This window comes from Vibrio coralliirubri (assembly GCF_024347375.1).
In the GTDB taxonomy this organism is placed as follows: Bacteria; Pseudomonadota; Gammaproteobacteria; order Enterobacterales; family Vibrionaceae; genus Vibrio; species Vibrio coralliirubri.
The window spans coordinates 2,071,310-2,186,652 of the sequence record NZ_AP025470.1 but is presented as its reverse complement, the minus strand read 5'-3'; the positions used below and the strand labels follow the sequence as shown (position 1 = coordinate 2,186,652).

General features: G+C 44.0%; 100 protein-coding genes (2 of these 100 running past the window's edge). 56 read left to right on the top strand and 44 right to left on the bottom strand.

What is annotated here, in order from left to right; genetic code table 11:
• Positions 1 to 526 carry the 5' portion of an HD-GYP domain-containing protein gene (locus OCV20_RS09995; RefSeq protein ID WP_086775910.1) on the bottom strand. It extends 1,016 nt beyond the left edge of the window, so only the first 526 of its 1,542 coding nucleotides appear in the window; it begins with the start codon at positions 524 to 526; the stop codon falls past the left edge of the window.
• 250 nt (positions 527 to 776) lie between these two features.
• On the bottom strand, positions 777 to 1,076 hold the full coding sequence (locus OCV20_RS09990) for a hypothetical protein (RefSeq protein ID WP_017060414.1): 300 nt from the start codon (positions 1,074 to 1,076) through the stop codon (positions 777 to 779).
• A gap of 218 nt (positions 1,077 to 1,294) precedes the next feature.
• On the opposite strand from OCV20_RS09990, the gene OCV20_RS09985 reads away from it, so the two are divergent.
• Together OCV20_RS09985 and OCV20_RS09980 are read left to right on the top strand one after the other, a co-directional pair.
• Positions 1,295 to 2,698 carry an aminotransferase-like domain-containing protein gene (locus tag OCV20_RS09985; RefSeq protein ID WP_086775911.1) on the top strand — a complete coding sequence of 468 codons (1,404 nt, stop codon included), beginning with the start codon at positions 1,295 to 1,297 and terminating at the stop codon, positions 2,696 to 2,698.
• Between the two features lie 127 nt (positions 2,699 to 2,825).
• Positions 2,826 to 3,032, top strand: a complete 207-nt coding sequence (locus OCV20_RS09980; RefSeq protein WP_004734707.1) for a hypothetical protein — start codon at positions 2,826 to 2,828, stop codon at positions 3,030 to 3,032.
• A 134-nt stretch (positions 3,033 to 3,166) separates the two neighbouring features.
• Here the strand turns inward: OCV20_RS09980 and asnS are convergent, their stop codons facing one another.
• On the bottom strand, positions 3,167 to 4,567 hold the full coding sequence (asnS, locus tag OCV20_RS09975; RefSeq protein WP_017060416.1) for an asparagine--tRNA ligase: 1,401 nt from the start codon (positions 4,565 to 4,567) through the stop codon (positions 3,167 to 3,169).
• A gap of 559 nt (positions 4,568 to 5,126) precedes the next feature.
• On the opposite strand from asnS, the gene OCV20_RS09970 reads away from it, so the two are divergent.
• Positions 5,127 to 6,617, top strand: coding sequence for a SulP family inorganic anion transporter (locus tag OCV20_RS09970; protein ID WP_086775912.1), 1,491 nt, complete (start codon positions 5,127 to 5,129; stop codon positions 6,615 to 6,617).
• 102 nt (positions 6,618 to 6,719) lie between these two features.
• Here the strand turns inward: OCV20_RS09970 and OCV20_RS09965 are convergent, their stop codons facing one another.
• A complete protein-coding gene (locus OCV20_RS09965; RefSeq protein WP_261881404.1) occupies positions 6,720 to 8,342 on the bottom strand; it encodes a methyl-accepting chemotaxis protein in 1,623 nt (540 codons plus the stop codon).
• Between the two features lie 563 nt (positions 8,343 to 8,905).
• Between OCV20_RS09965 and OCV20_RS09960 the strand changes: the two genes are divergently transcribed.
• Together OCV20_RS09960 and OCV20_RS09955 are read left to right on the top strand one after the other, a co-directional pair.
• A complete protein-coding gene (locus OCV20_RS09960) occupies positions 8,906 to 9,103 on the top strand; it encodes a hypothetical protein (protein WP_048611631.1) in 198 nt (65 codons plus the stop codon).
• An 81-nt stretch (positions 9,104 to 9,184) separates the two neighbouring features.
• Positions 9,185 to 10,327 (top strand): amino acid permease, encoded by a 1,143-nt coding sequence (locus OCV20_RS09955; RefSeq protein WP_086775299.1) that lies wholly within the window; start codon positions 9,185 to 9,187, stop codon positions 10,325 to 10,327.
• Positions 10,328 to 10,481: 154 nt separating this feature from the next.
• Here OCV20_RS09955 and OCV20_RS09950 read toward each other — a convergent pair whose 3' ends face one another.
• The 3 genes from OCV20_RS09950 to OCV20_RS09940 all read right to left on the bottom strand — a co-directional run bounded on the left by OCV20_RS09950 (position 10,482) and on the right by OCV20_RS09940 (position 14,126).
• A complete protein-coding gene (locus OCV20_RS09950; RefSeq protein ID WP_017060420.1) occupies positions 10,482 to 11,843 on the bottom strand; it encodes an L-serine ammonia-lyase in 1,362 nt (453 codons plus the stop codon).
• A 120-nt stretch (positions 11,844 to 11,963) separates the two neighbouring features.
• Positions 11,964 to 13,217, bottom strand: coding sequence for an aromatic amino acid transport family protein (locus OCV20_RS09945; RefSeq protein ID WP_086775298.1), 1,254 nt, complete (start codon positions 13,215 to 13,217; stop codon positions 11,964 to 11,966).
• Positions 13,218 to 13,508: 291 nt separating this feature from the next.
• Positions 13,509 to 14,126 (bottom strand): CoA pyrophosphatase, encoded by a 618-nt coding sequence (locus tag OCV20_RS09940; RefSeq protein WP_086775297.1) that lies wholly within the window; start codon positions 14,124 to 14,126, stop codon positions 13,509 to 13,511.
• 303 nt (positions 14,127 to 14,429) lie between these two features.
• Here OCV20_RS09940 and OCV20_RS09935 point away from each other — a divergent pair, with 303 nt between their 5' ends.
• Together OCV20_RS09935 and OCV20_RS09930 are read left to right on the top strand one after the other, a co-directional pair.
• Positions 14,430 to 14,972: a heme NO-binding domain-containing protein gene (locus OCV20_RS09935; protein ID WP_086775296.1), complete on the top strand. Its 543-nt coding sequence runs from the start codon at positions 14,430 to 14,432 to the stop codon at positions 14,970 to 14,972.
• Between the two features lies 1 nt (position 14,973).
• Entirely contained in the window at positions 14,974 to 16,692 is a 1,719-nt protein-coding gene (locus OCV20_RS09930; RefSeq protein WP_086775295.1) for an ATP-binding protein, read from the top strand.
• A 161-nt stretch (positions 16,693 to 16,853) separates the two neighbouring features.
• On the opposite strand, the gene pabB is transcribed toward OCV20_RS09930, so the two are convergent.
• A complete protein-coding gene (gene pabB / locus OCV20_RS09925) occupies positions 16,854 to 18,233 on the bottom strand; it encodes an aminodeoxychorismate synthase component I (protein WP_086775294.1) in 1,380 nt (459 codons plus the stop codon).
• Positions 18,234 to 18,487: 254 nt separating this feature from the next.
• On the opposite strand from pabB, the gene OCV20_RS09920 reads away from it, so the two are divergent.
• The 11 genes from OCV20_RS09920 to OCV20_RS09870 all read left to right on the top strand — a co-directional run bounded on the left by OCV20_RS09920 (position 18,488) and on the right by OCV20_RS09870 (position 29,252).
• A complete protein-coding gene (locus OCV20_RS09920) occupies positions 18,488 to 20,005 on the top strand; it encodes a fumarate hydratase (protein WP_017068776.1) in 1,518 nt (505 codons plus the stop codon).
• Positions 20,006 to 20,169: 164 nt separating this feature from the next.
• Positions 20,170 to 20,355 carry a hypothetical protein gene (locus OCV20_RS09915; protein WP_004734731.1) on the top strand — a complete coding sequence of 62 codons (186 nt, stop codon included), beginning with the start codon at positions 20,170 to 20,172 and terminating at the stop codon, positions 20,353 to 20,355.
• Positions 20,356 to 20,440: 85 nt separating this feature from the next.
• A complete protein-coding gene (locus OCV20_RS09910; protein WP_086774936.1) occupies positions 20,441 to 20,950 on the top strand; it encodes a helix-turn-helix domain-containing protein in 510 nt (169 codons plus the stop codon).
• Positions 20,947 to 21,789: an IS3 family transposase gene (locus OCV20_RS09905; RefSeq protein WP_108721729.1), complete on the top strand. Its 843-nt coding sequence runs from the start codon at positions 20,947 to 20,949 to the stop codon at positions 21,787 to 21,789. The genes OCV20_RS09910 and OCV20_RS09905 overlap by 4 nt, the downstream gene beginning before the upstream one ends.
• Before the next feature lie 200 nt (positions 21,790 to 21,989).
• Entirely contained in the window at positions 21,990 to 23,363 is a 1,374-nt protein-coding gene (locus OCV20_RS09900; protein WP_050654438.1) for a YcjX family GTP-binding protein, read from the top strand.
• A gap of 14 nt (positions 23,364 to 23,377) precedes the next feature.
• Positions 23,378 to 24,430, top strand: a complete 1,053-nt coding sequence (locus tag OCV20_RS09895; protein ID WP_086775216.1) for a YcjF family protein — start codon at positions 23,378 to 23,380, stop codon at positions 24,428 to 24,430.
• Positions 24,431 to 24,553: 123 nt separating this feature from the next.
• Positions 24,554 to 26,098 (top strand): transcriptional regulator TyrR, encoded by a 1,545-nt coding sequence (tyrR, locus tag OCV20_RS09890; protein ID WP_086775215.1) that lies wholly within the window; start codon positions 24,554 to 24,556, stop codon positions 26,096 to 26,098.
• 18 nt (positions 26,099 to 26,116) lie between these two features.
• Positions 26,117 to 26,704: a ribosomal protein S5-alanine N-acetyltransferase gene (gene rimJ, locus OCV20_RS09885; protein ID WP_017060432.1), complete on the top strand. Its 588-nt coding sequence runs from the start codon at positions 26,117 to 26,119 to the stop codon at positions 26,702 to 26,704.
• 152 nt (positions 26,705 to 26,856) lie between these two features.
• The gene (locus OCV20_RS09880) at positions 26,857 to 27,330 is read left to right on the top strand and encodes a DUF2947 domain-containing protein (RefSeq protein WP_017060433.1); all 474 of its coding nucleotides are present in this window, start codon (positions 26,857 to 26,859) and stop codon (positions 27,328 to 27,330) included.
• A gap of 164 nt (positions 27,331 to 27,494) precedes the next feature.
• The gene (locus OCV20_RS09875; protein ID WP_086775497.1) at positions 27,495 to 28,808 is read left to right on the top strand and encodes an IS4 family transposase; all 1,314 of its coding nucleotides are present in this window, start codon (positions 27,495 to 27,497) and stop codon (positions 28,806 to 28,808) included.
• A 228-nt stretch (positions 28,809 to 29,036) separates the two neighbouring features.
• Positions 29,037 to 29,252, top strand: coding sequence for a hypothetical protein (locus tag OCV20_RS09870; protein ID WP_012604204.1), 216 nt, complete (start codon positions 29,037 to 29,039; stop codon positions 29,250 to 29,252).
• Positions 29,253 to 29,408: 156 nt separating this feature from the next.
• On the opposite strand, the gene OCV20_RS09865 is transcribed toward OCV20_RS09870, so the two are convergent.
• The 3 genes from OCV20_RS09865 to OCV20_RS09855 all read right to left on the bottom strand — a co-directional run bounded on the left by OCV20_RS09865 (position 29,409) and on the right by OCV20_RS09855 (position 34,999).
• A complete protein-coding gene (locus OCV20_RS09865; protein ID WP_086775394.1) occupies positions 29,409 to 32,249 on the bottom strand; it encodes an Hsp70 family protein in 2,841 nt (946 codons plus the stop codon).
• 153 nt (positions 32,250 to 32,402) lie between these two features.
• Positions 32,403 to 34,367, bottom strand: coding sequence for an Hsp70 family protein (locus tag OCV20_RS09860; protein WP_086775393.1), 1,965 nt, complete (start codon positions 34,365 to 34,367; stop codon positions 32,403 to 32,405).
• Positions 34,367 to 34,999, bottom strand: a complete 633-nt coding sequence (locus tag OCV20_RS09855; protein ID WP_017091262.1) for a DUF2760 domain-containing protein — start codon at positions 34,997 to 34,999, stop codon at positions 34,367 to 34,369. Before OCV20_RS09855 ends, OCV20_RS09860 begins: the two co-directional genes overlap by 1 nt.
• Positions 35,000 to 35,347: 348 nt before the next feature.
• On the opposite strand from OCV20_RS09855, the gene OCV20_RS09850 reads away from it, so the two are divergent.
• From OCV20_RS09850 to OCV20_RS09825, 6 genes are all read left to right on the top strand, one after another.
• On the top strand, positions 35,348 to 36,886 hold the full coding sequence (locus OCV20_RS09850) for a sensor domain-containing diguanylate cyclase (protein WP_048617459.1): 1,539 nt from the start codon (positions 35,348 to 35,350) through the stop codon (positions 36,884 to 36,886).
• Positions 36,887 to 36,973: 87 nt separating this feature from the next.
• Positions 36,974 to 37,504 carry a 3'-5' exonuclease gene (locus OCV20_RS09845; RefSeq protein ID WP_017068784.1) on the top strand — a complete coding sequence of 177 codons (531 nt, stop codon included), beginning with the start codon at positions 36,974 to 36,976 and terminating at the stop codon, positions 37,502 to 37,504.
• A 305-nt stretch (positions 37,505 to 37,809) separates the two neighbouring features.
• Positions 37,810 to 38,166, top strand: coding sequence for an antibiotic biosynthesis monooxygenase family protein (locus OCV20_RS09840; protein WP_048609176.1), 357 nt, complete (start codon positions 37,810 to 37,812; stop codon positions 38,164 to 38,166).
• Between the two features lie 15 nt (positions 38,167 to 38,181).
• Positions 38,182 to 38,877: a hypothetical protein gene (locus OCV20_RS09835; RefSeq protein WP_050654444.1), complete on the top strand. Its 696-nt coding sequence runs from the start codon at positions 38,182 to 38,184 to the stop codon at positions 38,875 to 38,877.
• Positions 38,878 to 39,327: 450 nt separating this feature from the next.
• Positions 39,328 to 40,032 carry a winged helix-turn-helix domain-containing protein gene (locus OCV20_RS09830; RefSeq protein WP_414503114.1) on the top strand — a complete coding sequence of 235 codons (705 nt, stop codon included), beginning with the start codon at positions 39,328 to 39,330 and terminating at the stop codon, positions 40,030 to 40,032.
• A gap of 5 nt (positions 40,033 to 40,037) precedes the next feature.
• Positions 40,038 to 40,475 (top strand): hypothetical protein, encoded by a 438-nt coding sequence (locus tag OCV20_RS09825; protein WP_050621982.1) that lies wholly within the window; start codon positions 40,038 to 40,040, stop codon positions 40,473 to 40,475.
• 33 nt (positions 40,476 to 40,508) lie between these two features.
• On the opposite strand, the gene OCV20_RS09820 is transcribed toward OCV20_RS09825, so the two are convergent.
• The 3 genes from OCV20_RS09820 to OCV20_RS09810 form a co-directional block, all read right to left on the bottom strand.
• Complete coding sequence (locus tag OCV20_RS09820; RefSeq protein ID WP_048609171.1) at positions 40,509 to 40,958, bottom strand: tellurite resistance TerB family protein; 450 nt, start codon at positions 40,956 to 40,958, stop codon at positions 40,509 to 40,511.
• Positions 40,959 to 41,104: 146 nt separating this feature from the next.
• Positions 41,105 to 43,150 (bottom strand): metallophosphoesterase family protein, encoded by a 2,046-nt coding sequence (locus tag OCV20_RS09815; RefSeq protein ID WP_086775392.1) that lies wholly within the window; start codon positions 43,148 to 43,150, stop codon positions 41,105 to 41,107.
• Between the two features lie 24 nt (positions 43,151 to 43,174).
• Complete coding sequence (locus OCV20_RS09810) at positions 43,175 to 43,660, bottom strand: VC1380 family protein (RefSeq protein WP_086775391.1); 486 nt, start codon at positions 43,658 to 43,660, stop codon at positions 43,175 to 43,177.
• Between the two features lie 81 nt (positions 43,661 to 43,741).
• Here OCV20_RS09810 and OCV20_RS09805 point away from each other — a divergent pair, with 81 nt between their 5' ends.
• From OCV20_RS09805 to OCV20_RS09795, 3 genes are all read left to right on the top strand, one after another.
• A complete protein-coding gene (locus OCV20_RS09805; RefSeq protein WP_086775390.1) occupies positions 43,742 to 45,070 on the top strand; it encodes a MipA/OmpV family protein in 1,329 nt (442 codons plus the stop codon).
• 198 nt (positions 45,071 to 45,268) lie between these two features.
• Positions 45,269 to 49,336 carry an ATP-dependent RNA helicase HrpA gene (gene hrpA / locus OCV20_RS09800; RefSeq protein ID WP_086775389.1) on the top strand — a complete coding sequence of 1,356 codons (4,068 nt, stop codon included), beginning with the start codon at positions 45,269 to 45,271 and terminating at the stop codon, positions 49,334 to 49,336.
• Between the two features lie 143 nt (positions 49,337 to 49,479).
• Positions 49,480 to 49,974 carry an outer membrane beta-barrel protein gene (locus OCV20_RS09795; RefSeq protein WP_048611668.1) on the top strand — a complete coding sequence of 165 codons (495 nt, stop codon included), beginning with the start codon at positions 49,480 to 49,482 and terminating at the stop codon, positions 49,972 to 49,974.
• A 153-nt stretch (positions 49,975 to 50,127) separates the two neighbouring features.
• Here the strand turns inward: OCV20_RS09795 and OCV20_RS09790 are convergent, their stop codons facing one another.
• Positions 50,128 to 50,910 carry a hypothetical protein gene (locus OCV20_RS09790; protein ID WP_086775388.1) on the bottom strand — a complete coding sequence of 261 codons (783 nt, stop codon included), beginning with the start codon at positions 50,908 to 50,910 and terminating at the stop codon, positions 50,128 to 50,130.
• Complete coding sequence (locus OCV20_RS09785) at positions 50,831 to 51,616, bottom strand: hypothetical protein (protein WP_086775387.1); 786 nt, start codon at positions 51,614 to 51,616, stop codon at positions 50,831 to 50,833. The genes OCV20_RS09790 and OCV20_RS09785 overlap by 80 nt, the downstream gene beginning before the upstream one ends.
• Positions 51,617 to 52,026: 410 nt before the next feature.
• Here OCV20_RS09785 and OCV20_RS09780 point away from each other — a divergent pair, with 410 nt between their 5' ends.
• The 4 genes from OCV20_RS09780 (at position 52,027) to OCV20_RS09765 (ending at position 57,556) form a co-directional block, all read left to right on the top strand.
• On the top strand, positions 52,027 to 52,812 hold the full coding sequence (locus OCV20_RS09780; RefSeq protein WP_048611674.1) for a TetR/AcrR family transcriptional regulator: 786 nt from the start codon (positions 52,027 to 52,029) through the stop codon (positions 52,810 to 52,812).
• Between the two features lie 119 nt (positions 52,813 to 52,931).
• Positions 52,932 to 55,448 carry an efflux RND transporter permease subunit gene (locus tag OCV20_RS09775; protein ID WP_086775386.1) on the top strand — a complete coding sequence of 839 codons (2,517 nt, stop codon included), beginning with the start codon at positions 52,932 to 52,934 and terminating at the stop codon, positions 55,446 to 55,448.
• 44 nt (positions 55,449 to 55,492) lie between these two features.
• Positions 55,493 to 56,314: an outer membrane lipoprotein-sorting protein gene (locus OCV20_RS09770; RefSeq protein WP_086775385.1), complete on the top strand. Its 822-nt coding sequence runs from the start codon at positions 55,493 to 55,495 to the stop codon at positions 56,312 to 56,314.
• A 9-nt stretch (positions 56,315 to 56,323) separates the two neighbouring features.
• Complete coding sequence (locus OCV20_RS09765; RefSeq protein ID WP_086775384.1) at positions 56,324 to 57,556, top strand: hypothetical protein; 1,233 nt, start codon at positions 56,324 to 56,326, stop codon at positions 57,554 to 57,556.
• A 119-nt stretch (positions 57,557 to 57,675) separates the two neighbouring features.
• On the opposite strand, the gene OCV20_RS09760 is transcribed toward OCV20_RS09765, so the two are convergent.
• The 3 genes from OCV20_RS09760 to OCV20_RS09750 are packed head-to-tail and all read right to left on the bottom strand — an operon-like array spanning position 57,676 to position 61,399.
• Positions 57,676 to 59,340, bottom strand: a complete 1,665-nt coding sequence (locus tag OCV20_RS09760) for an ADP-ribosylglycohydrolase family protein (RefSeq protein ID WP_261881403.1) — start codon at positions 59,338 to 59,340, stop codon at positions 57,676 to 57,678.
• Complete coding sequence (locus OCV20_RS09755) at positions 59,340 to 59,975, bottom strand: DarT ssDNA thymidine ADP-ribosyltransferase family protein (RefSeq protein ID WP_086775383.1); 636 nt, start codon at positions 59,973 to 59,975, stop codon at positions 59,340 to 59,342. Before OCV20_RS09755 ends, OCV20_RS09760 begins: the two co-directional genes overlap by 1 nt.
• Positions 59,972 to 61,399, bottom strand: a complete 1,428-nt coding sequence (locus OCV20_RS09750) for a 3'-5' exonuclease (protein WP_086775382.1) — start codon at positions 61,397 to 61,399, stop codon at positions 59,972 to 59,974. Before OCV20_RS09750 ends, OCV20_RS09755 begins: the two co-directional genes overlap by 4 nt.
• Positions 61,400 to 61,879: 480 nt before the next feature.
• Here OCV20_RS09750 and pheS point away from each other — a divergent pair, with 480 nt between their 5' ends.
• From pheS to OCV20_RS09715, 7 genes are all read left to right on the top strand, one after another.
• The gene (pheS, locus tag OCV20_RS09745; protein WP_004734764.1) at positions 61,880 to 62,863 is read left to right on the top strand and encodes a phenylalanine--tRNA ligase subunit alpha; all 984 of its coding nucleotides are present in this window, start codon (positions 61,880 to 61,882) and stop codon (positions 62,861 to 62,863) included.
• A gap of 18 nt (positions 62,864 to 62,881) precedes the next feature.
• Positions 62,882 to 65,287, top strand: coding sequence for a phenylalanine--tRNA ligase subunit beta (gene pheT, locus OCV20_RS09740; RefSeq protein WP_086775381.1), 2,406 nt, complete (start codon positions 62,882 to 62,884; stop codon positions 65,285 to 65,287).
• Between the two features lie 468 nt (positions 65,288 to 65,755).
• Positions 65,756 to 66,697, top strand: a complete 942-nt coding sequence (locus OCV20_RS09735; protein ID WP_086775290.1) for a retron St85 family RNA-directed DNA polymerase — start codon at positions 65,756 to 65,758, stop codon at positions 66,695 to 66,697.
• On the top strand, positions 66,690 to 68,372 hold the full coding sequence (ptuA, locus tag OCV20_RS09730) for a retron Ec78 anti-phage system effector ATPase PtuA (protein ID WP_086775289.1): 1,683 nt from the start codon (positions 66,690 to 66,692) through the stop codon (positions 68,370 to 68,372). Before OCV20_RS09735 ends, ptuA begins: the two co-directional genes overlap by 8 nt.
• On the top strand, positions 68,369 to 69,010 hold the full coding sequence (gene ptuB / locus OCV20_RS09725) for a retron Ec78 anti-phage system effector HNH endonuclease PtuB (RefSeq protein WP_086775288.1): 642 nt from the start codon (positions 68,369 to 68,371) through the stop codon (positions 69,008 to 69,010). Before ptuA ends, ptuB begins: the two co-directional genes overlap by 4 nt.
• Before the next feature lie 519 nt (positions 69,011 to 69,529).
• Positions 69,530 to 69,673 carry a hypothetical protein gene (locus OCV20_RS09720; protein ID WP_202910148.1) on the top strand — a complete coding sequence of 48 codons (144 nt, stop codon included), beginning with the start codon at positions 69,530 to 69,532 and terminating at the stop codon, positions 69,671 to 69,673.
• Positions 69,674 to 70,306: 633 nt separating this feature from the next.
• Positions 70,307 to 71,449: an MFS transporter gene (locus OCV20_RS09715; RefSeq protein WP_086775287.1), complete on the top strand. Its 1,143-nt coding sequence runs from the start codon at positions 70,307 to 70,309 to the stop codon at positions 71,447 to 71,449.
• Positions 71,450 to 71,804: 355 nt separating this feature from the next.
• Here the strand turns inward: OCV20_RS09715 and OCV20_RS09710 are convergent, their stop codons facing one another.
• Entirely contained in the window at positions 71,805 to 72,062 is a 258-nt protein-coding gene (locus tag OCV20_RS09710; protein WP_017085640.1) for a hypothetical protein, read from the bottom strand.
• Between the two features lie 82 nt (positions 72,063 to 72,144).
• On the opposite strand from OCV20_RS09710, the gene OCV20_RS09705 reads away from it, so the two are divergent.
• Both OCV20_RS09705 and OCV20_RS09700 read left to right on the top strand, forming a co-directional pair.
• Positions 72,145 to 72,270 carry a hypothetical protein gene (locus tag OCV20_RS09705; RefSeq protein WP_261881402.1) on the top strand — a complete coding sequence of 42 codons (126 nt, stop codon included), beginning with the start codon at positions 72,145 to 72,147 and terminating at the stop codon, positions 72,268 to 72,270.
• 433 nt (positions 72,271 to 72,703) lie between these two features.
• Positions 72,704 to 73,042: a hypothetical protein gene (locus OCV20_RS09700; RefSeq protein ID WP_048617429.1), complete on the top strand. Its 339-nt coding sequence runs from the start codon at positions 72,704 to 72,706 to the stop codon at positions 73,040 to 73,042.
• A 97-nt stretch (positions 73,043 to 73,139) separates the two neighbouring features.
• On the opposite strand, the gene OCV20_RS09695 is transcribed toward OCV20_RS09700, so the two are convergent.
• Positions 73,140 to 74,648, bottom strand: a complete 1,509-nt coding sequence (locus OCV20_RS09695) for a DUF3360 domain-containing protein (RefSeq protein WP_048611698.1) — start codon at positions 74,646 to 74,648, stop codon at positions 73,140 to 73,142.
• 535 nt (positions 74,649 to 75,183) lie between these two features.
• Between OCV20_RS09695 and OCV20_RS09690 the strand changes: the two genes are divergently transcribed.
• Both OCV20_RS09690 and OCV20_RS09685 read left to right on the top strand, forming a co-directional pair.
• A complete protein-coding gene (locus OCV20_RS09690) occupies positions 75,184 to 76,056 on the top strand; it encodes a patatin-like phospholipase family protein (RefSeq protein WP_086775286.1) in 873 nt (290 codons plus the stop codon).
• A 307-nt stretch (positions 76,057 to 76,363) separates the two neighbouring features.
• Positions 76,364 to 76,720 carry a hypothetical protein gene (locus OCV20_RS09685; RefSeq protein WP_086775285.1) on the top strand — a complete coding sequence of 119 codons (357 nt, stop codon included), beginning with the start codon at positions 76,364 to 76,366 and terminating at the stop codon, positions 76,718 to 76,720.
• A 61-nt stretch (positions 76,721 to 76,781) separates the two neighbouring features.
• Here OCV20_RS09685 and OCV20_RS09680 read toward each other — a convergent pair whose 3' ends face one another.
• Positions 76,782 to 77,693 carry a hypothetical protein gene (locus tag OCV20_RS09680; protein WP_086775284.1) on the bottom strand — a complete coding sequence of 304 codons (912 nt, stop codon included), beginning with the start codon at positions 77,691 to 77,693 and terminating at the stop codon, positions 76,782 to 76,784.
• A gap of 311 nt (positions 77,694 to 78,004) precedes the next feature.
• Positions 78,005 to 78,913 carry a dienelactone hydrolase family protein gene (locus OCV20_RS09675; RefSeq protein ID WP_086775283.1) on the bottom strand — a complete coding sequence of 303 codons (909 nt, stop codon included), beginning with the start codon at positions 78,911 to 78,913 and terminating at the stop codon, positions 78,005 to 78,007.
• Between the two features lie 409 nt (positions 78,914 to 79,322).
• Here OCV20_RS09675 and OCV20_RS09670 point away from each other — a divergent pair, with 409 nt between their 5' ends.
• Positions 79,323 to 79,943 (top strand): type II secretion system protein, encoded by a 621-nt coding sequence (locus OCV20_RS09670; RefSeq protein ID WP_086775282.1) that lies wholly within the window; start codon positions 79,323 to 79,325, stop codon positions 79,941 to 79,943.
• A 70-nt stretch (positions 79,944 to 80,013) separates the two neighbouring features.
• On the opposite strand, the gene OCV20_RS09665 is transcribed toward OCV20_RS09670, so the two are convergent.
• A complete protein-coding gene (locus OCV20_RS09665; protein WP_086775281.1) occupies positions 80,014 to 82,494 on the bottom strand; it encodes a PAS domain-containing hybrid sensor histidine kinase/response regulator in 2,481 nt (826 codons plus the stop codon).
• 199 nt (positions 82,495 to 82,693) lie between these two features.
• Here OCV20_RS09665 and OCV20_RS09660 point away from each other — a divergent pair, with 199 nt between their 5' ends.
• On the top strand, positions 82,694 to 83,158 hold the full coding sequence (locus OCV20_RS09660; RefSeq protein WP_048617416.1) for an arsenate reductase/protein-tyrosine-phosphatase family protein: 465 nt from the start codon (positions 82,694 to 82,696) through the stop codon (positions 83,156 to 83,158).
• Positions 83,159 to 83,195: 37 nt separating this feature from the next.
• Here OCV20_RS09660 and OCV20_RS09655 read toward each other — a convergent pair whose 3' ends face one another.
• Entirely contained in the window at positions 83,196 to 83,651 is a 456-nt protein-coding gene (locus OCV20_RS09655) for an Lrp/AsnC family transcriptional regulator (protein WP_017059083.1), read from the bottom strand.
• A gap of 142 nt (positions 83,652 to 83,793) precedes the next feature.
• Between OCV20_RS09655 and OCV20_RS09650 the strand changes: the two genes are divergently transcribed.
• Positions 83,794 to 85,605 (top strand): PLP-dependent transferase, encoded by a 1,812-nt coding sequence (locus OCV20_RS09650; RefSeq protein ID WP_086775280.1) that lies wholly within the window; start codon positions 83,794 to 83,796, stop codon positions 85,603 to 85,605.
• A 209-nt stretch (positions 85,606 to 85,814) separates the two neighbouring features.
• Here OCV20_RS09650 and OCV20_RS09645 read toward each other — a convergent pair whose 3' ends face one another.
• From OCV20_RS09645 to OCV20_RS09635, 3 genes are all read right to left on the bottom strand, one after another.
• On the bottom strand, positions 85,815 to 86,339 hold the full coding sequence (locus OCV20_RS09645; RefSeq protein WP_086775279.1) for a MerR family transcriptional regulator: 525 nt from the start codon (positions 86,337 to 86,339) through the stop codon (positions 85,815 to 85,817).
• Complete coding sequence (locus tag OCV20_RS09640) at positions 86,333 to 87,232, bottom strand: DMT family transporter (RefSeq protein WP_086775293.1); 900 nt, start codon at positions 87,230 to 87,232, stop codon at positions 86,333 to 86,335. The genes OCV20_RS09645 and OCV20_RS09640 overlap by 7 nt, the downstream gene beginning before the upstream one ends.
• A gap of 308 nt (positions 87,233 to 87,540) precedes the next feature.
• The gene (locus OCV20_RS09635; RefSeq protein WP_048611711.1) at positions 87,541 to 87,783 is read right to left on the bottom strand and encodes a hypothetical protein; all 243 of its coding nucleotides are present in this window, start codon (positions 87,781 to 87,783) and stop codon (positions 87,541 to 87,543) included.
• 405 nt (positions 87,784 to 88,188) lie between these two features.
• Here OCV20_RS09635 and OCV20_RS09630 point away from each other — a divergent pair, with 405 nt between their 5' ends.
• Together OCV20_RS09630 and OCV20_RS09625 are read left to right on the top strand one after the other, a co-directional pair.
• Positions 88,189 to 89,238 carry an HlyD family secretion protein gene (locus tag OCV20_RS09630; RefSeq protein ID WP_086775277.1) on the top strand — a complete coding sequence of 350 codons (1,050 nt, stop codon included), beginning with the start codon at positions 88,189 to 88,191 and terminating at the stop codon, positions 89,236 to 89,238.
• Between the two features lie 12 nt (positions 89,239 to 89,250).
• Complete coding sequence (locus OCV20_RS09625) at positions 89,251 to 90,273, top strand: DUF2955 domain-containing protein (RefSeq protein WP_086775276.1); 1,023 nt, start codon at positions 89,251 to 89,253, stop codon at positions 90,271 to 90,273.
• On the opposite strand, the gene OCV20_RS09620 is transcribed toward OCV20_RS09625, so the two are convergent.
• On the bottom strand, positions 90,270 to 91,154 hold the full coding sequence (locus OCV20_RS09620) for a LysR family transcriptional regulator (RefSeq protein ID WP_086775275.1): 885 nt from the start codon (positions 91,152 to 91,154) through the stop codon (positions 90,270 to 90,272). The two genes, OCV20_RS09625 and OCV20_RS09620, sit on opposite strands and share 4 nt — an antisense overlap.
• 164 nt (positions 91,155 to 91,318) lie before the next feature.
• On the opposite strand from OCV20_RS09620, the gene OCV20_RS09615 reads away from it, so the two are divergent.
• Both OCV20_RS09615 and OCV20_RS09610 read left to right on the top strand, forming a co-directional pair.
• On the top strand, positions 91,319 to 91,819 hold the full coding sequence (locus OCV20_RS09615) for a nuclear transport factor 2 family protein (RefSeq protein ID WP_086775274.1): 501 nt from the start codon (positions 91,319 to 91,321) through the stop codon (positions 91,817 to 91,819).
• Between the two features lie 192 nt (positions 91,820 to 92,011).
• Entirely contained in the window at positions 92,012 to 92,758 is a 747-nt protein-coding gene (locus OCV20_RS09610) for a nuclear transport factor 2 family protein (RefSeq protein WP_086775273.1), read from the top strand.
• Positions 92,759 to 92,926: 168 nt separating this feature from the next.
• Here the strand turns inward: OCV20_RS09610 and OCV20_RS09605 are convergent, their stop codons facing one another.
• The 5 genes from OCV20_RS09605 to OCV20_RS09585 form a co-directional block, all read right to left on the bottom strand.
• Complete coding sequence (locus OCV20_RS09605; protein WP_086775272.1) at positions 92,927 to 94,069, bottom strand: GGDEF domain-containing protein; 1,143 nt, start codon at positions 94,067 to 94,069, stop codon at positions 92,927 to 92,929.
• A gap of 197 nt (positions 94,070 to 94,266) precedes the next feature.
• Positions 94,267 to 94,644 carry a hypothetical protein gene (locus OCV20_RS09600; protein WP_238382888.1) on the bottom strand — a complete coding sequence of 126 codons (378 nt, stop codon included), beginning with the start codon at positions 94,642 to 94,644 and terminating at the stop codon, positions 94,267 to 94,269.
• 268 nt (positions 94,645 to 94,912) lie between these two features.
• Positions 94,913 to 96,082, bottom strand: coding sequence for an MFS transporter (locus OCV20_RS09595; protein ID WP_086775271.1), 1,170 nt, complete (start codon positions 96,080 to 96,082; stop codon positions 94,913 to 94,915).
• Positions 96,083 to 96,210: 128 nt separating this feature from the next.
• On the bottom strand, positions 96,211 to 97,119 hold the full coding sequence (locus tag OCV20_RS09590; protein WP_050649558.1) for a LysR family transcriptional regulator: 909 nt from the start codon (positions 97,117 to 97,119) through the stop codon (positions 96,211 to 96,213).
• Positions 97,120 to 97,239: 120 nt separating this feature from the next.
• Positions 97,240 to 99,333, bottom strand: coding sequence for an FUSC family protein (locus OCV20_RS09585; RefSeq protein WP_086775270.1), 2,094 nt, complete (start codon positions 99,331 to 99,333; stop codon positions 97,240 to 97,242).
• A gap of 394 nt (positions 99,334 to 99,727) precedes the next feature.
• On the opposite strand from OCV20_RS09585, the gene OCV20_RS09580 reads away from it, so the two are divergent.
• Positions 99,728 to 100,927: a hypothetical protein gene (locus tag OCV20_RS09580; protein ID WP_059019414.1), complete on the top strand. Its 1,200-nt coding sequence runs from the start codon at positions 99,728 to 99,730 to the stop codon at positions 100,925 to 100,927.
• Between the two features lie 75 nt (positions 100,928 to 101,002).
• On the opposite strand, the gene OCV20_RS09575 is transcribed toward OCV20_RS09580, so the two are convergent.
• The 6 genes from OCV20_RS09575 to OCV20_RS09550 all read right to left on the bottom strand — a co-directional run bounded on the left by OCV20_RS09575 (position 101,003) and on the right by OCV20_RS09550 (position 108,694).
• Positions 101,003 to 101,728 (bottom strand): metallophosphoesterase family protein, encoded by a 726-nt coding sequence (locus tag OCV20_RS09575; protein ID WP_086775269.1) that lies wholly within the window; start codon positions 101,726 to 101,728, stop codon positions 101,003 to 101,005.
• Between the two features lie 79 nt (positions 101,729 to 101,807).
• Positions 101,808 to 102,302, bottom strand: a complete 495-nt coding sequence (locus OCV20_RS09570) for a YcxB family protein (RefSeq protein ID WP_048617387.1) — start codon at positions 102,300 to 102,302, stop codon at positions 101,808 to 101,810.
• Between the two features lie 467 nt (positions 102,303 to 102,769).
• Positions 102,770 to 104,764, bottom strand: coding sequence for a choice-of-anchor X domain-containing protein (locus OCV20_RS09565; protein WP_086775268.1), 1,995 nt, complete (start codon positions 104,762 to 104,764; stop codon positions 102,770 to 102,772).
• A 12-nt stretch (positions 104,765 to 104,776) separates the two neighbouring features.
• Positions 104,777 to 106,294, bottom strand: coding sequence for an esterase/lipase family protein (locus OCV20_RS09560; RefSeq protein ID WP_086775267.1), 1,518 nt, complete (start codon positions 106,292 to 106,294; stop codon positions 104,777 to 104,779).
• A gap of 489 nt (positions 106,295 to 106,783) precedes the next feature.
• Positions 106,784 to 107,878, bottom strand: coding sequence for a nickel/cobalt transporter (locus OCV20_RS09555; RefSeq protein WP_086775266.1), 1,095 nt, complete (start codon positions 107,876 to 107,878; stop codon positions 106,784 to 106,786).
• A gap of 93 nt (positions 107,879 to 107,971) precedes the next feature.
• Complete coding sequence (locus OCV20_RS09550) at positions 107,972 to 108,694, bottom strand: DUF1007 family protein (protein ID WP_108721732.1); 723 nt, start codon at positions 108,692 to 108,694, stop codon at positions 107,972 to 107,974.
• A 347-nt stretch (positions 108,695 to 109,041) separates the two neighbouring features.
• On the opposite strand from OCV20_RS09550, the gene rcnR reads away from it, so the two are divergent.
• Complete coding sequence (gene rcnR, locus OCV20_RS09545) at positions 109,042 to 109,317, top strand: Ni(II)/Co(II)-binding transcriptional repressor RcnR (RefSeq protein ID WP_059019889.1); 276 nt, start codon at positions 109,042 to 109,044, stop codon at positions 109,315 to 109,317.
• A 9-nt stretch (positions 109,318 to 109,326) separates the two neighbouring features.
• On the opposite strand, the gene OCV20_RS09540 is transcribed toward rcnR, so the two are convergent.
• On the bottom strand, positions 109,327 to 109,506 hold the full coding sequence (locus tag OCV20_RS09540) for a DUF1289 domain-containing protein (protein ID WP_048611762.1): 180 nt from the start codon (positions 109,504 to 109,506) through the stop codon (positions 109,327 to 109,329).
• A gap of 48 nt (positions 109,507 to 109,554) precedes the next feature.
• Positions 109,555 to 109,992 carry a hypothetical protein gene (locus OCV20_RS09535; RefSeq protein ID WP_048611764.1) on the bottom strand — a complete coding sequence of 146 codons (438 nt, stop codon included), beginning with the start codon at positions 109,990 to 109,992 and terminating at the stop codon, positions 109,555 to 109,557.
• A 272-nt stretch (positions 109,993 to 110,264) separates the two neighbouring features.
• On the opposite strand from OCV20_RS09535, the gene OCV20_RS09530 reads away from it, so the two are divergent.
• Both OCV20_RS09530 and nqrM read left to right on the top strand, forming a co-directional pair.
• Positions 110,265 to 110,711, top strand: a complete 447-nt coding sequence (locus OCV20_RS09530) for a NifB/NifX family molybdenum-iron cluster-binding protein (RefSeq protein WP_086775265.1) — start codon at positions 110,265 to 110,267, stop codon at positions 110,709 to 110,711.
• A complete protein-coding gene (gene nqrM, locus OCV20_RS09525; protein WP_086775264.1) occupies positions 110,708 to 110,905 on the top strand; it encodes a (Na+)-NQR maturation NqrM in 198 nt (65 codons plus the stop codon). Before OCV20_RS09530 ends, nqrM begins: the two co-directional genes overlap by 4 nt.
• A gap of 60 nt (positions 110,906 to 110,965) precedes the next feature.
• Here nqrM and OCV20_RS09520 read toward each other — a convergent pair whose 3' ends face one another.
• Positions 110,966 to 111,244: a DUF134 domain-containing protein gene (locus OCV20_RS09520; RefSeq protein ID WP_017057476.1), complete on the bottom strand. Its 279-nt coding sequence runs from the start codon at positions 111,242 to 111,244 to the stop codon at positions 110,966 to 110,968.
• 35 nt (positions 111,245 to 111,279) lie between these two features.
• Between OCV20_RS09520 and OCV20_RS09515 the strand changes: the two genes are divergently transcribed.
• On the top strand, positions 111,280 to 111,717 hold the full coding sequence (locus OCV20_RS09515; protein WP_086775263.1) for a PaaI family thioesterase: 438 nt from the start codon (positions 111,280 to 111,282) through the stop codon (positions 111,715 to 111,717).
• A 215-nt stretch (positions 111,718 to 111,932) separates the two neighbouring features.
• A complete protein-coding gene (locus tag OCV20_RS09510; protein ID WP_086775262.1) occupies positions 111,933 to 113,024 on the top strand; it encodes a transporter substrate-binding domain-containing protein in 1,092 nt (363 codons plus the stop codon).
• Between the two features lie 42 nt (positions 113,025 to 113,066).
• On the opposite strand, the gene OCV20_RS09505 is transcribed toward OCV20_RS09510, so the two are convergent.
• On the bottom strand, positions 113,067 to 113,270 hold the full coding sequence (locus OCV20_RS09505; RefSeq protein ID WP_086775261.1) for a hypothetical protein: 204 nt from the start codon (positions 113,268 to 113,270) through the stop codon (positions 113,067 to 113,069).
• Between the two features lie 1,244 nt (positions 113,271 to 114,514).
• Here OCV20_RS09505 and OCV20_RS09500 point away from each other — a divergent pair.
• Positions 114,515 to 115,343, top strand: the 5' portion of a protein-coding gene (locus tag OCV20_RS09500) for a methyl-accepting chemotaxis protein (RefSeq protein WP_048617360.1). Its footprint extends 722 nt past the window's final position; 829 of the gene's 1,551 nt are visible here — the first part of the coding sequence; its start codon is at positions 114,515 to 114,517; its stop codon lies off the right edge, out of view.

The following is a 115,343-nucleotide window of genomic DNA, read 5'->3' as shown; positions in this document are numbered from 1 at the left end:
GTGTTACCAGAAGCACGATAACCAAGCCTATCATCTGCTTGACCAGTGAACTTCTTTCACCAACCAGTTGGAAGTCGAATTGTCCAGTCGTCTCCATTTTATCCATTTGACTAAGCTTGGCGTTCAATTGAAGAATGGTTCCGGTAAAGAAACCGAATAAACTCATGCCAAACAGCACCTTCAAATTACTGTCTATGGTGAATTCATAGCTTAAGTTGTAGTAGAGCGCGAAAGGCACACTTGCAGCAAAAAATAGCAGGGTATCGAGTTGCGCGAATCGGCCTTGCTTGACCAAGGTATGTTGCGCCAATAGGTAACGACGCGCGATCCATAATAAGACAAACACAATACTGACTTGTGTGAAAATCTCTAACGTCGTTAAGCTCTCGAGCATAGGACACACCCGGCTGCCATAGGTGCCAAACAGCACGCCAGCAATGACGTATAACTTAGTCGTTAGCGATTGATTGTAATTTGAAGTATCCATCGATAAGCCTTTGTTCTCATTCTTATTAGATTCACGCATTCATTGATTCACGACTTTAGAATTGCGAATGATTAGCATAACTGACGTGAATAAGACCGGAAATTCTATCGATAGCTTTCTTGGATTGATACAAGAAACTGGTTTGTGTTAGAGATTTGTTAGCTAGGTGGGGATTATTGCAGCATTTTTATGAAGATACTTGAATAGCCTCGGTCGAGGTTCGAGGCTATTCAGTCTGTGTACTGGGTTAGAATCGCAAATGATTGAGTTCGCTATCTATTTTACCCCGTTACTTTTTGAGATTGATTTCAGCCTCGATTGAGCCGGTTTCAATCTCAGGGTGAGACGCTAGTTTGTCTGCAGCCCATTGGTTGATGTGTTTCAGAATAGCAGACACCGCGTGTTTTTCCGTTGGTGCTTGGTCTTGTTCGACATCGATCTTTTGCTTTGGATGTGAGCCTGTCGCATCTTCAGCAATATGAAGCCAATCTGGGTGCCAGTAATATGGCTGGCCGCTCGGTGTTGTCCAACTGTGAACACCGTTTGACTCTCCTTTATAACTTAATTGGTCTGCTTCTATTTTTTTCATTGTTATCTCGCATGTTTTTGGGTTACATCAAATTATTGAGGTAGAAAGCCAACTTAGCTCCTACCTTGGGTACAAACTTAGCAAAGCTTACAAAGTTATCTGTGAACCAATTCACACTATTGTGGAAATTAGGTGCGATCATATGGATAGCAGCAATAGTTGTTGGCGTAAGTGATAAAATCACCGGCTCACATAATTTCTCTAGGTAGTACAATTAGATGGCGCGTTATGAAGAGCTTGCAAAGGATATTCGAACTCAGATAGCCAACAATACGTGGCGATCCGGAGAGAAGATCCCTTCGGTACGCATGAGTTGTCGAAATTACAACGTCAGCAATAGTACTGTCTTACAAGCCTACCAGTTGCTAGAAAGCGAAGGGTGGATCATCGCTAAACCTCAGTCGGGCTACTTTGTAGCGCCAAGGCTGGACGGCGTTGATTACGCGCAGCCACTCGTTAGTGAAAAGAAAGCCATTAATGACCGCTTATTTGATTTCTTGAAGTCGAGTTCAGCCGAAGGTGTGATTCCTTTCGGCTCTGCATTCCCCGATCCTGACCTGTTCCCGTTACCTACCTTGACTCGAAACCTTGCCAGCGCGGGCAGGAAAATGACTGGCGCCAGTGTGATCAATAATTTGCCACCGGGCAGTGAGTCCTTGAGAAGACAAATCGCGCAGCGTTATCTGCAGCAAGGGATCACGGTTAATCATCAAGACATCGTAATTACGTCCGGTGCTATGGAAGCGCTCAACTTGAGTCTGCAAACGGTCACTAAGTCGGGTGATAACGTCGTGATTGAGTCTCCCGCATTCTATGGTGCTCTGCAGGCTGTCGAGAGGCTAGGGCTTAACCCTATCGAAGTAGACGTTTGCCCAATCAATGGATTGAATATAGAGCAGTTTGAAAACGCGCTACAAAACCAAGATGTTAAAGCGTGTTGGCTGATGACGACTTTTCAAAACCCAACGGGAACCAGTTTGTCGGAACAGGCAAAGCGCCGTGTGGTAGAGATTGCAGAACAGCATGGAACCTACATTATTGAAGATGACGTGTATGGCGATCTTTATTATGAAGGGCACAAGCCGAAGCCATTAAAGGCTTTCGATAAGACCGATTCCGTCTTGCTTTGTGGGTCGTATTCAAAAAGCTTGTGTCCCGGTTATCGAGTAGGGTGGGTTGTGAACACGAGTTTTAACGATGCGATTCAAAAGTTACAGCTTCTTTCTACGTTATCGAGCAGCGCTCCCGTTCAACTTGGTGTCGCCCATTTCTTAACACATGAAAGCTACGATAATCACCTTCGTAAACTGCGTAAAAACCTTGTCGTCAGGAAAGAGCGATTTATCGATGTCATTAAGCAGTACTTTCCACATTCAATCGAGATTGAAGAACCGGCTGGTGGCTACTTGGTATGGATTCGTTTCTCTGAAAAATTCGACAGCCAACAGTTTCATCAACTGGCTATCGAGCAAGGCATTAGCGTCGCATCTGGCGATCTGTTTAGTGAGCAGGGCAGAGTGGATAACGCGATACGATTGAACTTCTCTTATGAACTGACAGAAGAGAAAGAACAGGCTCTCATCTGGCTTGGCAAACTGGCACATCAACTTACGCACTCGTAAAACCTTAAGTCCCTCATAAAAAAGACAATTATTCCAACTGTACGGGTTGTTTGTGGCGTAACTGTACGCCTAATTGAGCAAAGAGTTGTGATTCAATAGCGGTAGACCAAATATTGGAGATACCGTTATGTTGAAAATGACTATGGGAAATGAAGTTAAGCTGATTATTGTCGCGATTGTGTGTGCGCTTCTGCTTATTCTCGGCCACGTACTGCTGGCAAAAGCATTCGCTGATATGGCGTGGGCGGAATACACCACTGCCGCGATCCCATTCGTTATGATGGCAATCTGCGGTCTCGCAATAAAATACGCTATCGACCAAGATGTGGATTAGCTTTCGAAATAATGGGTCCAGATGGTGGTTCGCAGAAACAACCGTCGTCTCGTTTTATTCCGAACATAAAAAAACCTCCGCAAGTGCGGAGGTTTTTATTTGTTCTTAACTTTTAATATCGAATAGGTTTCGAATTAGAAGTTTGCAGAGCGTGGTGTACGTGGGAATGGAATCACGTCACGAACGTTGCCCATACCTGTTACGTAAGATACTAGACGCTCGAAACCAAGACCGAAACCAGCGTGTGGCACTGTGCCGTATTTACGTAGGTCGCGGTACCAGCTCATGTGCTCAGGGTCGATACCCATAGCAATCATACGCTCGTCTAGAATGTCTAGACGCTCTTCACGTTGTGCACCACCGATGATTTCACCGATGCCTGGTGCAAGTACGTCCATTGCTGCAACTGTTTTGCCGTCGTCGTTTAAGCGCATGTAGAAAGCTTTGATGTCTTTCGGGTAGTTCTTAACGATAACTGGTGCTTTGAAGTGCTCTTCAGCTAGGTAACGCTCATGCTCAGAAGACATGTCGATGCCCCACTCAACGTCAAACTCAAATTTCTTACCAGAGTCTAGTAGGATTTGGATTGCGTCAGTGTAGTCAACTTGTGCAAAGTCAGCGTCAACGAATTGCTCTAGACGAGTAATTGCTTGCTTGTCGATACGAGAAGCGAAGAACTCAAGGTCGTCGCGGCGCTCTTCAAGAACAGCAGCGAAAACGTACTTAAGCATGTCTTCAGCCAGTTTCGCTACATCGTTAAGGTCTGCAAACGCAACTTCAGGCTCAACCATCCAGAACTCAGCTAGGTGGCGGCTTGTGTTTGAGTTTTCAGCACGGAACGTAGGACCGAACGTGTAAACCTTGCTTAGTGCACAAGCGTAAGCTTCAGCATTAAGTTGGCCAGATACTGTTAGGAACGTCTCTTTACCGAAGAAATCTTCGTTGAAGTCTACGTCGCCTTTTTCAGTGCGTGGTAGGTTTTCCATATCTAGCGTAGAAACACGGAACATTTCACCAGCGCCTTCTGCATCAGATGCAGTGATAAGCGGAGCAGAAGTCCAGAAGAAGCCTTGCTCGTGGTAGAAACGGTGAATCGCTTGAGATAGACAGTTACGTACACGTGCTACTGCGCCAATCACGTTTGTACGTGGACGTAGGTGAGCAACTTCACGAAGGTATTCGATAGAGTGACGCGTCTTAGCCATTGGGTAAGTGTCAGCGTCTTCAACCCAGCCTACAACTTTAACGTCAGTTGCTGCTAGTTCGAAGTCTTGACCTTTCGCAGGAGACTCAACAATCTTACCCGTTACTTCAACAGAGCAGCCAGTTGTTAGCTTTAATACTTCGTTTTCGTAATTATTAAGATTATTAGGAACCACGGCCTGAATCGGGTCGAAACAAGAGCCGTCATAAATGGCAAGGAAAGAGATTCCAGCTTTGGAATCACGACGTGAACGGATCCAGCCGCGAACAGTTACTTCACTGTCTACCGCTAGCTTGCCGCCAAGTACGTCTGTTACAGGCGCGTAAGTCATGTTGATTTCATTCTCCATTGAGGGACAAATTCAACTCAAAGTCTCAGGCATTGCTGCAAATAAACATACATTTGCACAATAATTAGCCGAAACATTAAGTTGTATAAACTTTTTAAATCGATTGAACATATTACCTGTCATACCGACAGCTTCAACCTTTATTCTTGCTTGGTGAAAGAAATATTGTGTCTACTGACGATAAATAGGTTTGAGGGTGTGTTTTTTGTTCAATCTTAGCGTCTGCCTTACCTTTCAACCTTATGTGAGCTGTTGAACCAGCATGGTGTAATCGAAACCTTTGTTTTCAATAATGGGAGTGTGATTGTGTTGATACTCACTCTATATTGGCGCGGATTCAGTCATTTTCGACTTGATCACCTTCTTATTTCCCCAATAAAGCAACAAGAGGAGTTTAATATCTACGTGTTAATTACGCCGCCTTAACCCCTGCATTCTCTCTACACCCGCACTTTTCGAGCGCTCGCTCATTCAAGAAAAACAGTCGATCAAATTATGTCTCAACAAGGCAGGACTGGCTGTACAAGTAAAAGAGAATTACATGCTTAATTATTTAAAAAAACACTGGTTATCAAACGTTAAAGGAGATTCATTATCTGGGATTGTGGTTGCACTCGCATTGATCCCTGAAGCCATCGCATTTTCAATTATTGCAGGCGTTGACCCTAAAGTAGGGCTCTATGCTTCGTTCTGTATTTGTGTCGTAACCGCTTTGGTTGGCAGTCGTCCGGGAATGATCTCTGGGGCAACAGGTGCTATGGCGCTATTAATGGTCACCTTAGTGAGAGAGCACGGACTAGAATATCTACTCGCCGCTTCATTTTTAGCTGGCGTCATTCAAATCGCAGCCGGGTATCTTAAGCTTGGTAACCTGATGAATTTCGTTTCTAAATCGGTGATTACTGGATTTGTTAACGCGCTCGCCATTCTAATTTTCATGGCCCAACTTCCTGAATTAAGCAACGTACCATCGAGCGTTTACGTGTTAGTCGTTTTGGGTTTGGCGATCATTTATCTGCTTCCTTATTTTCCCAAGTTTGGTCGCGCAATACCTTCTCCACTGGTTGCGATTGTTACCCTGACAATCATTAGTTTGCTGTTCGGCTTAGATGTGAGAACGATTGGCGATATGGGCAAGCTTCCTGATTCACTGCCTGTGTTCTTGATTCCTAATATTCCATTCACGTTTGATACGCTTGCGACCATCCTGCCATATTCGATTGCTCTATCTCTGGTTGGCTTGTTGGAATCCTTGATGACAGCGACCATAGTCGATGATCTGACAGATACTGAAAGCAATAAAAACAATGAGTGTAAAGGGCAGGGCGTTGCGAACATCGTTGCCTCATTATTTGGTGGAATGGCGGGCTGCGCAATGATCGGTCAGTCGATCATTAACATCAAATCAGGCGGCTTAACCCGATTATCCAGCATGATCGCTGGAGTGGTTTTGTTGTTAATGGTGGTGTTTGTTTCTGATTGGTTGAAGCTGATACCGATGGCGGCTTTAGTGTCTGTGATGATCATGGTTTCAATCGGCACATTCTCATGGCGTTCTATTGTTGAGCTTAAAGATCACACACTGCCAACCAATGTAACCATGCTAGCAACCGTGGCGGTGGTGGTGTTTACTCATAACTTAGCAATAGGTGTTGCGGTTGGCGTGGTGTTGTCGGCTCTGTTTTACGCACATGCCAGCAAATCTATGGTGTTTATATCCGATGAAGTCGTGACCAACGAAATGCACACCATTCACCGAGTAAAAGGCCATGTCTTCTTTGCTTCGTCAGATGCGTTTGTCGACCTATTTGATTATGACAACGCGACCTCTTTAGTGACCATCGATATATCGGATGCGTCATTCTTAGATAATACCTCGGTAGAGGCGCTTGATAAGGTTGTGTTCAAGTTCCGTAAAAAAGGGGCTTACGTTGAAGTGTCAGGAATGGATAGCGTGAGTGCGAATCTGATAGTCAAACACGCGATGTATCACAAGCATAAAGACTTAACCGCGGTTTCCATTACGCACTAATCTTGGTTTACGGTTCTTTTAAAGCCTGAAAGCCTGAAAGCCTGAACTAGACATTGTTATGAAGATAAAGCGCTCATTGTTGAGCGCTTTTTTGTTGGCGATCTATGACTTCTTCTTTGTACTCGACAAAGTAAACTGATTAATCAGTGACTCAAGGTGATCAGACAGCTCTTCTAAGTCATTGCTGATGTTGCGAGTTTCAGCCGCGGATTGCGACGTGTTGTTGGCGTGAGAGGTGATGGTTTCAACCTTTTGTTGAACATCCTGAGTCGCTTGTGTGGTGGATTGCGTTTGCTGCTGAATATTCTGTGCGTGAGCCAGCACCTGTTTCATCTCTTCGACCACACCATTCATTTCAATTGAAAGTGCGTCGATATCGGTTGAGCTTTGATGGGCTTGTTCGCAAACGCGATCGGCAGAAGTCAGCGACTCTGCACTGCCTTGTTGGAATTGATGAATGATTGACTCAATACTGCCTGTTGCTTCAGCGGTTCGCGATGCAAGGTGGCGAACTTCATCTGCTACTACCGCAAAGCCCCGACCTTGTTCTCCCGCTCGCGCTGCTTCAATCGCTGCATTCAAGGCCAGAAGATTGGTTTGGTCCGCAATGCCACGAATCACACTCAATATTGAAGAGACTTCTCCGGTTTGCTCATTGAGTGTCAGTATTTTGTGTTTCACTTCTTCTATGCTGCTGACGAGGTTCTTTATCTCACTGCTTGCGTCGTGTGCTTGGTTGGCACTCTTGCATGCCACATCTGCGGTGTGATTGATAAGCTCTGAAGCCGTTAAAGTGGCTTGTTCTACATTGACTTGCTGTGCCTGTATCCCTTCGACATTGTGTTGAACTTCAGCGGTTTCGCTTTGCTGGTCGCTGGCGGCTTGCTCGGTAATTTGCGCGACACTAGTCAGTTGGTTGGCCGAGGCATTCAACTTGTGCGAGGTGTTTTGTACCTTTTCTAAGCTGTCTGATACGGTTCCCATGAACGAGTTGATGGAGTTAGCCAGCGTGCCAATCTCATCCTTGCTTTGCTCCGGCAGGCGAGTGGATAGGTTTTTATCGTTGCTAACTTGAGTCATAAAGCGAGAAGTCTGTTGCAGTGGGCGTACGATAATCTTACGAATTAACCCCATCGTAAGCACGAATCCGGCAAACGAGATCACTGCCATAATGCCAATAGCAGCCATGGTTTGAGTGTTAATCAGCGAGTTAACATGGCTAAGGTTATATTCGAGACGAATCGCACCCAACACTTCACCTTCTGGTGCCATATGACAGGCGACACAATTGGTTCCTCGGTAATCTTCACTCGACTTCATTGGCAGAGCAATAACCAAGCCTTTGCCCCAATCAGCAGAAAAAGGTTCGATAACGGTTTCGCCCGCTAGCGCTCGCTTATCAATATCGTCAACCGGTGTCTGGTTGTCATTACCTGGGCCGTATAACTTGCTGACAGCGTCGGCGCGTAAAACACGAACGTCTTCGATGCCTTCTTGAGCCAGTGCTTTCTGACGAAGGGTCTCTTTTTGTGCCATGGTGCCGGTGAGCATCATCATGTTGAGGCTGTCGAAGTAGTTACTTGCTTTGTCGTGTAGCTGTTCACTCAACACCGAGTTAACCAGTTGTTTTTGCTGTGAATATTGAAAATAAGTCGATATTACTAGCAGAAAAGTGAACACGAAGGCGAGAGCCACTAGGATTTTAAAGGTGATTGTTGAGCGCATAAGGTGTTTGTTTTTATTAATTATAATGACGCGAATACTTTACGTGTAAGAGACCCTACTACCTATGGGGTATAGTGAATTGTGTGACCATACTCCGGTTGTGGTTATGTTTCTGTGATGTAGCGAGTTTGTGTTGTGTCTGATGTTGAAATGGAACGCGCTTCAAGCTAGTCGCTGTTCTTAAACACGTGTGGTTCTTAAAACATCGTGTTGTGAAAAATGCAGCTTTTATTGAAACAGACTGCTGTTTTGGGAATATAGGACTGTTATTGAAGTGCAGCATCGGGTTGTGAGTTTGCTGATAATTAGAAAAGCCTAGGTTGTTAATTAGCTCGATGTATTTGTTTGCTTGTCTTTTATCAATAAAGACTATTATTTTAGACGTATTAGTGGTCAATTTATATCCAAATGGCTGTTTTGTTCAATTTAATAGCAAAAATTGTGGTTATAGCGTTGTGTTTCGAGGCTCATTCGATAAGATGAAAAGACCTCTATGATAGAGGTAGGGCAGCAACGGATACGCTGCTTCAAATACTATGGAATGTGACTTATTGGACACATACATGAAATTCAAGATTACATCGCCGATTATTGAACCTACGGAAGGTTCACCACATCAGTTAATGCTTACCCACGCTTCTCGTTTTACCTCTTTTAAGACAAGCTCCCCTTTGAACGCCCTGTTCGACAACGTCTCTGCACGCTTCTTTACCGCTTATCGCTCCTATTGTTATTCGTTTTATAACTTTATTTCTATCTGAACTCCTTTGTCATCCGCTCGATGAACGAAGACTCACATCTATAAAAACTAAACAAATAAGTTAAAAACAATGAATATTAAAATGATGGGTAGCTCCCTAATTATCGCTGGTACCGCTCTCGGTGCTGGTATGCTTGCGATCCCAATGGTATTAGCTCAATTCGGATTGCTTTACGGCACACTGCTTATGGTACTGATCTGTTTCGGTACGACTTACGCAGCATTACTACTTCTAGAAGCGACCATCAAAGCGGGTGGCGGTCTAGGATTAAACTCTATTGCCCGAAAAACCTTGGGTAAACAAGGTCAGTTGCTTACCAACGGCTTGCTATACGCGTTGTTGATTTGCCTATTAATGGCTTACATTCTGGGCGCAGGTGACTTGCTGAGTAAGTTACTGTCTAACTTTGGCGTCGAAATTACTGCGACTACCAGCCAAACCGTGTTTACCTTGCTTGCTGGCGCAGTAGTCGCAAGTGGTACTGGTGTGATTGATAAGCTCAATCGAGCATTGTTCTTCGTGATGCTTGCTAGCTTGTTTGCAACCATGGCTTTCTTGGCGCCGAACATGACTCAAGAAAACTTGATGCAGGTAACCAGCCATGACCACGTTGATCTAATCAAAACCAGTGCCATCCTGTTTACGAGCTTTGGCTTTATGGTTGTGATTCCAACCTTGGTTTCTTACAACCACGAAGCGACAGACAAACAGCTGCGTAACATGGTGATCATCGGTTCTCTGATCCCATTAGTGTGTTACTTGTGTTGGTTGTTTGCGGTAGTCGGTAACTTGAGTGAAGAGCAATTTAGAAGCTTTGAGAACGTATCAGATTTGATGGCGGCGTTTGAGGCTCAGTCTCCTTGGGTGGGTAACGTTCTGTCTACCTTCACTGGCTTGGCGTTGTTGACCTCTTTCTTTGGCGTAGCAATGGCGTTGTTCAACCAGAACAAAGACATGTTCAACCAAAATACAGCGGTAACGTACTGCATTAGCTTTATCTTGCCGTTGGCGGGTTCACTGCTTGCTGCAGACAAGTTCCTACAAGTACTGAATTACGCAGGCATCATCTTGGTGTTCCTAGCGGTGTTTGTTCCTCTGGTAATGGTCCACAAACAGCGTTTCATGAAAGTTGCTGATGACCGATACCGAGCAGAAGGTGGCAGCGCAATGATGTTGTTCTCACTGCTGTTTGGTTGCTTCCTGCTTATCTCGCAAGTGATCTAGTTTTTTGGTCCATTATCTAAGGTGCGAATTGAGCACCTTAGATATAAGTGACCGGAATTCAGATACAAAAAAAGGAACGCATCGGCGTTCCTTTTTTATTATTTGCTCGTTACCAAGCAAGCTGTGTTAGAGGCTATTAGCAAACTAATGCTAATTAACAAACAACCTTAACAGCCAAACCACCTTGAGACGTCTCACGGTATTTAGCGTTCATGTCTTTACCTGTTTCTAGCATTGTTTCGATAACTTTATCTAGAGAAACAGTAGGAGCAGAAGAACGACGAAGTGCCATACGAGTTGAGTTGATTGCTTTAACTGCAGCAATACCGTTACGCTCGATACATGGTACTTGTACTTGGCCAGCAACTGGGTCACACGTTAGACCTAGGTTGTGCTCCATGCCGATTTCTGCAGCCATACATACTTGCTCAGGGCTACCACCCATAAGCTCAGCAAGACCAGCCGCAGCCATAGAACATGCCACACCAACTTCACCCTGACAGCCAACTTCAGCACCAGAGATAGAAGCGTTACGCTTGTAAAGACCACCGATCGCGCCAGAAGCAGCGAAGTAACGGATGTAATCTTTCTCTGTCACTGTTTGGATGAACTTATCGTAGTAAGCCAATACAGCAGGGATGATGCCACATGCGCCGTTTGTTGGTGCCGTTACTACACGGCCGCCAGCTGCGTTTTCTTCGTTTACTGCGAAAGCAAACATGTTTACCCAGTCAACAACCGACATTGGATCATTGGTTGTTTTTTCTGAAGTCATTAGCTGTTGGCGAAGTGCTGCGGCACGACGAGGTACACGCAGTGGACCAGGCAGGATACCTTCAGTATTCATACCGCGATCCATACACTCACGCATCGTTTTCCAGATGTTTGCGAAGTAAGTACGAGACTCTTCGTCTGAGTGGAAAGCCGCTTGGTTTTTCATAACCAGTGTACTGATAGAAAGACCGCTTTCTTTACACTGATTAACCAGCTCTTCAGCTGTTGTAAATTCGTAAGGTGCTTTAATTGGGTTTTCTTCTTCTTTGCCGAAGTTCTCTTCGTCAACGATGAAACCGCCACCAATTGAGTAGTAAGTTTTTGAGTATGCTACTTCGTCGCCAACCCAAGCGTGAATGCTCATGCCATTCTCGTGTAGAGAAAGGTTGCTAGTATGGAAGTTCATACCGCCATCGCGTGGGAACGATACTGTATGACAGTGCATGCCAACAGGAAGGCGTTCAGTTTCTTCTACGCGAGCAATGAAGCCAGCAATAGAATCGATATCAACACGCTCAGGAGTATTGCCAGCAAGACCCATGATGATTGCGATATCTGTGTGGTGACCTTTCCCTGTCAGTGATAGTGATCCATATACGTCCACGGTGATTTTAGTGATGTCGCGCAATTTTCCCATTGAACGTAGGTCATCAATAAATTCTTTACCCGCTTTCATTGGTCCAACTGTGTGTGAGCTCGATGGACCAACACCGATTTTATAGATATCAAATACACTAATCATAGCGATTACCTCAAAAAGAGAGCCTCCCAAGGGGAGTAGGGAGGCTCATTTATTATCATTATATTTTGTGTCTAATCTCGCGATATAAGATGAAAGCCATCTTATAAAAAGTGCTTAAGATTAAAGAGCGCCGTAGATTACAGAACTAATAGCCGCTAGACCACATAAAGCTGTAAAGATTTGTACAGGTGCTGAAGTTTTGTACTTAGCCATTGCTGGTACTTTTTGCATCGCGAATACAGGCATTAGGAACAGGATAGCTGCAATCATTGGAGCACCCATTGTTTCAATCATACCTAGGATGCTTGGGTTAACTACCGCAACAATCCAAGTTGTAACAACGATGAACGCTAGAGATGCTTTTTCGATAGTGCTTACTGAAGAACCAGAGCGAGACTTGATTAGACCAACAAGACCTTCGTGAGCACCTAGGAAGTGACCGAAGTAGCTTGAAGTAATCGCTGCGAACGCTACTAGAGGACCCATGTAAGAGATAAGTGGAGACTCATGTACGTTTGCTAGGTAAGAAAGAACAGAGATGTTCTGTGCTTGTGCTGTTGCTAGTTGCTCTGGAGATAGAGAAAGCACTACAGAGAATACGAAGAACATTACAAAACCCATCAGCATCATTGCTGCGCCACCAGTGATAGCGTCAGTTTTCTTAACTGCGTCATCACCGTATACACGACGTTGCTCTTTAGAGAACTGTGAAATGATTGGGCTGTGGTTGAAAGAGAACACGATGATTGGAATCGCAAGCCAGATAATAGAAGGCATTGTTGACCATTCTGGGCTAACTTCCATCATTGAAGTGTTCCAGTCAGGAACTAGGTAGAAAGATAGTGCTAGTAGGATGAATACTAGTGGGTAAACCATCGCTGACGTTGCTTTAAGCATCAGCTCTTTACCGAATACAACACCCGCTGTCATAGCAAGGATAAGTGCACCAGAAAGAAGAGGACGTGGAATAGATTCCATACCCATTTGGTTTACTAGGAAAGAATCAACTGTGTTTGTGATACCAACACCGTAGATAAGAACGATCGGGTAGATAGCGAAGAAGTAAGCAAAAGTAATAATGTTTGCGCCAGTCTTACCGAAGTGCTCTTCAACTGTGTCTGTAATATCAGCTTCAGGGTTTTTAGCAGACAGTACGAAACGAGCTAGAGATTTGTGTGCGAACCAAGTCATTGGTGCCGCAATTAGAGCTAGGATAACTAATGGCCAAAAACCACCCGCACCAGCTTTGATTGGAAGGAATAGTACGCCAGCACCAACTGCTGTACCGAATAGTGATAAACACCAGGTAAAATCTTTATAGTTAAACTTGCTTGAATCTTTAACGGCATTTGCCGAAGAAGTTGTTGTGTTCATGTTAAATTACTCATTTTTTGGGAACAGGAAATAAGTCGGGGCTAATTCTGCAGAATTTTCTTCTGCAAAAAATAGATCTAAATCATGTAATGAAACGGCGTGTCACATGATATGCGAAAAACGGATTTTTGATCACGAAAATAGCGTGCCACAGGTGATTTATGTTTATGCTTGGTATTAGTTTTATTTATGCGAAAGGCGGGGTTGTATAGATTTATACCAGGGAAACGTTTGCGTAAAATTGCATTAATAAATCTGTTCCATAGAAAGTCTGGATTTTGTTAACAGAGATTAAACAAAACGTAGTTGATATGTAATTCGTTGCACTACATGTTGCTGCAGTGATTGGATGATTTGCGCCGTAACGCCCCAAATTAGGTGCTCTTGGAAGGGCATCGCAAAAACTCGATGCTTGATTTGTTTAAAGTTAACAGTGTGGCTGTGTAACTTGGCTTGGTCTAAAACATAGGTGGCGGGTACTTCAAAAATTGAGGCAACTTCGTTCTCATCAATGATGGCTTCATAGTCAGGATCGACCATGGCAACAATCGGTGTCACAGAAAATTTACTAATAGTACTCAATGCAGGTAATTGCCCAACAATTTTAACTTGATCCGATCGAATTCCCACCTCCTCATGGAGCTCTCTGAGTGCAGTGAATTGCATAGAAGGGTCAGAAAGTTCGTGTTTACCACCAGGAAAGCTGACTTGACCGGGGTGATGCTTTAAATGAGCCGCTCTTTTAGTAAAAATGACATGTAAACCATCTTCCCTTTCAACTAAACCTACCACCACTGCCGCTTTACGTAATTGTTCGCCACTGATGTGCGAAACACGCTCTACTGACTCAGGGTGATAGCCAACGGTAGGGTTGAGTTGGAATTGCTGAAGGAAGTTTTCTTTATTCATATCAAGCCAATATATTGATTATTATGATTTTAAGTATAGACATAACCGTGGGTTGATTACCAATATTGAGTTTTTCTTCATTCACTTTCCCTCTTTTAGTTATTAATTGGGCGTCATGAGGGGCTGTTTACCGATGAATCTCCTCAAAATGACGATTTTTGCTATATTCAATATGTGCATACAGGCGAGTAAGCGTTATCGATGTCATGAAATTGGGTGACGAAACGTAGATTTTTTGTTTAAGAATTTGATAACAATAACTTAGTGGACCATTCTAAAAAGAAATAGAAGAAAAGGTATGAGATGAAAGGAATCATATTCACCGAATTTTTAGAGCTTGTTGAAGAAAAGTTTGGGCTAGAGCTTTTGGAAGAAGTTCTAGAAATGTCAGAAGATGAAGGGATCTATACGTCGGTCGGCAGTTACGACCACAAAGACCTTGTCAGGTTGATTATCAACTTGAGTAAGAAAACCGATATTGATGCGGCAAGCTTGCAACGCGTGTTTGGGCAGTCTGTATTTAAGAACTTACTGGCCTCATTACCGAATAAAGCGAGCCTTGCTCACAGCAATACCACCTTTCAATTTATTCAGCACGTAGAGCGCTACATTCACGTTGAAGTGAAGAAGCTCTATCCAGATGCTGAGCCACCTGAATTCAGTTTTATCACCACGACCGAAGCACAACTTGTTTTTGACTACAAAAGCGCAAGGTGTATGTCTCATGTTTGTTTAGGACTTATAGAAGGATGCGCTGAATACCACGGTGAATCTATCGCGGTGGAGATGACGCCACAAAATGATGACCAAAGCGTGGTTAGGTTTAATCTCAAAGTAGAAAAGTAATATGGATCTGGCATCTGCCCTAGAGAAGAAGCTTAAGCGTCAAATCGCGGCAAGGAAAGCGGCTGAAGGATTGTTGGAACAGAAGAGCCTCGAACTGTTCGAGGCTAACCAACAACTTGAGCTTGCTTTGCGTCAGTTAGAAAAGCGCTCCAACGCGAATATACGCCGCATTGAATTCCAAGAACAAATCGACAACCTGTTGATTAATTTTGGGCGCGCGTTTCTAAGAAATGATCTCGATGATGTCATGCTATCTGAACTAACGACCAACGTGACCAACAGTTACTTAATCGAAGCCAGTCGTTTGATTCTACCTCCCAAGCTCATCCCTCAGTTGCAGACCTATGATTATGGCGATGAGACTGTCGAGGTGTTAGAGCAAGACATTCAAGAGCCTCATTGGCAAGACGACGTGCTGACTGTGCCCTTAGAGGTTGAAAAAGTCATAGTTGGCGCGTTGATCGTCAGAGTCAGGTTGTTAGACCAAGACTACGAGTTTATACAAAGCCAACTGTTGTTGGTCACGGACCTTATCTGCAGTGCCTTAACCCATCAACTAGCAATCAACCGAAATATTGAATCACGTAAACGAGCGGAAGAGTCTGAAAGGGCAACGCGTGACTTTGTGGCCATGATTAACCATGAGTTAAGAACACCGCTTAATGGCTTACTAGGCAGTGCCGAGTTGATCAGTGATACCGAACTCAACAGTTCTCAGCGTGAAATAGTGAACAACCTGAGCCAATCTGGAGAGTTTCTCAGAACCATCATTAATGACTTGCTTGATTTCAGCAAAATTAACGCAGGGATGTTAGAGCTGATTCCAAAGAAATTTGCCCTGAATGACTTGCGAAACACGATTGATAGTATCTTCGTTAATCGAGCAATCGAGAAGCAGCTTGAATTCAATATCAGTGTTGCGTCAAACGTTCCCTCCCATTTCCAAGGCGATTTAGAGCGCATCACACAGCTGTTTGTGAACTTAATCGGTAATGCGATTAAATTTACAGAAGAGGGGCATGTGAATGTTGATATTGAGTGGGACAAAAACCAATTTGTTTTCTCTGTAGAAGATACCGGAGTCGGAATTGCTGAATCAGCACATAAGACGCTGTTTGAACCTTTTACGCAGGCAGATAACTCAAGTAGCCGGAACTATGAGGGCACCGGGCTTGGGTTAGCGATTTGTCGCAAATTGGTGGCTCTGATGAATGGCGATATTGGGGTGACCAGTGTTGTTGGCTCAGGCACGACCTTTACCATCTCGATTCCTCTTCAAGTTGTCGATGTTCCGGCTGAGAGTGATAGTGTCGCCAAGGGCTTTGAGTCTGAGGCGGAATTGTCACTACTTAAAGTGCTGGTGGTTGATGATATTAAGATGAACCAGATCATCATCCAACAAATGCTTCGTAAACATGAGATTGAACCGGCTATCGCAAGTAATGGTGTCGAAGGGTTTGAGCTCGCGTCAGACAACGAATACGACATTGTATTCATGGATTGTAGAATGCCTGTTATGGACGGGTTTGAAGCGACAGAGAAGCTAAGAGAGAAAGGTTACGTTAAATCTATTGTGGCACTGACTGCCGGAACGACTCTTGAAGAACGCGAACGTTGTATTCAGTGTGGAATGGATGACATTTTGAGTAAGCCTTACACCGCCAACGACCTGAAAGAGATGCTAAAGAAGTGGGGTGTCTCTGCGGTGAAGGTCGCTTAAACACGCGAATAAAGTGTTGTGAGCAATGCACTCTAACTTAAAGACTAAAAAACCGAAGTGATCTTACGATCCTTCGGTTTCTTCTTATATAGTCTTTTGTTGGCCGTTAAGCAGCGGAACTCGTCATTAAATCGCGGAACTCGCAGTTAATGACATTAGGTTTAGCAATCTTCAAGTACCGGTAGAATTCGACTCAGCTTATCCAGTGTTTCTTGGTATTCAGAAGCACAATCACTATCAAACACCACACCACCGCCAGCCCATGCATAAAGCGTGTTGTTCTCAGCGACTAATGTACGAATGGTAATACTGGTATCCATTCTGCCATTTCGGCTGATGTAGCCAATACTGCCGCAGTACGCTGAACGTCGATGCGGTTCTAACTCTTCAATGATTTGCATCGCGCGAACTTTTGGCGCGCCAGTAATCGACCCTCCAGGGAAACACGCTCTCAGAAGGTCAGTCGCAGAATATTGATCATCAAGGTCTGCTCGTATCGTGCTTACTAAGTGGTGCACGGCAGGGAAGCTCTCAATATCGAACAACTTTGGTACATGCACTGTGCCCGGTTTTGCCACTCGACCAATGTCATTACGAAGTAGGTCGACGATCATCAGGTTCTCGGCCTGATCTTTATCGGCGCTTGCTAGGTCTTGCGCGTTAGCATCATCAATCATCGGGTTCTCAGAACGAGGTCGTGTGCCTTTGATTGGCTTGGTTTCAATGACGTTGTCTTTGAGTTCTAAGAAACGCTCTGGCGAAACACTGATGATTGCGCAGTCGGCCAAACGGATGAAACCAGAAAAGGGCGCTGAGTTGTACTGTTCTAACTTGTCATAAGCCAGCCATTCACTGCCTTGGTATTGGGCATTGAAGCGCTGAGCTAAGTTAATCTGATAGCAGTCGCCGGATAACAGGTACTCTTGAACACTATCGAACTTAGTGGCGTAGCTCTCTTCGCTCATATTGGACTGCCACGGTGTGGTTAATCCAAAGGGCGCATGTGTTAGGTGTGATTGAGCCATTTGCTGCATCAGCCAATCATGATATTCATCGATATTGTTACCGACAATACACGCCGTTTTCAATTGGTGGTCTACGATAACTGCCCATTCATACAAGCCAACCGCCATGTCAGGTGCTTCAATATCACGCTTTGCGAGTGAAGGAAGTGTCTCGACTCTGCGCCCTAAATCATAGCTAAAATAGCCCAAAGTACCGCCAACGAATGGCAACTCAGTGTGCTCTTTAGTCGCAGGCAATAACTGTTGCTGATATTGGTCGAGTAGTTCGAAAGGATCGGAGTCTGAAACCTCGCACGTCTCATTAACATTAACGGTCGTTTTTGCACCGATTGTCTCGAAGGTGGCGATGGGTTGAGCAACTAAAATATCGTATCGACTATCAACGTGGCTTTCTGAAGCGGAGCGTAATAGCATTGCCCACGGCAGGTTTTCAATATGGGAAAACAGCTGTTTAGCTAAAGTTGATTGATATTCAAGCGGCTTGATTTGGATAGAGCGAAATTCGTTGTTATTCATTTGTTTAATTTGTGACAAAGAGTTCGATCACTGCATGGCGTGTGAGAGGAAGCAAGAGTATCATAAATTGAAAATAAAATGGGTTCTTGATTAGAACGGAGTAATCCAAGTGGTTTAGTTTAAAGCTATGCAAGCGATTGCTAAAGCAACTAAATACAGCTCAACACAATAAAAAGCTAAACCACCTAATTCGATTTGGCATAGATAGCCAAACTGTGAACCCACATGGAACCAGAACAATAAAGAGGCATGCAATGACGGTTATTCGTAAGCAAGATGTGATCAGCAGTGTCGCTGACGCACTTCAGTACATTTCTTATTATCACCCTTTAGACTTTGTCCAAGCCCTAGAAAAAGCGTACGAGAAAGAAGAGAGCCAAGCAGCTAAAGATGCTATTGCTCAGATTCTTATCAACTCGCGCATGTCTGCGGAAGGCCATCGTCCAATTTGTCAGGATACGGGTATTGTTACTTGTTTCGTGAACATCGGTATGGATGTTAGGTGGGAAACGGATCAAACAGTACAACAGATGGTTGATGAAGGCGTTCGTCAAGCTTACAACAACCCTGATAACCCATTGCGTGCATCTGTCCTAATGGACCCTGCAGGTAAGCGTATTAATACCAAAGACAACACACCAGCGGTTGTCCACATTAATATGGTTCCAGGTAACAAAGTTGAAATTCAAATCGCGGCTAAGGGCGGCGGTTCTGAGAACAAAACCAAGATGGTTATGCTGAACCCTTCTGATGATATTGCAGAATGGGTAGAGAAGACGCTGCCAACAATGGGTGCAGGCTGGTGTCCACCGGGTATGCTAGGTATAGGCATCGGCGGTACGGCTGAGAAAGCAGCGGTGCTAGCGAAAGAATCTTTGATGGAACACATCGATATCCAAGAGCTTATCGAGAAAGGTCCAGAGAACGCAGAAGAAGAGCTTCGTCTAGACATCTTCAACCGTGTAAACAAGCTAGGTATTGGTGCACAAGGTCTTGGCGGTCTAACGACTGTGGTTGACGTAAAAATCAAAACAGCACCAACACACGCAGCATCTAAGCCTGTATGTTTGATCCCGAACTGTGCAGCAACGCGTCACGTTCACTTCACACTAGATGGCAGCGGCCCAGCAGAGCTAACACCACCTAAGCTAGAAGAGTGGCCAGACATCACTTGGGAAGCGGGCGCAAACACACGCCGTGTTAACCTTGATGAAGTGACCAAAGAAGACGTACAAGAGTGGAAGACCGGCGAAACGGTTCTTCTGTCAGGTAAGATCTTAACCGGTCGTGATGCTGCTCATAAACGTATTCAAGGCATGCTAGAAAGCGGCGAAGGCTTACCAGCTGGCGTTGATTTCAAAGGCAAGTTCATTTACTACGTGGGTCCTGTTGATGCTGTAGGTGATGAAGCGGTAGGTCCTGCGGGCCCAACAACTTCAACACGTATGGATAAGTTCACTGATATGATGCTGAACGAAACTGGCATTATGGGCATGATCGGTAAAGCAGAACGTGGCCCTGCAACGGTTGAATCAATCAAAGAGCACAAAGCGGTTTACCTAATGGCGGTTGGCGGTGCAGCTTATTTAGTCGCGAAAGCAATTAAAAAAGCACGCGTAGTTGCGTTTGAAGATCTCGGTATGGAAGCGATTTACGAGTTTGAAGTTGAAGATATGCCTGTAACGGTAGCGGTTGACTCTAACGGCGTGAACGCACACCAGATCGGCCCTGACACGTGGAAAGTGAAGATTGCTGAAGCTGAGAAAGCGTAATTAACCGACGCCAAAAAATCGTAATTGTCGCTAACTTCAGCGTTTGAATTGCAATTTTTGACAGAAAGTTAAAGACAAAAGTGCAGCATTATCTGCACTTTTGTCTTATTATCAATGATATAGTGATAAACACATAGTTTGATATAAGAACATAGGAGAGAGGAATGCCTCGTTTTATTCAGATCCTACAGATTATCTTGGCAGTGGTGATTGGTGCTTTTGTTGGCTACGACCTGATCTTGAAAGGGATCAGTATCTTTGATAATAAATACGTGACGATTACATGTGCGCTTTGGCTAATTGCAGAGATTGCGCTGTTTGTTATCTACAAGTTGATTGAAGACGATTAAACGTCGGATATCGTGCAAAAATTCTAAAGCCCCTGATTATGAACTGACCCCCAATAGTTGGACACCAATTATTGGGGGTCTTTTTATGTCCAAATATAGCCGAGAGCTAAAATGTATCATTGCTAAGCAATACTTAGATGGCACGTCATCTCTCTACTTAGCAAAACAATATTCAATTTCTTCAAGGCAGATACGGTATTGGGCTCAAGTCTTTGCCATCCATGGTACTGATTCATTTTTACCAACTAATCATGCCGCGACTGCTCAAACAAAACGAAAAGCATTGAATTTAATGTGGACGAATGAATGGTCTCTCACGCACACTAGCGCTGTATTAAACCTCTCATCCCCTGGAATACTCTCTGTCTGGCTTAAACGATTTAATGAGCTCGGTATCAAGGGGCTCGAAATGCGCCAGAAAGGAAGACCCTCAATGAAACAGCAACCTCAACGTACCACTAAGCCTGATAATGAAATGACACTTGAGGAGCTAAAAGAGGAGTTGGTCTACTTACGAACCGAGAATGCCGTTCTAAAAAAGTTGGAAGAGTTGGAGCAGAAAAAAAACCGTCGAACAAAGAAAAAGCGGTCATAGCTCTAACTCTTAAAGGCAAGTACCCATTAAAGCACTTACTGCACACTCTACAGTTGGCAAAAAGTGTCTTTTATTATCAGGCTCAAACGAGCAAGCGCCAAAATAGCTACGAACGTGAGCTGCGGTTGATAAAGTCAATTTATCATGAACATAAGGGGCGATACGGCTACCGCCGTATTCACTTGGAACTAAAGAATCAGGGGTTCGTGCTTAATCACAAAACGGTTCAAAGGCTTATGGCTCAGCTCAACCTTAAATCGACGGTCAGGATTAAAAAGTATCGTTCATACCGAGGAGAGTCAGGAAAAGCTGCTCCCAACGTTCTTGAAAGAGATTTTAGTGCGACTCAACCCGATGAAAAGTGGGTAACTGATGTCACGGAGTTCAAAGTCAAAGAGCAGAAAGTATACTTATCTCCCGTTGTCGACTTGTTTACTCAGGAGGTGGTTGCTTATAGAGTGGCCAAAAATGCCTGCTTGCCGCTTGTCACAGATATGCTGACGGAAGCTATATCAACGCTTAAACCCAACTCAAAGCCAATTATACATAGCGATCAAGGTTGGCAATATCGCCATCGACAGTATCAGAAAAAGGTAGCGGAGAGTGGGTTAACGCAAAGCATGTCGAGAAAAGGTAACTGCTTGGATAATGCTGTTGCTGAAAACTTTTTTGCTTTACTCAAAACCGAGATGTATCACAACCAAAGCTTTGAAGATGCAGATGCTCTGATAGAGCAGATTAAAGAATACATCGAGTACTACAATACCAAACGTATAAAAGTGAAACTAAAAGGCCTGACTCCGATAGAATATCGAACTCAGGCCTTGAAAGCCGCTTAACAGAAATGTCCAACTTTACGGGGTCACTTCATTATGAATGTAGTCAGGGGCTTTTATTCATCTAGCATTAAGAATGTGTATTGCATACTCATCAACATCAACATTAGCAAAAGCATACAAACTATCCCAACGGGGAAAGAACATAGGCTTGCCTCTCTATTACCATAACCAGCGAGCCTAACTATCACGGAGTCGTTCAAATGAAACACCTAACTCAAGAAATGAGTGACTTTATAAGCAGAGGAACGGATTCTCATATTCGAGTAGCGGTCACGGGGCTTTCTCGTGCGGGTAAGACAGCATTCATAACTTCGCTGGTTAATCAGCTTCTTCATACGTCTACCCATAAAAATCTACCACTGCTTGCATCGGCGAGAGATGGAAGAATTATTGGCGCAAAGCGTATCCCGCAACACAACATGATGATTCCACGCTTCTCTTACGATGAAGCAATGGAGTCGTTGAATGCACTGCCACCAGAATGGCCAGTGCCAACGCGTGATGTCAGTGAGATTCGTCTAGCAATCAAATATAAGCCTGCGAAGGGCGCAAAGAAGCTACTGAGTAAAAACAGCACCCTTTATCTCGATATTGTCGATTATCCAGGAGAGTGGCTGCTTGATTTACCGTTACTGGATATGGACTTCGATACCTGGAGCCAATCTCAGTTTGCCGCATTGAAAGGCGACAGAGAAACTTACTCCCAACAGTGGAACGCAATGCGTGGTGATATCGATTTGCTAGCAGAAGCGGACGAAAAGAAACTGGTCGCGATTGCCGATAGCTACACCCAGTACCTTCATACTTGTAAAAGTAACGGACTGCATTGGGTACAGCCGGGTCGATTCGTATTACCCGGTGAGCTTGAAGGCGCGCCTGTGTTGCAATTCTTTCCGTGTATCGCGCCTGAAGGTAAGTTCTCCAAAACAAGTAACTATGCGGTACTGAAAGCGCGTTATGAAGAGTATCAACAGAAGGTCGTGAAAGCGTTCTACAAGAATCACTTCGCGACGTTCGACAGACAAATCGTGTTGGTGGATTGCTTACAACCACTTAATGCGGGCTATGACTCTTTCATGGATATGCGTGGCGCGTTAGAACAGTTACTTAAGAGCTTTAAGTACGGTCGAAGCAATATCTTAAGACGTTTATTCGCGCCGAAGATCGACAAGATCTTGTTTGCAGCCACCAAGGCTGACCACGTGACACCGGATCAACATCCGAACTTGGTGTCACTGTTACAACAGATGGTGCATCCGGCTTGGCAACAGGCGGCGTTTGAACACATAGACATGAGTTGTATGAGCATCGCGTCTATTCAAGCGACCAGCGCAGGTTATATCTCGTCTGGCTCAGACAATGTTCCGGCGTTGCAAGGTGTGACTTTGGATAATGTCCCTCAAACCATGTATCCGGGAGAGGTGCCGCGTAAGTTGCCCAACAAACAGTATTGGGAAACCAACCAGTTTGATTTCACGAGCTTTAGACCGATGGAGCAACATTCCGATGAACCTTGCCAACATCTAAGAGTCGACAAGGTTTTAGAGTATCTCATTGGCGACAAGTTGAAGTAATTGAGGCAATCAAAATGAGTGAATTAAAAACAAAGCAGGTCTTTAATGAGCCGTTGAAGACCTCTTTTGATGAGCAAGACAAGAGCGAAGTTGGCCCGGATTTAGGCGCTCAACAACTGTTCACAGAACAAGAGAAATTTGTCCCTGTTGCACCGAAAGTGGAAGCCGAACTTGATGGCGAAGCTGAGCAGCAATTGGAACAAGTGATTCGACCGAGCAAAAAGAAGAAATGGTTTGGAACGGGTTTATTGGTCGCTTTCTCTGGCCTAGTTGGATGGCAGGCAATTGATTCGGTGATTACCGCGATTCAAACGGCTGACTGGCTTGCGTTAGGTTGGGCTGGCTTTATTGCTGCCATTGCTTCATTGGGTTTAGGCGCAATAGGCAAAGAGCTGTGGAAACTGCGCTCGCTTAAAGATCACTTTAGTGTGCAAGAGCAGAGTGAAGAACTACTCCAAAGCCAAAGTGTCGGTAAGGGCAAAGCGTTCTGTGAAAACATCGCCAAGCAAGGCGGCATTATCGCTGAGTCTCCTTCGTACGATAAGTGGCGAAACAGCATTAATCCAGCGCACAGTGATGCAGAAGTGTTGGATATGTACGATGCGTTAGTCGTGAGTCAACAAGACAAAGTAGCGACTCAAATCGTCACTAAGTTCTCGACCGAATCGGCGGCTTTGGTTGCGGTGAGTCCATTGGCCGCAGCAGATATGTTGCTGGTGGCGTGGCGAAATTTCACCATGATAGACAAGCTTGCAGATGTGTATGGCATTGAGCTTGGCTACTGGTCTCGTATTAAGCTATTTAAACTGGTGTTAATCAACATGGCAGCTGCGGGAGCCAGTGAGCTCGCAATTGATGCAAGTATGGATCTCGTCTCGATGGATCTTGCAGGCAAAGTCTCAGCTCGAGCAGGTCAGGGGCTAGGTGTCGGTATCCTTACCGCAAGACTTGGCTTAAAAGCCATGACATTGCTGCGTCCTATGCCTTGGCATAACGAACGAAAAGTAAAACTGGCAGATCTCCGCAAAGCCGTCCTTTCTGAAATAAAGCGTATCACTCTCAAATAAAGCATTTGAAGCTCAATAGTTTGAGAAGAAGAGTAAACATATGTTTACTCTTCTTCTTGACTGAACTCAGAGCTTAATCCACACTACTGTCAACTTATCCTGACACCTATAATAGGACTATTTGTGCGTCTTGAAGTATTGTGTGAAGACAGACTCGGCTTAACGCGTGAGTTGCTCGATATCTTGGCCTCAAAAAGCATTGATTTAAGAGGAATCGAAATTGATGTTAAAGGTATTATTTACCTAAACTGCCCTGATATCGATTTTGATGCTTTTAGTGAACTTATGGCTGAAATTCGCCGAATTTCAGGTGTGAAGGATGTACGTAAGATCCAATTTATGCCAAGCGAAAGGCATAACACAGAGCTGATTGCTCTGCTGGCAAACCTACCTGATCCCGTGATTGCGATTGACCTTAAAGGCTCAATCGATATGGCTAACCACGCTGCATTGAACCTCTTCAATAAACAAGAAGACGAAGTCATCGGTGAACCGCTCGCGACGTTTGTTCCTAGCTTTAACTTTGCTCGCTGGATCGAAGGCGATGTAACGCGTCATCGTGAAGTTGTCGTGTTGGATGGTTTAGATTTCTCTATTGAGATCCTGCCGATTTACCTTGGTGGTGATGTCAACGAAGCGGTACTGGCGAGCGCAGTAATGACGATTCGTTCTTGTAATCAAGAGATGAACTCGCCAGATTCAATCCCAGAACAGAACAACCTAGGTTTCGAACATTTTGTGGGTGTCTCTAATCGCCATAAAGCCTTGATCAGCCAAGCTAAGAAATTGGCTATGCTGGATCAGCCTCTATTAATTGAAGGCGATACAGGTACAGGTAAAGAGATGCTGGCGAAAGCGTGTCATAACCGTTCAAATCGATCGTCTTTCCCATTTTTGATTCTAAGCTGTGCATCGATGCCTGATGACGTAGCGGAAACGGAATTGTTTGGTCATGCGCCGGGTTCATTCAACCATGAACAAGGTCACAAAGGCATTTTCGAACAAGCGAATGGCGGTACCGTATTTTTAGATGAAATTGGCGAGATGAGCCCGCATCTACAAATCAAATTGCTGCGTTTCCTACAAGATGGTTCATTCCGTCGTGTTGGTGAAGAAGAAGAGATGCACGCTGATGTTCGTATTATTGCATCAACGCGCCACCGTCTTTCTGAATTAGCAGACTCGGGTTCGTTCCGTGAAGATTTGTTTTACCGCTTGAATGTACTGACTCTGTCTATTCCAGCATTGCGTGAACGCTCAAACGACGTAGCGCCACTGTTGGAATTGTTCGTTGCAAAGTACGCGCAGCAATTAGGTATGTTAAAACCAAAATTGACTCAAGAGTTAATCGACCAGCTTGGTAATTACCAATGGCCGGGCAATATTCGTCAGTTAGACAACATGGTTCTACGCGCACTAACAGAGTTGGATTCAGACACACTAACGGTTGAGCAATTCCACTTGCCACAGCTTGAAACAATGACGGCAGGAATGGCGAACTTAAGCCTAGATGGCTCGCTCGATGAAATCATGAAAGACTATGAATCTCAGATTCTAGAGAAGCTTTATCAGTCTTTCCCATCAAGCCGTAAGCTAGCAAAACGTTTGAATGTATCTCATACCTCAATTGCGAATAAGCTTCGTGATTACGGTATCAGAAAGAACTGATCGAATAAGAACAAGATTATGGAAGATTTGAGTACACCAGAGCGCATTTATAAGCATGATGGTAATCTGATTCTACGCACGGCTGAAATCGATGACGCTGGCATGATCAGCGAGTACTTTCAGGTTAACAGAGAGTACCTGAAACCTTGGGAACCGATTCGCGAAGACGCGTTCTTTGATAGAGCGAGTTGGGCGCAGCGACTGATCAAGTTAAATGAGCTTCATAAAATGGGGCTAGGCTATTACTGTCTACTGATTAACGCTGACTCTAATGAAATGTTAGGCACCATATCGTTCAGTAATTTGTCGCGTTTCCCGTTCTACGCTTGTAATGTCGGTTACTCATTAGCGCAAAGTGCACAGGGCCACGGTTACATGCGCAGAGGCTTGAGCATGGCTAAAGACTATATGTTTGATGTGCAGAACATGCACCGCTTAATGGCGGGCTACATGCCTCACAACGAACGCAGTGCTGGTGTATTAGAACATCTTGGTTTTGTACGAGAAGGTTTTGCTAAAGACTACCTACAGATTAACGGTAAATGGGAAGACCATATACTGACGGCATTAGTTAACCCAAACTGGGAAGATAGGCGCGCTGTATAGAGAGCAATAGTCATTAGGCGTAAGTATAAATTAAACGTAAATACAGATTTAGAGGCAGTGACGACATAGATAAAATGAAACCGTCACTGCATCAAAAAGAACAGATAGGCATGGTAAATACATCAGCCTGAGAAGATATTTGAGGAATTTTGATGTCATACACAACTTTGGACGAATACCAAAGAAAATGGATTTTCACACACCAGTCAATGCCGCTGCCGGCAGAGGACTTGGAAAAGATTAAGCCAATGACACAGGCGAGAGCATCTCAGTTCTGGAAAGAGAACGTGAGCCCTCAAAGCCCAGACGCAGAACGACTAAGCTCGCAAGACTGGCCAAGTAAAGCATCGAACTGGAATGAAGAGATCAGCTGGATGGCGCATTGGGAAGCGGATGAGCCTGAAATGCCAGAAGAGATTCTTAACTTTATCGATTGGCAAGATGACGTAACTGTTTATTTCTGTTACGAAAAGTACAATGTTCTTGAAACTAAATGGGCGATTTTCAAGAAGCATTGGAAGAACTTTTTGTTCTACGATGATGGCCCGATTTTAATCGGTCGCCGTCGTTCAGAAGCCCTTTGGTTTGCTACCAATGGCAAGGTGAAAATCGGTAACCGTGCTTAACCTCGGTGTGATTTAATCGAGTAGGTGTTGGTGATTCGAGCAACAGATAGATAAACAAAAAGCGAGCATTGAGCTTAATGCCGATCAGTTAAGTAAAAAAGACTGGTTGAACGATCCTCCAAGGATGTCAAAATCCGAGTGTTTCTTTAACACTCGGATTTTTTATGTTTCTTAGACAAGCCCTTAATCAAGTCCATAACTTCTCTCCAGAACAGCTCTCAGGGTTATCAGACCTGCTGTCCCCGGAACTCGTCGAACAGTGCCTCCAAGAATCTGGGGTTGCGACTATTCGAAAGCGCAGGTTACCAATGGAAATGATGGTTTGGAGTGTTTTAGGGATGTCCCTTTACCGTCATTTATCGATGGATAAAGTAGTCTCGCAACTTGATATTCTCCTACCGGGTAAGAAGCCATTCGTCGCACCTAGCGCTGTCATACAGGCACGTCACCGACTTGGTTCCGACGTTATGGAAGCCGTGTTCAATCACACTCAACGACTTTGGCACCGCAAGACTCCTCATCCCGATTGGCATGGGTTAACACTTCATGCTGTAGATGGTGTTGTGTGGAGAACACCAGACACTAAAAGTAATGATGAGCATTTTAGTAGAACAGGCAATAAAACAACGATATCTGACTACCCTCAAGTGAGAATGGTCTGCCATATGGAGCTGACCAGTCATTTACTCAACAGCGCTTCATTCGACTCAGTATCTAAAAGTGAAGTCGACCTTACGATCCCGCTTATTGAACAATCTCCCTCAAACAGCTTAACTATTTTTGACCGCGGATTTTACGCCTTGGGCTTACTGCATAAATGGCAAACCAGTGGCGATGAAAAACATTGGCTGCTCCCATTAAGAAAAGGGGCTCAATACACTGTGTTATCGAAGGTAGGCCGAGGACAAGAGCTCGTTGAGCTCAAGCTATCACCTCAAGCTCAAAAGAAGTGGGTTGATGCCCCCAAAACTCTCCAAGCTCGTTTAATCACAAAGACGATTAAAGGAAAAGAAGTCCGACTATTAACGTCAATGATAGACACGATGAAATATCCTGGTGCTGATATCGCCGAACTATATAGCCATCGTTGGGAAATAGAGTTGGGGTATCGTGAGATGAAGCAATACATGCTTCAGAACCAACTTACGTTAAGAAGCAAAAAGCCAGAGTTAGTGAATCAAGAGCTTTGGGGAATGCTGGTTGCTTACAATCTACTGCGGTTCATGATGTGTCAAATGGCCTATCATCAGAAGTCAGTGATGCCTTATCAAATCGGCTTTAAACAGGCTTCATTATTCCTTGTTGGACAGCTTCAATTATTACCAGCGGTCGCACCGGGACGAATCCCAGAAGTAATAAACTACATACTGGATATGTCAGAAAGCTTTGTTTTACCTGAGAGGCGAGAACGAAGTTACCCAAGAGCAGTAAAAAAGAGGCCTTGTCGCTATGCGACAAGGCCTCCAAGAAGACGCTAAACGATGCTTAACTTACAAGCATTAAGCATTGAGCTCGCTTTTTTTGTGCCTAATGATCTTCGAAGATCATGGGAAAACACCCATTGTTTGAGCCTATCTATAGGTGACCATTTTCATTCGTTCAAGGCGGGTAAATTACGAAATTGAGATCGCTATCTCATTGGGTTAGTTGAAGTTTTATGGGGTTGGGCTATCTTTATATTACTGCCTTAGTGGAGGTGAAGTATTATGATTTGGGATACTCTCGAACGTGTAAATAAACTTCGCAAGGAAGCAATGGAGGATCCAGAGTTTTTGGATTCAGCAAAAATGCATGAGGAATGGCTTTTAAGCGAAACTCATAATCAATCAAACAAAGGAGCAAAAGAGAAGAAACCGAAAAAACTATCTGACATTTATGAAAATACGGATTTTCCTATCAACCCAACTGGAACAAAACATTAATAATGATGAACTGCAACACGGCTAAGGCTCTTAACCAAAAAGCTATAAGTCGACTAAACATACCAGCCTTAAGCCACCAATAAAAAAGCCACTTTCAACGAATCGAAAGTGGCTTTTTCTTTACTAGTTAGCGATCCAATCTAATGAGCCCTAAAACTAGTTATTAATCAGGCTTAACCCGCTTGGTAACGCATCACCAAACACACGCTTAGATTCGCTCTCAGAAAGTTCAGTCACTTCACTCACTAGTGTTAACCATGAATCAGGTACCTTGCTTTGCTTAAGCTTCTCAATCACTTGATTGCGATACTCGTCAGAGATATCAAACTGACGGTCACCGGTTTTACGACAAATCATCACCGCTGCAAAGGCGATCATCTGCTCTTTATGCCAGTTCTGCTCAAGCAGTTTGGGTAACCATTGTTCAGCTTGTTCTCTAGGAATCACGCTGTGTTGGCTACCATACAAAGGCGTTCTTGAAGCCAATCGACCTAGCGCCCACCAGTGCGCTTGCTCAAACTGATTATGGTTAATCGCCTTGCTTAAGAACCAACTTGCCAGCAGCACTTTGTCTTCAACCTCAAGTTGCTCAAGTGACGCCGCTAAACGAACCATGGCTTCATAACCATTGTCTTGCGCATCTTTGGCTGTCTTAGGGTTTTTCATTGCACCTGGGTGAAGGTATTTAGCGATGTCCGCCAAGATACTCTCTTGCTGCTCTTGGTTTAGTCCACCAGCGACACGACGCCAGAATACCCACCAGTCCGTCCAACCTTGATGGTTCTTAAACTGAATGTTCTGTTGGTAAAGGCCCCAAATTTGTTCGATACGCCATGAGTCAGTCGGATCGCCAAAGCCAGGACGTAGCGAATAACCCGCCAAACGCAGCCAGTTTTTCTCGTGTGCTTCTGAGCGGCGACGACGTTTACGACCTAATGAAAAGGTATCAAACAGATGACGAAGGGTCGTGAAGTCCCATTCATCGCGTTTACCTAGTCGTTTCTCAAGATCTTTCGATAGCGTTTTGATCTCTTTTGATTCAGCGCTCTTTTTGTTGCCGCTGTACAGGCGAGAAATCAATTCCTTACACTCTTCCAATCTTGGGTGAAGCGCGGAGGAATCAGATTCATCGCCTTGCTTGTTTCTTACTTCAAACTCAAGCAACCAACGCTTAGAGTCATCTTCTGTACTCACGCACTCCATTTTCAGTGTGCCGACTTCGGTTAACTGACAAGCAAGCAGTACTTCAACACGCTCTTTTTGGTTGGCTTGAAGTTCTGCAGTACCTGAGCCTTCCAAGGTAGAAATATACGGTGGAAGAGGGGAGAACAAGTCGGCATCCACATTGACCATCACGCCGTTTTGAATGGCGGTGTCGTGAGCAATTTGATCGTGTGTTGAAGTCAGTAGATTAAATCGTACTGGCTCACCTAAAGTCAGCGAGAAACGACGGCTGTTTAAGCGTATCTCTTGTCCTTCTTCAGTACCTTTGGCAAGCAGACAAAGCGCTTTACCCATCTTGTTCTTCTCTTGTAGATGCAAGAAGTAAGAACGAGCGGCACCACCACCGATTTTCAGTTGTGCACCACGGCGGGCTTTACCAAAGGCAACCGCGCCAAGGGCAACAGACCAATCTGGATGAGGGTTATCAAGCACTGTGATTGGAGAGCCGTTCCAGTTGCCCAGTAGCTGTGTGATTCGTTCAGTGACCAATTCACTGTTAAACACACCACCATTGAGCAGCACGCCAACTGGAATTGCAGGTTTGGTGTCATCGAACTCAATAGAGTCTGAGTTTTCTAATGCGGCTTTAGATACTTGTTGGTGTGTTGCTAGGAATTCTGCAACGTGCTTACTCACTGCAGGATCAGCCACGTAAGGCAGACCAAACTCAACCACAGCACTGCGGCGTTTGTCGGGTGTTTCAGTAAACTCAGAAAGCGGGAAGAAACCTTCCAATGCGATTTGATGAACTTCTTGTTTGGTTAAGCCAATACTCTTAGTACCGCCAAGCAGCTTTGAACCGCTGCCCAGCATGGTGATCTTCACATCATCGGGTGCATTGGCAGAAAGTAGGCTCTCTTTTGCGGCGCGAGTCTGTTGAATTAGTTTGGTTAGGCTAGAGGCATTCAGCTTTTTGTTTTGATTGAAGCGTTGCTCTGCAAGGTGAGCAAGCGCTAAATCGAGGTTGTCACCACCGAGCATCAAGTGTTCACCAACGCCAATACGGTCGAGTGCGAGCTCGTTATTACCGTCGGTGTTCGCATCGAATTTGGCTTCAATTAAGCTTAAATCGGTGGTACCACCGCCAACATCACACACTAGAATCAGCGGGATTTGTTGAAGTTCATCTGCTGCGGTTTGTTGGTGACGAGCATACCAGTCATAACAAACGGCTTGCGGCTCTTCGAGTAACAGAATCTTACCTAAGCCCGCCAGTTCTGCGGCTTCGAGTGTCAGCTTACGTGCTGTCTCATCGAAGGAAGCAGGAACGGTAACCACAACATCTTGATCTTCAAGCTTGTTGCTCGGGTTACGGTAGTTCCATGCTTGGCGAATGTGGTTGAGGTAGCTTGCACTCGCCACAACTGGCGAGACTTTATCGACATCCGCTGCGCCAGCCCAAGGCAGAATGTCGGAGTTACGATCAACCGATTGGTGTGATAGCCAACTCTTAGCACTCGATACTTGGCGGCCTTCAACCTTAGCGCCTAATTCACGTGCCCATTCACCGACGATAACGTTCTTAATATCGCCTTCAACAGGGCTTGGTTCCCACGGCATCGTCAGGTCAGAAGGGGAGATTTGACCTTGTGCTGGGTGGTAACGAAAGGATGGGAGTAGGGGCTTGCGAACCACTTCACCGGGGCCGATGAGTTGGTCAATATCGAAAAGAGAAACAGGAGCATGTTGTAGGTCGTCGTTGATTTCACAGTAAGCGACAACCGTATTGGTTGTGCCTAAGTCAATGCCGACTAAAAAACGAGGAGTTGCCATACAAAACCTTATTCTTCCAGAGTGATGACCAGTTTTTTGATAGCTTTGGTCTTATTGTTGTTATTCGTAAACGCCATTCCTGAGAAACAGGCAGGGCTAGGTTGAGAACCGTATTGATAAAGAAACGGCACCCGCGAAGGTGCCGTTGATTCATTATGCTTGTTCGTTTGAGTCGTTATTCGAGTCTTCACGAACGTCGAACTCAACGTGCCATTTCTGACCGTTGTCAGTAGCAATCGCTTCTAGGTATAAGGTACCTAGCTCAGTAACGCGAGAAGCCAGAGTTACTGGAACCACTTCACCTTCGCGACGGCCTTCAGATACAGGCAGTGTCACTTGGATTTCAGGAAGCTCATCAAGCTCTTCAGGCGCCCAGTGATCAAGGTGCGTACCCGCTTCATCTTCACGGCGAATGGTTGAACCGAAGAACTGGAAGTGTACTGGCTGACCAATCACTAGACCGAACTCTTGGCTAGGTACTTGAACGCTTGAACCTTCTTCCATACCAAATGGGGCAACACACAGTGCTTCCATTGGAGGAGCCATACCCGGGATTGCTGGCATCGCGCTTTCAATTCCTACGTAGTAAGAAGAAGCGATACCGCCACGGATACGAACGCCTTGGCCACGACGAACTGCGCCGTAGTAAGAAGCACCGCTTGCAACTGCTAAGTCTAAATCTAGACCTGAAAGCTGTTTAGCGAACTCTTCGTCAGCATTGATCAACCATTCGTTGATAGTATCTGAAAGACGATCGGCAAGTAGGTTCGATTTTAGAACACCACCATTGAACAGGATTGCTGTTGGTTTGATGAAGTCTGCCGCTGGCGCTTCTGACCCTTGCGCTTGTGTACCGGGCATACCGGGCATGTTTGCAAACGGGTTGAAATCTTGCTGAGCCGTTTCGCTGTTTCCAGAAAGCGCGTTCGCTTGCTTAGAAAGGAATGCGGCAATGTGACGAGTAATACCTGCGTCTTGAGCGTAAGGCAGACCCATTTGAGTCAGTGCGCCACGTGTCTTTTGAACAGGGTGTTCAGTCACGGCTACTTTCGGGAAGAAGCCATCAACCAACGTTTGTTGTACTTCTTGCTGAGTCAGTTCTGTTTTCAGTGTTGCGCCAAGCAGTTTAGAACCACGGCTTGGAACAACGATAGGCACAGATTGCAGTTCAGCATCGTTTAGCAGTGCTTCTTTTGCATCACGACATGCGTGAGTCATTGCTTGAACCTGCCAAGGAGCCAGCTCTTTGCCTTCTTGAGCCAGTTTCATTTTCAGGCGGTAAGCCAGTGCTAAGTCCATGTTGTCGCCGCCAAGTAGGATATGTTCACCTACTGCGATACGGTTCAGGCTTAGGTTACCGTCATCTTGTGTTACTTCAACTAACGAAAGGTCGGTTGTACCACCACCGATATCGACAACAAGAACGATGTCACCAACGTTTACTTCATCACGCCATGTGTCGTTGCTGTTATCAATCCAGCTGTAAAGAGCAGCTTGTGGCTCTTCAAGAAGCGTTAGGTGAGTGAAACCAACATTACGTGCAGCTTCTGCTGTTAGGTCACGAGCCGCAGGATCAAACGAAGCAGGAACCGTGATCGTTACATCTTGGTCTGCCAGTTTGTGTTCTGGGTTCGCGTGGTTCCAAGCGTCTTTAAGGTGCTCAAGGTACAATTCAGTTGTCTTAAGCGGAGATACTTTTTCAACTTCTTCAGGGCTGCCTGCAGGAAGGAAAGCATCGCGACGGTTAACACCACCGTGGCATAACCAAGATTTTGCACTCGCTACCAAACGGATAGGGGTTTTAGAACCAAGGTTACGAGCAATTGCACCCACTAGCGCTTTCGGCTCTGAAGACCAAGGAAGAACGCGAGAGCCCGCATTCATTTCATGTTCGTGTGGTTGGTATAGGAACGAGCCAAGTTGGCTGCGAGTTTCTACTGTACCTGGCGCTGTCAGTTGAGGGATTTGCATCACCTCTACACGAGCGTCTTCATTGCTTGTGTCGATGAAAGACAAAACGCAGTGTGTAGTACCTAAATCGATACCAACACTGAACTTAGGTGCCTGATTTTGCTCTTGAGAAGATAGCTCTTGAGCTGATTGACTTTGGTGTTCCATTATAGCTCCACCTCTGCCGGTGCAATTACAGATGCATCGTAGTTTTCAGCAAGCTTAGGCAGATTCATATCAGTTGCTTTCCAACCTTTGTGAACCAGTGTGCCGTTGAACGGTGCATTGCCCGTTACATTGCCTGTTAGGCGAATTTCTTGAGGGTTGAAACCTTCAGCGATAGTGATACGTGTTTCTTCATCTTCTGTGCGGATGTGAGACAGCGTTACGTAATCGGCTAATACTTTTTGACCGCCAGTGTGAATAACACGAGCTGCTGCGCCAACTTCTTCATCAGAGAATGACGTTAGGTCTTCTTTTAGGAAGTCAATTAAGCGTGCTTCTTGCTGCATGATAGACAGTAGTTGCATTGCAGAGTCTGTTGGTGCTGTAGCAAGCTTAGATTCAACTTCGACTACTTTTTCGATCACACGTTCAACTTCTACTACTTTCTCTACTTCGACAATTTTCTCAACTGGCTTTTCAACTTCAACGATCTTTTCTACTGGTTTTTCTACGACTTTCTCAACCACTTTGGTTTTACGAGAAACGGCAATTAGCAGCAGTAAAACGCTTGATGCAGTTAGGCCTGCGTGAAGCATATCAAACGTTTGTGGGATTAGGTTCAAATCAACGATCATAGTGATTTCTCTTTAAAATTGATTTAACGGTATATTCGTCGGTTCAAAGGAATATACAGGTTGGAAAGAAACTCATTGGCACTAAGCCGAAACGGTCACTTTCAAGCTATAAATATGGATGGATACTAGCATATTCAAGGCTTAAGAGTGGTATTTAATGTTTTTAATCAAGTGGGTTTTTGGTGTGTTAGCTTGAAATTTAGTCGAGATTCGGTCGAATATTGGTCGCCGATGTAAGAGCGAGGTAAACAATGCCCATTTTATGTCATTTTTAAAACCAAACTTAAATGGAGCATCATTCCCTTCCGTTATATACTTTTAACTCATTAGAGCCTATTTGGAAGCCACATGCCCCACACCACCGACCCACTAACAGGGTTGAAGAGACGAACTCTCCCATTGGTCGTATTTTCGGTCAGTTTTTTGATTACTGTGTTGTGTTTTATATTAGTCGCGCTCAACCAAAACCGCGCGCTAAATATGAATCTGGATAGCTTTGCTACTCACCAGACATTGAGCTTGGAAGCGTTTATCGCCAATGATGTGGCTTATATTGGTTCAGGTGCTAATTTTTTCTATTCTAACGAACCTGAAAACTGGGACAAATTTGACCGTTTTGCTCAGCAAACGATTAATGACTCAAAAAGCTTAATCGGCTTACAGTGGATGCAAAAAGTGCCGGCAGATGAGATTGCCGAGCATACCGCTAAGATGAAAGAAAAATACCCGTCTTACGAACTGTTCACGATTCCAAAACACGAAGCAAAAGCCTTTGGCTACATCTTAGATGGCGAGCCGGCGTTCATTGCTAGTGACCTGTATCCCAATACACAAGCAAACGACAACGTTCTTGGCTTTTACTCTTCTCGTGAGCGCTTCAAGCTGGTTTTAGATAATATTAAACAGACGCGTAAAGCGAATATTTCAGACAAAGTTCGCTTGCTTCAAGACGGCTTAGATCAAGACACACCAAAGACAGGTATGCTGGTTTATCACCCTGTATTTGAGGGGGAAAGCGACAACCTGCTCGGTGTTGTGATTGGTGTGGTTCGCACGACTTATTACTTTGAAAATCTACTGGCTTCGGCGGTGGGCGACATGGATGTCTATATTCGTGTTACCGATACGGGTTTCGAAGCAGAAGACTCCCCAATCCTATTTGAAACTGAGGGTTATGAAGCTGTTTCTGGCCACCACATAACAAAGACGATTGAATTGACTAACCGTGATTGGAAGGTCGATTACAAAATAGATTCATGCATCTCTTTCTATGGCTATTTGGTATTAACTGGAATTGTTTTGGTGGGGACAACCATCTCATTGTTGTTGGCGTATATCGTTAACATGCAAATCCGAGAGAAAGAGCGTTTGTATCAAATGCTTGATAAAAGAACAGAAGAGCTTCGTTTTCTTGCCAACCATGACAGTCTTACGGAAGTTTATAACCGACGTGCTTTCAATAAGATGTTAGATAAAGCGATACAGCGAAATGAACCCTTTAGTCTTATCGGATTTGATGTCGATAAGTTCAAAGGCATTAATGACCAATTCGGCCACCCTGCAGGGGATGCTTTACTCATTCATGTGATTAAGCTGATTTCAGTGAGCCTGAAAGAGGGTGATAACCTGTTTCGTATAGGTGGAGATGAGTTCTGTATCATTTCTAGTATTACAAACCATGAAGCCCTAGATAGGTATCTACAATGCATTCTAAGTACAGTGAGTCACTCTCATTGTGAGCATAAAGGTCGACAGCTCAGTTGTACTTTGAGTATTGGTGCTGCCATTCGTGCCAACGAAAACACGGAAGAGATTCTGCAAAAAACAGACAGCATGCTCTATCAAAGTAAGTCGAATGGCCGAAATCGAGTGACAATTGCAGGCTAAATGAGCACTTGATACAACTAGGGTCGAGTTCTGTATTGGGCTCATGTACAATTTCACGAAATTTTTGACGAGAGAATTAGGCGACGTATGAATCACAATCGAGTGGTGTGTTTCGATTTGGAAATGTGCTGTTGGAGCGAAGACGGTGTGGGAACAACAGGGGAGATCATTGAAGTTGGTCTTGCTGAGATTGATCTAGCATCTGGCACTATCGTGAAGCGAGCACAATACTACGTTAAGCCAGAGAAAGACGAAGTCTCTCTATTCTGTGCCGAGTTAACGGGCATTACACCTCGTAAAATCGAAAAGCAGGGTCGCCCATTAGAGTCTGTCATCAAGTCGATGATTAAGAACTTCGGCGGTCCAAAAAAAATCTATGCAGCGTGGGGACGTGACGACCTCATCTTACACAAAGAGTGTATTGAAAAAGGTATCGAACCTCCGTTTAGCGAGTTCTTGAATATCGCCACGCTTTATCGAGTTCAGAATCGATTGAAAGACAAGCGCATTGGTCACCGCGCCGCACAAGAAGCGAAAAACATTGAGTGGGAAGGTCGTCAGCACTCGGGTTATGTTGATGCTTATAACTTGGCTAAGCTAACGCTGACGATGCTGTAGTCGTTTGCATTAAACGGCGCTTGGTTAAAACTCAAACCCGCCAGACTCTTGTGAGTTATTCAAATTAAGAGCCACCTACTTATTAGGTGGTTTTTTTATGCCTGTAATTTAAGAAAAATTCCCTTCCAAAGAAAACTCATTTCAGCGAGTGGTTTATCAATAGTGAATGGCTAAATCGCTTAATTAACGAGTGAATATTATTGGTTTGAAATTTAGCTTTTTAATTAATATTAAATCGCAGTTAGCAGCCTTGATTGGGTTGGGCTAGATGATAGCGTTAGCTCACCCAAAACAAGGAGAATAGGATGAAGAACATAATTAAGTATGGATTGGCACTGGGGGCGCTAAGCGTAAGTGCGTTGGTTTCGGCACAACCCGTTGTATTGATTAACACTTTTTCAGTCGAGCCAGCCCATGAAGCCGCGACATTAACGTATTGGGAAGATGCGCGAGATGTATTGGTGAAGCAACCCGGATATATCTCTACCAAATTGCACCGCTCTTTAAGTTCGGACGCGACATACCGCTTTATCAATGTCGCTGAATGGGAAAGTAAGAAGCAATTCCATGATGCAATACAAGTGATGAGAAAAGAGCTACCACCTTTAAAAATCGAAGGGGTTTCTGCTGACCCTAACTTGTACGAAATTATTCGCGACTAATTAGGAAACCACATAATGAAAACAATTCGAGGAACCTTTTTAGCTATTTTTAGCTTTCTATTTTCAGCGATTCTATTCTCTAGCTATAGCCATGCTGCGGCATACGGCGTGTCAGTGGCTTGGAAAACCGATGATGCTCAAGCGGTATTTGAGGCAATGCCTCATCAGCAAAAAGCCTTTGCTAACTTAGTTGATGCAGGCTTGGTCCACGACATGTTCGTATCAGAAAGCTTTGTCGGAGATAAGAAGTTTCCGATCATCAAGTTTGTGATTGAAGCGGACAGTGAGCAGCACGTGCGAGAGTTGATTGGTAACTTACCATTCCAATTTAAAGAGCTTGTCGAGGTGACTGAAATCAGAGACATCGGCAATAAGTGGTTAAACACTGAAGTCGCTTTCAAAAACTACGCAGTCGAACTCGCTTGGACAGAGCCTGAGAATCAATTCATTGTCGATGAGATTATCAGCCAAGATTTACAAATGGTTGTCGATTGGAGCGCTCAAGGCGTGATTACGTCTGCTTACTTAAAGCATCAAGAAATAGCTCAAGAGAAGCCAAACCAAAAAGCGATGATCAGACCTATCTACTCAATGGCAATATTGGCTAAAGACGAACAACAAGCTCGCGAAGTTGCTAGCCAGTTGAATGCAGTAAAGCTAGGCTTTGCTGAAGTCATGGTCAGTGAATTAGGCTTTAAACTAGACCTATAAATAAATGAGATCTATAGACAATAAGAACTAAAGAAAATGGAAGCTATCGAAAACGAAAATTATCAAAATCAATCGATGTAGCTTTCTTTCTATAGACCTCATTAGTTGTTCTAATGGCTAGGCTTTGTACTAAGGTGAGTGAGTCTGCGTGACTCACTCACCTTATTGTTATTTTATCTTGTTACCTGCTGAGCTTATATTTGGCTTAATTATTGGCTAAACTTATCACTATTCTTTTCTATGTATGGTTTGGCATTAGCTCGACCAAACAAACACCTTTTTGATGACCTTTTTATTTATGAACACCTCGCCAAAATGAACGCCAGTAGCCCTGAAAAAATCATCTTAGACGCTTCGGGTATCGAGATGATTAACAACACACTCATTGATTCGAACTTGGACAAGCGGGTGACTTTGTCTCCCTCAGAAGCCTTGATTCTTGAGTTCCTCGTGAAGAACAGCCCCAAAGCGGTGGGTCGCGACTTCTTGCTTGAGCATTGTTGGCCGGGCAGGGTGGTGACAGGCAGTTCGCTTAATGTTGCAGTGAAGAACATTCGTACAGCATTAGGTTCACTTAAGTGTGATTGCAAAATATTAACGGTGCAGAAGGAAGGGTACAGTTTTAGCAGACCTCAACAGCTTGGTGGCTACCTATCTACACCCACCTCGGCTATTCAAGTTGAAGTACCTCAATATGAAGCGCCTCGAGTTGAAGCGCTTAAAGAAACCTCAGTATCAAAGAGCTCGAGTACTGAGCGTGGTGACAATGAACATGAGCCAGCCTTAACGAAGCAACCAGACCCGTATAAACAACGTCAGGTTCAGCACTTTATCGCGCGTCATCGCTCTCGCATCGCAGGAATATTAGTCAGCGCGTTTCTTCTCATGCTGTTTTATCAGTTTGCCTTTTTTATGGATAAGACGAACTATCGCGGCATGGATGTTTATCACGACAGTTTGAATTTTGATCAAGAGCTTTTAACTGAGTTGAATACTGTGTCAGAACTCGGTGTTGAGTCACTCTACCTGCATCGCATTGGCGTTGGGTGTCAGAACATTCAAGCCGTTGCTTTGATAAACGGGCGCTGGAAAGAGATGAGCCATCAGTTTAAATCGCTCTCTTGTGATGACGACAATGACGATGAGCGAGGATAGCTGATATGAATCGTAAGTTTTGGATGCCTATCTTGTTGACGCTTTTTGTGATTCTAAATGTAGGCTTAATTTCTGGGCTCGCAACCAAAAGTACTTATAAATTCACCGCAGAATACCCGATGATAGGCTGGGAGAAAATCTCACTTCGATTGGAAAATGGTCGAGTTAAAATGCAGTACATTGGTTACGACATGGATGGGAATGTCGTCCAAACCAAGCAAATGTTTGGTGTGTTCTTACGCTGGGGGAATCACTACTACCTTTACCAATTGGACCAAGAGCAGGCCCAAGATAAACAGACATTCAATATCAAGCACTTATATATTCAACAAACCCAAGGTAAGCGCAGTGTGTTGGTATCGAATCAGCGCGGCCTTTATGTAACGAAAAAAGGCGCGCCATTAGAACTTAAAGGCATCATGCATGGCGATCGATTACGTTAATACAGAGGCTTAACGCGAATAGAAAACCTGTGGTTAGCTTTTACCGAGGACGTTCAGCTTAGTTTTGATAAAGTCACTGTGGTCGACGTAGAGCAGTTCTGCTGTTTTACGGATCACAGAGTCTTCGATAGGGTCAATTTCCCCGTCGGCATGCGCTACTTCCCACATCGCTTTGATTAAGTCGATTCGCACTGGCTGAGATAGGTCTCTGAGTTGCGATGTAAAGTCATACAGCGATACTGATTGCTCTACTTTCGGCTCTGCTTGCGCGAGCAGCACCTTTGCTTGTTCTTCATCTAAATCCAGCAAACGTTGCAGAAGCTGTAGCTTAGCGACTCTTTCTGATTCATTGATCTGATGGTCGGCTCCCGCCACTTCACACAACAAACTCGCGATGGCGATATTAGGTGATGTGCCTTGGTTTTTGCTTAGGTCCTGGCCTTCAATCAATTGTTTAAACATTGATGTGAGAGAATTGAACATAACGAGCTCCAGTTAAAATTTGTATCGGGTTCCGTAACGCTGATAGCTATCAACTATAACCATAACTATTGGGTCTACAGAGTGTGATCGCAAGCGTCTTTACTAAAAACTGACATTACGGATACGCGAGCGATAAGGAGCACTTCCTAGTCCGGTTCCGGAAAACGCGTAACCTTACCATCGCCGCTCAGGGTGGTGATCGATTGCGGTTTCCCATCAGTGTCTAGCCTCAATTCTCCAATCGCACTGCGGTTTGAAAGGCGATAGAAGGTTTGATTGTCGGGGCTTCGCTTTTCGATCTTCAAGCGTTTACGCTTCGTGAAGTAGTTCAAAACTGAGCGAGGGCTGTATAACAGACGGTCCCATACATCGCAGAATTTAAGCAGCGGAGCAGGGAACTGATTTTTAATACCACTACAGGTGATTTGATAGATGTTCGGGCTGTTGCGACGATACCTAAGCTTGATGTCATAAGCGAAGGAGTAGTGAACGTCACCAGAAAGTACCACGAAGTTGGTTGGTGTTTTGGTATGGGTAAAGATGCTGATCAGTGTATTAGCACTGCCCGGATGTGCCATCCAGTTTTCAGCGTCAATCACTAATGGCTTGCCGATTGTGGTCGCCATCTTTTGCAGTGTTTCAATAAACTTCACGCCAAACATCGGTGCAGCAGAAACGATCACCACTTTATCTTGATTCATTAACTGATGTTGAAACTCAATCAGGGCCTCCCAGTCCATCAAACCTGAAGGCTTATTCATGCGTGACTCTGAACGCCAACGACGCGTTCGAGTATCCAACACAATGACTTTTGGCGAGGTATCGATCGTGTAATGCCACTCTTCAAAGCGACTCAGCATCTCAATGAAGGCTTGATGCTTGTCTGGCTCGATGTTGCCAATAGAGTGAGTAGTCGCTGTATTGCCGGTTTCATTATGAGTTTGTTTACTAATGCGCGGTTGTTTAGTAATGAGCAGTTGATCAACAAAAAGCTGTTTTGCTTGCTCGATAAACGTTTCGTCGAAGCTCTCCGGTTTGTTACCCCAACCTTGACACATCCAATAAGCCGCAAGGCCGTTACCAATGACTTGAGTTGCGAACTGATTTTGGTCGACGGCATGTTCCCAACCCACGGTAAGGTTCCAATCATCAGTCACATCGTGATCGTCGAAGATCATGTACGTTGGAATATGCGCGAATAGACGTTGTACTTGCGGTAAGCCAGCAATGAAATCATCCATGATGACGCTTTCATCACGCCACTGTTGCTGCTCAGTCGGTGTTAATTGGCGTCCACCTTGAGTGAAGTTATTCTCAATTAAACGCTCTCGATTGACGCATTGCCAGAGTGTCGGAGACCAAACCAATAAGTACATCGCGATAAACTCAGACAGCGTGACCAAGTGGTTTTCACAATCGGTAGAGCTAAAAATCGGCACGCCACGGTTCGGGAAGAACTTATCGAGCATGGATTCTGAAGCGGTGTGGTGCGGTAAATAGTGATGACGCTGATATAAGTGATATTCACTGTTATACAGAGCGTCACTGCTGTTGATTTGTTTAATTTGCGAGTCGGTCGGTAAGCTCTCGCCTACAAGGCCAAGCCGTTGAATCACTTGTTGAATAGCATCAAGCGTTGGGCCTGCCACATGGTCGGCGTAGATCTGATCGCCGCTCATCATCAGCATGTCGGGTCTTTCAGCGACGGTTTGCTCGGCCATCTTGTTGTCGGCTGCGACTAGGCTGTCCTTGCTTGGATGATGCGGATTACGGCAAGAGCCATGCAGAATGTAATCAGCCGAGGTCGATATCTTAAACTGAACGCGAGATTTACCGTTGTAAACAAGGTGAGGGGCGAGCTCTTTTAGTGAACCTGACTCTGTGTGAATGTCATATTCAAGCAGCGTATTAGTCGGAAACTCACCTTGTAAGCGAATTAGTGTTACCCACGCATGTGTACCGATTTGAATTGAATCATGCTCTTCAAGCGATGAGGTATAAAACGGCTGGTCTTGTTCTGCTTCAGAATGCTCTTTTTCGTTCGAAAAGCCCGTTTCTTGAATGTGAAGTTCAGCTCTGCCTTTAAGAGGCGAGCTGGTGACTAACCAAAGTACCACTTCAGTCGCGGTGGTTTTTCTTAAAATGGGTCCGGCGAGTAACAGGGGAAGAGATGATGTCGTAGAGGGTTTCAATACGGTACCTAAAATCGTTAGTGGTTAGTCGTCGTGGTGTTCTTTTGTTTCGAGCTTATTCGTGTCTGGCTTTGTGGTTTGAAGCTGTGATGCTTCAAGTTCTACTGAGTCAGATTCTGTTGATTCAAGTATTTCGATAACTTCCGAGCTAGAAAGTTCATGACCCATTAGAAATATTGCCAATAGGGCATCGGCTTTAGTCTTGGTATCGGAAGGCTCGTCTAATAACAGTTCGAGCTTTTCACGAATCATAGCAATCTCGTGTTCAACAAAACCACGGCCTTCTTCATCCCCTTGGTTGTCTTCAGGGGCATTATCGAATTCAAGAAATAGCATGTCACCGTTTAGGTTGGTATCCACCAAACGCTCGGGCAACCACGCCTCACCCATAACAATATCTGGATCGGAATCTTTGGGTAAGTGATCTATAATGTTTTGTAATTCGGAGACTTTCACAATACTTTCATTTAACCGAGAATATTCTACATTGTAACGGCCAATGCCGAGCAAACCTAAAAATAGTTAGCCGTCATGGTTAATAAATGTCTATTCAGTAACACAATATTTATTACAAAGAGTAATTAGATAAGAATGAAGCTCAAATATTTACCGACTCTCCCTTCATCTGGGGTGGTTTTACTAGGTAGTGCTTTCCTAAGTAGCATTTTCGTAAGTGCTAATGCGTGGGCCGCTGAAGAGCAAGAGTGGGGCATCGCTGCAATGTTCCGTACTGCGAGCATCCCTTATGACACGTCTGGTGGTGACCAATCGGTTAGCTCATTCGTACCGATGCTGTTTTTCAAGAACGATTATGTGTTCATTGACGGTACCGAGATGGGGGCATACCTCTATCAAACTGACGATGAGAAGTGGTCTTTCAATGCTATCTCTCGCATGCGCTTTATTGATATCCCAGCATCTGAGCAGAACGCGATTGAAGGCGATACGGCGGATTTCGGTGCTCAACTGACCTACCAGCTTGATGATTCTTGGTCTGTCGAGACGGAATTAATGAGCGACAGTGAATACAACTTCCACGGTAACTTACGTGCTAAAGCTAAGTATGAAACCGGAGATTGGGAGTTTTACCCGAGCGCGACACTTCGTTATAAAAGTGCTGACTTCAATAGCGAGTATTACTCCGCGTCTAATGAAACCATTGGTGCCGGTGTTGACTTAAATGTTGGTGTTGAAACGCGTTACCATGTGGTTTCAAACTTGTACTTATTGGGTTCAACCAGTGTGACTCGATTGGACGATAACGCTTACGACTCGTCGATTGTTGAAGATCGTTATCAAGGTGAGTTGTACCTTGGCTTTGGCTTCTTTAACGACAAAGAGAAAGCGCCGAAACCTAAGCTGAGCAATGCGCCGTATTTACGTGTCGCACACGGCTGGGCAACGCCATCCAATATTGGCGACATCATGAAGTTCAATACAGAGAAAGACGAATACAATAACCAGTTGACCTCGTTCTTCTATGGACACCCGTTAACCGATGAGATCTTCGGCTTCCCATTGGACATCTATTTGACCCCAGGTATTGCGCATCACTGGAGTTCAGACGTTCAATCAAGCAGCACCGAATACATTATCGCAATCAAGGCGTACTACACCTTTGATTGGCCAACTCAGTGGCGTGTTGGTGTGGCAGAAGGTATGTCTTACATCGATTCGATTACCTACATCGAAGGCTCAGAGATGGACCGTAAAGGTTACACAGCAAGCCATCTGTTAAACTACTTAGACTTCTCATTTGATGTGAACGTCGGCGACTTGATTGGTAAGAATGACTTGAACAACTTATGGTTCGGTTATTCATTGCATCACCGTTCTGCGATCTTTGAAAAATCCTCTCAGTATGGTCGTATCAAAGGCGGCAGTAACTACAACACGGTTTACTTCCAATATGAGTTTTAAGCGCAGTTTTTAACGTTAGCTTTAAACCAGAGTTGACTAAGTACGACTTACATTTGACCGCGCTTTCATAGCTCCTGCGAGTGTTAGCGAGATTAATCAGCCTGATAGCAAAAGGTTTTCCCTTTGCTGTCAGGCTTTTTTGTTTGAGACTTGTGATATAATCGCGCGAGTTTAATAAGTACAAGAATAGGACACGCTTTGACTTCGTCTCCGGAAAAAGCAGATAACAACAAGAATGCAGCACAGCCAAGTTCTTCACAGAGCAAAGCGAAACCAAACCAAGCTGCATCGAAAAAATCTGCTGAACAATCAAATACCAAAAAAGCTGAACAATCAGCGACAAACAATAAATCATCTCAGAATAGCCCAGCCTCTCTTCGTAAAGCGCTCAACGAATGTATGATGCGCGATCGCTTCCGTTTGAGTAAGCGAATTGCTGGTGCGAGCAAAATTAAGAACGAACAAGCTAAGCACGCTGTCTTTGATGAGATTGCGTTAGACATTGCTAAGTCGATGATGACGGCAACTCAGCGTGCGGCACAGAAACCAACGATTGAATACCCAGAAATTCTACCGGTTAGCCAAAAACGCGAAGACATCGCGAAAGCCATCGCTGAAAACCAAGTGGTTATCGTGGCGGGTGAAACGGGTTCGGGTAAAACCACTCAGTTACCAAAAATCTGTTCTGAGCTTGGCCGCGGCCGCTTTGGCTTAATTGGTCACACTCAGCCTCGTCGTCTTGCGGCGCGTTCGGTTGCGAACCGTATTGCTGAAGAGATGGAAACACAGCTGGGTGAGTTCGTTGGTTATAAGGTTCGATTCAACGACCAGATTTCGGACAATACCCAAATCAAATTGATGACCGACGGTATTCTACTGGCGGAAATTCAACACGACCGATTCTTAAATCAGTACGACACCATCATCATCGATGAAGCGCACGAACGCAGCCTAAATATCGATTTCATCATGGGTTACTTGAAAGAGTTGCTGCCAAAGCGTCCTGATCTGAAAGTGATCATCACGTCGGCAACCATCGATCCAGAGCGTTTCTCGAAGCACTTCAACAATGCACCAATCATTGAAGTTTCTGGCCGTACTTACCCAGTAGATACGCGTTACCGCCCATTAGGTGGTGATGAAAGTGATTCAGACCGCGACCAAATCGAAGGCATCTTTGAAGCGGTTGATGAGCTGTGTGATGAAGGGCTTGGCGATATCTTGATCTTCATGAACGGTGAGCGAGAGATTCGTGATACCGCAGATGCATTAAGTAAACGTAACCTTCGCGATACTGAAATTGTTCCGCTTTACGCGCGTCTATCGGCGGGTGAACAGAACCGTATCTTCCAGTCTCATACTGGTCGACGCATCGTTCTGGCAACCAACGTGGCAGAAACCTCGTTAACCGTTCCGGGCATCAAGTATGTTATCGACCCGGGTACGGCGCGTATCAGCCGCTACAGCTATCGTACTAAGGTACAACGCCTACCGATTGAGCCGGTATCTCAAGCGAGTGCTAACCAGCGTAAAGGTCGTTGTGGTCGTGTTGCGGAAGGTATCTGTATTCGTCTGTACTCAGAGGAAGATTTCGAATCACGCCCAGAGTTTACTGACCCAGAGATTCTTCGTACTAACCTAGCATCGGTTATCCTTCAGATGACAGCGCTAGGCCTAGGCGACATTCAAGCGTTCCCATTTGTTGAAGCGCCCGATAAGCGAAACATTCAAGACGGTGTAAGGCTGCTTGAAGAGTTGGGTGCGATCGCGACTGTTGAACCGTCAGCGAACAAAAACAAAAACCACGGTGATGATAAGAAGAAGCTAACCGCGATTGGTCGTAAGCTGGCAAAACTGCCTATCGATCCACGTTTAGCGCGTATGGTGATTGAAGCGCCACGTAACCGATGCCTACACGAAGTGATGGTGATCGCGTCTGCGTTGTCGATTCAAGATCCGCGTGAGCGTCCATCAGATAAGCAACAATCGTCTGATGACAAGCACAAGCGTTTCTTCGATAAAGAGTCTGACTTCATCACGTTTGTGAACTTGTGGGACTACATCAAGCAGCAGCAAAAATCGCTGTCGAGTAACCAGTTCCGCAAACAGTGTAAGCAAGATTACCTCAACTATTTACGTATCCGTGAATGGCAAGATGTGTACTTCCAAATTCACCAAGCAATGCGTGAGCTGGATACTAAGTTGAATACAGAACCGGGCAGCTACGATGGCATTCACATGTCACTGCTATCAGGTTTGCTTTCGCACATCGGTATGAAAGACCAAGAGAAGAATGAGTATCAAGGTGCACGTAATGCGCGTTTCCACATCTTCCCTGCGTCTGGCCTATTTAAGAAACAGCCTAAGTGGATCATGTCTGCTGAGTTGGTAGAAACCTCAAAGCTTTGGGGCCGTGTTATCGCGAAGATTCAACCTGAATGGATTGAACCGCTAGCGAAACACCTGATTAAACGTAGCTATAGCGAACCACATTGGTCGAAGAAACAAGCAGCGGTAATGGCACACGAAAAAGTGATGCTTTACGGAATCCCAATCGTACCTAAACGCCTTGTGAACTACGGCGCGATTGATGCCACCGTCAGCCGCGAGTTGTTCGTGCGTAGCGCGTTGGTAGAAGGTGAGTGGGAAACCAAACACGCTTTCTTCAAGCAGAACCGTAAGCTTCTACAAGAAGTCGAAGAGCTTGAGCATAAATCACGTCGTCGTGACATCTTGATCGATGATGATGAACTGTTCGATTTCTATGACCAGCGTGTGGGCGAAGAAGCGGTTTCTGGCCGTCACTTTGATACATGGTGGAAGAAGACCAGTCAGAAAACACCTGAGCTGCTTAACTTTGAAAAGTCGATGCTGTTCCGCGGCGATGCTAGCCACGTTACCGATCTGGATTACCCGAATTTCTGGCATCAAAACGGTATCAAGCTCAAGCTGAGTTACCAATTTGAGCCGGGCGACGATAACGATGGTGTAACGGTACACATTCCGCTGCCTATCTTGAACCAGATCGACCAGAACGGTTTTGATTGGCAGATCCCAGGTCTACGTCAAGAGCTCGTAATTAGCTTGATTAAGTCGTTACCTAAAACGCTACGCCGTAACTTTGTACCTGCGCCAAACTACGCAGATGCATTCTTGGCACGTGTGACACCACTTGAAGCACCGTTACTGGATTCTCTTGAGAAAGAGCTACGCCGCATGACGGGCGTGGAAGTAGTGCGTGATGACTGGAAGTTAGACCAGATTCCAGAGCACTTAAAGGTAACATTCCGTGCTGTAGATCATCGCAAGCGTAAGCTGAAAGAACAGAAAGATCTGCATGAGTTGAAAGAGAGCCTGAAAGACAAGGTTCAAGAAACGCTTTCTAAAGTGGCAGACGATGACATCGAGCAGCAGAACCTGCACACGTGGAGCTTTGGTGAATTGCCAAAAGTCTACCAGCAGAAACGCGGTGGCTACGATGTTAAAGCCTTCCCTGCGCTGGTGGATACCAAAGACAGCGTAGAGATCAAACTGTTCGAAACCGAGCAAGAGCAGATCTCGGCTATGAAATCGGGTCAGCGTCGTTTAATCCTGTTGAACGTGCCATCGCCGATCAAATACTTGCACTCTAACCTGCCGAACAAATCGAAACTTGGCTTGTACTTCAACCCATACGGACAGGTACTCGATCTTATTGATGACTGTATCGCTTGTGGTATTGATAAGCTGATTGAAGAGAAGGGCGGTTTGGTTTGGGAACCCGAGCAGTTTGAAGCACTGAAAGAACACGTACGTGCAGAGCTGGGTGATACGGTTGTTGAGATTGCTCAGCAGGTTGAAACCATCCTAACCACGGCATTCAGCATCAGTAAAAAGCTGAAAGGACGCGTGGATCTTTCTATGGCATTCGCACTTTCTGACATAAAAGCTCAGGTAGAAGGTTTGATTTTTAAGGGTTTTGCCACAGAATGTGGATGGAAACGCCTGCCAGATATTCTACGCTATATGAGAGCGATTGAACGCCGCATGGAAAAACTGCCAATTGACCCGAACAAAGATCGTCTTCACATGATCAAAGTTGAGTCAGTAATGAATGATTACAAAGAACTGCTGAATAAAATTCCAAAAGGGATCGCGGTTCCAGAAAATGTAAAAGAGGTGCGTTGGATGATAGAAGAGCTTCGTGTAAGCTTCTTCGCACAGCAGCTCGGTACGCCTTACCCAGTATCAGATAAGCGTGTTAAAAACGCGATTGATGCTTGCTAAAGGAATAAAGCTAGACGCAATGGCAAGGTTTGGGTATAAATCTTGCTTATTGCATTACTAATTGAATAGTTATTACATACAGGGCGACTTGGTGGCAATTTATTACCACTCAAGGCCTGCCACTAGGACGAAAAAGGTCGAATATGAAAAAAACGTTATTGGCACTAGCACTACTAGGTGCATCTTCAACAGCAATGGCTGATTCTTGGTTGTACGGCGGTGTAATGGGTGGTCAAAACTCATTCGCTGGTGAAGATGAAAACGCGGTGGGCATCCACGTAGGTACAGGTATCCTTCCACTAATCGGTGTTGAAGCGGGTTACTGGGATCTTGGTTCTTTCGATAATGTTAACTACGGCAACCGTGGTACACAAAACGTTGACGTAAGCACTGCTTACCTAGCGATCAAACCAAGCATCGATTTTGGTCCTCTACACGTATACGCGAAGGGTGGTCTTCACTCTTACGAAGTGAAAGGTCAAAGCTTTAAGCAGGACGATGTTGATATCATGTACGCTGTAGGCGCTGAATACTTCATCTTCGGTCCACTATCTGTAGGCGCTAGCTACCAAAACTTCAAAATGAAAGATGACGACGCAGGCGTTTTCTCTCTAAACGCAACTATCCACCTACTGTAATTAATCAGTAAAACGATCGTGAATAACGGTCGGATAGTCGTTAAAGAGTTCGTTAGAATTCATAAAAAATGCCAGCTTGATAGCTGGCATTTTTGTATCTGTTAACCGTGTAATCGCAGCACTGTTGTCTTCTAACAGGCAGCGGGTAGATGGTTACTTTTTACTGTTCAGAATACGCTGGATTCTTGGGTTAATCGCTTTGCCATGTTGGCTTTCGTACTCTTCACGTTTCAAATCGTTCAGGTTCTTCACTGAGTTAGCGGCAAGCAGGAATTGCGGCAACTCCGTTTCTAGCATGCCTTTTTCATCTAAACGCTTTGCTTCCAAGTAGTACTTCTTAAACAGACCATCCAACTTGTTTTCCGCGGTGCGCTTCAAGTCGTACAGTTTGTTTTGGATTAACCACTTTTCAATCTTGTTCACCGCAGTGCGCGACAACACACGGATACGGCTATCCAGCAACTCTTCTTCCGTTAAAGAATCTTTCAGGATCCAAAGCTCACCCATTTGCGGCGGCCAACTGTTGCCAAGCTGAATACGCTCGTGACAGTGCATTAGCACACGGTTAAGGCCGTCTGAATCAACAGAGTTAGCAAACTCAATGAACTTACCGCTTGGCTCACTACCGTACTGATATTCCCACTGTGTTTCGTACACGCTCAAGAAAGAGCCGAACACGTGAATACACCAATCCGTTAGTTCCAATTCTGCAGGATCTTGATCAACAACAGGCACTTGTTGAGACGCACCAGAATCCGCAGCTTGTGCAGCCGCTACTTTCACTTCGGTACTTTTCGCTTCAATCACTTCAGGTACTAATGGAGCTGGAGCGTCAGGTACAACAGGTTGAGCTGGCTCAGAAGGTTGGCTTTTTGCCTTTTTGAATGAGCTGCTGCCTGAAGCGTTCAGATGGGCTAAGCTTTTGTCTATACCCATTTCCTTGAGCTTGTCCTGCATTTCCTGAATATTGAGAGGTCTTCTGCTGTTGTTGTCTTTCATTTTGCTTCTCGTTAACTAACCAGTACTGCAACTTAGATTCGATGCGTGATATTGGCATTAGTTCATTGGCTTTGGCTTTATACCAGAGGACAAATTTTTTCCATACTAAACTATGGTCACCAGCAAGGCCGGAGAATTTAAACGCACGTTCCGCCCATGTTGGAATGATCTCTTCATCCAAATCATGCGTTGAAACGGTGTTGCTGTTCATTGAGCCTCGGCCTTGTGGGCGAGGGGCCTGTTGCATGTGTTGCATTGGCGCCGGAGCAGGCTGAAACTTGGGTGCAGGTGCAGGTGCAGGTGCAGGTGCAGGTGCAGTAGAGTAGACCGGAATACTATTGGTCGGTTGAACCTCGACGTGCGCCGCAGCTTGCTCCTGCTCAATGAGCATTTTGAAAACGTGAATCTCTTTTTTATCTCGATAATCTACTTTCACCTTATCGAGAAAACCTTGGTCGACTAAACATTTAAGACAGTCGGCTAAACCAAACGTAGAGAGAGCACAAAGTTGACCTGCTGTTTGTAGGCACACATTGGTGTAGCCGAATTCGTCAGCACCGTCTGCAAGCATCAATAAAACCAGCTTTTCTGCAGGGCTAGAAGTATTCACTTGCCAAGCTAAATAAGAATATTTGGCGCTCAATATCGTGTTCTCAAAAAAGGTAAGTCGTTGTCACTATTGTAAGTCACCCCTAACGGAATTTATAGCAACTTAACAGAAAACGGCATTAGTAAGCCAAATATTGACCATAAGGAGACGTCTGCCCCATAAAGGCAGCATGACTCGCCAATTTTCTCGTAGCACGCTCACATCATCATCACACCTTTTGACTATTGATAATTTCATTACCTATTCACAAACTGTATTTGATTTATAAAACACCTTGATATGATCAATATTTGCGCTATTATGACGATAAGTCAGAAATGACGAAGCGTCACAAAATGGTTAACTACATGAATTTACTATTCGTGTTAATATATTGGATAGGAGTGTTTTAAATACTGGCGAAGCTTAGATGATAGCTAAGCTAAAATACGGACTGAGAAATTATGTTTGGCTTTGGTTGTAAAGGCGATAAACAAGGTATCTTTGGGTGCAAAGGCGTGTTGTCTAAAAAGCAGCAGTCTATCGCAGACCGAGAAGTAGAGTTGATGTTGCTAGCAAAAGATCTGGTTCGAGAACAAGGGTTCGGAAACCTCACGATGGATAAGCTAACGGCGGCGAGTTCTTATTCAAAAGGTACGATATACAATCACTTTTGCAGTAAAGAAGACGTAGTTTTAGCCTTGTGTATTCACTCTTTAAAGGCCGAAGCATTAATGTTTGCTCGTTCAGGAGAGTTTGAAGGCAACACTCGCGAAAAGGTCGTTGCATTACACGTTGCTTACCGAATCTATGTTCGCATGGAGCCGGTACTATCAACCTGTGCGATCATGGCAAAAAGCCCGTGGGTACTAGAGAAAGCGTCTAGTGCACGCGTAGCCGAGATGAATGAACTGGAAGAATTGGTGATTGAACAAGCCGATTTAATGGTTAACCAAGCAGTCGATGCTGGTGACCTAAAATTCCCTTCTGGTATGGGTTCAGACGCCATCGTGTTTGCAAACTGGTCAATCGCATTTGGTTCAAATGCCTTGTCACAGAATGCTTCAAACAGTCATTGTATTAAGCGGTTACAAGACCCGTATTCAGTATTATACAACGCGAACATGCTACTAGACGGCCTCAACTGGCAACCTCTTTCTACTGATTGGGACTACCGCAAAACTTGGCGTCGAGTAGAACAAGAACTGTTCAGTGAAGAGATTGCCTACTTAGAATCTGTAGGTCGATAGCTTCTATTAAGCCCACTCATGTGGGTTTATTAATAACCATTAGTGACGATTCGTCATAAACTTAAGTTTAGCCTAGTGTGGTTTTGGTTTTCTTGAGTATATGACTAAGAACTGTGTTTTTGTCAGCTTCGGCTGGCTTTTTAAGACACAACTATGACGAATCGTCACAAATGGAGACTGTGATGGAACATGACAGCCAGAAGCCAGCTTTCGATCACCAAAATCGAGATAACCGTAACGTCGATAGCGTAAACGGGGATCTAAATAACAGTTGGCACTCAATACCGACCAAGCGTTCGTTTATCGTTCTGCTGGTGGTTTTTTCAATCATCATTCTCTCTGCATTAGGGGCAAAGAACCTTTACTTTAGAGGGGACTACAATATCTTCTTCGAAGGCACCAACAAACAGTTGATGGCATTCGATGAAATCCAAACGACCTTTGCGAAAACCGACAACCTCGCGATTGTTGTCGCACCTGAAGGCGGCAATGTCTTCACACCTGAAACCCTCACCTTAATTCAAAACCTCACGGTCGATGCGTGGCAGATCCCGTACTCAAGCCGTGTCGATTCCCTTGCCAATTATCAGCATACCGAAGCCATTGAAGATGACCTCTTAGTGGAAGACCTGCTGTATGAAGAATACGAGCACACGCCTGAGCGAATTGCCAAAGTAAAACAGATCGCCCTCAACGAACCACTGCTTAAGAATGCTTTAGTATCAGCCTCTGGCGATGTGACCATTGTGAACGTCACTGTGCAATTGCCAGAAGTGGATAAAACCGCGGAAGTGCAAGAGGTGATTGCGGCCATCAACGCCATGATTGGCAAGTACCAAGCTCAGTACCCAAATGTCGAGTTCCATAAAGCGGGCATCATCGCCATGAACAACGCATTTATGACTTCGGCTCAAGAAGACAGCTCGACATTGGTGCCGCTGATGCTGTTGGTGGTGCTAGTGTTCCTGACCTTTATGCTGCGCTCGTTCTTTAGCGTGGTGGCTACCTTAGTTGTGATTATCTCCTCGATTGTCGCAACCATGGGCTTGTCTGGCTGGGCAGGGATGTTCTTAAGTACCGCAACCGTGAATGTTCCAACATTGGTTCTCACTCTTGCCGTTGCTGATTGTGTTCACGTGATTGTGACAATGAGACAAGCCATGCAACGCGGGATGGCGAAAGCACAAGCCATCCAATACAGCATCAAGCTCAATGCGATGCCGATTCTAATCACCTCAGTGACCACCGCGATTGGCTTCTTGATGATGAACATGTCGGACTCTCCAGTGCTGCGTGATTTCGGTAACTTGTCGGCACTAGGCGTACTCATCGCGTGCTTCCTATCTGTAACTATGTTGCCTGCATTGTTAAAACTGCTGCCAGTTAAACGTCTATCTGCCAATCCTAAGGCGGCAGACAAAGTCACCTTTATGGATAAGCTCGGTGATTTTGTCGTTGCTAACCGCAAAGCACTGCTGCCTATTTCAACTCTTGTGATTGTTGGCGCTGCCGCGTTAATTCCACTCAACAAAGTGAACGATGAATCGGTGAAGTATTTCGATACCTCAAGTGAATTCAGACAAGCGGCCGACTTCATGGAAGAGACCGTAAGTGGCATGACGACCCTCAGCATCGCAGTGAAAACCAACGAGTCTCAAGCGATTGCTGATCCTGTGTTCTTGCAAGCGATTGGCGACTTTACTGAGTGGCTGCGCGTTCAACCAGAAACTGACCATGTGGCAACGCTTTCTGATGTTTATATGCGTTTGAATAAGAACATGCATGGCGATGACGACAGTTACTACCAATTGCCGCTGAACCGTGAACTTGCTGCGCAATACCTGCTGCTTTATGAGATGTCTTTGCCGTATGGCTTGGACTTGAACAACCAGATTAACGTCGATAAATCATCGATCAAAATGGTGCTCACGGTCGATAACCTTGGAAGCGTTGAGCTAGTGGAACTCGAAGATCGCATTTACTCATGGTTTGCAGCCAACGCGCCGCAATATGAAGTGGTCGCGTCGAGCCCATCACTGATGTTTGCACACATTGGCGAAACCAACATGGCGAGCATGCTATCAACTTTGCCTATCACCTTAGTGCTTATCTCTGGTTTGATGATCTTTGCATTGCGCTCGGTTCGTTTAGGCATGATCAGCCTAGTGCCAAACATTGCCCCGGCGATTATTGGCTTTGGTTTGTGGGCGCTGATCTCAGGTCAAATCAACCTTGGTTTGTCAGTGGTGGTCACGCTTACGTTGGGTATCGTGGTTGATGATGCGGTGCACTTCTTGAGTAAATACCAGCGCGCCAGAATGGAAGGGAAATCCGCAGAAGAAGCGGTTCGTTATGCTTTCCACACCGTTGGACGCGCATTGTGGATCACCACGGTCGTACTCGTAGCAGGCTTCTCTGTGCTGGCGATGTCGAGCTTCAGACTCAACTCCGATATGGGCTTGCTCAGCGCGATTGTGATTTTCATTGCGCTAGTGGTCGACTTCATCTTGTTACCAAGCTTACTGATGATCTTCGACAAACAGACCCACTATGCAGTTAAAACTCAGCACGATTCGAAGCCTGAGACCAAGTCGCAGCTTAGCTCGACGGCCGAACTGACTACATCGACCAAATAAGGAAACGTCAGCCTGCCGCGGTGGGCTGACTCAAGGAGATATTTATGAAAAGCGTTAAACAAACATTCGTTACTACATTATTTACCGTTAGCTCATTAACTGTCAGCACGTTAACAATAGGCTCATTCGCCGCTTTCCCAGCATTAGCAGACCCAGCGAAAGGCCTAGAAATAGCCGAGCAACGCAAAGCCGTCGATATGGGGTGGGGCGATTCTGTTGCGACCATGGAAATGCTACTTCGCAACAAACAAGGCGAAAGTAGTACGCGTCTAATGCGATTGAAGTCATTAGAAGTCGATGACGATGGCGACAAAGGCTTAACCATTTTTGATGAGCCACGTGATGTAAAAGGCACGGCTTTCTTAAACCATTCACACATCTCTAAATCGGATGACCAATGGTTGTATTTGCCGGCTCTGAAACGTGTAAAACGCATCTCTTCACGTAACAAGTCGGGCCCGTTTATGGGCAGTGAATTTGCTTACGAAGACTTAAGCTCGTTTGAGCTAGAAAAGTACACCTTCAACTACATTGAAGACGCCAAAATTGAAGGTGTTGATACCTTTGTTTTAGAGCAAGTACCGACCGACAAAAATTCTGGCTACACCATGCAGAAGGTATGGCTAGACCAACAATATTACCGCCCCGTTCAGGTTGAGTTTTACGACCGTAAAGGCGCATTGCTGAAAACCCTCTCGTTCCAAGACTACAAACAATACCTAAACCAATACTGGCGCGCACACACCATGTCGATGCAAAACCATCAAACAGGCAAAAGTACCGTCTTAACCACGACAGATTTAGCGTTCCAAACCGGTCTTAAGGACAAAGATTTCCAGAAAAACACACTCAAACGTGCAAAGTAAGGCAAGAATATGAAAAGGATTGTGTTAACAGGAACGCAGTTATCTTTAACCTTGGCGGCGACAGTCGGGCTTATGCAGGTGTCGTTGCCATGTGTGGCGGCAGGCTTTAGCTCTGAGTTCGTAGAACAGGTCACCCCGGAGCTAGCAGGGCAGGTTAACCTTGAACACAGGCAGTTCTTTAGCGACGGCTTGCAAGGGCAAGATAAAGGGCAAAGCTCGTTGGTGTTGCAACCAGAGTTTTATTGGGAACAACAAGAGGGCAATGGCAGCTTTACCTTCACGCCGTTTTACCGCCTAGACAGCGAAGACGATGAACGAACTCATGGTGATATTCGTGAAGCTCTGTACCTCACGTATTGGGATGATTACGAACTGCGAGCGGGTGTCGGGAAGGTGTTTTGGGGCGTCACCGAATCGGCGCATTTGGTGGATGTGGTAAACCAAACCGATGCTATTGAATCGGTCGATGGTGAATCTAAGTTAGGTCAGCCAATGGTGCACTTCACCTCAATCAAAGACTGGGGAACCATCGATGCCATGCTACTACCGTATTTTCGTGAGCGTACCTTCGCTGGGGAAGACGGCAGATTAAGGCCAACTGTGCCCGTATCGGATGATGCGCTTTACGAATCTTCGCGAGAAGAAAAACACGTTGATGTGGCATTGCGTTATAGCCAAATGTACGGCGATTGGGATGTCGGTTTAAGTTACTTAGGCGGCACAAATCGCGACCCTTATTACCGTGTGGAAGGCAATCAGCTCAAGCCGTATTACGCGCAAATGCAGCACTTCGGGTTGGATGTGCAAGGCATTATTGGTGACTGGTTATGGAAGCTGGAAAGTATTTATCGGGACAGCTACGACAACCACACAGGCGTAGCAACAGGCTTTGAATACACTTGGGTTGGAGCGCTTGAATCCTATTGGGACATCGGTTTTATTGCTGAATACTTGTATGACAGCAGAGGTAACAATGCCCAAACCATCGGCCAAAACGATGTGTTCCTTGGTGCACGTTTTGCCTTGAATGATGAAGATGGCACCGAAGTGCTTACAGGCATTACTCAAGACTTAGATAACAGCGATGTCTACAGCGCGAAGCTCGAAGCATCAAGCCGAATCAATAACAACCTCAAGTGGCGATTAAACGCTTGGTTGTTTGAGAACGAAACCCCAGAGGATTTGCTGTTCTTTGCTCGAAAGGATGATTTTGTTGAGGTAGCGTTGGAATATTACTTTTAAGTATAAAAACCTTGCGCGTCCACGATTGAATATGTGCATATTATTAATTGATAAGTTAATTACTCACTTGCCAATTAGTGACAGGAGGTAACATTTAGTACCTCCTTTACGCATTTTGATTATGCTTTTCTCTTATCTCTCGATACGATTGCTTTAGATATAATTGCTGAATATGCTACTGCACTGTTGATTCCTAATTCTCGCGAGACCTTGATTAAGTGCTGTCCGATTAAGGCCTCATTAAAGTTACTTTGTATCGCTTGTGATGTTAACTCGTCTAAGTCTACAGAGTCCCCATTGTTGTGGAAACCAATCTCGACTTGGCTATCTAGGTGCGGACGATGTGAGATACTGGGAGCATCAATCTTTTTGTTTTGTCCCACTTCTTGTTTTGATGTACCAACCTCCTCAAATAGTAGCGCGCTATCTATTGGTTTTAGTGAGGAGTCTTTCCTGCGCTTCACCAAGAAGCTTTGATTGAAATCAGACCTTACCCATTGATAAAAATAGTTATAACTATCGGTGCTGTTACTTCTAAATTCATCGGATATAGAGTCAACACTCCCAAATGGAGGTAAGAATGGTGTGTTATCTTGCATCCCAAGGAAATCTAAACTTGATGTCGGAGTTTTCCAGGTATTGATATCCGGGTAACGGAAGTTATTTTTTTCTTCATTTTTAGATATACGATTCAATCTCTGTGCATCGTAAATTAGGTATGTTTGATCTTGTACATTCTGTGGTGGTTGGCTTCCTTGAATGTACCCCCTTAAAGCTCCAACCATGGTCGCTATAGAGTCTGTATCAGTGCCTAGTTGGTTGGCTATATCAACCATCAAAGCTGGCAAGTCTTCTCTATTTAGATAAGAAGCGGCCAACGCCCCGACAGCAGTTAACGTTCCACTACCTCTGATCGCTTTGTTACTTAAATCAAGGTCGTTTACCAAAGATGTATAAGAAAAGTCGCCAGTCTGTTTCCATTTTTCAACTATATTCAGTAACTGCTGTATCTCTTGATAGACATTGTCATATGATTCCTCCAAAAAGCTATCTGATTGTGCCTCGTACATTGGAACCCATGCTGTACTAAGGTTTATGTCACTACGAATGTAACTCGGTATGTCTTTAATCCATTTTGAAAACGATCGAGCTTCTCGGACACAAGGTATTTCTTTTTCTACAATTACATATGATAGGCATAGAGCATGAAAAACTGCCCCTGCGATTGCTCGAGGGTGCCCATGAGTACATAGGGAATTCTTGACTACATCAAGGAGGAATGATTCAGGTTGTTTCGGCGTGATGCTTGCCCATACGTGAGGTTGAATACGCATTGCAGCACCATTACCCCCGGAATCCACGTATCTAGACTTTTTTGTTTGGTAAAAGTTGTTGTACCAAGCAATACTCTTTTTCCCTAATGATTCTGCAGCTAGCTTTGAGCCTATACCTGCACCTAAAGCATAGGAAGACCATACTGGAATCTCGATCTTAGAAAATGCATTAATATCAAAATAGTTATTGAGATTAATAGATCTTGCTGTGGACAAACGTAGCTGGGTGTCGTCGGAGTATGCTCCCTGCGGCAGACTTACGATAGGGCCGTACATACCACCGACCTTTCTTTGCCATTCAACTAACCCAGTTACTGTGTTCTTACCGGTGCGTTTTACAAGCATATTCTTGTCTGCTAGCTCAGTAATGAACCCGAGTGCATCTCCATACGCCGCCCAGAGGCTTGAATTAACGATGTTGCTTTCGTTGTCAATAGTCATTTTAATCATCATCTTACGAATTTGTTAGGAGCTATCTCAACTTGAGCGCTAGTACTTAACGCCATCATTTGTGCCATGACACTGGATTTATCTTCTTCAGTAGCGACATAAATTTTATTAAGATATTTAGTTTCTAGTTTTCCTGGGTATAGAACTTCAGCTTGCTCACATGTTGTCATGGATGGCAGCAGGCTTTTATCTCTAGATATTTTTTTTTGGAATTTCCCTTCTACTGGATCGTTGAACATTTGTTCAAACCCTTCACGTCCAACTCCACGAATGCAAGAGGGATATATGTTGTTCGTCGTCGTAAAGTAGACATCTGAATGGGTAAGAATCTCCGGTGAGAATGATAATATCGCCCAATACATATCTACATTTTGATGGATAAACTTGGAGTAATCAAAAAACTCAAAGTTTAACTTGGTTAAAGATAGGTTAACATAGTTCAACCATCGACGATCTCGCTCTTTTCGCTCTTTTGAGTTTTGTTTGAATATAAAGGCTAAAGTATCTTCTTGCTTTAATTCATTGTTCGGGAGAACACCACCAGTCCGAAGCGTACCAAGGAGTCCTCTGTTAGTTGTAAAATGCAAAACTTCGGTTATATCTTTACTAGATATAGAGTTATCGAATTCGTTCACAAAGTCACCTTGTTGTAAGTTGCTTCACTTAAGTGGTCAATAAATGTTGGTCTGCTATCTATTTTGTAGCCTAGGATGACGTTCTCTTTAGCTCTAGTTATCCCCATCGATAACAGTTTCACTGTTGAAGAATAATCGGCATCTTCACTATCGGCTGTGCCGAAGCTAAAATGGCGACCTTCTAAGCCTAGAATGAACACATGATCGAATTCTAAGCCCTTAGCCGAGTGAATTGTTGACAGTGCAATATTAGTGTCTAGCGGGGGCCACTCACTTTCACCTGAAATTTCTACGAAGTCTAACCCTTTTGCCGTTAGCATTTGCTTTGTTCCGCTAAACCAACCCCCGCCTTTTGCATGCAAGAAGCCCACGGTTTCGTTATTTAAATCGACTTTACTATCAATATAATCAAGAACGTATTCCATTTGTTGACTAAATTTACCCTCTAGAAGAATAGGGGTCTCACCGTGGCGCTTAATGGCATCCAGTATTGGTAATGTCCCATCATCGTCTATAGTTATTCCGGCATTCTCAATTAATTTACTCGCAAAATGTGCAATTTCGACGGTATTTCTGTAGTTGAACTCGAGTCTTGCGTATCGAGCGTTTGACGTATTTATTCCTGCTTCCCGCCAAGTAAACCCTCGTTTGTATATTTTCTGATTACTATCAAGGACGATTGTTGTGAAGTTCTCGTCTGCTAATTGCATAGTTATGGCTTTTAATTGGTTTGCTGAGAAGTCTTGTGCTTCATCGACGATCGCTATGTGAATATCGTCAATCTTCGACTTTGAAAATAAGACAGCGATGTCGTTCCAATCGAGTTGTCCTCGTTTCTTCTTTTCTTTGCAATATGGATAAACTACTTGATCTAAAATTTGTCGTCGAAGTTGGCGGTCAACTCTCGGTGTTGTACCTCGGCCAGTTCTCTCCATGTCGATATAGCTTTCGAGTTTGTCTTCGTCGAGCTTCCCAAGTAAGTACTCTACTTCATCGACAAGGAACTGATTATCTAAAGGTATCTGAGAACCAAACATTTGAATTAAGTTTGATTGAGGGCTAAAGCTCAAAATGGACACATGGCCATTGATTCGCCTTCGCATATATTTAGCTAGTGTTGAAACTTCAATATTCAGCTTTTTATCTTTTATTGACTGAGCTAAATGAGACTCGGTTTGCACTAGATCGTTAACGTATGCCGCAAGAGTTTTGTTAAAGGTGAAAATACGGATGTTAATGCACTGCTGAATATTTTGTCTTGCGAACTCTTCGAGAAAGTACCCTATAGATAATTTCATCATTAATATGGATGTTGTAGTTTTACCACTACCTGCTGCCCCCCGAATTATTAGTGTTCCTGGACGAGGACGAACCATTAGTTTTAGTTGCTCATCGGTTGGGGATACTGACTGTAACGTTTTCATATATGTTGCTGTCCTTTAATTGATATGCAACTTATATATTAAATCTCTATTAAAGTCTGCAAAAAAATGTGGTTATTCAATGTTGTAGTTTGGGGTAATATTTGGAGTCACTTTAAGTTTATAACCTCTTTGTCGTTTTTTTCATATGAGCAATGGCCTTAAACCTCGCTCCTTAGTTTCTTATGTCTGTCCTAATCCTTCTTCTACCTCTTGTCTTGTTAACATCACAGCCTCAGCTAAGGTTCGCTGAATGTAATCAAACTGTCTCACTTGGTGACGTTTATGTATCCGTTTCTCTTTGATTTTGCTGATTTGAATGAATTTCTGATTCCTAACGTTAAATTTGCCGTGTTTTTAGTCAATAACTTGCTCTTTTAACGATTCAATTTGGCATTGGTTGCGTGTTTGATTACTATGTGTAGCTATCTAAAAAAACTAATCATCCGATACGGACACTACCAACTGGTAGATGAGGAAATGATGCAACATCTAGAAGAGATCATTGCTAATGCAACGACTGCTATTGATACAGCAGATTCGTTAGTCGCACTTGATGAAGTGCGAGTTCAGTATTTAGGTAAGAAGGGTGAACTAACTCTTCAACTACAAAGCCTAGGTAAACTTCCACCTGAAGAGCGTCGCACTGCTGGTCAAGAGATCAACAAAGCGAAAGGTGCTGTTCAACAAGCGATCGCAGCTCGCAAAGACGCACTACAACGTGCAGAGCTTGAAGCGAAACTAGCTGAAGAAACTATCGATGTGAGCCTACCAGGTCGTCGCATTGAGAATGGTGGTCTTCACCCAGTTACTCGCACAGTTGAGCGTATCGAACAGTTCTTTGGTGAGCTTGGCTTTAGCACTGAGTCTGGCCCTGAGATCGAAGATGCATTCCACAACTTTGATGCACTAAACATCGCAGACGATCACCCAGCTCGTACTGATCACGATACTTTCTTCTTCAACCCTGATCTAATGCTACGTACGCACACTTCTGGTGTTCAAATCCGTACGATGGAAAACGGCAAACCGCCTTTCCGCTTCATTGCTCCGGGTCGTGTTTACCGTAACGACTACGATCAAACTCACACGCCAATGTTCCACCAAGTGGAAGGTATGTTAGTTGATGAGAACGTAAACTTCGCACAACTTAAAGGCATTCTTAACGATTTCCTTTGTAACTTCTTTGAAGAAGAAGTTGAAGTGCGTTTCCGTCCTTCATTCTTCCCGTTCACAGAGCCTTCAGCTGAAGTTGACGTGAAACGTAAAGATGGCAAATGGCTAGAAGTTCTAGGCTGTGGCATGGTTCACCCTAACGTACTTCGCTCTGTTGGCATCGACCCTGAGAAATACTCTGGTTTTGCATTCGGTATGGGTGTAGAGCGTCTAACGATGCTTCGTTACGGCGTAAATGACCTTCGTGCGTTCTTCGAGAACGACCTTCGTTTCCTTAAACAATTCAAGTAATCCGGGGCAGTCAAAACTATGAAATTCAGTGAATCTTGGCTACGCGAGTGGGTTAAACCTGCAATTAACAGCGAAGAGCTAGCTCACCAAATCACTATGGCTGGTTTGGAAGTTGACGATGTAGAACCTGTTGCTGGTGAATTCACCGGCGTTAAAGTAGGTAAAGTGGTTGAGTGCGGTCAGCACCCAGACGCAGACAAACTACAAGTTACAAAAATTGATATCGGCGAAGAAGAACTTTTAGACATCGTTTGTGGTGCATCTAACTGTCGTCTTGGCCTAACGGTAGCAGTAGCAACAGTTGGCGCAGTACTTCCTGGTGACTTCAAAATCAAGAAAGCAAAACTACGTGGCGTTCCATCGCACGGCATGCTTTGTTCTTTCTCTGAGCTAGGTATCGACGTAGAGTCTGACGGCATCCTTGAGCTACCAGAAGGCACAACGCTAGGTATGGACGTTCGTGAGCTTCTAGAGCTTAACGACGTAACTATCGACGTAGACCTAACAGCAAACCGCGCAGACTGCTTCAGCATCCGTGGCCTTGCTCGTGAAGTTGGCGTACTAAACCGCGCAGACGTTACAGAGCCAACAGTTGAAGCTGTTGCAACAAGCATTGAAGACACAGTATCTGTTGAAATCAAAGCAACTGATGCTTGTCCACGTTACCTTGGCCGTGTGGTTAAGAACGTAAACGTGAAAGCGGAATCTCCAATCTGGATGCAAGAAAAACTGCGCCGTTGTGGTATCCGTTCAATCGACCCAGTTGTAGACATCACAAACTACGTGATGCTAGAGCAAGGCCAACCAATGCACGCATTTGATCTAGCTAAGATCGAAGGCGGTATCGTGGTTCGTCTAGCAGAGCAGGGCGAAAAACTAACACTTCTAGATGGCAACGAAGCTGAACTAAACAGCAACACCCTTGTTATCGCTGACCACAACAAAGCACTAGCAATCGCTGGTATCTTTGGCGGTCAAGATTCAGGTGTTACTACTGAAACAACTGACGTTCTTCTTGAAGCAGCATTCTTCGCACCGGATCACATCCGTGGTCGCGCACGTGCTTACGGCCTTCATACTGATTCTTCTTTACGTTTCGAACGTGGTGTTGATTCAACGCTACAAGCAGCAGCAATGGAGCGTGCAACACAGCTTCTAGTTGAAATCTGTGGTGGTGAAGTTGCGCCAGTAAACGGCAGCGAATCTGAAGCTGATCTTCCTAAAGCAAACGTAGTTGCTCTACGTCGCGCTAAGCTAGACAGCCTACTAGGTCACGAAATCCCATCTACAGACGTAGTGGAAATTCTTACTCGCCTAGGTTGTACTGTTTCTGTTGTAGAAGATACGGAGACGACAGAAGCTGGTTGGACGGCAACGTCTCCATCTTGGCGTTTTGATATCGCAATCGAGCAAGACCTAATTGAAGAAGTAGGTCGTATCTACGGTTACGATAACATTCCAAACCAAGCGCCTAAAGCGGCACTTAAAATGAATGACCACAAAGAAGCTAACCAACCGCTTAAGCGCGTTCGTGACCTTCTTGTAGACCGTGGCTACCACGAAGCAATCACATACAGCTTCGTAGAACCAGAACAGCAAAAGCTTGTTGTACCTGGTGTTGAGCCGCTAATCCTGCCATTCCCAATCTCTGCGGACATGTCAGCAATGCGTCTTGGCCTAATCCAAGGTCTACTAAACACAGTTGTTCACAACCAGAAGCGTCAACAGTCTCGCGTTCGTCTATTCGAATCAGGCCTACGTTTCATCCCTGAAGCAACAGCTGAAAACGGCATGCGCCAAGAAATGATGCTTGCGGGCGTTATCTCTGGTACTCGTGGCGAAGAGCACTGGGACATTGCAACTAACACTGTAGATTTCTTCGATCTTAAAGGTGACCTAGAAGCAGTTCTTGAGCTTTCTGCAAACGAAATCGCATACAGCTTCAAAGCAGCGAAGCACCCAGCACTTCACCCAGGTCAAACTGCGGCTATCGTAGTAGACGGCAAAGAAGTGGGTATCATTGGTACTGTTCACCCAGAACTAGAGCGTAAGTTTGGTCTTAACGGCCGCACTATCGTATTCGAAATCGAATGGGCAGCTATCAACACTCGCGTGCTTCCAGAAGCAGTAGCAGTATCTAAGTTCCCTGCAAACCGTCGTGATATCGCGGTTGTTGTTGACGAAGCAGTCGCTTCTGGCGACATCGTAGAAGCGTGTATCGCAGCTGGTGGCGAATTCCTAACAGACGCTAAACTGTTCGACGTTTACGTAGGTAAGGGCGTAGAAGAAGGCAAGAAGAGCCTAGCTATCGCACTGACTCTACAGTCTGTAGAGCGCACACTTGAAGATGCAGACATCGCTGGTTCAGTAGATGCTATCGTAGCTTCAATCTCAGAGAAATTCGGCGCAGCACTTCGCGACTAATCTCTTCTGATAGATAGAAAAATCAAAGGCCTCGCATTGCGAGGCCTTTTTGTTTTGGTTGTTTACTAACTCGTTATTGGACAGTTAAATCCAGCAACTTTACTAAATTAGCATTTCAAGAATAACTACAGGCAAGGGAAAGTCAGTTAGCTTAGTACTCTGTATTGATAGTGACGATTACTGAATAACTAGGGCTATGTTCACTTAACCTACTAACAAGCATTGTTAAACATAAAGGGTTGGAGTAACATTACAGTGCTCTTTAGCTTAAGACGAATTACGTCTAGTCGGGTGATTAGCCAGACTCTAACTTATTGAACGGGATTAGTTGCGAAATGTACTTACTTCTTCGCAGCCTAAACTCGTTCCTCCTTTAGGCTGCGAAGAAGTAAGTACATTTCGCTGTCTCTAGTAAAGAGCTAAGCCCAAGAGTATTAGTACTTTTGGGCTTTTTTTGTTGAGAGGTTTATGAACTTAGTAAAGCAACTAGCAGGGCACCTAAGAAAAAGTGAGTCTGAAGTCATACGTTTTTTGATGGACGCCCCAAGTAAATATCGTGTATACAAGATCCCAAAAAGGTCACATGGACATAGGGTCATAGCCCAGCCATCTAAAGAGCTTAAAGAGTATCAGAGGGCATTTTTGGCTATATATACTTTCCCTGTACATCATATGGCTATGGCATATAGTGAGGGAAAGGGCATCAGAGAAAATGCTTTGTCCCATGTTCGGAACAATTATCTACTGAAAACGGACTTTGAAAACTTTTTCAACTCTATAACCCCTGCCATCTTTTGGCAAAGTGTAGATAGTTGTACAGCTGACACACCAAAGTTTACCGATCAAGAAAAGAGACTTGTTGAGAAGCTTATCTTTTGGTGCCCAAGCAAGACGAAACTCGGTAAACTGGTGTTGAGTGTTGGCGCTCCTACTTCGCCAAGTATATCTAACTTCTGTCTCTATGAATTTGACCGTTTTATGACCAATGTCTGCAACGATCAAAAAATAACTTATACAAGATATGCTGATGATTTGACATTCTCAACCAACGAGAAAAATATTCTCCATACTATAGTTCCTTCTATCCAACAGCTATTAGTAGAGTACTTCTCGTACAACCTTAAGTTAAACCACAGCAAAACGGCTTTTTCATCGCGTGCGCATAACCGACATGTTACAGGTATTACACTTAGCAATGAAAGGAAGCTCTCTTTAGGTAGAGAACGTAAGCGATACATCAAACATCTAATAAATCAATTTAAGTATAATCTTTTAGATAGCTCGGATATCCGTCACTTACAAGGACTATTAGCCTTCGCTCAGCATATTGAGCCAGTTTTTATCACCCGACTAAAAATCAAATATACTAGTGAGTTAATTCAACGGATCTACGAGGCAAGTCATGACTAGCAAAACAAAAAATACCAAAGAGCTAGAGCGAAGAGCTAGGAAAAATGAGCTACTCCCAACCTTTCAGCTTTATCAAAATTATGCTCATGGTCTAGATAGTGTCGCTATAGATGAGGAGCTAGCCAATCATTACCTATTGCAATGTGTTAAGTACATTGAGAACAATAGTTCTGACACTCCTGACATCTTTGTGCCCCAAAACAAGCTACATTTAGCAAGCCTTGAACTATTTGATTTTCGTCGATTTAAAAACTTACGTATGTTTTTTGAGCCAGATCTGACCGTAATCATCGGTAATAATGGTCAAGGTAAAACCGCAATTCTTAATGCCATATCCAAAACGTTAAGTTGGATTAATGCAAATATTCTTAAGGAAGAAGGTGCTGGTCAGCGATTGAGTGAACTGTATGACATTAGAAGAGACTCCGATAACTCTTACACTGATGTGTTAACAGAATTTGAATACGGCTCTGGGTTAAAGCGGCTAACTGCACGCTTATCAAGAGCAAGTCTTGGAGCTTCTGAAAGGCGAGATAGCGATGTAAAGAACCTTCGAGAGCTTTCTAATGTTTTCCGTATTGTTAATAATAATAATGTAGTAAATCTCCCTTTGTGCGCCTTTTATTCTATAGAGCGTTCTCACGCACTATCTCGCTTAAATAAGGATAATGTCTCACTTCGAGAAGAACGTTTTGACGCATACAACTCTGCTCTTACTGGTTCAGGCAAGTTCGAGCATTTTGTAGAATGGTTTGTAGCTCTTCATAAAAAGTCAGTAAATGATAAATCAAACGAAATTGAAGCACTGAAGCAGCAAGTTAAGGATCTAGAGTCTTCTGTTGACAGTGGAATCCTGTCGCTTGAGCCTATTCTTCAACAGACAAAGGTTCAGCTGAATGATGCTTTAGCTACACTGAAGTCCGCTAGTATTAATCAGGTGCTAACAGACGCACAAACAAAACAAATCGTCGTCCAAGCGATTTGTCGTGTCATTCCAAGCATTAGTGATATGTGGGTTGATACAAGTACAGGGTCAGACGTCGTTTTAGTAAAAAATGATTCCATAGACATAACTATTGAACAGCTTTCTGACGGACAACGCACGTTCTTAGGACTGGTATCTGACTTAGTTCGTCGCTTAGTCATGTTAAATCCCAAACTTGATAACCCACTTGAGGGACAAGGGGTTGTCCTAATCGATGAAATCGAGCTGCATTTGCACCCTAAATGGCAACAGGACGTTTTATTAGACCTTCAAGCTTGTTTCCCTAACATTCAATTTATTGTTACAACACATAGCCCGTTAGTTCTATCTACTGTTGATAAAAATAATATCAGAATTTTTGAAGGTACAGACACAGAAGGTAGGACTCTCATAGACGCTCCCGACTTTCAAACCAAGGGAATCATCAATTCCGATGTTTTGGAGCAGCTCATGGGGACTTTTGCCACTCCTCAACGTATAGAAGAAGCCCATTGGCTCGCTAAATTTGAATCTCTTTTAATCAGTGGTCATTACTATGATAATGCCGAAGCACAAGCTCTATATGAAGATATACGCAAACACTTCGGTGAAACAAGTTCTGAGAAAAAAAAATGCGATAGCTTAATTAGAATTCAGGAAATGAAACTTAAAGCTAAAAAAGCCATCGAGAAGAAGAGAACTGGCGAATGAGAAAATTGAATCGTCTTCCTTCAAATTGTTTATCTGGTCTCGTCCATGGGCAAAACGATTGGATGGAAGCTCCTAAAGACGATATCTGGATTGAGTTAGACAAAATGCAAAATGGGTATTGTGCATATTGTGAGTGTTACTTAAAACGTAAACACATTGAGCACTTTAAAACTCGAACAGCTTACCCTCAGGAGACATTTAGATGGGCCAATATATTTGGCTCTTGCGGCGATAGTTCAAAGACTGGGGGATGGGGGCGCTGCGGGATCTATAAAGATGCTGGTGCTGGAAAATACAATATTGCAGAGCTGCTAAAACCAGACCAGGATGATCCTAGTGACTACTTGCTCTTTCTAACTTCGGGTATGGTGGTCGCGCACCCTAGTCTAACAGGGGGGAGCTTGCGTAAAGCAGAGGAAACAATCAGGGTCTTCAATCTAAATGGAGACAGCGCTCTGTTCAACAGCAGACGAAAAGCGATAGGAGCTATACAGAAAGAAATAGATGAGCTATATCAGATGCAGGATGAGTTAGGTGATGACTGGCAATCTTTTCTGGACGAAGCATTAACAGGTGTTTGTGGACAGGAGTTTCAAACGGCTTTAGAACATTCTTGGCGTCACAACCTCTCACACTAATAAACTAAATCCATCTTATTAACGCACTAGCTAGTTCGGCATATGTTAGTGATGTCCTTACTTTTGATAGGTAAGGGCTTTAAACCTTAATAAAAAACAGTCGCACCGACTTATCTCGCTAAATCGACGAGGGGTAATAGCGCGCTGGCAGCACTTCTCATAAAACAACCCCATCTTGATATAGCACACCTAACAGTCCGATTTGTCTGTTGAAATATCGACTATTGTATTTAGAACTGAAGATTCTAGCACTGCAGTGGATTATCAAATTTGGTTTATCGTTAGAAATAATTTTGGTTAATCCATAAGAAAATCTATGGCATCTTTTCAATATTAGACAATTTTTGATTTATTTAACTGACTAACGATGAGGCAGAAATGAGTTGGTTAAGTCACCAACACAGAAGAGTTCTTTATCTAAATTGCTATTGATCTGTCTACAACTTCACACTTTATAGTGGCTATATTGATTGAGAGGGGGGCTTTCTGTGTTCCCTCCAAAGTAAGTAGAAAGACACTATGAAACGTTTAATTCTAAACATCACACTCTTGGTATTCATGGCGCTTGGTAACATGGGTGCCATGGCTCATGATTCAACGGTTAAGTACGGAATTGCGATATCTCACGATGGTGAGCAAATTGCGTATGGCAAAACCAAGTGAGTGAGTGCTTTTTTACGTGCTGTACCGCTCCCTAAACGACTAGAGCAGATGCACGTGAGAATGAGCTACTAATCCCCTCCTAACCTCCCCTTGATTTACATCTCCAATCTCTTGTTGGTAATAGGAAAGGGGAGAACTGAATACCGATCATGAAAAGTGCAGCTGTATGTGCAGCGACAAAGAATGTTCTCCCCCTCGAACGTTAATCTAAAGAGATCGGTGAACATCATTTGAGGGGGAGCTAGAGGGGGAGTTTTTGATGCTAGAACCGTTCAATACAACCTTGCTGCCACTTTTGTTCAATTAGTATTTCATTAACAGCGACATATAACTATCTCAAATGAATTTCTCAAATAACTAAAAGTTACCGGAATATGTACCAATCCCAAAAAATAACATTCTAAAAATGATCGTGTAACAACTTGTTAATGATCTGTATCGTCTCTGTGTTCTTTGTCTTAGTTGCATATCGTTACCAAGCTCAGAACACACCATTATTTTTGAGGACCTGAATATGAACGGAAAACTAATAACGGCTTCATTCATGCGCGATCATATTCAAAATTTTCTTTTAGAATCGGCGGCTTAATGACTCTTTGGCTTAGGTTTTTAACATCGCGAAGCTCATTTGCGATGTTGGTTATTATCGCTATTGCGTCAGTGATAGCGAATACTGGATGGCGAGTTGTGATGAACAACTTCGCTGTCGACACTGTTGGTATGACTGGTGCTGATGTTGGGGTATTGCAGAGTGTTAGGGAAATCCCAGGCTTGCTTTCATTTACTGTTTTGTTTCTGTTGTTCATCGCGTCAGAACAAAGAGTCGCGGTATTGTCGGTTGCAACATTAGGGCTAGGTGTTGCAGTAACGGGGTATCTGCCTTCGATCTATGGCTTCTATTTCAGCACGACGATCATTTCTATTGGCTTCCATTATCTAGAAGCGGTGAACAAATCACTCTCAACACAATTGCTAGCGACTGAGAACTTCAGTGAATCAATGGGAAAGATTCGCTCTGCAGCCTCTTTTTTCTCGATGGTGACGTTTCTAGGTATTATGGTCGCGAGCTATCTGTTTGATGTTTCAGATAAGGCTATTTTCTTTACTTGTGGAGCAATATGTTTCTGGCTGGCGGTTTACTTGGCCACGTTTCAAGATACTCACACAGAGGTGAAGCAACACACCAAACTCATTGTCCGACGAGAGTACACGACCTATTACATTCTTACCTTTTTGAGTGGGGCAAGGAGACAAATATTTGTGGCATTTGCTGGCTTACTGATGGTGACCAAATTTCAGTATTCGATCGCGATGATGGCCGCTCTGTTTATGGTCTCCAGCTTAGCTGCGACGCTTGCTCTACCTTATGTTGGGAGATTTATCGATCGAGTAGGAGAGAGGCTCGCTTTGATCATTGAGTATGCCGCGTTAGTGTTGGTGTTCCTATCTTACGCATTTGTGGATGATCATTATGCGGCAGCGGCGCTGTATGTTATTGACAGTATCATTTTTAGCTTTGCGATAGCTTTAAACACTTACTTTAAAAAGACAATTAGGGAAGATGAAGTGGCTTCAACGGCGAGTTTGTCATTCACCATCAACCATATTGCAGCGGTGTTCCTACCCTTTTTGTTGGGAATTATCTGGATGTCTGGTTATCAATGGGTGTTTGTTACAGGAGCAGTGATTGCTTTGATTAGCCTGTTTGTGTCGTTGACTATGGGCACACAGCTTCATCAGCGGATTAATGGATTCGATAGGCTACAGAACCAATAGTGACACTCATTTATCTGACTGGTCATTTCCTATTGTTAGAGTAACCAAAGCAGTTCACCTAACGTTGATGAAAGCGGTGAAGTTGGGTGCGGTAGTTATTAAAAGATAGTTATAGCCGTTAGAAGATAAAACCAAGGCCTAGCGATTACGGGGCCTTAGTTTTTTAAGTCAAATCGATGGAGCCTGTCAAACTGATAGAGTCCATTATTTTTTGTCTTGGGAGTCTTTATATTTCTTTGCAATCCACTCATGCAAATGAAGTCCCGTTTGACGCTTTAGGAATACAGTGATGCCGGCTAAAATTAACAGTCCGATTATTGTGCCCATAATTATCTCCACGCTTTGTTGTTTTTGATTAATCCATTGATTTCATCATTTTATCTATATTAAGCCCACCAAGATCCTCGAGGTTATTCTTAATCTCTTCATCGATTGATAGCTGGCGTTCAACTTTCTTTATTTCCTTCTCAAGAAACTTTTCAACTTCTTGAGATACGTTGAACATCAACCCCTGTTCACGTGCTGCTTTTCTAGCTCGTTTAAGACGAACATCTAAGTCTGATGAAATTTTAATGTTCAGTGATACTTTGGATTGTTTTTTCTGTAATGACATATTGATTCTCAAGTTTAGCTAAAAATACTATAAACTTTTCTACCTTTTTAGCAAGAATATTTTGACGTTGACGGACTCGGAAGTGAACAAGAAATACATCAGGGTTTGCAGTGTTTTCTATATTGAAGGGGCAAGCCACTTCCCAAAGCTAGAGCAATCAGACCAGTTCAATCCAACGTTGATGAAAGCTTTGAAGCTGGTGAAATAGGGTAGTTGCACGTGTCAATCCCCTCCTAACCTCCCCTTGGTTTACATCTCCAGTCTCTTGTTGGCAACGGGAAAGGGGAGGAACTGAATACCGCTCGTTGCCAATGTGGCTATATGTCCAGCACCAAAGAATGTTCTCCCCCTCGAACGGTAATCTAAAGAGATCGGAGAACACCATTTGAGGGGGAGCTAGAGGGGGATTTTGATGCTAGAACCGTTCAATACAACGTGACGAAAGCGGTGAAGTCAGTGAAGTACGAGTAGGGTGCTGTCGTTGTTAAAGGATAGGGGTAACGGTTCGATAGAACACTGAGGGCTCGCGATTGCGGGGCCTTCTTGTGTTCCGAGCAAAACTCAATTTCTCCCACGTTCTACACTTGATAGTGATAGAATCCCCGCATCAGAACTATCGAGAATCTAGGTATTTATAAACAATGTTTATCCATCATGTGAACGGCATCGACTGGCTGGTGATTACAGCTTTTGAAGAACTGAAACCGATGTTTATCGAAGATGCTGGTCCTATCCCGTCTTACTTTTCTATTAGCAGTGAATTAAGCCTGATTGATCAAGCTAAGCGCAGCTGTGGGTTTTTGCCTACACTCCGTGGCGTCATCACTGATACTGGCACCTACCAAAGTAAGGATCTTGAAGAAGATTTGAACCCACAACTGGCGTGTATCGTTGAGGGCAGAGGGCGTGTTTTCATCTATCACGGCGATTACGTGGCTTTTGTCGATGACGAGCAAACCTTCATTACCCGAATGAATTAAAGCCAGTGAAGTAGGGCTATTAACCCTTGATAGAAAAACTAAGGCCTCGCATGTACGAGGCCTTTGTATTTCTATCGAAGTTAACGATTAATCTAGCTTAACGAAAGCTTGGGATAATCGCTGGAATCCCTGGTAGAAGGCCAACCAACGCCATGACACTTGTTAGTACAATAAACATAATGCCTGGCAATACCCAACGGCTCATCTTGCTCAGTTCGCTACTACGTTCTTTACAACCAACTAAACCTAAGTTGTCCAACAGCATAGTGAGAGCCCAACCAAATGCAGGGTTAACGAGCGCTGAAGAAAATACAACAATCGCTGCCGACTGTGTGGTTTTTCCTTCACGCGTCATTTCCATTCCTGCTTCTAGCAATGGCACAAATACCCCAACAATCAGCGCGACACACAGTACAGGTTGCCAGATAGCTAAATCCATCGGGTAACCCCAAACCGCGGCGATGATACAAAACAGAGCCGTTAGCAAAGCGCCCGCAGGAATAGGGCGTTTAGCAATCGCCGCTGGTACGATGTAAGTACCCCATGAAGACGTAAAGTTAGTGCCACCAAGTAGAGAACCAAACGTTTGACGAATAGACGCTGTAGTCATGGTGTCGTCAATGTTCATGTGTACTTTTTCAGTACGCTCTGGGTAGCTGATCTTTTGGAATACTTGATGCCCTAAGAAATCTGGCGACCACATAGCGACAGCCAAAATTGCAAACGGCAATACCACCATGAAGTGCTCAATCGTCGGTAGACCTAGCATCCAACCTGTATCTTCTCCCCACCAATACATAGGGTTCATGTTAGGTAAGCCTGGCTCAGTGTGGAAAGCGAATGGGGCACCCATGGCAAATGCAATCGTACCACCCAGCAAGCAGCTAAGAGGTACCGCTAACCAACGCTTACGGAAGTGCTCCAATAGCGCGTACAGAATAATGGTGCAAAAGATCACAACAAAAGCGATGTGGCTCATGCCGATTCCTTCAGCCCAAGCGAATAGCTTTTTCACTTGAGAAGCGGTTCCCACAAAGCCAAGGTAGAGTAACAAGCCACCACAAACGCCTTTACTGGTGAGGTTGGCTAACATACTGCCACCTTTACTGATGGCTAAGAGTAAGCCAAAAGCGCCAATCAACAGGCCAAACGCCATCGGGTGTCCACCTGCTGCAACCACAATCGGAATCAATGGGATAAGTGGGCCGTGTGTCCCTGCGAGGTTTGCAGTCGGCAATAGAAAACCAGAGAAAAGGATGATGAAAACAGAGGCGATGAGGAGTTCATAACGGACGTTTTCTAGAATAAAATCTTCATTTAACCCGAGAGCACCAGCAAAGGTGGCTGCAATCGCGCCCACCATAACCACTTTACCAATGGTCGCTGCCATCGCTGGGATGGTGTCTTCTATCTCAAATCGATAATCTTTAAACGGCAAATTTGGACGCCAGCGCTTAGGCGACATGATTTGCAATTCGTGTTCTAGATACTGTTCTCGGGATTCAAACTCTGAGCTTGGTTTATGTTGTTGTTCATAGGTGAGTTCATCCTCATTGGCTTGAGGCTTCTCTGTTTGTATATGTGCGGACTCTAAAGTAGTGCTCATTTTGATTCCTTTCGTTCACACTCTTAGGTGTGTTATTCCAACAAACGTTGTTTACTCACGCAGAAGTGCAAACAATGCGTCAACTTATAATTAAAGATTCATTAACATTTAGTTGTTAGTACCTTATACCAAACCAAAAAAAACAAATAGACTCAGTCGGTTAGACATTAGTCGTAGAGCAAGCCGACTTGTATTAGACTCGGTAGAGAGTATGTGTCTGTTTATTTGTAGGTGATGAGCTTTATTGGTAATAAACGAATATCCAACAAGAAATGCTTGGTGCTAAAGCGGCAGATAACGTCCACCAATCAGTGCTTTCTGGCGTTTTGGAGGGTGGATGCTGAAACACCCTTCAACGTTGTTCAGTCGTCTGAGACCAAGGTATACGCTAGAAGATAATTTTTACTATCCCAAAATGAAGATGTTCACCAGCGACTTTAAGCCTTTGCAAAGCATTACACTGCGTACAGTTATACGAGGTGATATAATTTTTGCCTAAAGCTTTGAAGAGCTAATGAATTAAAGGATTGATACGATGGCAAAAACGATCTCATTGGTACTCGGTAGTGGTGGCGCAAGAGGCTTGGTTCACGTTGGAGTGATCCGTTGGTTAATTGAGCATGGCTATCAGATCAAATCCATCTCTGGCTGTTCAATTGGCGCGCTTATCGGCGGTGTTTACGCTGCGGGCAAGTTGGATGAATTTGAAGAGTGGATCACTAGTATCGACCAGTCTGATATGACGATGTTGTTGGACTTTTCATGGCAATCGAGTGGCATGTTCAAAGGGGACAAAATCATAGACTCACTGCGTCAACTGATCGGTGAGATTGCTATTGAAGATCTGCCTATTCCTTATACCGCCGTTGCTGCTAATGTCGCTGAAGAAAAAGAGGTTTGGCTGAAGTCCGGTTCTCTGTTTGATGCCATTCGCGCTTCTATCTCTCTGCCACTGTTCTTCACACCTCATGTCATCAATGGTGAAGAGTTGATTGATGGGGGAGTGCTTAATCCTGTACCGATTGCTCCAACCTTTGGCGACAACACAGACGTCACAATAGCTGTGAACTTAGGTGGCGAACCTGAACTGCTTAAACAAGAAGTGACACCAGTTTCCCTGCCTACAAAAGAGAGTAACCTGCACGATAAGGTTGCTCACTTTATCGATAACCTAGGCAATAACGTCAAAAGTAAAATGAGCTTCAACTTTGCAGCTTACGACATTGCCAACCAAGCGTTTGATGCGATGCAGTCGACTATCGCTCGCCAGAAACTCGCTGCTTATCCTGCCGATATTACCCTTGAGGTGCCACGTAATGCCTGTGGTACGTTGGAGTTTGAACGCTCAAAAGAGATGATAGACAGAGGCTATCATTTGGCACAGGCTAAACTGGGCAACCGACTTTAATGTATTTGCAGCTGAATGAGATTAGGGCGTGTTGACCTTTCGCGGTTAAATTTTGTTCGAGATAAAAGCGTTTTAATCGCGGCGAGGGAGAAGTAGCCTAGTCATTCTAAGCAAATCTCCCTCAACAAAGAGTAAAACGCTTTTTGCGGGGGCGCCCAGCTCGAACCCTTCGGGCAGCGTTTGCTGGTCATTTCTACTACGTTATCGGCTTCTCATGTAGGCTAGCTACACATCGATGCCTCTGCCTTGTATAAATACCCAGCAACTCGCTGCAAAAATCAGCTCGAAAGATCAACACGCCCTAATTATGGAAACTGAACTCAAACTATCTGAACTCAAAGAATTGGTCACAACAAAAGATGTTATCGTGCTCACCAGCATCGAAGAGCCTGCTGTATCTTGGCTGATAGATTGCTATCAAGAAAACGCTGATATCCAAATTATCGAGAACGCACACCAGCTAGATACTGAGGCGATTTTGGCGCAATGTCGAAGCAGCCTTAGTGAAAGTAAAAAGGTGATACTCACCGCGCAGTTTCGCAGCCAGTTGCCTATCATCAATATCGCTTCACTGTGCAATGAGAAGCGCAAATCATTGATCAATATTGAGTTATCGGGTTGGGATGAAGAAAATCGCGTTCCACATTCTTATAGTAGTTTCTAGCTTATATTTGTTGCCTAGGCCTTTATGAACTAGAGTAACTCGATAGATACTGAGTCCGTTGTTAGTCATTCCGAGTCATATTCGCCATTTGCCCCAACATACCATCTTCGCCAAAATGGAATGTCTCAAGCTGGGCTCTGGGCGTGGAACTCGATTTAATCGAACTTGTATGCAGAGCTTCATCTTTTGTGTTCGCGGCATAAAGTTGTCCTGAAAATGGGATACTGGTATCGTAATTTTCAAACCACACTGCCATTGCTTCCGTTAGCAAATTGTCAGACTTGTCGACATGCGCTAAGTAAGAGCTATGGTTGGCAAATATTCTCAAGTCGTGAACCAAATTAGGTGTGTTTTCATCTGGGAAGACAGCAGCCATCAAGATACCTGGAATCTTTTGGAACCACATGTCACATACGGTCTGGAATGAAGTGCCTAGATTCTGTATTCGGCCAGGTTTTACACAACGCGTAGTAAACCCAAATAACGGAGGACCTTCTTCTCTACCGCCATCAGGTTTCATGAAGCCTGCAATACTATTCTTAAATTCGTAGCGAACGCCTGAAACAGCTTTAGTTTTCGTTCTTGTCTCTTCATCCCACCCGCCATACACAGCTAAAGTGTCTGGGCTTTCAGATGAGAAATCATACGTATCCCACAAGGGTTCTCCTTGAGTAGGGCGAGACAAGTAATCGTTAAACGCTCGGGCACTTCGTATCCATAAAATATGCCAGTATGCCAAAGGATCTTCTTTATCAGGAAAGGCAAAGATTGCTTTTATGTCTGGGTTTTCTTCGTAAGCTGATTTGGAGAAAGCTTGAAATGCACTATTAAATTCACCAAGTTTTTCTTTTTTAATACGACGCTTACCATAAACAAGAATCGGTGTTATTTGTGCCGAGCCAGGTATTACAGCAGTTTCTTCAAACTGAGATGAAACTCGGCTTACTTGCTCTTTATTATCTTTAGGTTGCATTTCTTCTCCTAACTGAGTTATCACTTCTATCTATAATTAATAGCTGAAGTTCAATTTAATTCGCGTAGAACGAACATCTCTTATTTGTTCTGAGTGAAATACAAAGCCTAGATACAAAAAAACCTCTGGCGATGACTCACTCAGAGGTTTTTTGACGACGCAAAAGCCTACCCCCTGAGTAACCTCATGGTGGTAGTGGTGGTTTTTGCATTTACGTCAATTCTGTTCATAGGACAAATTAGTAACACCTTCCAGATAACTGCACAATGTAAATTTAGATTCCACAACAGATCAAATTACTCTATTGCCTATTAAGAAAGCTTTTGGTTAAAGAACTCAAGTGTACGTTTCCAAGCTAACTCTGCTTCTTCTTCAGCATAGCGGCCAGTTGAATCGTTATGGAAGCCATGGTTCACGCCGTCATAGATGTAAGCTGTGTAGTCTGCTTCGTTCTCTTTGAGTTCGGCTTCATAGTCTGGCCAAGTTGCGTTCACGCGTTTATCGATTCCTGCAAATTGGATCAGCAAGGGGCCTTTTACGTTCTTTCTCAAATCTGGTGCGGCAGGAGTACCATAAAAGGGAACGCCCGCATCGAGTTGTTCTGGCATGACAGCCGCCAACATATTCACGATGTAGCCACCGAAGCAGAAACCGACTGCGCCTAGCTTGCCGTTACTTTTTTCATGGGATTTCAAGAAGTTTGCAGCAGCGATAAAGTCTTCTTCGATTTTCTCTCGTGATAGCGACTTCTGCATTGTTCGACCTTGGTCGTCATTACCTGGATACCCACCAAGCGAATAGAGTGCATCAGGTGCAAACGCAATAAAACCCGCCGCAGCGAGTCGTCTTGCCACATCCTTTATGTATGGGTTTAAGCCTCTATTTTCATGAATGACCAATACAACAGGCGCATTGCCCTTTAACTCTTTGGGTACCACCAAGTAGCCATAGCCTTCGCCGTGCCCTTTAGGTGAAGGAAACTTCTCGTAAGTTGCTTTGATGGAAGGATCATTGAAAGAGACTTGCTCTGCCTGCGCATAATTAGGAATCAGTGCAGAAGTTAACGTCGTCATGGTTAAGCCAAGTACAGCTAGACCAGATAGACGAGCCATAAACTCTCTGCGATCAATCAGGCCGTGTGCATATTCGTCGTACCAATCAAATGCTTCTTGAGGGATAGATCGAGTCGGCGTTGATTGCGATTCGGTATTTGGATTCATAACTTTTCCTTGTTGTGAGTTGTTTGACCAAACAACTATAGTGGAAATTTCACGTAATTGAACGATCGCTCAATATCTTTTAAGCTATTTGTTATATCAAAGTACAAAAATTAGATGACAGTCAGATAAAACGATCACTTCGAATCGATTCCCATCGCTTTGGTTTGTTTTACTGAATCAATCAACACAAGGTTGATGTAAGGGGTTAAGTCAGTGAAATAGGGTGTGATGATTGTTTGTTTTTAGGGAGGTTCTAGCTAGAAGTTGGGCACATCAGAACTAGGCTTATTTGCCGCAGACATGGACAAGTACGTTTCAATGCAAAACGCTTGATTTTACTCTGGTATAATCTTTCCCATAGGGGCGACCTTAGCGTTATCAGAACCTTCTTGATGAGAGATAAAAATAGATGTTGAAACTTTTGCGTCAGATAAAAAAATGGAAACTTGTAACGTTTGGCTTATTGATGCTCATTGCCGCTTTTTTTATCTACAACCAGTTCGGGAACCGTATGTCCCGTGTCGATGAGGCAAAATTTCTAATCGGGCAACTGAATACTGTTTTGGATGCTGCGGAGCAATATTCTCGTGATAATGGCTCTCTGCCTCCGATTACCTCCGATACCGATACGAACTTCGGCTACTTAAATATCAATCACTTAATTGAAAATCCGGGCTTATCCACATGGCAAGGGCCATACCTACCTTATGACGATACATGGATAGGGGGCGATCAGTACATCGACCACCCAGATTACATAGCAACGCAATTACTGCTTAAGGAAAAGGATAGTCTTTGGGTACGAGGAAGCTCCGAGACGGGTTGCGAATCGTCATCATCCACTTGCTCTGTTGCAGCTTGCATCTGGTTGGTACCAACAAAAGTCGCACAAGAAATTAATCAGATTATAGACGGCAGCTCGAGCATAGAAAGCTCAGATGCGACAGGAAAAATACGTTACGACAAAGCTTTTGGCGGCGCACTTGTCTGTATGATTGGAGACGACTATTCAATGCCTTCTATACAATGAAGCGAAAGCTTGCCGCGTTAATTATGAAAAAACAAGCTTATGATAAAACGAGCCAGTTATAAAAGCCTGGCTAGCTTGCCCTGTCTACCGTTTTAATGTGGTTGAGGTAGCGAGAAAGTGCTTCGACGAGGTCATCTTTTATCAAGGGTTTCGCTAACACTTCATTTGCACCAGCCTCTAAGAAAGCTTGTGTCGATGTTTGCATGATATCTGCTGTCCAGCCGAAGATAACAAGATCGTCATGTCCAGCTTGTCTTATTTTCTTGACTGTTTCTAGACCATTCATGTTTGGCATATGGTTATCAATAATGGCGAGGTTGAAACGACCTGTCTCAAGATGCGCTAAAGCCTCATAACCGTTGTTACAAGTGAGACACTCAACGTTCAGTTTATCTAGAAAACCGTTGGCGATGAGAAGGTTCATTTTGTTGTCATCGGTTACTAGAACTTTAAACGGAGTGAGGTCGACTTCTTGCGTTGTTGTTATTTTCTCATCCTCAGACGCAACCGTTGGCAGGTCGATGACAAAACTAAAGCGGCTTCCTGTACCTAGTTCACTTGTTACATGGAGCTGTCCGTTCATCAAAGTCACAAGCTTATGACAAATTGCTAATCCAAGCCCAGTGCCGCCATAGTTCCTTGTCGTAGATAGATCGGCTTGCTCAAACTCATTAAAGATGGAGATCAGCCTACTATTTGGGATCCCGATGCCGCTATCCTCTACAGCGAACTCCATCGCAGAACCGCCTAGAGGTTTGATAGTGACGTTGATTGAGCCACTTTCGGTGAACTTAAGTGCATTTCCGACTAAATTAAGAATGACTTGTCGGATTCGGACGGAATCGCCATTGTATGAGAAGGCGGCATCGCTATCATCAAGCAAAGAAAATCCAATGCCTTTTTCAGAGCACAAGGTTTGATATGTGTTCAAAACGGGATTGGTAATGTCGGACATTTTGAATGGGTGTGAATCGATCTCTAAACTGTCCTTTTCTATTTTCGCTAAGTCCAAAATATCATTGAGAATCGCAATTAGGTGCTCTCCTGAATCAAGCGCTAACCGAAGAACCTCTTTCTGTTCTTCTTTTTCTAAGTCGTCGACAAGCATTTGTAGAATCCCAAGCAAGCCGTTCATCGGAGTTCTAATCTCATGGCTCATGGTGGCCAAAAATAATGATTTTGCCTCACTCGCTTGGCTTGCTTTATTTGCTTGATCTTCTAATTCAAGCTCAAGCTTTTTAAATTCTGTGATATTACGTTCAATCGCGATAAAACGCTCAACGTCACCTTTATCATTACGTAAAGGTACGATATCAATGTCGATCCAATAGGGGGTTTTGTCGAGCGCGTAATTCAATATTTCCGCTTTAACTTGGTTGCCTTTTTGGATAGCTGAACCTATACGGCTAGCCGTTTTGATACAAGTGTCTTCCCCTTGTAAAAAGGCTCCTGGTCTTAGTCCTTTTATTGAATCTAAGTGATAGCCCGTCATTGTCTCAAAAGCACTGTTTACCCACTCTATGTGTCCTTTCTTATCCGTTATAACAACGCCATCTCTGGCCGTTTTTACTACCGTTGCAAGAAGGTGACTTTCACGTTCTTGTTCTGCTAATCGCTTATTCGATTCTTCAAGTAGCTTCTTCGACCCTTCTAATTCTCGGTGGGGGTTAACAAATAATTTCTGCCCCATCAAAAAAACTAAGATAGAACCAAGTGCTAAAACAATCAAAAGCCCGTTTAGCAGTTCCTTTTGTAAACTCAATAACTGCTCTGTTACAAAAGAGCGGCTTATCCCTTGGGTTAACACTAACCCCCCTCTGGTCAACGCCGTTTGAGTCAATAGCCACTCTTCCTCACTGTATTTGTTCTCCACTGTGGTATGTGAATGATCACTATGCGTGTGGGAGGCATCATTTTCGATCAAAGATGCTATCGGTGACTCTGTTTGACTAAGCTCATACCAGCGCGCACGATTGGTGACAAATGAACCAAAGAAGTCGTCATAATCGACGGCAGTTTCACCATATAAAACTCCTGTAAAATCTCCATTTTGGTATAGAGGCATAAAGAGTTTGATACAAATATGATTAGCATCGTCATGCAAAAGGTACAAAATACGCTCTTCTACTTCTTGATTAGCGATTGCGTTAAAGATGGCTTGCTCTTGTTTTGAAGCAGGGTGGCGAAAGGTATCTTCAAACAACAATTGACCGGTGCGATCTCGCACAGCAAATTGCATAGATTGATTCTGTCCTTTGAATCGCTCTAGGTTAAATGACAGGCGCTCTAGATCTGAGCTCGACGCTGCGTCGATGACTCCTTGGTATTGCGAAGCTAAAACAATGCGATCTTCTGCAACTTCTAGGTATTTCTCCATAAAAATTTTTGCAGACTCAAGCTCAAAACGGCTGTTACCGCTTTGCAACTGTTTGACGGTCGATTGACTGTGATTAGTGAGAACATAGAGCGATATGCCACCGTATGTCAAAGACGTAAGCAAAAGAAAGAGTACAAGCAGCACTTTAGGACTAATTGAAGATAGCTTTGCCATGCTTAAATTACTTCCATGTTATTTTTCGAAGTTATATGAAAAATATAGGATAAATATCTTCTTTAAGAGCGGGATTAATCCATCTGGTCGAATACTTAGGCCGGAGCTTCTTGGTTGTCACCAGTAAGCTTGCTGTTGAAAATCTCCTTTAACTATCTATGTTTAATATACGGTGACTAACTCAAAAGGGGTTTTTAATATGGATGTATCTCCTATCAGCGTGCTATTTGTTTGCGTTAAAAAAGGCGTGAGAGCGGCTATCGCCAAAGCGATGGTAGAACAGAAATCTAATGGGATGATACGAGCTACCTGCTCAGGTTTCGAACCTGGGGAAACCCCTAAAGTTATCTTAGATGAGCTGTCTAATGTGCTCGATGTGGCGGTCAAGGCCGAGAGTAAAACGGTATTTGAATACAAAAAGGCTAATGAAAAATTTGATTACGTGATTACGCTGTGTGACCAAGCAAGCGATGAACAATGTCACCTGTTTATTGGATGCGTCAACGTGGTTTGTTCGCACGCACCACATCGCCTTCATTGGGCTATCCCCAACCTAGCTGCAGCCCTAGAATTGTCGGGGAATGAAAGGACCCAGTTTGTAAAAAAGGTCGTAGAACTAATAAATCTTAAAGTGACGCAACTTTTGGCAACTGCTCAAGTATAAGGAGCAACATACTCTTAGCGTGCACAAACGCACTTCTCTATCTTACTGGCAACTTAGTCTTGGTTTTGACCTGCCCAAACGCGAAGCTGGATTCAATAGAAGCGATATTGGGCAGGCGAGTTAGTTGTTTGCGGATGAACTGCTCGTAGCTTTTGAGTGATTCACTGACGACATGCAATAGGTAGTCGTGATTGCCCGTCATCAAAAAGCACTCCAACACCTCGTCAATCACTTCGATGTGCTGTTCAAAGTCTCGCATATTCTCTTCAGTTGGCTTTTCAAGTTTCACCAAGACAAATACATTAACCGGCAGGCCACACGCCTCTTGGTCGACACTGGCGTGATAACCGCGAATAATCCCTTGTTTCTCCAGTGCTCGAACTCGGCGTAAGCAAGGGGAGGGCGACAGTGCCACTCGATCGGCCAACTCTTGATTAGACAGTCGTGCGTTGTTTTGCAGTTCAGCCAGTATTTTCTTGTCGATCTCATCCATTAGCATAATCCATCAATATTGAATTTAGTTTGGCAATATTATTGCTCAAAGTGTATGTCTTACTTCGCAAATAGCAATTTTTAACATCTGCCCAAAACTAAAATTAAAGGAGGAACAACAAGCATGGAATGATTTAGGAATTATGAATACTTCAACTCAACTTAGCCCGCTGCGTAAAACAACCAAACACGAACAAGCAGAAGCCCTTGCCATAGAGCAAGCAAAGCATTTTGGTATCGACCCAAACAGTGATTATGGCGTCACGCTTATCGAACTGGCGACGACACTGTACAAAGCCAATACCAAGACACACGACCTTTGGGCACTGACGGTTGATGGACTTTCAGAACTCGACAAGAGTGACCGAATCGCTTGGTTTAACGCCAAACGTTTTTTGTCATTCCAGATCGCTAAGATCCTCGATAATCTGCAAAACCCAATGCGCGCCACTTACCAGTCTATCGCCACCAATAATGGTAATTTTGCGTCTAAAGGTGCGTATCCAATTTTCGATAATGTGGCTGCTATTTTCTCTGCTAGCCCTGTGATTACAAGAACCGCGACCTATTTGTTTGCGTGTACAGAATGGATTGAAGATGCGTTCAATGGTAAAGAGCCGCTGCACGATATTTACTCTCGACTGCTTAACCCGACATCGATCTCACTGGCAAACCACATGGTTGACCTTGAAGCAGGATCTAGAGCTAACGAGTATCTCGCATGGAACTTCAACTCCGGTATGGCGGCCATTGATGGGTTGTTGAGCCATTTGCTCGGGCATGAAGACATAGTATTAGCCTCACGCAATATCTACGGCGGTTCTTACCAGCTGTTGGAAGATTGGTTTGGAAAACCTTCTAATCTGAATGTCGCGGTAGAGTGGGTGGATGGTTACTCCGGTGATGAGTTTGCGACTCGCCTTGATGAAGTTGCCGATAAATACGCTGATCGCATCGCTGCGGGTAAGAAAATCTACGTCTACCTAGAGTCACCGTGTAACCCCCATGGATACGTGTTAGATGTTGCTAGTATCAGTAAAGCCGGCCACTCTCGAGGTTGGGATGTGATTGTTGACTCGACAGTGGGAACGCCTTTATTACATCCAGTACTGAAACGTGATGATGTGATGGAAAGGCCAGATTATGTGATTCACTCCTACACAAAAGAACTGGCGGGTTCTGGTACCACAACCGCTGGGGTTGTGATTGGTCGCAATGAGACTATGTTTGTTCCAAAGGGGGAGGAGGTTACTTTCACCAAACCTAACGGCGATGCGGCCACCATTCCATGGAACGAAACGTTGTTTTGGAATGTGTACTACATTAAGGGCGCATTCTTAGATGCAGACAAAGCGTTTGAAGTGCTCAATGGCATGAAAACCTATGAGATGCGCGTGGTGCAGAAAACGATTAATACACTGACTCTCGCGAAGATCTTTGATGCTCACCCAGACATTAATGTGTCGTGTCCTGCTTTGCCAGACAGTGACAACTATCAACACTGCCAGAACAACATGTACTTGGGATTGCCAGCAGCGCTTTTCACTATTGATATGGAAGGTAACGGCGACCGTCCGCCAATCAATCGAGATGGCTTTAAACAGTTCTTCGACATGCTTGAGCCAGCAATCGGCATGCAAGTCAGCTTAGGGCAAACCAATACGGTCGCGTTGTGTCCGGCACTGACCACGCACTCAGAGCTCAGCGATGAAGCGTTAAATGAAGCAGGCATCAAACCGACCACAATGCGTATCTCTATCGGCTTGGAAGATCCTAGAATGTTCATCGCTCATATTGTCGAGGCGGCTAAATTGTCCATCGACCGCAACCACGTAGATTTCTCATCCAGTTTCCCGAGTGGTGACAATATCGATGAAATCTATATGCAAACTTATATGGATGTACACCAGAGGTTTGTGAAAAGCTTGCCGAAGTTCAGTAAGCTGAGTCAGTAACTTAGGTCAGTAAGGAAAGTTAACAAGAGAAGCCAGTGAAGTAGGGTAGCTGTAAACGTTAAATGAAAAACGTAAGGCCTCGAACTGCGAGGCCTTTAGGTATTCGGGTAATAACAATAAACCAATCTAGAACAAATCCTAGAAAAACGCGTCGATGAATCACCTAATAGCCTTTAACTCGTGGAATGTAGGTAATTTATATCAATACCTCATGGCTTTCGTGACCACGCCCTTATCTGCTCAATTTCATCTTCATCGATATTTAAAGATTGAAGGAATTTGAGATGTCCTAGTGGCTCCATCTGCTCAAAGCGTTTGTGCCAATTGATCATACCCTGTTCATCCATTCCTGATTCTTTAAGTATTTCTGTCCAACGCTCTTTGGTGAGTAGGCCTTGATTACGAAGTTCAGGCTCTTTGAGTAAAGCCATTATGGATTGTTGCTGCTGGCGCAACTTTTGAATTTCTAGATCGAGGGCAGCAAACTGTTGTCTTAGTACCACATCTCGGTCTTCATCCTGAGATTGCTGTAGCAGGCTCCCAATCTCACTGACAGGAATACCATAAGAACGATAGGCAAGTATTGCTCTAAACCTTTCAAGCTCTCGTTCGCCATATTGGCGATAACCGTTAGATGCTCTAGCTGCGGGAGTGATTAGCCCCTTTCGCTCGTAGTAGAGAACCGTTGTTCGAGATACCTCAAGTCGCTCACAAAACTGTTTGATGCTCAACACTTAGGGCTATCCTCTTTGGTTGTTTGATAGTGAGACCAAATCAATGGAATCAATGCACTAATAAGAATAATCAGTGCGTCAATCATTGACCATAAATCAGGAATTTCAGAAAAGACAACTAAGCCAATAATAAGTGAATAGATAATCTTTACATACTCAACATTGGCAATGATGTTGGCTTCCGTCCATTTATATGCAGAGATACCAACATACTGAGCAAATGAAGAGATGATGCCAACTAACAGCAGTAACATGAAGTCTTCGACTGTTGGCGTGCGCCATAAGTAAAGGGTTGGTATTAATGTCATCAAACCAATTGCCAGAGCTTGGTATGCCATCAATGTTATCTTTGGTTCGCTCTGTGCAACTTTCTTAACACACACTACCGCTACCGACGCGCCTAGTGCGGCAATCACGCCAGATAAAACATAAAGGCTATGGCTTGCAGCAAAGGTCGGTCGAACAACCGTCATTACCCCGATAAATCCAACCACAATCGTGAAAATTCGACTGCTGGTGATCTGCTCTGCCAACACGAAATGAGCGATTAGAGCCACAAAAAGCACCTGCAAGAAACCGAGTGCTGTTGCGTCAGCAAATTGAATATTGCTCACTGAAATAAAGCCAAAATATAGAGCGGTAAAAGCGCCTAGTATTCTTAGTAGGTGAAGCGATATTTTGTTGGGCTTAAGTAGCACGGCGATATTTTTGCTGATCGCAGGCATGAGCAACAACATAAAGATGAGCTGGCGAAAGAACAGGATCTGAAAGGTGTCATAGTCTGTGCTGAGCTGTCGAACAAATACCCCAACGATCGTAAACAGTGCTGTAGATATAAGGGCAAGAGTGATCCCTTTCGTTGTCGATGGTAGATGGTCGAAGAGCTGAAATATCTTTGACTGCTGTAAGTCTCGTAATTGGTACAACGAAATGTGCCTCTTTAGTCATGATAAGCATAAGGTTAATCATTCTAAAGTCGTTACCTGTAGACAGGTCAAGTGTTATGAGTTGTCAACGGATAAAAGCAATCCCTTTGAAACATGAAAGGGGAGGTTATGACAATAAGAGCTAACTAACTCAAAAAAGCACCAGTTACAGCCCTTGTTGTCAGTATGAAATGGCGCATATTGAGATCGCGCGGTAGGGGGGCTCGAAGGACTGCTGTTAGCGAACTTTGTAACTCCCTCTATCCACTCGTTTGCTATTTAGGCTGGTGGCCTGTCTTTTTCGCGAGCTCTTGCATAGCCTCGGCAAACGTCGTTGTTCCGCCTTTTGCTTTAACCTGAACCACCTTATATCCTTGGCTTTCCAACGCTTGGCGTTCTTCTAAAACCGCTTTGTCATCTGGCTGACTGCCTTGCACAGGCTGATGAATGTAACACCCTTCTAATTGACCATCTTCGACCAGTTGGTGATGTTTCAGTGCATTGATATCAAAATTCATAGTAAGTCTTTTCGCTTTAAATGGAGAGTCTCTGTGGCAAAGGCCGCGAGTCTTTATAATTTTATGGTTTGTACAATAGGCATTTTAACCATAAGAAGCCAGTGCAAATTAAGCAATCCAATGGAATGCAGTCGGGTGGTCTCACTTCTTCAATCTCTTATTGATCGTAGGGAAGGAAAGGGGAGGAACGGAATTCTAACGTTTCACACATCCCAATTTGACCTTTTCGCTCAACCATTGAGCGAAATTGGTACAAATCTTCAACCTTTCCAAATGTGGAATCCACGCTTCTTTTATTGGCTCTATTTTCCAATTCTGAATAGTTATAACCTAGTTTTCATAGAAAAGATAATCGAATAAGCCGTGAGCGCGGCGCGTCATAATGAATGAAAACTAGGCACAAGCATGAACGAAAATTTTTATAGATACGCGATTTACACTGTTTTTTCAGCGGCAGCATTGTTCTCCGCTTTTTTAGTCACCTCAGATAATGTTTCCCCTTTCACCACTCAAGCGACTTTGTATCGGAACGTAGCGACCATTGCGCCAGAAGTGTCCGGCGTAATTACCGACGTCATGGTTAGAAATGGCGAGTTGGTTGAAAAAGGTCAGCCATTATTTGCTATCGATGCCAGTAGCTACCAATTGAAAGTGGCACAAGCGAAAGCCGAACTGCATCAAGCGCGTGATTCTGACTCGGCGAAATGGCAGCAATTAGCAGCAGCGAAACAAACACAAAGCCAACGAGAGTTTGAATACCATAATGCGAAACAGAAACTCGCACGTAACCAAAAACTGCGTAACAAAGGGCTCGCGACGGAACAAGACCTTGATGACGCAATCACCAATACACAAGTTGCGAGTAGTGCGGTTGAAGCTGCGAACGCGGAAGTGAAACGTATTGAGGTTGAGCTATCTACCCAAGACCGCACAGCAGCCATTGAATTAGCAGAAGCAAAACTTGCCAGTGCGGAACTGGATTTAGGCCACACTCAAGTCGTCGCGCAAACGGAAGGTGTCGTGACCAACTTACAATTGCAATCGGGAAGTTATATCACTCAAGGTACTTCATCATTGCTGCTGGTGGACGAAGCTCATGCGTGGATCAGTGCGGACTTTAATGAGAAAGGCATTGATAAGCTTACTAATGGCCGCGAAGTTTTGGTCTCTTTTGATGCGCTACCGGGCAAAGTCTTTACGGGTGAAGTGAGTAGTCAAGAGCGTGCGATTTACGACACCAATAACGCCAATGGCAAACTGTCTAGCGTGACCAATGATACGCGTTGGATCCGTGAGCAACAGAAAGTACGTACCCGCATTACCGTTAACGAACTGGATCCTTCGATGATCTCAGGTTCACGAGCGAGTGTGATTGTTGAAAGCGGTAACCCAATAATGCACGTTATTGGCTCGGCTTGGATTCACTTGGTTTCAACATTTCGCTACATCTACTAGTAGGAGATGACTATGTGGACATTCGAAAATACTGCACAGGGTCAGTCTCAACGAAATGAAGCACTGCGTGTCGCACTTACTGTGACGATTTGTATGGTGTTGGGAAAGCTACTAAACCTAGACTCTCCCGTTTATCTGGCGTTGTATCCAACCATCATCATGACCAAGAACAAAGATTATTCTTGGCTTGGCCTGATCCGTACCTTGGCACCCACTTTATTGGCAGCAAGTACAGCGCTGGTGGTGACCGAAGTGTTTTCACAGCATCCGTTTGTGGTGTGGACCATTAGCTTGTTCTTCTTCGACTTTATGCGTCGTCGAGCCACTACGCCAGCGAAGAAAGGTAAAATGTTGATGCCAACCTTCAACTGGATTTTGATTGTGGTGTTTGCTCAGCACTCCACTATGGATATGCCGATGCGTATTCATGAAATTTTGGTATCCATGTTGATTACCATGGTAGTAGCAAAAACCATGGTGGCTTTGTTCCCTGTTGAGCAAGGAAGTAAGCCTCCTGTATTTAAAGAACAGCAAGTCACATTTGAGAGCAGAGCCATTTCACTCGCGTTGATTGGTCTCGGTTTGGCATTCTTGATGATCGTTGACATCATCTCAGCAACGTTCTGCATGGTGCCAGTGATTGCTGCTGCAACCCAAACCACACACAAAAGCTTTATCGACGTGGTTGACCGCCGTTTTCAAACTCAAGTGGGCGGCTGTGCATTAGCCGTGGTGTTCACCTTGTTGATGGCAGGGCATCAGTCTACATTCGGTTACTACACCATAGTGTTGGGTTTATTTGCCTTTATGATCGCCACATCAATGGCCAAAGCGAAAGGTTCAGCCAGAGACGTTCATGCCGATGCGTTATTAGCGACCATGCTGCCGATTCAGTTGTACATGACCAGTAGCAATTTAGGGTTGGAAAGTACCTTTCTACGTGCTTGGGAGCTGACTGTGACTTTGTTTGTGCTGTGGGCTTTGTGTCATTTTGTTCGTAAGCCTAATGGTGAAGAGCCGGTACTCGTTCGCTAATAATCAAATCCGGCCAACCGATTATGGTCTGATTTGATTGCGCCTTTCATAAAATTAAAAAATGCTTTTACTCTGGCTGAATCTTCTAAATCTTTATGAGTCATCATCCATAGGTCTGTATTTTGGTGCATCACTTCCATATCTACTCTTTGCAGAGTTCCCTTACTGTTACCTAGAAAACAGGGTAAGTAGGCCAGCCCCATCTGATTTTCAGCCGCGATGATCAGGGGCTCAAAAGAGTCGGCTTTCATGACAATTTTGTCTTCTGAAATCAGTTCAGAAACCTGTAGCGAAGCACTGCCTCTATGCATCATTAACCAAAAAGCAGACTTTAAGGGGTGCTTACTCTTTAGGCCATTTATATATTCTGGCGATCCGTAAACACCAAAGGCAATTTTACTTAACTTGGTCCCAACCAAATGGGCTGGTAACTCATTTGCCGGGCGAATCGCGATATCTGCATCTAGGTGTGAAATATCCAATTGACGAGATGTGAGGCTGAGTTCTAACTGAATTTTTGGATAAAGCCGATGAAAAGCAGCCAAATGAGTACCCAGAATGAGGCGAGATAACGCATCGGTCGTCGTTATTCTTAGCGTGCCTTCTAGCTTCAATTCCTGTCCAAAAATCTTGTGTTCCAATTCTCTTACTGTGGATTCGATAGCGAGAGCTGACTCCAGAAGCTTTTGTCCTTCAACCGTTAGTTTGTATCCGGTAGGAAGTTTATGGAAAATTCGTAATTTGTGACGATACTCAAAGGTGTCAATACGACGTAAAACGGTGCTGTGGTTTACACCAAGTGCTCTTGCCGCGGCCGATAGGGACCCTTCATTCGCCACTGTTAGAACATATTGCAGGTCATCCCATCTTATGTTGTGCATTTGCGCATACCCAAAGTGTTCAATTAGTGAGTTTACCAAAAATTTAGCACAGCTATAGTTATCTCAACAAGGCAACAAACAGAACTGAAGTTCAAAGCGTGCACAGATGGCACTTCTAATCCCCCACGCATTGAGCTTCAAAATTGACAATCAGGAGAAAGAAAATGTTAAAGAAAAATCTACTTATCGGTCTAGCGAGTCTTCTGGCTTTCTTTCAACTCACTCCAGCCCTTGCAGATGAAACAAAAGCAGTCGATTCAGCGAAGACACTAGAAACGGCTCAAGCATTCTTATGGGCGGCAGGCTCTGGTGATATGGAAAAACTAGAAGCATTGATGGCTGATGCTTTTGTGTGGCACAACGAAGGTGACGCCGACATCCCTTGGATCGGTAATTGGGAGTCAAAAGAAAAAGTGCTCAACACTTTCTTTCCTCTATTTGGCGCAGGTTTGAAAGTCACAAGCTGGTCAACAGACTATAGTTTTGTAAACGGCGACCAAGCAGTATTTATGGGCAGCATGAGTGCCATTGCGAATGAATCTGGTGTAGACACGGGTAAATTCAGCTGGGCGGTTCGAGTTCAGGTTGAAGATGGCAAAGTGAAGAGTTGGAACTGGTTTGAGGATAGCTACGCAGTGTCTAAAGCTTATCACGCCAAACAGTGACCAATTAGGTAGTGAAGGCTCGGTATGCTGTAGACGTATATCGAGCTTAGCTTGGTTTTGATTAGCGACGGGATGGTCGAGCCGATTCAACAATCCGGCAGTTAAAAGGACACCTGAAACCATCTTCATCAGGGTTTTCAGCGAACGAGCCAAATAACGCACTTTGGCACTATTAAGTTTGGAGCAACTATTATGAGCAATAAGCTAGCAAATGCGACTAATCTGTATTTGGAAGGTATCCGCGATGGTCATGCATTAGAGGCGGTAACGAAGTACACTGGTCAACGTTATACTCAACATAGCACTGGGGTACGCAACGGTATTGATGGTTTTGTTGAGTTCTTCGAACCGTTCTTAAAACGCTGTCCTGTTAGAGACATAAAGATCATACGCTCAATCGTCGATGGCCAATTCGTGTTTGTTCAAGCATTCCAAGATATTAATAATGGCGAATATAAGTGGGTGACTACGGATTTATTCGATACCGATAATGACGATAAAATTATTGAACATTGGGATGTGATTTCTGCCTTCGAAGCTCAACCGACGGAAGGGGAAGGTCGACTGCAAGGGCCAATCAATCATACTGATCTAGATAAAACAGAAGAAAATAAAAACCTTATCCGTGATTTTTTATGTGATGTCATGGTACTAGGGCAGAAAGACAAGCTATCAAAGTATCTCCAGCACGAAGAGCTAGCCGTTTATCAAGCCTCAGATGTGAGCCCTTTAGGTAGCTATATTGGTGGCTATGACCAAGTGTTCAAGATTGTCGGTCAAGGTAACTTCGTAGCAGCTTACAGCCGAATTATTGAACATGGTCTCGAGGTTGCGCGTTTTGATCTATTCCGAGTTGAGGGCGGTCAAATTAAAGAGATATGGGTAAACCAAGAACCCGTGCCTCCAAAAGCAGAATGGGTAAACGGCGGAAAGTTCTAGAGTCGCTTTAAGGGGGGGGACGCCAATAATGCTTATCGCTAAAACAAACCGAAAAATGCGCATCCTTGCTAACCTTGCTAACCTTGCTTATTGTGTGTGTTTAACTTCTTGAATCTTAGCCAACATATTTTGTGATGGAAGAATATTTACACTGTTTTACAACTCTGCTTAACGCTCAACAATGCAATCGCGCCCTTGAGATTTTGCGTCGTAGAGGGCGTTATCTGCTCTTTTAATTAATGAATTCCAGTCATCGTTTATGAGAGCTTGAGTCACGCCAATGCTGACAGTATACGTACCAGAAGAGAGCTCTTGATTGGAGTTATGTTTTGCGTGGTTTCTTATTCTTTCAGCTATCTGCATTGCTTGAACTTTATTCGCTCTAGGTAACATGACAACAAACTCTTCTCCACCATAGCGAAAGCAGAAATCGCTTGTTCGGCATGTATCTTCAAGAATTTGACCAAAGTGCTTAATCACATCATCTCCCTTGTCATGACCATAGGTATCATTAATTTTTTTGAAGTGATCGAGGTCGGCCATCAGCACAGAAATGTCAGTCTCTCGGCCTGGTTGAACAAGCTTGGGTATCAGTTCTGCAAGGCCTCTACGGTTATAAAGGCCTGTTTGTTCATCAGTAATTGATGAACGATAGGTTTGCTTCAGTAAACGATCAGTTAAGATCCAAAATACTGAAAATGCGAGGCTAATAATTGTGATTGTCATGATAACGAAAGACAATTTATGAATATCTGATATCAGGTAATAGTTTGAATTCGTTCCTTTGGTATGAGCAAGTACACCCCTAATTTCCATATAGAGAATGTTGATAAATAGGGTCAGGTTCAACAGGCACTTTGCTTCTCTGTTATCGTGTTTTTCCCCTGAATAGTTAGCACAGAGAGCTAAGATACATATCGTCACAACGAGAATACTTCGAGCCTCGATCCTAGAAGTAACAGAAGGCGCAATTAGGGCGCTATAAAGGAAGAAGCTAATGCCAAGGGAGCTAATGATGATTGATATTACGAGAAAAGATCGACTTGCTCCTCGTAACACGGTTATGCCGACGAGTAATAAACCAAAAGCCGTTGCGTATGCACCATTGGAAAGAAAAACAATGGATTCTGAAGATTGAGTAACGCCGAACGAAAGTGGGGTAACACTGGCTCCTAACAGCAAAGCAGCATAAGCAATATAATTTACCCCTAACGTGGTGCCTGCGAGTATATATTTATGCGTTAACAACATAGCACTCGCAACCGTGGCTGCTAACAAAGAGGTATATATAGCTAAGGTGTGTACATCCATGAAATCACCAACAACGTAAAAATGAACTCTCTCAATTCAGTATTGCGCAATTTGTATTATGAATGTTTAGTAGTTAATCATTATTAAACCATATACTGATGCAGATCAATTTATGTTCAGGTGCATTGGCAAGCGTCGGACAAGCGTCGGGTAAGGTACGAGTTATTCCAGAGCCCAACCTTGGCTTTGTTATACCTTTATTTTAAATTCTCCAAGCCCGATGTATCGACGCCTTTTAAGGTGTCTTTTGCTACGTCATCTAAATCCGTCGTTGTCGATTTTTGAGGATAACTAGCAGCGGCACCTTTACCGATCGCTGTTGCTTCTGCTTGTAGTTTTTTCCCCTCAGACTCACCCGCGATCCAGCCTTGCTTGTAGTCACTGTCTGATTCAAAACGCTTTCCATCTTTTATGTAGTTTTCGAAGCTATTACCGCTTTCTTGCATGCCGCTATGCCTACCGTCATGAAAGCCCTGTATGTAAGAGGTGTTGTGACCACTCTCAATCAACGCACTATCACTTGTTCCGCATCCGGACAAAATAAAAACTAATAAGATTAAAAACAGTTTATTCATGCTCAAAGCCTCGGAACTCAGTCGCCTAAATGATAAGAATAGACCAAGATCATCTCGCAAAGGCATAACCGCTCTCTGGGCAGAAAATCTTGTTTGAGAATCATGATATTTAAAACTTGAGAGAGTCGAGTTACTACTGCCTTATTAGATCTAGAACGATAGCAAATCACTGGTCGGTAATTTGCTATCAAACACAGAGTGAATATTCGTTGTGTATATTGGAGAACTTAAACTTAAAATTAAAATTTAAAGATCGAGGCGAGAAGACTTATTGCTTATTTGAACGGTTAGCGATAAAACTCAATATCACAACTGCAATACTAAAGCCCACAACACCCATCCAACCCGCACGTTCAAATGCCTGAATTCCCACAAATGAACCAAACGCACCACCGAGATAGTAGCCAAGCATATAAATTCCGTTGATACGACTTTGAGCTTGTGGGTCAATTGAGAATACGCGTACTTGGTTCGATACTTGAGCGCTGAATACCCCTAGGTCAATGAGAATGATACCGACGATCAATCCAGCTAATGTGTCAGCGAAAAGCCCCGATATAACAAAACCAGCAGTAATAATAACTAACGCCATGCTGATCATGTTTCGAGAGCCAAACTTGCTCACCAGTGACCCTGAAACTTTGGCACCAATGACTCCAGCAAGTGCAATAACACCAAACATTCCTGCCTGTTGTGCATTGTAGTTAAACGGAGATTCACTGACGTGAAGAGCTAACGTCGCCCACAGCGCATTGAACGAAGCAAACCAAAGCGCGCCAGTTAAAGCGGAAGTACGCAGTGTCGCATGCTGCTTGATTAACGTGGCCATGCTCGCAACAAGTTTAAGGTAAGGTATTTTAGTTGTCGGTGTGTTCGTCGGTAAAAAGGCATACAGCAACACACCAAAGACCATCGCAATACTTGCTGACATCATAAATACCGCTCGCCACCCAAACAGCTCACCGATGAACCCACTGAGTGTACGCGAAAGCAAGATGCCCACAGTTAGGCCAGTCATTAACGTGCCAATGACTTTCCCTTTCGTTTCTGGAGTACTTAATGACGCTGCAAATGGAATCAGTTGCTGAGTGATGTTGGCGCTCAAGCCAATCGCAAAACACGCAACAACCAGAGCCACTAAGCTAGATGCAGTAAACGCGACAAAAGATGACAACACCAACATGATAGACAAGATCGCTATTAGGCGTCTGCGGGGTAACGTGTCTCCTAAGGGCGATAAGAACAGCAGTGCCACGGCATACCCAATCTGACCTGCAGCTGGCACTGCGCCTAGCTGTTCGCTTGTTAACCCTAGCTCTGCGCCGATCTTAGGTAAGATGGGTTGGTTATAATAAAGGTTCGCAGCAGTTGCCGAGACAGCGCTCGACATCAGTAATAAACGTCCTGTGCTCAACACTTCTGTAGTCGCTTTTGACATGGTGACACCTTAACTTTGGTTCATCGTTTTAATGAATGATTTCGATGAGCTAAGTCTAAGGTTAGCGATTGAATAACAAAAATAACCATTTGTTCTTAATTCTATGCGAATCTGGTATAGATAACTTTCTAAGCCATGTTTTGTTGAATCGCCTCAATTTCACTCTGTACGACAGCAACAAATATACTGGCTGTAGGGGATAGAGTATGCGAATGGTGTGTCATCACTAATGGCATTTCTACGTCCACAGATTCAAGATTAACAAATACACATCCCTCACTGCGTAAATCACGAATTGCATGCGGAGCGATAGAGACACCTAAGCCAGAAGATACTTGAGTCAACACGGTTTGCATGTTGTTGGGTTGTTTTTTTATATTTGGAGAGAAGCCAGATAGGTCACATTGAGTAATGATCGAGTCAAATAATCCTACCGCTTGTTCACGTTCAAATAAGATGAAAGGGTCTTGCTGCAGTTGTTTTATTTGAATGGTGGAGTATTGCGCCAGCTCGTGGGTGACGGGCAAAACAGCGACAAGCTTATCTGTGTAAATTGTCACCGAGGTGTAATCATCCACAAGCAGGTTCGGCAGTGGGCGAGAGAAGCTAATATCGATCTCTCGTTTGTCCAGAGCTTCGATCTGTTCAGAAGCCGTCATCTCAACAAGATCAACATCAATATTGGGGTTTTCAGCGATATACTGTCGAACTAAACGAGGCAGAAAACTCAGAGTTGCGCCTCCAAGATAACCAATCGTTAAAGTACCTATACAACCAGAAGAAGCTCGAATCGCGGACTGTTTGGCTTGTTCCGTTTGTTCGATGAGTCTAATCGCATCTTTAAGTAAGTGTTGCCCTGCGGCGCTAATGACGACTTCGCGAGATGTACGGAAAAATAGGCTCACTCCAAGTTCATGTTCAAGGCTTGTGATGTGACGGCTAATGGCAGGTTGAACGGTATTCAACTCTTTTGCAGCTTTTGAAAAACTGCAATGTGTCGCGACAGCCACAAAGCTTTTTAGTACTTTGATTTCCATATAGCCTCAATATAAACCTAGGTGATAAAAAAGCGCTAATCTGCGCCTATATTGCTTTGATTATCAATCACAAAGACCTTGCTAGCAAACCTTAGGGTAACAACGTTTGCAAGGCTTTGGTCACTTGCGGGAGATGGAAGGGTCGTCCTGTGTATCTAGCTTGTTAGATTCTTCGTTTTCGAGATTGTGCCGAACTAAATCGTGCATTTGTTTTACCGTCATCAGTGCTAACCAGATGATTTCTTCTACTGAACGCTGCCCAGCTGCAGACATTGGGTGGTCGGCGTCAGTTTGATTGGTAAGCGCGGGCAGCTCATGGACGCGGTTATCTCGAATGGTATTGATCAATGCATCCATCGCATCATGAATCAAACTCTCGACTTGTTGCGAGCCTTGGTATTGCGTGCCTTTCCTGACCAGAGGAATCAGCAAGCAGAGGTAATGGCTTAACAATCGATAGTGACTCAGCATATCTTCATAATAGTGAGGATCGGCGCGAGTGTGTTTTGGCTCTTGCTGCATCTCGTTGTAAATCAGCTCAAGGTCGCTTTCTGCAGTTAGCATAGCGGCACGTTGCTTGGTTAGAGCAGTATGGTCATGTTGTTCGGTGCCAATTTGCAGCTGTTCATAGCAATACACAAATAAGCTTTTTGAACTATCAAGTGCCTTTAACGCTTGAGTGTGGATCTCTTTGCCTCGCCATTGCGGCCATAACAAGCTATATCCGAGCAGAACAATCGCACCACCGACCACGGTGTCGATAACGCGTGGCGCGGCAAAGTCGAGCCCTTGGTGCGCCATGGTCTGATACACCAAAATCAATAGCGCCGTAATACAGCCAATGGCGAGTGAGTAATGGCGCATAATATTAAGCATCGCGACAGGCAAGAGGATGACGATAAGCGTATACATTGCGTTCGTCGGCACACCAATGTGAATTAAAGAGGTCGCGAACAGCACACCAAGCGCCGTACCTAAACAGCGTTGCCACGTTTTACTGCGTGTCGCTAAGAAGCTTGGTTGAATCACCATTAGCATCGAAATCAGAACCCAATCAGGGCGAATCAATTCAAAGTATTCCGCAATTCCAGCGCCAAGTGCGAACATTAAACCGACACGGGTAACATGACGCCATATTGGATTGCCTCGGCTTGGCAGGCGAAAAGACAGCTCGAACGGCTGTACTTCAAAAGAGCGCTCATAAGCGGGTTCATTTATCTCAATACGGCGAGATATGTGCTTCACGGCGAATGCCCAATAACGAAAGCGGGGTTGGTCTTCGAGCTTGACCGCTTCAATCAAGTCGTCGGCTTCTTGTTGTAATGAACTTAAATGCTTCATCTCTTCGTTTGTGTTGAGCAGAAGCTGTTTGGCTTTGTGTCTTAACCTTTGCTGGCAATGTTGGCTCCATACCAATAGCAAGTCTCGTTTGTGTTTATTCGACTGAAATTGGATTAATAGATCGGGATTCGTTGTGTGGCTGCTGATTATCACTTCAAACGTATCAAGCGCGAGGAACAAGGCTTGTCGGAGCGAGTTAGCATCTTCTTGTTTAGATCGAAAAGATTCGGATTGAAGAGCCTGTTGGAACAACTCGATGAGTTGGTATTTGATGCGTCTTTTCGGTGCATCACTTTCGCTACCTAACAAGAATGCTTGTCGATATTGGATGTAGTCTGCCAAGGTTTCGTAAATCGCGGATAGACACACGCGCAATGCATAGTGCTTCCATAGCGCAAACCAAAGCCAGCTAAACAGCGAAAAAGTAAGGGGGCCAAGTACTAACATCGGGTACAAGCTTAACGCTGTGTTGGAGTTATGAAGCGACAGACTGACGACAGCAATCAGGAGGCTAGACATGCCGAGCCTCGCCCAGAATGGACCGTTTACCGCCGCACTGGCAAGCAATGCACCCATTGCACCATAAGTCACCCATAAAGGCAGTCCGCTTTTCAGCAGAGCGTAACTGACGGCCAGAGTCATGCCCCAAGCCGTTGCGGTGATCGCAAAACGTGTCCATCTCCTTGGTCCTGCTGCGTCGAGTCCACTAATCAGGGCGGCTGGCATGGTCATCAGCGCGGTCATGGCGATAGTGGTTTGATTCGACAGCACCCCTAAACCGAGAAACAGTACAATGGCACTGGTGGCGCGAAGCCCAAGGTTAATAGAAGGGGAGTACCAGACTTTACGCAAAATGGCAGGAGAAAACGTCATAGACCCTCGTTATTTGTTTGATCTTAATGAGTGTAACGCCAAATCTGTTTCCACGCTGGCTTCAATCACAGATTGATAAATTAAAGCACAACAAACCTTTAGGTGAAATTCGACTCACCACTCCTTCCTAGCTTTTCCTAGCTGGGTCAGTTGGCTCTATGCTCAAACAGAAGCTACATTTGATTTTATAGCTCAAACTTTTTAGCCACAGAAAAGACTGATATCGAACAATATGGTGGGCGATTACTGATCACTCCGAGAGGTAAAGATAAAGAGTCCGCCAATACGTTTCGAGGCTCTTTTCGCGTTTTACAATTCTTCATATCAGCCTCTTTTGTGTGTAAATATTCAATTTGCTAAATGATCTTAAATGGATGAACAAGGACAGTGAATCATGCCAGATATTTTGAACAATTCTTTGGAAATAACAGGTGACCCGATAGACGACAAACAACTTTTCTTTCTTAGGTTTTTTAGTGAAGTAAGCATCGATGACACAGTAAAAACACCTGAACAAATCAGAAAAAATAGAAAGGTGCTGAACAAAGTCAGAAAAATAACGAATGAGGTGAAGGACCTCTCAAAGTCGAATGATAGCGATAATGGGCAAGCGGTAGGTGACACATCAAATGAGATCTTCGCTCAGGTAAACAGGACGGTTCAAGGCGTTCCTGGATTGGAGTTATTACCTTCAAACGTATTTACCGAGATGAAACCTTTGATCTTTGACTTAGTCAGCGATGTTTGGGAAGAATTTGCTCCTTTCATCAAAGACACCAAAGGGATAGTTCAAGGCGCATATAAAGGCCTGAAGGGCGTGTCACTCTATAAGAAAGCGACCAAGGTGATATCAGTAGCGGATAGCCAAGGGCAGATGACGCTACGAGTGGTGAGAAGAAAAATTAAAGCGACAGCCTTAGAAGACGGGTTGTTGGAGTTTTCTTTTAATTCCGCAACGTTAGTGGTCAATATCGTTTCTTTGGGTACTGCCTCACCAGCGACAGCCATAGCAAGAGCGGCGAAATCAATTTGTCAGTGGTGCGTTAACTACATTTACAGAAAGATTACTATCGCCCGATACAAAGCTTTCCAAAAAGAATGCCTGAGAATGTATCTGAACAAGAGCACGATCACTGGCCTAGCTTGCTGTACGTTTTTCAACAAGAGCATCCAAGATATACCGGTTGTCGCGATGATGTGGATTCTACATCCTTTAGTCAGCTCTAAAGAAGAGGTGCTCATTGGCGTGTTGGATCTGCCAGCTTACAAGAAACGTTCACTCATGAAAAAGCACATGAGAAAGCTCAAATATAAGTTTAAGAAGGAGCCCGATAAGTTTGCTAGCTACGCACCAGGTAGTGAACTTGCAGGTAAGATTTACAAGTCTTACGAAAAAACCAGAAAGTTTGCCCGCAAATACATCACTAAGTCGGGTATTGAATTCGTCACGATGGACACGATCTACGTGGCTTATTTAGCTCAAATTAAAGATGGTGTGAGTTATCTCAATACATCAAAAGACGAGTTCGACAAAGCGCTAAGCAAAAAAGACAAGTTGAAAGGTAAGCTCAAAGAAGTCAAAGAATATTTGTAGCGGAGCACCAAGCTAGCGGAACATCGAATTAGCAGCGCAGCAAGGTTAAAGCTAACAACCTTAAAGCTAGCATCCTCAAAGGTAGATAGCTTGATAGTCGATGGAATCAGTCGACAACGAGATTCGACTTAATCCTACCTTCTCGCTGCGATTGTATTCATTGATCGAGTGGTCAAAGCCATAGGCTGTAGAAGGGGCCATATATTGAGTTATGCCTTGTTGTGTCGCCGTTATTCCATCATGGCCATGACCGCAGACCACATCACGAACACGATATTTTCGCAGCACGCTCATCACATCAGCATCGTTCTCTAGACGGATTGCTTTCATCCAATCTGCCCCGGCTGGAATGACAGGGTGGTGAACAACCACGATAGGATCATTGGCCTTTCTCAATTGTCGTTTTAGCTGAGCCATGCCGCGGTTATCAATACGCCCTGAACCAAGTGGGTGGCGGCTGTCTAGCGGCTTGAAGCTTGAGTCTAGGAACACAAACTCTCGTTCACAGATGGTGGCTTTGTCGGTGACACAAATCGTCGAGCCTTTTAACTCTGTGCGCATTAAGGAAGAGTCATCATGATTCCCCGCAATCGCGTAAATGGATTGAGCGCCGATGTGTTGCCTAATGAACGCCTCTAATCGAACGTAGTCGCCAGACTTTGGATTACAACAAATATCACCAGTCAGAAAAATGCTCTTGCATGCTGTGTCTTTGCTGACGTATTCCAGTGCTCTGCGCAGGTTCTCATAGCTGGAATCATCGGAAAGGTGGCAATCACTGATTTGGTACACGGTATTCATTGTTATGGTCCGGTCATTCGATACATTGAATTAAAGGTGATAGAAAAATGCCTGCTAAGTCAGCAGGCATTTATTGGTGTTATTTCGCTTTTGATGCGGCGTGGTGTTCAATCATGAACGCAATGGCTTCATCGCTTAAACAAGATTTACTCACATATTGGCGCTGTTTACCGATATGCAGGATAAAACCAAGATCGGTCTGCTCAAGTTGGTCGATGTCACTCCACGCGATAGCGTTGGTCGCTTTGTGGTTTTTGTAACTTACTCCGTTAGCATCACCTTGAAAGACGATTTTGCTGCCTGCGCCTGAGCTGATTTTTTGTCGCCATAACCACCAGGTTCTTTTGCAGTACACACTGAATGCTTCAATCACACTCAAAACAATAAAGAACCAGCCAACATAGCCGTTAGGTAATAGTTCAAACTCCAGCAAAACCACACCAAAAATAAGAAACAGTATTCCTTTTAAGTAGGCTTTTGGAAATTGAGTCGGAAGGCTAGTTTGATCATAACACTCCGCGAAAAACGTCTTGTCGAGTTTGTATTCTGTAGTGAAACCGGGTTCTTTAGACATGTGAGGCTACTTTAATGCTTCTTGTTAATGGGCTGTCAGTGGGCAGGTGTCCCACGCTGCAATTTTACAACTTGATTATTGTATCGCTTCTCACTGTTTTTATTTAGATATTTTGGCTCTGTTTTGTAAATCGATGATACTTAACGGGTCTATTCTAACTTTAGCTATCAGACTAGTGTAGGGGCATCTTTAAAGTCACCTAAAAAATTGGTGATGGGATGGATAGATCTGTGGAGTCACCTGGTTGTTGGGACTACTGGCCTTTTCGGATAAAACTTCGATCTCATTTTGTTGGTTGATGGAGTCTATAGTGATTAGCGTGCCTTATCACTACTGTTGAGGGGCTGGTATAGTCTGCTCTAACAGAATAAACATATGAAGCTTGCAAAGTTCATCACCGTTCACTCTGAGAGGCCATGCCCAAAGCGATAGCTTGGGCATGGCCTTATTCTATTTCAGTTTTAGGATCAGTACTCGATGAATAATGACACCTGCTTAACGTTAATGAAGAAACTTCTTTCATAGGGAGAAGAGGTAAGAGCAATATCTAGTTTGTTCAACCCAGACACTCTCTTCTCATTTAATGCTTCTAATAGTTTAGAGTTGGTAAACCTAAGCGTTTGACCTGCTTCTACGTTGTTGAATGTAGTGAGTGGGTTACTCCATGCTGCACATATTGTAAAAGACTCACAGAAAGTGTCGTAATCTAGTGTGTTTGGAGACCAAGTTTGATTAACGATATGCGCAGTTACATTGTTGAATGGAAATTGAAGGGTTGAATCTCCGAAGTCAACAATAAGTGTAGCCTGTTTGATTTTCCCTCGAACCTCACTTAAGTCAAAACTCGCTAGTGTTTCGTAGTCGTATGGGATTGAAGCCCCCGCTCTTAAGTAACCACCGACACGATGTTGCGTGACTTGTGTTGCTGGGGTTGCTTGCCAGTTTTCTCTTTCCAAACCGAATAGGTTAGAGGGGAGGGTCACATTCACTGGCGGACTGAAATCAGAGGCTTGGTATGGTGGAGTTTGACCGAGAACTCCTTGTCGATAGGAGTCAACGCCACTGTAGATTAGCAGTGCGTTCAGTTCATAAGGACCATCGACTTGCTTAAACGTGTCACCAGGAACGGTAAACTTGATGGTGTTTTCGCTAGCCTCAAGCGGTTCTTGGAAACTCACTAGCTCTAAATACTCTCCGGCTGCACCAACGATATTTACCGAACCTGTGTAAGTTCCACTGCGCGTAACATGGATAGGAAACTCAAAATTCAGCGAATCAATGTAGGTTCCATCTTGCGACATAGTCGGTGTGGTGACTAAACCCCCCGTGACTTCAATCGGTTCGCGGCAACGCTCAAAAGATGCTAAATCAATAAATTCTTCAAACTGAATTCGAGGGGCTGAAATTCGTATGTCATCTTGAGTGATTGCGTAGATGATCGTCGGATTGGAGGTCAAAGTAGACCCTGAATCAAACGCGCCAAAAATATCTTCAGTTGAGTACTGTAGAGTGACGATTTGCTTCGCAGGTTTGAGTTGCAGACGTTTGCTTGTGTTCAGCTCGTCAATTCCATCGGTGAGGTAACCATGAATGGCAAAATCCCCCGCGGATTTAACATCAAGTTCCAAGCGCTGCTCCAAGGCAATAACACAGCCTTCAGAGGAAAACAGTGGAGCGAGTGAGTGGCTGACAAATTCAATGTCAGCGGGTAGTACGTGGACTTTTTTACTTGTCTGGCGAGTGATAGTTGTTCCATATTCTTCAAAAGACGTTGTGCCTTCAATTAGATAATCCCCTTCAGCGGGTGGAACGAAAATATTGCTGTAGACACCATCTTTAGCAAGAGCATCGAAATTGACACCCTCATCTTTAAGCGCCAGGCGTGTTTTTATTCCAGCTTCATCAATGATCACTGCGCTGGTTTGGGCTCCTGTGATTGGATTCCCTTTGTTTGTCAGTAATGCAGAAACGGGAACTGGTTCACCGACCACAAATTGGTTTGCAGCTATCGCCATGCCAAACGCAATAGGGGATTGGATCACAACCTGAGCAATAATTACTGTGTTGTAACTTGGGTTTGGAAAATCAACGACGATCTTCCATTCGCCAGGTTCAGGGTTAGTTACTTCAGGCAAAAATAAATAGCTGCCCGGTAGCGGCGGACTTTGTGTGTCACCTGAAAGTATGTTCGCTTGCACATCATTGGATGATGTTGCGACTTGCCCGTTAGGCTTGACTAAATATACGGTTGCATCATCCAACGGCACGATGATTTCTGCTTTTAGGGCTTCCGCTTTGTCGATGGTAAATAGCATTGTGACTTCGTTATCGTTACTAGTCACTGGTTGAGATAGTGTCGTGTTTGTACTCATCCCAACGGGTATTGCATTACTGGCGATAGCCGGTGTGATGAAGGTACAGAAAAGACTGAACACCATCACTAATTGCTTGATGAATTTCATTGTGGCCACTCCTTAGCGCATTGAAATAATTTGTTGTAGAAAACGTTCAACGTTTTGTCCCGTTTTCATTGTTGAGTGGTTAGCCAATACGTTACCCAATGCATTGGTATAACTTGGGTTAGCGCTTGCCAAGGTCACAACAACATCATTTTCTTGCGGTACTGTTTGAATGGCTTGGTAACTGACTATGGTGATTGGATGAGCTTGTGGTCCATACACACTTGGCATTGTGACCGATTGAGTTTGAGTATCGAGGTAGGCCGCAGAACTAAAGCTTCTTAGCGCCTGCCAAGCGGTAACGCCTGCCCAACGCGATCCCCATGGGAATAGGCCAACGATATCAGGATCTTTCTCAATAACACCGTCTTGGTTGAGATCGGCATTTGCCCCAATAGAAAATGTATTTGCAATATTGCCGCGAGTACGCATTTGGATCGCGTTTGATGCTGTATCCGTTGTTAGATCACGGATACCAGGCATTTTAGGACCCGCAAACGGAATATTTGGGAGTTGCATGTACTTGCCAGCGTAATTATTTGGATCGGCACTGACGTTACTGTAGATATCGGCGTAGTGGTCCATTTTTATCACCGACAAATCTGCTGCGACGCTACCAAGGTGAGGTGTGGAGAAAGTAGAAAGGGAGGTTATCTCAAAGGAAGGGCTAAGTGCTTTGAGGTTTTGGGTATCTAGCCCGCCTTTACTGTGTGCAATGACGTGAACTTTGTCGGATTTCAACTCATCGAGAAAACCCTGAATTTTGTTGTTCAAGATATTAGCGTTAGTCGCCGTGGTTCCATTTTTGTCAGCAGAGAAACGAGTATAACGAATGCCATAGTCATCAAGTGTAGAAAGCACGCCTGGAGCCGTATCATCATCCCAAGTGTCTGATTGTGCAGCAATGCCATGAGCAAGAATCACAGGAATGGCAACATCAAACTCGATTGAGACCCAATCGACAGACATACACCAGTTGTCTCCCGTATTGCCAGTATCAATATCGACGCGAATCTCATTGTTTTGGCCGAACTTGATATCACTGATATCGACTTGAAGGTTAGTATCCGTCCAACGGTTATCAGCGCCTTGCAGCGTACCTAAAGACTTTCCGTTAAAAGATACGATATCTATTTCTGGAGCAATATTACTGACGTTGGCATTGGAGTCTATGTCGAAGACCGGCATGCTGATCCTTGCGTTAGAACCGATAACGCCTTTTTGCTGCATATCGCCCAGTTTACTTGGGGCAATTCTCCCGTCACTTTGTAAAACGTTGGGGCTGACGACCATAGGAACAGGTAAAGAGATAAGTAGAGGTCCGCCAGAAGCATAGGTACAACCGGTATCCAGACCAGGACCCGAATTCACAACATAAACGCCGAGTTCTTCTTGCGGTGGGGCTATCCCAGAGCTTTGTGAGCGCATCGAAAAATTACGCAATTCGTGTGAATCAGGTATATCTTCGGCACTCGCGAAACTCGGAGAAAGTAACAAAACACTGAGCGTGGCGCTCGGAATGTATAGTTTCATTTGTTTACCTTTGAGTATAGGTTATCCAAGAATTTGGTTGAAGAAAGCTCTATCTGTAGTTGTAAGGTAAAGGCTTGGAGTTTGATGTGAAATTTATTGGGTATAATTTCGGCTTGTTACTCAATTGATAAAACTGCTGCTCTATTTTTTTTCAAAATAGGAAGAGTGCGATCGCAGTTTCTGGAGTGCGGAAATTGTGTCCTTATTTTCAAAAAGAGGGGGATAGTGTTCTAAGATTGTTAGAACAATCTAAGTTAGTTTATGAAAGAGTAGCTAAGAATAGGAAAATCAAAGTTGGATGTAGGTTTGTTACAGAACTACTTAAAGCTCGCTGTTCTGAATGGCTGACTACTAACCTAACTAACTGTGCAAAGTTAGGTTAGTAGAAATTATGTAGCTGTTAATTCAGATTTGAGAGATAAGGGCTAGTGTTTTTTAGTAAAAATGGTAAAGGTCGTAATAAACTGAGGTTTGTTATTACATCGTTTGCTACATAGTGAAAACAGGGGACATGCCGCTGTCTTGGCCGTTCATTAACAACAAGCCAATCAACACAAGCAAAATGCCGCCAAAGAGTTGCAAGTAGTGACCTGCGGCTTTCAATGAGGCGTTGTTCTTGTTGTTGCCTGCTGCCAAGTAGCGCTTCACTAGGTGTTTGCCTGTTAGCGTCATCATTGCAATTAATGAGGTTGTTAATGCTGTGCCTATGGCCATCGCAAAGGCGCTCAATACGCCCATCCAATATAGGCCAACCATGTTCGCGAATAGCAGTACCATGATGGCTCCGGTGCACGGTCTTACGCCAATCGTCACTATGATTCCCGCATATTCGCGGAGCGTTGAGGCTTTGTTGATTGCCTCTGCATCGGCTAGATGCTGGTGGCCGCACCCACAGTCGGCATGAGAATGATCTGCATGAGTGTGGTCAGCGGCTTGTAATGCATTGGTAGCGCCCATAACCATTGAACCAGATGAACGAAGTGCCATTGGCGAACGCGCTGAAATTGGCGCAGCTGTGTCTGTTGCGAGTGTGGTGATGGTTTTCACTTTTAGCTTAGGCTTACGCTTACACATAGCGGTGTAGATGTTTTTCACAGCCTTCCAACATATAAGCGCGCCGACGATTGCAACTAAAGCAAAGCTTAATGAAACAAACATATTCGCTTTGTCATTCACGACTCGCATGGAAGCACTAAAGCCCCACAGCAACACGCTTACTAATAAGATCGCGACCAGTGCTTGTAAAAAAGCGGAGACGACCGTAAGCACTAAACTCGCTTTTGCTTTGGTTGGGTGAGTGGCTAAGTAGGTAGAGACAATAACCTTGCCGTGCCCAGGCCCCAAAGAGTGGAGCATACCGTAGATAAAGCTGAATCCGATAAGGTAACTGCCTGCGCCCCAAGGATTAGATTTGGCTTCATAGAGTAGGTCGGCTAGCTCTGAGTTAACTTCCCTTTGCCATTGGATACTAGAGATAACTAACGATGGCCACATGGACCACACTTGATATGCACCGACAGCAACAAGCAATAAAGCTCCGGCGCCAATAAGGTAATGATTGAGTTTGGATTGATTTTTCTTCATCTAACAAGAACCTATATCTGGAATCTTTCTGTTAATTAGTTGCCATGCTAATCAGCTAGACGCTGACTTAAAGGCTGAAACGAATCACTGCGACTAAGAAGTGGGAACCGCAGCACAATGAAGCTCAACCGATTGTGTAAACAGTTGGCCTAGCGTGTTATCTGGATCTGCATCGACAGGTAAAGACATCGCATAACTCATCTGTTCTGGCGTCGGGTTAGGCTCGATTAATTCTAACTGGCATTGTCTCGCTAGTTCAGGTGACAATGTCACGTCTCTATTGGATAGCCACGACATGTCGACAAAGTAACTAGGGTCAAAAATCAATACGCGAAGCGAGTCTCTTGTCACTGGTTTGGGCTTAGAAAGTGGCAGGTCAAATGTTAGAACCATCTTGGCTTTATCACGCTCAAATTTCGCGTTCTCAACCACCTGATATTTGATGGGCTCTTCACCATCATAAAAGTACGTGAAGTAGTGTTCATACATCATGTTTTCGATTACAGACGCAGCGAGCTTTTTGAATGTCTCAGCTTCTGTATCGGCAGAGACATCTTCGCCATCCAACATGTACATGGATGTCATTGCATCAAAAGACCACTCCATAGAGAGACCAGTGATCATGCCATTCTCTCCCTCAATATGAGTTTTCATCTCTATCCAAGAGTGAGGGTGGGCATATAGATTTGGCGCAAAAAACAATAATGCTAGGCCAACAGTCAATCCCTTGAGAGAGCGAAAGCATGTCGAGAAACGGCTTACGTAGCGAGAGAAGAAGCGATTGATTACATCGATTAGAATAAATAGCTGTTTCATGAGAAATGATGGTTATTTAGTGTGATGTTATATTATAACAATTTGCTGCGTTGTTCACTTCAAATTGTCCGCTTGTTCATTTTAAAGCGGGCTGTCATTCTTGATTTTTAATTACCCCCATTTTTCCTATAAACATCTTTGATTGATGCTCAATTGGACATTATTCAGACTAGTGTGTGACGTTGAATAGTCGATTAAGATCTCGGTTGTAAGAGGCCTTTTTGTTGTTGGCTTGAGCTTAGCCCGTGATAACAAGCGTTAACGGTGCTAAAAACTACCCCCCAGTATAAATAAGGTGCTACATTACGCTTTATCCCTTTTCATTCAGCCACGTGAGTAAAAATGCTATGTCGCACACAGCCAAAGATCAGAAAAAGCTAAAGGCTCGAGTCAGCAAAATACAAGGTCAGGTGAATGGCCTAAAGAAAATGCTGGATGATGATGAACAGCAATGTCAGGACGTATTACAACAGATAGCGGCCATTCGTGGTGCGGTCAACGGCTTGATGAGAGAAGTGATTAAAGGCCATCTCCTAGAACATGTTGTACTAGAAGATGACAAGGATCAGCGTGAAGAAGATATGGAAGTGGTGCTTAAAGTTCTAGACTCTTACATCAAGTAAAGATTTGATTTATTGAGCTTTCATTTGTGATTTTCTTTTCACTAGCTCTTTCTTTAAAGCATTAACGGCGTAAGGCTTCATCGTTTTCCAAGCCTTACACTCTTCTCGAGTTCGACCACACCCCAAGCACCAACCTTTACTGTTTGAAAAGTCACACATGTCGATACATGGGCTTTTTTGCTTTTTCATTTTAGAATCTGTCCTATTAAAGCTTGTCTGAGTTATAGCTTGTCTGAGTTATAGTCTCTCTAAAACCTTATCGACACTTGCTTCAAGTGCTCGTAGTCGGTTGAATTCTTCAAACAAACGCTGTTCAAGGTTTTTGAAATTCAAAGGCAGTGTTCGCTGACAAATACCGTAGCTGTTATCTTGAGTTTTGTATCCTTTCCAACTCTCAATACGACTTTGTTCCAACTCTTTGAACTGACGTATAAATTCAGATTGGGCAGGGCAGTCCTCTTCCGCATGCATGCAGATAGGAAAGGCTTTTTGTTTAACCTGAGGCCCTTCAATAAAGGTTTCAAAGTGAACGCCACCTTGATTCTGGTTAAACCAATTCTCTTTGTATAGTTGAAGGTACTCGCCACGGTTATAAATTTCCCAACCATCTTCAAACCAGTTCGCTTTGCGCAGCATTTTCTCTAGGTTGCGGAACACACCCTTAACGTCTTTCATTCAGAAACTCTTCTCTTATCTGGTAATAGGGTCGGTGAAGCTCATAATATTGCGTTCAAAAAACTATACCCCTCCCCAGTATAAAATACTACCCCCTAGTATATATGGTTATTTGAAAGATAGTCGAGATAGGCTGAAGATGACGGCAAGTTTGGGTGCTTTTGATCTTACCTGTCGATCCAGTAAATCTTATTTTTCATATGATGGTTATTGGCATATGCCAGTAATGGAGCGTATGCTGAACTCCTGATCATCAATAACAGGAAGTTACTATGTTATACGCAGTACCTTGTCGCGACCTTCATGTTGGCAACCACTTTGCTCGTTCCCCTGAGATCGCGATTGTCGATGAACAACGACAAATAAAGCAGATTGTTCCTCTGATTGAGTCCGACACCTCTTGCAATAAAAAGAAGCAATGGATCGCTGTCCTCCGTTCTTACGATGTGAAATCTGTGGTGGTTCGTCATATCGGGAAGAAAATGTTGGCGCATTTGTTTAATATCGATATTCGAGTCTTGGCATCGACAGGTAAGGCAGAAATTGGGACTTTGGATTTCGACAATCTAAGGGAAGTGACCGATCTCGATTATGCTCGAGAGCCGAGAAATAGCGGGTGTAGCAATAAAACGTGTGGCGAGAAAGGGCACAAAAAACAAGCTTCGATTCTAATGGCACAGCCTAATCAGCTAGGTGCTATTCGAGGGTTCCGAAAATGACTTTTTTGTTGACGCTATTTGGGTTTGTAGGAGTCGTTACATTGATGGCGATAGGTGTGATTTTTTCGCGCAAGCCAATCAAAGGCAGTTGTGGAGGATTGGCGCAGTTAGATATTGAGCGTGAGTGCAATTGCAAGGATGTGTGTGAAGGGCAAAGCAGAAAGCTGTATCAGATTACTGAGCCATCAAGATAAGTATCGATCTAAGCATCAAGAGTTCTCGCTGAGTTAAATAACTTCTGGCTAACACGTTAATTAACTGCTTTGAATCACCAACGCGTGACCATTGACGATGCACTTGGCGACTTTAGCTCGTGCACGCTTGATGATGTTGCCGAACGTTTGGCGAGACACCTGCATTTGTTCAGCGGCTTCAAGCTGGCTCAGTCCTTCTTGATCAGCCAAGCGTAGGGCTTCGAGCTCTTCCAATAGCAATTCTTCTTTATGAAGCTCGTCCATAGGAACGCCATTAGGCTTAAAACAAGAGTAAGCCGCACGGGTACACAACTGGCGATGTTTTTTTGGTCGAGCCATATCAATCTCTAGCAATCTAAGGGTAAAAGGTCAGTATGAAGGTTTTCATTCCACACAACCATCGGCGTTGCCAAGTGTGTAGCCAAGGTTTTTTCACCGACAGCGCCATTTGTTTTGAAGCTGTTGGCGAGCATGACACTTTAACTAAGCACGAGGCAGTAGCTACATATAAAACCAGGGCCAAGATTGTACCAACAGATAAAGCTGAGGGCTACGATGGCATCATGCAGGGCGGCATAGTAACCACATTGCATGACAGCGCGATGCTGCATTGTTTATTTCAGAACAGTATCAAAGCGATGACGGTGAGCTTAACCTCTCGTTTTCATCATCCGATTTTGATTGGTCAAGAACTGGAAGTTCGTGCCCAGTGGGTCAAAAGTAGACGTAATATCTACTTCCTAGAAAGCCAAATTACGCAATGCGGAAAGTTATGTTCGTCGGCACAAAGCCAGTTCATGTCATCACACTAGCTATCGAGCGACAGTCTGCATGGTGCTAGTTTGTGATTCCGTTCTTTTGCACAATAAATAGAGGTTTTCTATAGTTAATGTAATAACGAATAAAACTAGCAGGGCAGTCTTGAATTCAATATCCACCTTTTAGTTCCTGAGCACGCTTGAATCCGTTCATTAGAGCGAGTTTCCCCGCACTCGATTCATCACTGCCTTTTCTCGGAGGGCTGCTGATGCCAAAATTCTTCAAATCGACACTCCATTATTGTGCTTTATCAATCGTCTTACTTTTTCCATTCTTCAGTAGCTATGCTTCTTCCGCCCCACTTAAAGTCGGTGTTTATCCATGTCCTCCTTTTGTCATCAGCTCTATGGAAGGCGAGTGGAGTGGTCTGAGTGTCGAGCTCTGGGAGCAGATCGCCAAAGAGATGGACGTTGAGTACACGCTAGAGACCCATCGCTTAGATGACTTACTCAATTCGATTGAAACCGAGCAAATTGATGTCGGTGTATCTTGTATTTCAATCACCCCAGAGCGAGAGTTATTTGCTGACTTTTCTCACTCTTTTTACGAAACTCATCTCGCTATTGCCGTTAAAAAACAGGGCTACTTTCAAACCTTACATGCCATTTTCTTCAATCCCGCGCTGTGGTTGATCATTGGTGCCGTGGTTTTTATCTCTGGCGTAATTGGCGCGTTTTTCTACCTATTGGAGCATGGCGAGAATGAAAAGCTTTATTCGATGAAAAGCCGAACGGGGCGTTTGTTGGAAAGCTTTATCATGGGCTTACTTTTTATCACGCGAGGCCCTTTCAATTACTTTGAATTTAAGAGCCTAACTGGACGAATTGCCACGGTGTTCATTGGTGTGTTTAGTATGCTGTTTATCGCCAGTATTACCGCTGTTTTAGCCAGTAAACTGACTCTCAGCCAAGGATCTTCACATATTGAAGGTGTGAATGATCTTACGAATGTGGAGGTGGGTGCCAAGGTAGCAACGACGTCTTCTTTGATGCTCACAAGCTTCGGTATCCGACACAAGAGTTATGTCGATATGCCAAGGCTTCTGGCGGCTTTAGAGGACGGTGAAGTCGAAGCGATTGTCGCTGATGATGTGGTTCTCAAATATATGATTGGTAATGGCAGAATAAGCGGGCAGTTTGAAGATCTGGAAGTGTTGCCGTATCAGCTAGAAAAGCAGAATTATGGCTTTATCATCACTGAAAATAACGTGTACGAAGAAGAGATTAACCGCGCACTGTTGAAGATTCGCGAGTCACGAAAGTGGCGTAAAATCTTGGTCGATTATTTCGCAGATCAGTAATCGAAATTAGAAGCATATTCAAAAGCTTTTGGACTGTCGCCGTTACAGTTGATTTGAACCGGAGGCCTTGGTCTTTTTGAAGTATTTGAATGCACTCCAAACCGCGTAAGCCGCAACACCCACAATCAATGCCGAGCGAAGGAGAATAGGCGCATCATGTTCAAGTTGACCAACATGCGGCACAATACTGGCAAACAATCGACTGGTAAAAAGCAGCCCCATTACTAACATAATTACTTTATTCATGTGACCTACCATTCAATTGAGTACGTTGCACAGAACGAGTTATGGGGCGATTACACGGCTAACACGCTAGACAACTATTCTGCTCGAAATAAAATCATGCGCTTCTCAAACGTAACCGTCAACGCGTTATCGGCGTTAAGCTAGTAAGCTAAAATTCCGTTTTTGGAAGGAGGTTGTTCTGTCAGATACAGCTAGGTCGGGGTAGGTGAGGGCTTTAAGGGATCTAAAATGTTTACGTCAATGTATTGGTTTATTAATAACGTAGCCAAAGCAGTACGTTGAATATCGGTAAAGTTATTATCTTTGAAATTTACAACTCATTTAGAATTATCAACTTCAAAGATAATATTGCTTAACGAGATCAGATTGTTGGGGTCTTATCTTGTCGAATATATCTTTTCGACCACAGATAAGTCCATGCAAAAATTAAGGTTATGTTCAAGGCAGGTATACTTAATACCAACTTCTCCAGTGTTGAAATCAACGGATTTTGCGACATCTTCTTGAAAGTTATCAATGACTAACTGTAATAAGCAATCCTTGTCTAATACATTCATAAGTTTCCTTAAATATAATATGGTTGCAGATGCATATTAAAGGACAGGTTTCGATCATTATCAAGGAAAGCGAAAGAATATTTTCTCGTATAAATCACGTGTCTTTATAACCCTTAATCATAATCAAACCTGAGAACATACCATATTGTAATTTATATTTTGTTATCTTAGAAATCTTCAATTATTAGCAAAATGCGAACCAATTATTGTGAAGGTATGAAGAACTTTTTTTTCTGAATCTGGAAGGTAATTGGTTAGAGAATGTGATAATAGCGAGTTTACTTACAAGGGAATATTTTTATTTTAACGAAATATCAGGACTTAATTATATAGGTGCATTAGTTTTTGGTTATAAACTTTGAGTGTAAAGGTGTTCTTGGATAAATGCGCTATAACCCTGTTTATTGTAATGACTATTGCTCCCATTTTACTTTTCATAAGCTAATCTTATTAGATGTTGATATGAAATTTGCTGCATTTATGTTGTTGGCGTGATGTTGGATTTGTTTAGTCAACCACATGGTAGATCTGATGTACATTTTACTTAAGTAAAAATCTTTTTGAATCAATGACTAATGTTTGATTTTTGAATGAGAGAAGGATCAAGTGTCTTCGTTTTCATCATGGTGTGGCATGGATGGTCCACACAACAAGTTGATTGTTATTTAGTTTAAATAGGGAAATATTATGGCAGAGCAAGAGTATGATTATCCGGAGTCGTACAATCTAATTTCAGTTACAGACCCTTCCAGTAAAATCAAGTATGCAAGCCCCCATTTTAATGAAGTAGCAGGCTATCAAGAAGGAGAACTAGTAGGTGAGTATCACAATGTAGTTCGTCACAGGGATATGCCTAAAGCCGCGTTTAAGGACCTATGGGGCCATATTCAGTCAGGTAGTAACTGGATGGGTATGGTGAAAAACCAACGGAAAGGTGGTGGCTATTACTGGGTTGATGCTTTTGCTTCTCCGTTAAAAGAAGATAATGAGATTGTTGAGTACCAATCTGTCCGGTTTAAGCCGAAAAGAGAATATGTTGAACGTGCAGAAAAAGCGTATGGAACCTTAAATAACGGAAAAACACCATTCAAGCTCATGTTACCGAAAACGAGACTTTGGCAACGTCAGACATTCATTTCAATATTGCTAATCGGGTTAGCCTACGCGCTTCACCTTAATCAATTCGTAACGGTACCGCAAATATTCTTATTACTCTTTATGGGTAGTTCGGTATCGATTTATATTTTGACTCGTCGCTTGGAGAATATTTGTAAAATAGCAAAAGAAGAGTTCAACAACCCTTTAATGGAACATATTTACTTTGGCAAGGTGGACGATCTCTCCGAAATTGCGCTGGGAATGAAGGTTCGGAAACAGTATGCAAAAGCATTATTAGGCAGAATTCGAATTTCGGTGAGTGATTCATGTGAAATGACCCTGAAACAGGCGAATAAAACTGCTGAATCGAACGCCACGGTGTCTGAAAACCTTGAAAATCAGAAAACAGAAATTGATA

Bases quoted from the DNA above. Each gene is read 5' to 3' on its own strand.
- OCV20_RS09865 (WP_086775394.1), bottom strand. From the start codon at position 32,249: ATGGCAACTCCTCGTTTTTTAGTCGGCATTGACTTAGGCACAACCAAT.
- OCV20_RS09920 (WP_017068776.1), top strand. From the start codon at position 18,488: ATGACGGTTATTCGTAAGCAAGATGTGATCAGCAGTGTCGCTGACGCA.
- OCV20_RS09900 (WP_050654438.1), top strand. From the start codon at position 21,990: ATGAAACACCTAACTCAAGAAATGAGTGACTTTATAAGCAGAGGAACG.
- OCV20_RS09695 (WP_048611698.1), bottom strand. From the start codon at position 74,648: ATGAGCACTACTTTAGAGTCCGCACATATACAAACAGAGAAGCCTCAA.
- OCV20_RS09875 (WP_086775497.1), top strand. From the start codon at position 27,495: ATGTTTCTTAGACAAGCCCTTAATCAAGTCCATAACTTCTCTCCAGAA.
- rimJ (WP_017060432.1), top strand. From the start codon at position 26,117: ATGGAAGATTTGAGTACACCAGAGCGCATTTATAAGCATGATGGTAAT.
- OCV20_RS09855 (WP_017091262.1), bottom strand. From the start codon at position 34,999: ATGATCGTTGATTTGAACCTAATCCCACAAACGTTTGATATGCTTCAC.
- OCV20_RS09735 (WP_086775290.1), top strand. From the start codon at position 65,756: ATGAACTTAGTAAAGCAACTAGCAGGGCACCTAAGAAAAAGTGAGTCT.
- OCV20_RS09935 (WP_086775296.1), top strand. From the start codon at position 14,430: ATGAAAGGAATCATATTCACCGAATTTTTAGAGCTTGTTGAAGAAAAG.
- OCV20_RS09520 (WP_017057476.1), bottom strand. From the start codon at position 111,244: ATGGCTCGACCAAAAAAACATCGCCAGTTGTGTACCCGTGCGGCTTAC.
- OCV20_RS09610 (WP_086775273.1), top strand. From the start codon at position 92,012: ATGAGCAATAAGCTAGCAAATGCGACTAATCTGTATTTGGAAGGTATC.
- OCV20_RS09985 (WP_086775911.1), top strand. From the start codon at position 1,295: ATGGCGCGTTATGAAGAGCTTGCAAAGGATATTCGAACTCAGATAGCC.
- OCV20_RS09580 (WP_059019414.1), top strand. From the start codon at position 99,728: ATGCCAGATATTTTGAACAATTCTTTGGAAATAACAGGTGACCCGATA.
- OCV20_RS09850 (WP_048617459.1), top strand. From the start codon at position 35,348: ATGCCCCACACCACCGACCCACTAACAGGGTTGAAGAGACGAACTCTC.
- OCV20_RS09880 (WP_017060433.1), top strand. From the start codon at position 26,857: ATGTCATACACAACTTTGGACGAATACCAAAGAAAATGGATTTTCACA.
- OCV20_RS09970 (WP_086775912.1), top strand. From the start codon at position 5,127: ATGCTTAATTATTTAAAAAAACACTGGTTATCAAACGTTAAAGGAGAT.
- OCV20_RS09910 (WP_086774936.1), top strand. From the start codon at position 20,441: ATGTCCAAATATAGCCGAGAGCTAAAATGTATCATTGCTAAGCAATAC.
- OCV20_RS09835 (WP_050654444.1), top strand. From the start codon at position 38,182: ATGAAAACAATTCGAGGAACCTTTTTAGCTATTTTTAGCTTTCTATTT.
- OCV20_RS09860 (WP_086775393.1), bottom strand. From the start codon at position 34,367: ATGGAACACCAAAGTCAATCAGCTCAAGAGCTATCTTCTCAAGAGCAA.
- OCV20_RS09540 (WP_048611762.1), bottom strand. From the start codon at position 109,506: ATGAAAAAGCAAAAAAGCCCATGTATCGACATGTGTGACTTTTCAAAC.
- OCV20_RS09690 (WP_086775286.1), top strand. From the start codon at position 75,184: ATGGCAAAAACGATCTCATTGGTACTCGGTAGTGGTGGCGCAAGAGGC.
- OCV20_RS09605 (WP_086775272.1), bottom strand. From the start codon at position 94,069: ATGGATGTACACACCTTAGCTATATATACCTCTTTGTTAGCAGCCACG.
- OCV20_RS09555 (WP_086775266.1), bottom strand. From the start codon at position 107,878: ATGAAGAAAAATCAATCCAAACTCAATCATTACCTTATTGGCGCCGGA.
- OCV20_RS09635 (WP_048611711.1), bottom strand. From the start codon at position 87,783: ATGAATTTTGATATCAATGCACTGAAACATCACCAACTGGTCGAAGAT.
- OCV20_RS09615 (WP_086775274.1), top strand. From the start codon at position 91,319: ATGTTAAAGAAAAATCTACTTATCGGTCTAGCGAGTCTTCTGGCTTTC.
- OCV20_RS09760 (WP_261881403.1), bottom strand. From the start codon at position 59,340: ATGATTAAAATGACTATTGACAACGAAAGCAACATCGTTAATTCAAGC.
- OCV20_RS09535 (WP_048611764.1), bottom strand. From the start codon at position 109,992: ATGAAAGACGTTAAGGGTGTGTTCCGCAACCTAGAGAAAATGCTGCGC.
- OCV20_RS09710 (WP_017085640.1), bottom strand. From the start codon at position 72,062: ATGTCATTACAGAAAAAACAATCCAAAGTATCACTGAACATTAAAATT.
- OCV20_RS09965 (WP_261881404.1), bottom strand. From the start codon at position 8,342: ATGCGCTCAACAATCACCTTTAAAATCCTAGTGGCTCTCGCCTTCGTG.
- pabB (WP_086775294.1), bottom strand. From the start codon at position 18,233: ATGAATAACAACGAATTTCGCTCTATCCAAATCAAGCCGCTTGAATAT.
- OCV20_RS09790 (WP_086775388.1), bottom strand. From the start codon at position 50,910: ATGGGTATAGACAAAAGCTTAGCCCATCTGAACGCTTCAGGCAGCAGC.
- OCV20_RS09795 (WP_048611668.1), top strand. From the start codon at position 49,480: ATGAAAAAAACGTTATTGGCACTAGCACTACTAGGTGCATCTTCAACA.
- OCV20_RS09980 (WP_004734707.1), top strand. From the start codon at position 2,826: ATGTTGAAAATGACTATGGGAAATGAAGTTAAGCTGATTATTGTCGCG.
- OCV20_RS09650 (WP_086775280.1), top strand. From the start codon at position 83,794: ATGAATACTTCAACTCAACTTAGCCCGCTGCGTAAAACAACCAAACAC.
- OCV20_RS09990 (WP_017060414.1), bottom strand. From the start codon at position 1,076: ATGAAAAAAATAGAAGCAGACCAATTAAGTTATAAAGGAGAGTCAAAC.
- OCV20_RS09845 (WP_017068784.1), top strand. From the start codon at position 36,974: ATGAATCACAATCGAGTGGTGTGTTTCGATTTGGAAATGTGCTGTTGG.
- OCV20_RS09805 (WP_086775390.1), top strand. From the start codon at position 43,742: ATGAAGCTCAAATATTTACCGACTCTCCCTTCATCTGGGGTGGTTTTA.
- OCV20_RS09595 (WP_086775271.1), bottom strand. From the start codon at position 96,082: ATGTCAAAAGCGACTACAGAAGTGTTGAGCACAGGACGTTTATTACTG.
- rcnR (WP_059019889.1), top strand. From the start codon at position 109,042: ATGTCGCACACAGCCAAAGATCAGAAAAAGCTAAAGGCTCGAGTCAGC.
- OCV20_RS09895 (WP_086775216.1), top strand. From the start codon at position 23,378: ATGAGTGAATTAAAAACAAAGCAGGTCTTTAATGAGCCGTTGAAGACC.
- OCV20_RS09940 (WP_086775297.1), bottom strand. From the start codon at position 14,126: ATGAATAAAGAAAACTTCCTTCAGCAATTCCAACTCAACCCTACCGTT.
- OCV20_RS09950 (WP_017060420.1), bottom strand. From the start codon at position 11,843: ATGATTAGTGTATTTGATATCTATAAAATCGGTGTTGGTCCATCGAGC.
- OCV20_RS09700 (WP_048617429.1), top strand. From the start codon at position 72,704: ATGTTTATCCATCATGTGAACGGCATCGACTGGCTGGTGATTACAGCT.
- OCV20_RS09825 (WP_050621982.1), top strand. From the start codon at position 40,038: ATGAATCGTAAGTTTTGGATGCCTATCTTGTTGACGCTTTTTGTGATT.
- nqrM (WP_086775264.1), top strand. From the start codon at position 110,708: ATGACTTTTTTGTTGACGCTATTTGGGTTTGTAGGAGTCGTTACATTG.
- OCV20_RS09625 (WP_086775276.1), top strand. From the start codon at position 89,251: ATGTGGACATTCGAAAATACTGCACAGGGTCAGTCTCAACGAAATGAA.
- OCV20_RS09820 (WP_048609171.1), bottom strand. From the start codon at position 40,958: ATGTTCAATTCTCTCACATCAATGTTTAAACAATTGATTGAAGGCCAG.
- OCV20_RS09675 (WP_086775283.1), bottom strand. From the start codon at position 78,913: ATGAATCCAAATACCGAATCGCAATCAACGCCGACTCGATCTATCCCT.
- pheS (WP_004734764.1), top strand. From the start codon at position 61,880: ATGCAACATCTAGAAGAGATCATTGCTAATGCAACGACTGCTATTGAT.
- OCV20_RS09715 (WP_086775287.1), top strand. From the start codon at position 70,307: ATGTTGGTTATTATCGCTATTGCGTCAGTGATAGCGAATACTGGATGG.
- OCV20_RS09780 (WP_048611674.1), top strand. From the start codon at position 52,027: ATGTTTGGCTTTGGTTGTAAAGGCGATAAACAAGGTATCTTTGGGTGC.
- OCV20_RS09505 (WP_086775261.1), bottom strand. From the start codon at position 113,270: ATGAATAAAGTAATTATGTTAGTAATGGGGCTGCTTTTTACCAGTCGA.
- OCV20_RS09575 (WP_086775269.1), bottom strand. From the start codon at position 101,728: ATGAATACCGTGTACCAAATCAGTGATTGCCACCTTTCCGATGATTCC.
- OCV20_RS09590 (WP_050649558.1), bottom strand. From the start codon at position 97,119: ATGGAAATCAAAGTACTAAAAAGCTTTGTGGCTGTCGCGACACATTGC.
- OCV20_RS09750 (WP_086775382.1), bottom strand. From the start codon at position 61,399: ATGAAAACGTTACAGTCAGTATCCCCAACCGATGAGCAACTAAAACTA.
- OCV20_RS09840 (WP_048609176.1), top strand. From the start codon at position 37,810: ATGAAGAACATAATTAAGTATGGATTGGCACTGGGGGCGCTAAGCGTA.
- OCV20_RS09510 (WP_086775262.1), top strand. From the start codon at position 111,933: ATGCCAAAATTCTTCAAATCGACACTCCATTATTGTGCTTTATCAATC.
- OCV20_RS09585 (WP_086775270.1), bottom strand. From the start codon at position 99,333: ATGACGTTTTCTCCTGCCATTTTGCGTAAAGTCTGGTACTCCCCTTCT.
- OCV20_RS09630 (WP_086775277.1), top strand. From the start codon at position 88,189: ATGAACGAAAATTTTTATAGATACGCGATTTACACTGTTTTTTCAGCG.
- OCV20_RS09565 (WP_086775268.1), bottom strand. From the start codon at position 104,764: ATGAAATTCATCAAGCAATTAGTGATGGTGTTCAGTCTTTTCTGTACC.
- OCV20_RS09570 (WP_048617387.1), bottom strand. From the start codon at position 102,302: ATGTCTAAAGAACCCGGTTTCACTACAGAATACAAACTCGACAAGACG.
- OCV20_RS09770 (WP_086775385.1), top strand. From the start codon at position 55,493: ATGAAAAGCGTTAAACAAACATTCGTTACTACATTATTTACCGTTAGC.
- OCV20_RS09655 (WP_017059083.1), bottom strand. From the start codon at position 83,651: ATGGATGAGATCGACAAGAAAATACTGGCTGAACTGCAAAACAACGCA.
- OCV20_RS09930 (WP_086775295.1), top strand. From the start codon at position 14,974: ATGGATCTGGCATCTGCCCTAGAGAAGAAGCTTAAGCGTCAAATCGCG.
- OCV20_RS09765 (WP_086775384.1), top strand. From the start codon at position 56,324: ATGAAAAGGATTGTGTTAACAGGAACGCAGTTATCTTTAACCTTGGCG.
- OCV20_RS09870 (WP_012604204.1), top strand. From the start codon at position 29,037: ATGATTTGGGATACTCTCGAACGTGTAAATAAACTTCGCAAGGAAGCA.
- OCV20_RS09620 (WP_086775275.1), bottom strand. From the start codon at position 91,154: ATGCACAACATAAGATGGGATGACCTGCAATATGTTCTAACAGTGGCG.
- OCV20_RS09680 (WP_086775284.1), bottom strand. From the start codon at position 77,693: ATGCAACCTAAAGATAATAAAGAGCAAGTAAGCCGAGTTTCATCTCAG.
- OCV20_RS09945 (WP_086775298.1), bottom strand. From the start codon at position 13,217: ATGAACACAACAACTTCTTCGGCAAATGCCGTTAAAGATTCAAGCAAG.
- asnS (WP_017060416.1), bottom strand. From the start codon at position 4,567: ATGACTTACGCGCCTGTAACAGACGTACTTGGCGGCAAGCTAGCGGTA.
- OCV20_RS09720 (WP_202910148.1), top strand. From the start codon at position 69,530: ATGAAACGTTTAATTCTAAACATCACACTCTTGGTATTCATGGCGCTT.
- OCV20_RS09915 (WP_004734731.1), top strand. From the start codon at position 20,170: ATGCCTCGTTTTATTCAGATCCTACAGATTATCTTGGCAGTGGTGATT.
- OCV20_RS09955 (WP_086775299.1), top strand. From the start codon at position 9,185: ATGATGGGTAGCTCCCTAATTATCGCTGGTACCGCTCTCGGTGCTGGT.
- OCV20_RS09600 (WP_238382888.1), bottom strand. From the start codon at position 94,644: ATGAATAAACTGTTTTTAATCTTATTAGTTTTTATTTTGTCCGGATGC.
- ptuB (WP_086775288.1), top strand. From the start codon at position 68,369: ATGAGAAAATTGAATCGTCTTCCTTCAAATTGTTTATCTGGTCTCGTC.
- OCV20_RS09550 (WP_108721732.1), bottom strand. From the start codon at position 108,694: ATGAAACAGCTATTTATTCTAATCGATGTAATCAATCGCTTCTTCTCT.
- OCV20_RS09665 (WP_086775281.1), bottom strand. From the start codon at position 82,494: ATGGCAAAGCTATCTTCAATTAGTCCTAAAGTGCTGCTTGTACTCTTT.
- ptuA (WP_086775289.1), top strand. From the start codon at position 66,690: ATGACTAGCAAAACAAAAAATACCAAAGAGCTAGAGCGAAGAGCTAGG.
- OCV20_RS09960 (WP_048611631.1), top strand. From the start codon at position 8,906: ATGAAATTCAAGATTACATCGCCGATTATTGAACCTACGGAAGGTTCA.
- OCV20_RS09515 (WP_086775263.1), top strand. From the start codon at position 111,280: ATGAAGGTTTTCATTCCACACAACCATCGGCGTTGCCAAGTGTGTAGC.
- OCV20_RS09530 (WP_086775265.1), top strand. From the start codon at position 110,265: ATGTTATACGCAGTACCTTGTCGCGACCTTCATGTTGGCAACCACTTT.
- OCV20_RS09560 (WP_086775267.1), bottom strand. From the start codon at position 106,294: ATGAAACTATACATTCCGAGCGCCACGCTCAGTGTTTTGTTACTTTCT.
- OCV20_RS09685 (WP_086775285.1), top strand. From the start codon at position 76,364: ATGGAAACTGAACTCAAACTATCTGAACTCAAAGAATTGGTCACAACA.
- pheT (WP_086775381.1), top strand. From the start codon at position 62,882: ATGAAATTCAGTGAATCTTGGCTACGCGAGTGGGTTAAACCTGCAATT.
- OCV20_RS09660 (WP_048617416.1), top strand. From the start codon at position 82,694: ATGGATGTATCTCCTATCAGCGTGCTATTTGTTTGCGTTAAAAAAGGC.
- OCV20_RS09670 (WP_086775282.1), top strand. From the start codon at position 79,323: ATGTTGAAACTTTTGCGTCAGATAAAAAAATGGAAACTTGTAACGTTT.